Raw genomic sequence first — 114303 nt, 5'->3', positions numbered from 1 at the left:
AAGGACGTTCGGCCAGTTCATATAGGCTCCGGCGCGGTGGTCCGCACCGGGGCGCAAGGCCCGAAGCCTGCCGCCAGCCGCAACGAGCGGATCAGTGATCCGAGCCGAGCATCGGCGAGAACAGCAGCACGCAGATCCAGATCGCGGCGATCGAGCCGAAAGCAAAGAGCAGGACGCTCATGTCACCCCTCCTTCAAACGTTCTCCCGAAGCGTTCTTGTTTTGAGGTGAGTCTAGCGCGCTTTGCAGCAAAGGGAACAGGATACCGACGGCCCCGGGATTATTATTGCAGTGCAACCAAAGCATCGGCTAGCGCACGGGCCGGAGGTCCAGGCTCGCTTCAGTGGGACGCGGCCCGCACCGCGAGCGTCATCATCTGCAACCGAGACATATCCGATCAATATTTGAAGGCTTGGCGATTTTCGTTGCGCGCAAGACGCGCAGACGCATTGCAACGGCGGCAGGTTCCGATAGATTTTCGCTCGAACTCATAAAAACGAACAACGCTCACAGGGGGAAATAATGGCTGACCAACCGGTCGTCCCGGTATCGCGCCTGCTCGACGAGCGCGGCCTCGGCTCGTTCCAGATCGTCCTGCTCATCTGGTCGTTTTTTCTGGTGCTGATCGACGGCTACGACATCGCCGCGATCGCCTTCGCGGCGCCGCACCTCATCAGGGAGTGGCACATCTCGCCGAAGGCGCTCGGCCCGGTGTTCAGCGCCAGCCTGGTCGGCATCCTGTTCGGCTCGGCGCTGTTCGGATGGATCGGCGACCGCTACGGCCGCAAGGCGTCGCTGATCGCCGCCAACCTCGTGTTCGGCATTTTCACCGTCGGCGCCGCCTATGCGACGAACCTCGACCAGATGTTCTGGCTGCGCCTGCTTGCGGGCCTCGGCATCGGCGGCGTCATCCCGAACGTCGTCGCCATCAACGCCGAGTCGGCGCCGCGGCGGCTGCGCGCGACGCTCGCCATCATCGCCGTCGGCTTCGTGCCGCTCGGAGGCGCCATTCCGGGCTTCGTCACCGCCGCGCTGGTGCCGGCGCATGGCTGGCAGATCATCTTCCTGATCGGCGGCATCGTGCCGATCGTCATTGCCATCGCCGCGATCTTCGGCCTGCCCGAGTCGATCAAGTTCATGGCGCTGCACGAGAGCCAGCGCGACAAGATGGTCGCGGCCATCCGCTCGATCAACCCCGGCACCACCGTGCCGGCGAATGCGCGCTTCGTCATCGAAGACGAGCAGCAGGTGCAAGGCTTCAATCCGAAGTACCTGTTCGGTCAGGGCCTGCAGCTGATCACGCCGCTGCTGTGGCTGCTGTTCGCGCTCAACCTGATGGGCTACTTCTTCCTCATCAGCTGGACGCCGACCTTGATGACGGCGGCGAAGCTGCCGCCGACGACCGTCGCGCTCTCCGGCGCGAGCCTGCAGATCGGCGGCACGGTCGGCGCGCTGGTGTTGTGCTGGTGGCTGCAGAAGCACCGCTTCCTCGCCGTCGCCATCATGTTCGTCTTGGCGGTGCCGATCGTCGGCGCCATCGGCTATGCCGGCCTGACGTCGCAGACGGCGCTGCTGGTCACGATCTTCTTCGCCGGCTTCTTCGTGCTCGGCATCCAGTCGGCGATCAACGTGATCGGCGCGCTGGTCTATCCGACCTCGCTGCGCGCCAACGGCTCGGGCTGGGAACTCGGCATCGGCCGCATCGGCTCGATCGTCGGTCCCTTGGTCGGTGCTCTGTTCGTCGGCATGTCGGTGGAGCGGCTCTATATGTGGTCGGCGCTGCCTTTCGTCGCCGGCGCGATCGTATGCTTCGTGATCTGGCGGCTGAACGAGCAGCGGCTCGCCATGCATCCCGAATTGCGCGACGCGCAATAGCGCCGCGTCGCGACGATAAAAAAAGGCCCGCGCCGCCAGCCGGCGCGGGCCTTCGTTTTCGCGCCGGGCCTCAGAACGGCTCGTAGCCGCGCAACGCAGGCATCACCTTTTCGCCGAACAGCCGGATCGAGCGCATCACGTCCTCCGCCGGCAGGTCGGAGAAGTTGAACTCACCGAGGAAGACGTTGAACAGGCCGGTCTCCGCCGTGCGCCTGAGCTTCTCGGCCACCGTCTGCGGCGAGCCGATATAGACGAGCTCATTCTTCAACAGGTAGTCGGGGTCGAACAGGTTGGCCATGATCTCCGAGGCGCCCGGCTCGCCGCGGCCGATGAACTTTTTGGCATGCGTGCGCACGCGGTCCTCGAAGGTCTCGCCCGGCTGCGGCGGCGGCAGGAAGCCTTCATAGGCGCGCGCCGCGCGCTGTGCCGCGACCTCGAGCGCCTTGTCGTCGCTCTCGTCGACATAGATCAGCGTGCAGTAGGCGATGTTCGGTTTGCGCGCGTGGCCGGCCTTGCGCCAGGCGTCGAGGAAGACGCGATAGCGCGGCGCCGCATCGGCGCGCGGATAGACGAGGAAGTAGCCGGGATTGATGCCCTTCTCGGCGCAGAACTCGAGCGTGCGCGGATCGCGGCTCATCATCCACAACGGCGGATGCGGCCGCTGCGCCGGCAGCACCGAGAGCTGCGCGCTGTCGGTATTGAAGTTCTCGCCGTGCCACGAGAACGGCTGCGTCTCGCCATAGGCCGCGCGCAGATAATCGACGAATTCCAAAGTCGGCGTCTTGCGCAAGTCGTAGTCGAGGCCGAACGGCCGGAAGTAATCGGCGTTGATGCCCGGCACCAGGCCGCATTCCATGCGGCCGCCGAGCATCTGGTCGACGATGGCGATCTCTTCGGCGAGCCGCAGCGGATGATAGAGCGGCACGATGTAACCCATCGGCCCGATGCGCAGGCGCTTGGTGCGCGCGCCGGCGCCGACCGCGTAGAGCGATGGCGAGGAAATCCAGCTCTCGTCCGGGCGAAAATGATGCTCGACGCAGAAGCTGTAGTCGAAGCCGAGTTCGTCGCAGAGCGTGAGTTCGCCCCACAGCTCCTCGTAGCGCTGATGCGGTGTCATGCCGGGCTTCGCCCAGATGTGCGAGAAGTGCGCGAATTGCATTGCGGAGGTCCTTGAACGCTCAGCGGTCCGCGGTGACCGGAAGGATGAGCTGCGAGAGATGGCGCGCGTCGTGGTGGATCGTGTCGGCGCCGATCTTGTCGGGCCGGTAATAGTGGCTCCACAACGCTTCCGTCGCCGGCGAATCGCCGTTGACGATCTCGAGCCGGATACGATGCCCGGCCTTGAAGCGATAGGCCTGCGGCTCGAGGCTGATCTCGAACCTGTAGACCTCGCCCGGCGTCAGCGGCTGCGGGTCGCGATGGGTATGGTACGGCACCATCTCGGTGCTGCGCGCCGGGTCGAGCGCGCGATGCGAGGCGCGCAGCCAGCCGCGCGTCACCACCTCGAAGGCCGGATTGAGCAGTTTGCCGCGCTCCTCAGCGCTCTGCGGAAACTGGTCGCACAGCTTGATGAAGAAATCCGTGTCGCGCGCGGTCGACGAGGCATAGAGCACGAGCTTGATCGGCCCGGCGATCTCCAGGTCGTGCTCGAGCGGCGTGGTGGTGAAGGTGAGCACGCGCCGCGCCGGATCGAAGGCCGGCGGCCCGCTCGGCCCGAAACCGACCACGCCGGCGACCCAGCCGGGCACGGGATAATTGTAGGTGGTCGCCTCCTGCCCCTGCGGCGGCGCGAGCGTGAGCCCGCCGTCGTTGAGCGAGGTGACGCTCTCCGACTGCTCGGCCGTCAGGTGCCACGCGGTGTAACGCACGCCCTTCGGCGGCCACGTCTCCGACTGCCGCATCGCGCCGGCGCCGCGCACGGCGTATTCGACGTTCGGCCGCTTCACATAGTCGGTCTCTTTGCCCTTCAGATAATGATCGTAGAACGGCAGCAACACCTTCTGATGAAAATCGATGCTGCTGAACTCGGCCGCCGCCGCCCAGGCGTTCGGCGCCGCCGACAGGCGCAATTTCTTCTCGCCTTTCACCTTGGCGAAGGCGTCGATGTTGCCGCGCGTGTGCAGTTGATGCTTCGACCAGACGCCGCTGGAATAGACCGGCACGGTGACGCGATCGAGCAGTTCCAGCGCGTTGCGCTCGCGCCAGAACTCGTCATAGGTCGGATGCGCCGCGACCATGGCGGCGAGATCGGTCTCCTGCTCGCGGCCCGGCCCTTCCGCCGGGAAGCGGTTGATGAAGCGGTTCTGGTACCACCAGTAGCCGGGGAAGAAATCGCAGGGGATGCCGCCGTGATAGCAGCCGGCGCGGTAGGCGTCGGCGAGCCCGTCATGCGCGCCGATGCAGGCGAGCGAGGGCGGCGCCTGCGCCGCCATGAACCATTGCAGCATGCAGAAATAGGACTGACCGATGCCGCCGACCTTGCCGGTGCACCAGCCCTGCGCGCCGATCCATTCGATGACGTCGTAGAGGTCTTCCTGGTCCTTGCGGCCGAGGAAGACGAAGTCGCCGCCGGAGCGGCCGGAGCCGCGCACGTCCATCTGCACGAAGGCGTAGCCCTGCGCGACGTAGAACTCGATCGGGCCGGTCTCGCGCCAGAGGAATTGCGGGCTTGCCGGCAGGATGTTGTTGTCGAAGCGGTAGGGCGACGCGCCGAACAATGCGGGCGAGCGCCCGTTGTCGGGCCGGTAGACGCGGACGCCGATGTGAGTGCCGTCGCGCGCTGCAACGGTCACAACCTCGTCGATCATCGTTCCTCCGCTCTTCTATCGTTGGCCCGCGCGGCGGGCATCTCATCTTCGACAGTTCGCCCGCGAAGGCAAGAGAGCATCAAAGCGGCGCAACGATGCGGCGATAGAGATGCCAGGTGGTGTGGCCGAGCACCGGCAGCGTCACCACGAAGCCGAGGAAAAGCGGCATCGCCGAGACGACGAGCAGGATGACGATCACCGCCGCCCAGCCGATCATCGGCGCCGGGCTGGTCACCGTCGCGCGCACGCTGGTGATCATCGCGGTGATGAAATCCACCTCGCGCTCGAGCAGGAGCGGGAACGACACCACCGTCAGCGAGAACAGGATCAGCGACAGCACCGCGCCGTCGAGGTTGCCGATGGCGAGGAACAGGAGACCCTCATTGGTGGTCAGCACGACGTTGAGGACGCCTCGCGCCCCCGCGGGAATATTCGCGTCATCCTGCGGCCAGCTCAAACGCGCGCCTTGACGGATGTCAAACCTTGCTGCCGCCCCAGCGCGCGAGGACGCGCCGCCCGCTCCACAGCCACAGCGACAGCGCGACGAGGAGTGCCAGCCCGATCGACGCGGGGATCAAGCGCGTCGTGATCAGCAGCAGCCCGGCGACCCCGAACAGTGCCCGCATGAGCGGCTGCAGCGGCACGAACAGGTAACCTTCCGTGGCAGCGACCAGTGCGATCACGGCCAGCGTGGCGCTGGCCAGATCGAGCGCAATCGTCTGGGGGCTGCCGATCAGCAGCAGACCGGGATGGTAGATGAAAACAAATGGGATGATGAAGGCGACAATCGCCAGGCGGCAACACAGCAGACCGATCGCCATCGGGTTGGCGCGCGCGATGCTCCCCGCCGCAAAAGCCGCCACCGCGACCGGCGGCGTGATCGCCGACATCGAGGCAAAATAGACGATGAAGAGATGCGCCGGCAGCATCGGCACGTCGAGCGCCAGCAGCGCCGGCGCCGCCAGCACCGCGGCGAGCGCATAGACCGCCGGCGTCGGCATGCCCATGCCCAATACGATCACTACCACCGTGGCGATGATCAGGGTCAGCACCTCGTTGCCCTTGGCGAGCACGAACATCGCCGAGGAGATCTTGCCGGTGAGATCGGTCATCGCCAAAGTGCCGACCACCAGCCCGGCGACGGCGCAGGCGACGCCGATGCCGGTCATGCGGCGCAGCGCGTCGTCGAACGCGGAGAGGATGGCGGTGCCGGTCTTGCCGGGGCTGCGCGTGCGCCAGAGCGTGATCGGTACCAACGCGGCGAGCGCCAGCGCCGCCGAGAACACCGCACGATCGTAAGCGAGCACGAACCAGATCAGGATCGCAATCGGCACGAAATAGTACCAGTCGCGGCGCAGCACGCTGAGGAAGCGCGGCGTGTCCGCCGTCGCCGACGGTTTCAGCCCGGTGATATGCGCGTGGCCGTGCACGGCGAGGAAGATCGAAAGATAATACAGGAGCGCCGGCGCCACGGCGGCGATGGCGATGGTGCCGTAGGGAATGCCGGTGAAATCCGACATCAGGAACGCGGCGGTGCCCATCACCGGCGGCAAGAGCGCGCCGCCGGTCGAGGCGGTCGCCTCCACGGCGCCGGCATAGACCGGCGACAGGCCGGTGCGGATCATCATCGGAATCGTGAAGGCGCCGGTCGTCACCACGTCGGCGGTCGGCGAGCCGGAGATCGAGCCGTACAGGCCCGAGGAGACGACCGCCACCTTGGCCGGGCCGCCGACCTGCTTGCCGACGAGGCTGTTGGCGAGGTCGAAGAAGAAGTCACCGCCGCCGCAGCGGTCGAGCAGCGCGCCGAAAGTGACGAAGACGAACACCAGGAACGCCGCCACGTGCAGCGCCGAACCGAACACGCCGTTGGTCGTGAAGACGAGCTGGTCGAGCATCTCCTGCAGCGACAGCGCGCGGTGATAGAACGGGCCCTGGATGTATTGCCCGAACACGCCGTAGGCGAGGAACACCAGCACGACGACGACGAGCGTGAAGCCGATCACGCGCCGCGTCGCTTCCAGGATCAGCACGACGGCGAGAATGCCGGCGATCTGGTCGGCGAGCGAGAGTTCGTCGACCATCGGCAGCCGCGCCTCGTAATAGGGATCGCGGATCATGAAATAGATGGCGACGGCCAGCGAGAGCGCCGCGGCGATCCAGCCGAACCACGAGCCCGTGCGCGGCCGCAGCGGATTGGCATTGAGCGTGAGGAACGACACCGCCAGCACGACGCCGAGGAAGGCGTACATCAGCAGCATGCCGTTGATGTAATAGCCGTACGCGACGGCGATGAAGACCGAGCAGGTCACCGCCGCCAATACGTAGATGAAGGCGGACTCGAAGCCGCCGAGTTCGCGCGGCCGGCCCGGCGCGATGAGTGTGAGGAGGTGGCGCGACATCGTCACTCGCTCGCTTCACCTCTCCCATAGGGAGAGGCCGACGCGCGCAGCGCGTCGGGTGAGGGGCTACAGCATTTGAGAGTCATGACCCCCCTCACCCCAACCCTCTCCCCGGTCGAAGTCGGATATATCCGACTTCGACCGCTTTGGAATGCCGAACTCGGGTGGACCCGAGTTCGATGGGGAGAGGGAGCCCGCCGAGTTTGCGGCGGCGTGTTCGGCCAAACGTCCCTACTTCAGCAGCCCCGCCGCCTTGTACGCCTGCTCCGCGCCGGGATGCATGCTTAGCGGCGCGACGTCGGCGAGCGCCGCCGGGCCCATGCGCGAGAACGGCGGATAGGCCTTCTTGAGATAATCGTAGTGGTCGATCATGCCCTTCACGATCGTCGCCGCCTCCGCGTCGGGCATCTTGCTCGAGGCGACCAGCACCACCATGCCGGTGACGGTGTTCACCGGCTGCTTGGCGAAGGGATAGGTGTCGGCCGGCACAGTGACCGGCTTGGTGCCGACATCCGCCGACAATTTATCGGCGACCGCCTTGTCGAGACCGATCAGGCGCATGTCGACGTCGCGCGCCATGTTCTTCACCTGCGCCGAGGGGAAGGCGAGCATGTTGAGCACGAGATCGGTCTGGCCGTTCTTCAATTCGGCCAGGCCGGTGTTGTAGTCGACATAGTCGACGCGGCCGCCCCATTTCGTGATGTCCTGCGGCGTGATGCCCGCGGCCTTGAACACCTCTTCGCCCATCACCGCCATCATGGTGCCGCGCTTGTTGAAGGCGACGCGCACCGGCATCTTGTTCTTCTTGATGTCGTCGAGGCTGGTGATCTTGCCGTCGGCGCGCACCAGGATCTGCACCGCGGCCTGCGGATCGAGCAGGGCCAGCGCGCGGATGTCGGTGACCTTGTCGTGGAACGGCGCCACGCCCTTCTGCCCGCGCAGCGCCATCTGCGCATGCGTGATGCCGAGCTGCACCTTGCCGGCGGAGACGAGCTGCACGTTGGCGGCGTCGACGCCCGGCTCGTAGGTGAAGGCGGAGCCCGGCGCCTGCAGCCGGATCGTCTCGCCGATGGCGGTGCCCATCGTGCTCCAGGCGCCGCCGACGGAGCCGCCGGCCAGGGTGATCTTGAGCGGCGCTGCAAAGACCGCGGTTAGGCCCAGGGCCGCCATGCCGGCAGCCGCCAGGGCGCGATGGCGCCATCGCTTCGTCCAAAGTGCTCGCATCTGTTCCTCCGTTCCGGGGAGAGTGTAGCGTTCCTTGCGGCGCCGGCCATCGTGCGGATCGCACGGCGCCCTTTCTTCTTCGCACCCGGTTTGACAATCCAAACACGGGCGCTATCGTTTGTACACATACAAAATCCGTGCCGAAGCCGCGCTGCCCTGTCGCCGGCGCGGCAGGCACGGCATGATCGCGGCCGGAAGGACGTCCCTTATGCTCGATCTCTATCTCGTCAACCGGCTGATCGATCTCTGGCTCGCCGAGGACATCGGCCACGGCGACATCACGTCGCTGACCATGATCGACGCCGACGCCAAAGCCACGTTCGCCATGAACGCGCGGCAGCCGATCGCCGTCGCGGGGGTCGAGGTCGCCGCCGCCTGCTTCCGTCGCTACGACCCCGGCGTGCAGATCACGCTGACGGCAAACGACGGCGACCGCGTCGCGCCTAAGACGACGCTGCTGAAGATCTCGGGCAAGGCGCGCAGCCTGCTCACCGTCGAACGCACCGCGCTCAACATCGTGCAGCATCTCTCCGGCATCGCCACCGAGACGGCGCGCTGGATGGACGCGATCAAAGGCACGAAGGCGAAGCTCATCGACACGCGCAAGACGACGCCCGGCCTGCGCGCGCTGCAGAAGCACGCCGTCATTTGCGGCGGCGGCGCCAACCACCGCCTCGGTCTCGATAGCGGCGTGATGATCAAGGACAACCACATCGCCGTGTGCGGCAGCATTGCCAAGGCCGTGGAGCGCGCCCGCGCCGGCGCGCCCGCGCTGGTGAAGATCGAGGTCGAATGCGATCGCCTCGAGCAGGTGAAGGAAGCGCTGGCCGCCAAGGCCGACGTCATCATGCTCGACAACATGTCGCTCGACGATATGCGCACGGCGGTGAAGCTCATCGACGGCCGCATCCCGCTGGAAGCGTCTGGCGGCGTGAAGTTCGATACGGTGCGCGCCATCGCCGAGACCGGCGTCGATTTCATCTCGTCGAGCAAGATGATCCAGGGCTCGCCTGCGGTCGATATCGGGCTGGACGAGGCCTGAGCTATGAAACCCGCCGCCTTCGTCCGCCATGTGCCGAAGACGCTCGATGAGGCGGTGAGGATCCTGGCCGAGGTGGCGCCGCAGGACGGCCGCGTGCTTGCCGGCGGGCAAAGTCTCGTGCCGATCATGGCGTTCCGGCTGGCGAAGCCGGCGCATCTCGTCGACATCAACGAAGTTGCCGGACTCGACAAGATTTCGAACGATGGAAAGACGCTCAGCATCGGCGCGTGCGTGCGCCACGGCGCCTTCCACAGGCCCGTCGTCGACGGCCCGCTGGGCGCCCTGCTCGCGACCGTGGTGCGCCACATCGCGCACTACCCGATCCGCATGCGCGGCACCTTCTGCGGCAGCCTCGCCCATGCCGATCCCTCCTCCGAATGGTGCCTCGTCGCGGCGACGCTCGACGCGACCATGATTGCGGTGAGCACGCGCGGCGAGCGGCGCATCGCGGCGAAGGATTTCTTCAGCGGCATCATGTCGACGGCGTTGGCCGAAGACGAATTGCTGGCGCGGGTCGAGCTGCCGCTCCTGCCTGCCGGCACGCGTTTCGGCTTCAACGAGTTCAGCCGCCGCGCCGGCGATTTTGCCATGAGCGCGAGCCTCGTCACCTATCGCCTCGACGGCGGCAAGATCGTCGATGCGCATGTCGGCGTCGGTGGCGCCGAGCCGTATCCGCGCCGCATTGCCGAAGCGGAAAGCGCGCTGAGCGGGCAAGCGCCGGGCGACGCCGTCTTCCGCGCCGCCGCCGAAGCGGCCGCGAACGCGGTCGAGGCGATGGAGGATCACCAGACCACGGCCGAGTATCGCTGCGATCTCGTGCGCGCCGTCGTGCGCCGCGCGCTGGAGCAGGCGAACGCATGAGCGCGCATACGCAAGGCGTATCCTTTCCCCTCCCCCCACGCGCTCTTGCGCGTGGTGGGGAGGGGTCAGGGGTGGGGGGCAAACAACGCTGCACAAGATTCCCCCCACCCCGATTTGCAATCGCAAGCGATTGCAAATCGACCCTCCCCACCGCTTCGCGGGGGGAGGGTCAGGAAGGTGCGCCATGACCGCGCATACCAAGGGCAGCGGCATGACCTGGGTCGGGCGCGCCATCCGCCGCGTCGAGGACCCCGCGCTGGTGACCGGTCAGGGACGCTTCACCGCCGATCTGCCTGCGGTCCACTGGGTGCGCTTCCTGCGCAGTCCCGCTGCCGCCGGCAAGATTGAAAGAATCAAGACACCGGACGGCGCGACGGTCATCACCGCCACCGATTTGACGGGTGTGAAGCCGATCCTGCCGATGCTGCACAAATTCGAGTACAAGCCGCTCGGCCAGCCGATCCTCGCCGACGGCGAGGTGCGCTTCGTCGGTGAGCCGGTCGCCGCCATCGTCGCGGCGTCGGAGGAAGAAGCCGAGGACATCGTCGACGAGATCGAACTCATGATCGGCGACGCGACGCCGCTGGTCGATGCCCGCGATGCGCTCGCCGAAGGCGCGCGGCAGATCCACGCGTCCGTCCCCGGCAACGTCATCCTCGAAGGCCGCATCCAGACGCCGGACTTCGACAAGGTGTGGGCGAGCGCGGCGAAGGTCATCACGGTCGAAGCGCGCTCGCACCGGCAGAACGCGACGCCGATAGAGCCCCGCGCCGCGCACGCCGCGTGGGATGCGTCCACGGGCCGCGTCACCCTCACCTGCACGACGCAGATGCCGCATCTCACGCGCACCGCCATCGCCGACGTGCTCGGCATGCCGGAATCCGACCTGCGCGTGATCGCGCCGGACGTCGGCGGCGGCTTCGGTCAGAAGATGTCGCTCGCGGCCGAATACGTCGTACTGGTGTGGCTGGCGCGGAAGTACAGGAGCTCTTTCGCCTGGACCGAGGACCGGCGCGAGAACCTGATCGCCTCGTACCATGCGCGCGACCAGTACATTTCGCTGCACGGCGCCTTCGATGCGCAGGGCAAGCTGCTCGCGCTCAAGACCGACATCGTCTCCAATGTCGGCGCCTATTCCTGCTTTCCCACCACCTGCGGCGTCGAGCCCCTGATGGCGATGGCGGAGATGCCCGGCCCGTATGACTTCCGCGCCTATGACTGCCGCGCCCGCGGCGTCGTCACCAACACCTGCACCATGGCGCCCTATCGCGGCGTGTCGCGGCCGATCATCACCTTCACGCTCGAGCGGCTGATGGAAAAAGCGGCGCGCGCGTTCGGCATGGAGCCGGTCGAGATCCGCCGCCGCAACCTCATCGCCAAATTCCCCTACACCTCTGCTGCCGGCCTGACATTCGACGAGGCAAGCTACAGGGAGACGCTGGAGATGGCGGCCGCCGCCATCGACGTGCCGGCGTTTCGCAAGCGGCAGAGCGAAGCGCGCGCCAAGGGCAAATATCTCGGTCTCGGCTTCGGTGCCTTCTCCGAGCGCACCGGCTACGGCAGTCCGGCCTTCGCCGCGCGCGGCATGGCCATCACGCCCGGCTGGGAAACGGTGATCCTCACTGTCGATCCGTCCGGCTTCATCGAGGCCCGCATCGGCGCCTCGCCGCACGGCCAGGGCCTGCGCACGACGCTTGCGCAGATCGTCGCCGACGAACTCGGCGTCACGCCCGACGTCATCAAGGTCGTACACGGCGATACCGACCGCTCCCCTTACGGCTGGGGCACCTTCGCCAGCCGCTCGCTGGTCATCTGCGGCGGCGCGACATTGATCGCCGCGCAGAAGGTCCGCGCCAAGCTGATCAAGCTCGCCAGCCACGTGCTGGAAGCGGCGCCGGGCGACATCGTGCTGGAGGACGGGGCGGCCAAAGTCGCCGGCACAGACCGCAGTGTCACGATCGCGGCGCTGGCGCGCGAGGCCTATACGCAGACGCACCGCTTCAAGGGCGAGATCGAGCCGGGCCTGAGCGAAACCGCCACCTACGATCCGCCCGGCACCTTCTCCAATGCCTGCCATGTCGCCGAAGTCGAGGTCGACATCGATACCGGCCGTACCACGATCGTACGCTATCTCGTTGCCGAGGACGCCGGCCGCATCATCAACCCGATGATCGCCGACGGCCAGGTGCACGGCGGCGTCGCGCAGGGCATCGGCAACGCATTGTACGAGGAGATCGTCTACGACGAGAACGGCGCGCCGTTGACCGCCACGCTCGCCGACTACATGACACCGACGGCGCATGAGGTGCCGACGATCGAGTTGCTGCACAAGGAAACGCCGAGCACGGAGTCGATCACCAAGGCCAAGGGCCTCGGCGAAGGCGGCGGCATCGGCGCGCCGGCCGCGGTGATCAACGCCATCAACGACGCGCTTCAACCGTTCGACGTCGTCATCGACGAGATGCCGGCGACGCCGCAGCGCGTCCGCGCGGCGCTGCGCGCCAAGGGGCAAGCCGCATGAGCGCGCGACATGCCCCGTTCGTTCCCGCGCAAGCGGGAACCCAGAGCCACAATGATGGGCCGAAGTGTTTTGCGCTAGGTCCCCGCTTTCGCGGGGACGAACGGTCGAGAGGCTCTGAATGACCGACAAATCCTACATCACCCTCACCATCAACGGCCGCGCCCACACCATCGCGGTCGAGCCGCGGCGCACGCTCGTCGACGCGATCCGCGAGAACTGCGGCCAGACAGGCACGCATATCGGCTGCGAGCACGGCGTCTGCGGCGCCTGCACCGTCATCGTCGACGGCGCACCGGTGCGCTCCTGTCTGATGTTTGCGGTGCAGGCCGACGGCAAGGCGATCCGCACCGTCGAGGGGCTGGCGCAAGGCGATCACCTGCATCCGATGCAGCAGGCGTTCATGGACCATCACGGTCTGCAGTGCGGCTTCTGCACGCCCGGCTTCCTGATGCTCGCGGTCGGCGTGCTGGAGCGCGAACCGGACATCAGCGACGAGGACCTGCTCGAGGTGCTGTCGTCGAACCTCTGCCGCTGCACCGGCTATCAGAACATCATCAAGGCCGTGCGTGCCGCGGCCAAAGAGATGCGGAAGTGACGGCAACGCCGCGCACTCTCTTTGCCTCTCCCCGCTTGCGGGGAGAGGTCGGAACGCGGGCGCGGAGCGCGCGCGTTTCGGGTGAGGGGGCGCATCGGAACGCTCAGGCAGTGGAAAAGCCCCCTCACCCCGGCCCTCTCCCCGCACGCGGGGAGAGGGAGCGCGCTGCGGTGCGCGGCCATGGCTGAAGCGAAGCACAAGGTTATCGGTCGTTCTCTTGCCCGCCGCGAGGACCCGCCGCTGCTGACCGGACAAGGCCGCTTCGCCGCCGACATCAATTTTCCCGGCCAATGGATCATGCGCGTGGTGCGCTCACCCGTGGCGCATGGCGAGATCAAGGGCATCGACGCCTCGGCCGCGCTGGCGCTGCCCGCCGTCCACGCGGTGTGGACCTACAAGGACGTCGCCCATATCCCGCGCATCCCGTTCCGCCTCACCGGCCTGAAGACGCTCGAGCCTTACCAGCAGCCGGTCCTGGCCGACGGCGTCGTGCGTTACGTCGGCGAGCCGGTGGCGTTGGTGTTTGCAGACGACGCCTACATCGCCGAGGACGCCGCCGAGCTGGTCACGCTCGACATCGCGGCGCGCGATCCGATCATGGATGCCTCCGGCGAAACGGGCGCATTCGATGAAACGCGCACGACCGAGCCCGACGTCGTTCGCAAGGGCTACGGCGACGTCGAGACTGCGTTCCGGAATGCGCATGCGGTGGTTTCGCTTGAGCTCGTGGTTGGCCGCCACACCGGCGTGCCGATGGAGACGCGCGGCGCCATCGCCACCTACGACGCTTCGCGCGACCTGCTGGAAATGCACGGCGCCGCCAAGGTGCCCCACTGGAACCGCGATGCGCTGGCGCGCATGCTCGGCCGTGCGCCAGAGACCATGCACCTGCACGAAGGCCATGTCGGCGGCGGCTTCGGCATCCGAGGCGAAATCTACCCCGAGGACGTCGCCGTCTGCGCCGCCGCGCTTCACTACAAGCGGCCGATCAAGTGGATCGAGGACCGGCGCGAGCACCTGATCGCCGCCAACCATTCGCGCCAGCAGCAGCACCGCGTCCGCGCCGCGATCGACAGAGACGGCCGCATCACGGCAATCGACGACGAGTTCTTCCACGACAACGGGGCCTATATGCGCACGCATGCGGCGACGGTGCCCGATCTCGCCGCGGCGATGCTGCCCGGCCCCTATCGCGTGCCGGCCTATCGCGCCGTCGGCCACATCCGCCTCACCAACAAGACGCCGTGCGGCACCTACCGCGCGCCGGGCCGGTACGAATCAACCTTCGTGCGCGAGCGGCTGATGGACGCCATCGCCGCGCAGTGCGGGATCGACAGGGTCACGGTGCGCCGGCGCAACCTGCTGCCGCAGAGCGCGATGCCCTACGACGTGCAACTCGACACGCTCGGCACGCACATCGTTTATGATTCCGGCGACTATGCGCTGCTGCTCGACAAGGCATTGAGGCTCGCCGGCTGGGACGAGTTGCAGGCCGGCATAAAGGCGCGGCGCGCGAAGGGCGAGAAGGTCGGCGCCGGTGTCGCCATGTTCGTCGAGAAGAGCGGGCTCGGTCCGTTCGACACGGTCCGCATCGAGATCAAACAGGACGGCGTCGAGGTCGTCACCGGCAACGCCTCGGTCGGCCAGGGCATCGAGACCGTGGTGGCGCAGATCTGTGCCGAGACGCTCGGCGCCGCCTACGAGACCATCAACGTCGTGCACGGCCAGACCGACCGTATCGCCCGCGGCATGGGCGCGTTCGCCTCAAGGGTGACGGTGATGTGCGGCGAGGCCACGCGGCTGGCGGCGGTGAAGCTGCGCGATGCGGCGCTCAAGGCCGCGGCCGAGTTGATGCAGACCTCGGCCGAGAAGCTCGACATCGCCGACGGCAATATCGTCGCCATCGACGGCGGCGCCTCGATGCCGCTCACCGCGCTCGCGGGGCTCACCGCCGAGGACACCTTCGAGTCGAGCCACATGGTCTATCCGTACGGGGTGCACGTCGCCACGGTGCGCGTCGACGGCGAGACCGGCGGCGTGCAAATCGAGAAATACGCCATCGCCTACGACATCGGCCGCGCGGTCAATCCGCGGCTGGTCGAAGGCCAGCTCGCCGGCGGCCTGGCGCAGGGCATCGGCGGCGCGCTGTACGAGGAATTCCTCTACGACGAGGCGGGCGAGCCGCTGTCGGTCACATTCGCCGATTACCTGATGCCGACGGCGCACGAGGTACCGGCCCCTCTCCTCCTCGTCACCGAGGATGCGCCGAGCCCGCTCAACACGCTCGGCCTCAAGGGCGCCGGCGAAGGCGGCGCCAATCCGGTCGGCGCGGCGCTCGCGTCGGCCATCGACGACGCGCTGCAGAGACCCGGCGCCGTGACACGGCTTCCTGTCACGCCGCAGCGGCTGAAGGCGCTGATCCGGCGCTGATCACGGCTGGAAATGCGGCCGGTAGCCGCTTTGCGTCTTCTCGATACGGCCGGCGAACGGCAGTCCGACGTGGCCGGGGAACACCAGCGCGTCGGTCGCGGCGCAATGGTCGAGCACCTTGCGGCGGCTGGCGCGCGCCTGGTTGACGTCGGAGTTCTTCGGGAAATTCCAGTCCGGGTGATGCACCTGCAGCAGGTGATGCCAGACGTCGCCGACGAAGGCGGCGCGCTCGCCTTTGCTCTCGAGCTTGAAGAAGACGTGGCCTGGCGAATGGCCCGGCGCCGAATCGATTTCGATGAAGTCGTTGAGCCGGTGCGCGCCGCCTGAGACGAGATCGGCCTTGCCGTATTCGAGGATCGGCACCACGCACTCGCGGAAGGTGCCGAGCTCAGCCGGCCCCTCTTTCGGATCGGCATCGATCTTGGAGAAATAATCGACGTCCGGCCTGGAAAAGACGTAACGCGCGTTCGGGAAGGTCGGCACCCATTTGCCGTCGCGGTTGATCGTGTTCCAGCCGACATGATCGTGGTGCAGGTGCGTACACATCACCACGTCGACGTCCTCCGGCTTGACGCCGACGGCGGCGAGCCGCGCGAGATAGGGCTCGTTGAGCATGTGCCAGAACGGCCGGCCGGGCTTCACCTTGTTGTTGCCGCAGCAGGCGTCGATCAGGATCGTCTGGCCGCCGACCTTGAGCAGCCACGAGTGCACGCTGAGCAGGATGCAGCCGCTTTTCGGATCGTAGTGATGCGGCGCCATCCACGGCATGTATTCTTCGAGCTGCGCGTCGGTGATCTCGGGGAAGATGGTGCGCAGCGGATAGGTGGGCAGGAACGTCTCCTCGATGCGCGTGATCGCCGCCTCGCCGACTTTGAACATGGTCGCCATCCCCTGATGTTTCTTAGCGCGGCGGCAGGATCGCCTTGGCCGCATTGCCGACCGCCTCGATATCCTCGCCGGCGTCGAGGAAGCAGACGATGCGGCACGGGCAGCCTTCGAGGCCCTCGTAGCGCCATGGGAAGGCGCCGATCAGGCAGCGCCTGTTGAGCATCAGCTCGATGTCGCCGCCGAGGTTTTCTGCGTGCAGCAGGCCTTCCTGGAACGCCCAGTTGTGGAACGGGAACACGTCGGCTGACACTTTCCGGCCCGAGCGCTTGTGCGTGTACTCGAACGTGCCGAAGAACTCGCCCGGCGTCTTGCCGTGCTTCTTCGTGAACTCCTCGGCGAGGTCAGGCCGCATAGTGCGGATGGACGTGTTCATCGCGTGGTCGCAGGAGCCGGTATCCATGCCCCACCATTTGATCTTCTTCTTCAGCATCCAGGCGAGCGTGTCGAGGCTCGGGCCGGGGTGGTAGCAGAAGTATTTGACCAGATCCTGCTGCGGCTGGCCTTCGTAATGCCTGTGCCAGCCGGTGTGCAGGATGAGGATGTCGCCCTCGCGAATATCGGCGCCGGCACTCTCGATGATCTCCGGCGTGATCACTGCCCAGTCGTGCATGTGCTTCGAGATGTCGACGACGACGCCGCGATTGACCAGATAATCGAGCGGCAGGTGCGCCATGTCGCCCTGCGGATTGTCGGTCGCGTGCATGGCGCCGTCGAAATGCGTGCCGACGTGCAGCGCGGTGTCGATACGCTGCGCCACGATGCGCACCGTCTGCAGGTTCTGCGCGTAGTACATCTTGTTGCCGGCGTAGCCGACCCAGCCGGGCGTATGCACGTTCATGACGTGGGACAGATCGACGATCTTCATGGCCGCTCCGTTTCAGGACATTGCGGCCAATCGGATCATAAGAAGCGGTGCAGCGCCAGATGCGCGCCGAGCGCCAGGATGCCGATGAAGAAGCAGAGCCGGAAGGTCTTCGGCGAGATGAGGCCACGTATCTTCTGCCCGACGACCATGCCGACGAGCGCGCCGGCGAGCGCGGCGACCGTCGGGAGAACGACGCTGCTGTTCATCGCGCCCGCGTGCGACAGCGCCACCGCCAGCGCGACGGTCGCCACGGTGAAAAAGAGGCCGAGCGCCTGCACCAATCGATCGCGATCGAAACCGAGCGACTGCGTGTAAGGCACGCCGGGAATGGCGAACACCGCCGTCGAGACGCTAATCGCGCCGGTGGCGATGCCGGCCACCACGCCGACCCAGCCTTCGTGCCGCGGCGGGGTCTTCGGATGCAGATTGCACAGGCCGAAAATCGCGTAGACGGCGAGCGCGACGCCGAGCCACGTGGTCGCCTCGCCGCTGTTCGCGCTCGGCATCCACACCGCGCCGGCCCACGTGCCGATACAGATGCCGATGAGCATCGGCCAGAGCCGCGCCACCACCGAGCGGAAGTGGCCGCCGGCAAGCGCCTGCCAGATATTGGTGACCAGCGACGGCACGATCAGGATCGCGGCCGCCTGCGACGGCGTCATCATCAGGCCGAGCAGACCGACGGCGACGGTCGGCAGACCCATGCCGATCATGCCCTTGACGAAACCCGCCAGCACGAGAATGGCGGCAACGAAGACGAGCAGCGTGGTCGAGGTCATGGGCCGTCCCGGATTGGCGGCGGCGAACTTGCGCGAGAACACGCGGCCCGACAATGCGCAAAAACGCAACCCTCGCTTCGGCTGGTGCGAATGCCCGCCATTTGCGCGAGCGGCGGCACGGGCTATAGAGACCGCGTGACGCCACCATGGGTCGAGCCATGCCCGACATTTTTGTCGCCAAAACCGCCGATTTTCCCGATGGCGAACGCCGCATCGTCACCGACGGCGCGCGCGAGATCGGCGTGTTCCATTGGCAGGGCGAGCTCTACGCTTATGAGAATCTCTGCCTGCATCAGGGCGGCCCGGCCTGCGAAGGGCTGATGATGCACAAGGTCGAGGACGTGCTCGGCCCCGACCGCACCTGGATCGGGCAACGCTTCTCGAAGGACGAGATGCATTTCGTCTGTCCGTGGCACGGCTACGAATACGACGTGAAGACGGGCGAATGCGCCGCCGACCGCCGGCTCAAGCTCAAGAGCTTCACGGTGGAGCGGCGCGGCGAGGACATCTATGTCATCACCTGACGAAGCGGGTTCGAGCGACGCCGAAGTGCAGGCGATACTGGCGCGCGCGGTGCGCCTTTACGCCGGGCGCGTGGCCGAACGCGAGGCCGACCTCGCGGCCTTCCCGGCCGACGCGCAGATGACGGCGACCGAAGTAATGGTGACGGTCACCGCCATGCTCAAGGCGGTGAATTTGCAATTGTTCGAGCTCGGCATGTGGCAGACCTGGTCGGGCCGGTAAGGGGACGAACGCGCGATGGACCTTCCGCTCTCCGACTACCGCAAAATGGCAGTCGAGGAATTCGACACCTCCAAGCTGCTCGCCCACGCGGCGCGGCAGGCGAGCGAGCGCGGCTACGGCAAGTTCCCGATCGTCGACGTCGACTCGCATCACTACGAGCTCGAGTCCTTTCACGAGATCCTCGAATATATGGAGGATCCGGTGCTGCAGCAGCTCGCCATGAGCGCGAGCCAGGCCACGTCGAAGGGCAACGGCGTGATGCCGGGCGGCGTCGGCTATCAGGACATGGGCGGCCGCGTGACGCGCTATCCGCTGCGCAAAATGGAGAAGGCGGAGGGCGACAAGCACCGCGACATCACGCTGACCAAGCGCTGGATGGATGCCATGGGCGTCGATGTCGCCGTGATGTTCCCCTCGCCGATGCTGCAGCTCGGCCTGCATCCGCAGGTCGAGGTCGAGGTCGCGCTCGGCCGCGCCTATAACCGCTGGCTCTGCGAGCGCGTGCTGGCGCACGAGCCCCGCATCCGCTCGATGCTCTATCTGCCGTTCAACGACCCAGACGCCGCGTATCGCATGGTCAAGGAGATGGGTGACAAGAAAGGCGTCGCCGGCTTCATGGTGACCAGCGCGCGCCACCGCCCGGTGCAGCACAACGGCTACATGAAGACCTATGCGCTGCTCGAGGAGATGGGCCAGCCGCTCGCCTTCCACGCCGGCTACAACTGGAACGACCAGGCGATGGGCATGATGAACAAGTTCATCTCGGTGCACGCGCTCGGCTTCGTGTTCTTCAACATGGTGCACCTGACCAACTGGATCATGAACGGGCTGCCCGAGCGCTTCCCCAAGCTGAAGGTGATCTGGATCGAGAGCGGGCTCGCCTGGGTGCCGTTCATGATGCAGCGGCTCGACAACGAGTACATGATGCGCTCGTCGGAGGCGCCGGCGCTGAAGAAGCTGCCGAGCGAGTACATGCGCGACATGTTCTTCTCGACGCAACCGATGGAAATGACCGACTTGGCGGCGCTGGAGCAGACCTTCCGCATGATGAAGGCTGAGACCCAGCTGCTGTATTCATCGGATTACCCGCATTGGGATTTCGATCTTCCCTCGACGATTTACGACCTGCCGTTCTTGAGCGAGCAGGGAAAGCGCAATATTCTTGGAGCCAATGCGATGCGCGTATTCGATTTGAAGCTTCCGGCAGAGAAGCTCGCGCGCGTCGCCTGACGCGCACCGCGCGGCCTGACAAGAACCGGTAACCGGCTACGGTCCGTCGGATCAAAGCCCAAGGGGAGAAAATATCGTGCGATATCTGATGGCTGTCTTGGCATCGGTTGCAATGCTGGCGACGCAGGCGTCCGCGCAGGACGCGAATTATCCGAACCGGCCGGTCCATATCATCGTCTGCGTGCCCGCAGGCGGCGGCGTCGACACCGTGACGCGCTTCATCGCCGAGAAGCTGGAAAAGAGGCTCGGCCAGCCGGTCGTCGTCGAGAACCGCTCCGGCGCTGGCGGCAATATCGGCGCCGAGGTCGTGTTCAAGTCGGACCCGGACGGCTACACGCTGCTCGCGTCGCAACCGGCGCCGATCACGGTCAACCCGCTGCTCTACAAGGGCATCTCTTTCGATCCCACCAAGTTCGAGCCGGTGGCGATCATGACCATCATCCCGAACGTGCTGCTGGTGCGTGAGGACTTCCCGGCCAAGACGGCGCAGGAATTCATGGCCTACGCCAAGGCCAATCCTGGCAAGATCAACTACGCCTCGCAGGGCATCGGCACCACGTCGCATCTGACGGCGGCGCTGCTCGAGCACCTTGCCGGGATCAAGTTGCAACACGTGCCGTACAAGGGCACGGCGCCGGCGCTGACCGATCTCATCTCCGGCCACGTCGACATGATGTTCAGCGAACTGGCCTCGGCGAAGAAGTTCAGCGACGCCGGGCGCGCGCGCATCCTTGCGGTCGCCACCAAGCAGCGTCTGCCGCAACTGCCGAACGTGCCGACCTTCGAGGAGCTCGGCGTGAAGGGCTTCGAGTCGATCACCTGGAACGCGATCAGCGCGCCGCCGAAGACGCCGCGCGCCATCGTCGCCAAGCTCAACGAGGCGATCGAGGACGTGCTGGCGAGCCCGGAGGCGAAGGCGCATTTCGCGAAGATCAACGCGCAGCCGGCGTCCGGTTCGCCGGCGCAGGCGACCGCGTTCATCGAGAAGGAGACCAAGACCTGGGGCGGCGTCATCAAGCAGGCTGGCATCCAGCCGCACTGATCGCCGCGTCAGCGACGACACGACGGCCGGGCGCATAACCCGTCGAAGACGGGCGTGAACGCCCTTATTGCGCCCGGCCGTTTTGCTTTTGACCGCGTCCGGCTTTCGCGGCGGTCAGCGGCCACGTATGGTTCGCCCATGGCCGCCCTGCCCTTCGCGCTTCACCCGCAGCTCTCGCACGACACCACGCCGGTCGGCGACTTGGCGCTCGCGCGCGTGCTCTTGATGAACGACGCCAATTACCCGTGGCTGATCCTGGTGCCGCGGCGCGCCGGAGCGAGCGAGATCGTCGACCTTACCGACGACGAGCAGGTCCAACTCACGCGCGACATCGCGCAGGCATCGCGCGCGCTCAAAGCCGCTTCGTCCTGCGACAAGCTCAACGTCGCCGCCATCGGCAACGTCGTGCCGCAATTGCACGTGCACGTCGTCGCCCGCCGCCGCGACGATGCCGCCTGGCCGAAGCCGGTGTGGGGCGCGACGCCGGCGATGGCCTATGCGCCGGCCGCGCGCGACGCGCTGATCGCCCGCCTCCACGACGCGTTCGGCGGGGTGTTGACGCAACCGTGATTGCGCCGACGCGGGCGGCGTGCGAAATTTCGCGGCGAATGTCGTCCCGCCCCGACCTCGGCCCCGATCTCGGCCCCAAGCCCCGCCTCGGCTACACCGAAAGCCGCATCGCGCGCGCCGCCGACCTGCGCACCGACGCCGCAAGGATCGCCGCGCTTGAGGCCGACGCCCGCGCCGGCGTCTATGTCATGGGCGGCGAGATGATCGTGTTGAAGCAAGGCGCGGCCAACGAGCCGCTGTTCGGCGTCACCGAGGCTGCCGCGCTCGGCGCCGCCACGGAAACGGTGTTTCTCGGCCTCGTCGACGGCCAGCCGCGCTTCGGCCACAGCCTGACGCCGGCGGCGGCGGAAGCGCTCAAGACGCGCGGCGATCTCCTTGTCACCGATCTGCGCTCGATCGCCGTGCAGGGCCTCGTCGCCGCCGAGCATCTTCCGCCGATGGCCGAGGCCAAGGCGGTGCTGCACTGGCACGCACGCCACCGCTACTGCTCGAATTGCGGCACCCTCAGCCATGCCGTCGATTCCGGCTGGCGGCGCGACTGCCCGAACTGCAAGACGCAGCATTTCCCGCGCACCGATCCGGTCGTCATCATGCTGGCGATCGACGGTGACAATTGCCTGCTCGGCCGCTCACCCCGCTTCGTGCCGGGCATGTGGTCGTGCCTCGCCGGCTTCGTCGAGCCCGGCGAGGCCATCGAGGACGCGGTGCGGCGCGAGACGCTGGAGGAAGCCGGCATCGTCTGCGGGCGCGTGCGCTATTTTGCGTCGCAGCCTTGGCCCTTCCCGATGTCGCTGATGATCGGCTGCTTCGCCGAGGCGACCTCGCGCGAGATCACCATCGACGCCACCGAGCTCGAGGGCGCGCGCTGGTTCTCGCGCGACGAGGCCGCCGACATGCTGCTGCGCCGGCACAAGGACGGCTTGACCGCGCCGCCGCCGGTCGCCATCGCACATCACATCGTGCGCGCCTGGGTCGAGGGCGAGGCAGGCTTTGGCTAGCGGCGCACGGATTCTCTGCGCCGGCGTTGCCGTGCAGGACATCGTCATGCACGTCGCGCAGTTTCCCGCGCCCGGCAGCAAGGTTTCCGGCTCCGATTTCTACGTTACCGGCGGCGGCTGCGCCGCCAACGCGGCGCTGGCGGCGGCCAGGCTCGGCGGACGCGCTGCCTTCGCCGGGCCGCTAGGCGAAGCGAGCGACGCCGTGAGCAGCCGCATCGTCGCCGACCTCGAATCGGCCGGCATCGACTGACGCGGTGTCGTGCGCGTGCCGGGCGCGACCGCCTCGGTGTCGATGATCCTGATCGATGCAACAGGCGAGAAGAGCATTGCCACACGGCGCGGCCATGGGCTCAACGACGGCCGCCCGGCCGACGCGGCGGCATTGGTCGCGGACGCCGACGTGGTGCTGATCGACAACCGTTACTCCGAATTCCAACTGCCGATCGCGAACGCCGCGCGGGCGCGCGGCGTGCCGCTGGTGATCGACGTCGACCGCGCCACCACGCCGGACGATTCCCTGCTGGCGCTGGGCACGCATGTGATCGCCTCTTTGGACGCGCTCGCCGCCACCACCGGCGCGCACGATCCCGCAGCCGGCCTTGCTCAGCTCGCCACGCATGCGCACGGCTTCCTCGCCGTCACGGGCGGCGCGCAGGGCGTCTGGTGGCGGGAAGGCGAGCGGCTCCGCCACATGCCGGCGTTTCCGGTCGCGGCCATCGACACGCTGGGCGCCGGGGACGTGTTCCACGGCGGGTTCGCGCTGGCGCTGGCCGAGACGGGCGATGTCGTGGCGGCGCTGCGTTTCGCCGCCGCGGTCGCTGCCCTCAAGTGCACGCACTTCGGCGGTGGCGGCGGCGCGCCGACGCGGGCGGACGTCGACGCCCTGCTGCGGACGCGCGGCTGACGCCCTCTTGAAATTAGAATGTTTTTCTATATAGATGGCACGAACTCCATACACATAGAAGATTTATTCTATATGTATGGTCATTATGGTCAAAAACTTCTCTTCCGCTCAGGAATTCCAGAATGGACGCCATCGACCGCAAGATTCTCGCCGTCGTGCAGCAGGACGCTTCTCTCTCCGTCGCCGAAATCGGCCAGCGCGTCGGCCTGTCGTCGACGCCGTGCTGGAAGCGGCTGCAGAAGCTGGAGGCCGAGGGCGTCATCACGCGCCGCGTGGCGCTGATCGATCCCGACAAGATCGGGCTCGGCATCACCGTCTTCGTCTCGGTGGAGACCGGCGACCATTCGCAGGACTGGCTCAAGCGCTTCGCCGAGGTGGTGAGCGCCATGCCGGAGGTGATGGAGTTCTACCGCATGGCCGGCGACGTCGATTACATGCTGCGCGTCGTGGTCAAGGACATGCAGAGCTACGACGCCTTCTACAAGAAGCTGATCGAGACCGTGGCGCTGAAGAACGTGACGTCGCGCTTCGCCATGGAGCGCATCAAGCAGACCACCGCGCTGCCGATCGCCGAGGCGGCGCGCTCGTCAGCGGCCTAGGTGCCGCACTTGGTGTTGGTGTCGGGATAGCTCGGCGCCGAGATGCGCGGCATCATGTACATCTTGTCGGTCAAGGTCAGCGTGCCGCTGATGGTGTAGCCGACGATCGGTTTGTAGGCGTAGCTCACCTGCGCCAGGATCAATTGCGTGCTCGCCACCTGCAGGTCGGTCGGCACCGAGGCCGCTGTGCCGACGCCGCCGTTGCTCGTCGCGGTCCACTTGGTGGTGACGTTCTTGCTGGCGTCGATGCTGAGGCACGACACCGTCATCTTCATGTTGCTCGCCGAATAGGGCTGGATGATCGCCGAGGCCGCGTTGAAGATGTTGGTCATGTCGCCCGACGTCAGCGCGGTCGATTCCGAGGTCAGGTTGGCCAGCGCCGCGGCCGTGAGACTGACCTTGCGGTCGACGGCGATACCGTCCGAGAGCTCGACGCAGCCGAGATAGAGCGCCACCATCAGCGGCGCCACCAACGCGAATTCGATGGCCGAGACGCCGCGCCGGTCGCGGCCGAACCGCACGAGCCTGGCGAGAAGGCGCATCATGAACATCCCCCCGTGGTCGCATAGGGTTCGTTCTTGAACACCGCGCTCGCCGACAGCAGGCGGTTGTTGCCCATGTTGCTGAGGTTATCGCTGAGCAGTGAGACGTAAACCGGCCAAACGTAATAGACCGTGACGACCTGGATGCAGCCCGGACCGCCCAGCGAATAGCCGATCTTCGTCTGATCGAAGGCGCCGTTGGTCACCGGCAGCGTCTGGCTGATATCGCCGAACTGCGTATAGCTTTTGACGTCGACGTAGATCTTGCTGCAGTCGAAGAACCCGGCGCTGTTCGGGCACACCACGCTGTCGTGGAAGTAGCCGGAGCTGTAGCCGCCGGTCTGCGCCTGCCCGGTCAGGATCAGGCGGGCCGAATTCTGCACGGCCGACTCCAGCGTCTGCCCGGCGAAGAAGATGATCGCGGTCTCGAGGATGGCGAAGGTCAGCGCCAGGAACGGCATGGCGACCATGCCGAATTCGATCGCCGTCGCGCCGCGGTCCTGACGTGCGAAGCGGCGGACCAGACGCGCGAATTTCGAACGCAGGATGCGCTTGCCGATTTGATTGAGCGGGAGCTCGGACATCGCGTGCGTCTCGACGGCTGACATCGCCGGAACTTCTAGCAAAGCCTCATTGGCGAATCGTTGGCGCGATGTCGCGAGATTCGAACCCGCTCTTCAGTGCGCGTTAACCCCGCTCAGCGCGACGGAGCCGGTCCCGGACCGGCCGGCGATCCCGACGCCGCCTGGCCGGCGCGACTGCCGCTCTGCGCCAATGTCGTGTTGAAATAGTTGACGCCGTCGCCGAGCGTGATGCGGCGCTCGCACACCGGCGAACAGCTGTAGGACTCGCGCTCGGTGCCCTTGTAGACGACGACGAGATCGCTGCTCTTCGGCCCCACGACCTCGACCGTGTCGCTGGTGACGACCTGGCCGTCGCGGCCGAGCGCCACGAGATTGGTGGTGCCGTAGCCCTTGCCGGTGAGGACGAGGACGCCGCCCTGCAGCGTGGCGTCGGCGATCAGGGGATTGCCGATGACGACGGTGGCGACGCCTTGCGGCAGCCGCATCACCCGCGCCTGATCGACATTGACGGTGACGTGCTCGGCATAGGCCGGGCTGAGCGCGACGGCGCCGAGCGCCAGAGCCATCAACACCGGCAGCCGCCTACGGCGCCAGAAGATGGCCAGAGACATGGCCAGCATCGCACTCTCCGATACGCTACGCGGACGCAACACATGAGCCGGCCACAGACCGGGCCCCTTCGGCGATTTGACGCCAAAGAAATGAACGAACTGCAAAGACCGCGGGGTTACTGGCGGAACGGGTAGACCATCTGCGCCGCGAACCCCTCCGGGAAGCCGCGGTCGTCGATGCCGTAGACCTCCGGCAACTCGTCCTTCGGCATGTACCAGGTGCCGAACAGGAGATCGAGGACGGGGAAGGTGCTGGCGAAGTTCTTGTTGCCGCCCTTCTCCAGCGAGGTGTGGTGCCAGCGGTGGAAGACCGGGCTCGCCAGTACGTATCTGAACGGGCCGAGGTCCCACTTCAGGTTGGCGTGCACGAAGGCCGAATGCGCGGTGGTGAACGGACCGATCCACAGCATCACGTTGGGCGAGATACCGGCGAGCAGCAGCACCACGTCGATGGCGACGCTGCCGAGGAAGAGGTTGATCGGGTGGAAGCGCGCGGCCGAGATCCACTCGAGCTCTTCCGAGGAATGATGCACGGCGTGGTACTTCCACAGACGGCTGCCGTGGAAGAGCCGGTGGTTCCAGTAATTGAGGAAGTCGGAGGCGACGAGGAATAGGCCGGCCTGCAGCCACAACGGCAGGCGCGACAGCGGTCCGTGGCCGTTTTCGTAGAAGTCGATCAGCGGCTGCGTGCCCTGAATGCCGAAAAACAGCGCGGCGCCGACGATCAGCAGTCCGATGCGCACGAAGCGGGCGCCGAGCGGGATCATGAACCAGTACGTAATGTCGGTCATGATCTCGCGCTTGCGCCACCACGGCCCGGCCGGATTGCAGGCCGACCAGTGGGTGAGCACCGCGAAGACGATGCCGAGCGCGATGGTGATGGGCACGATCTTGAGCAGGGTTTCGCCGGCTACCAGCAGCACGCCGATGAATTGCGTCAACATTGGAGTTCGTCCGCGCGGTATGTGGTCCAGCACAGCTATGGTTCGGGCCGGTTAAAGTCGCGTGAAATGAATTGCGTAAATTGCCGTCGAAAACGCAGAACGGGCTTGCGCGGTGCAGCGCATGGCGTCCTCCCCAGACCTGGTTGCATTCGAGACGGTAAGGAAAGCAATTATTAACCAGCAATGCGCCGCGCAGCCCCCCGCTTCTGGCACCGCCGCGTTTACTCTACATATCAGACACAAGCCGGGCGGCCGCGAGCGGCGCCCGCATCCCACCGGAAGTTAACAAAAGATGAAAGAACAAGTCCGACGATTCGCAACGGACACCTCGGGCGCGACCGCGATCGAATACGGATTGATCGCGGCCGGCATCGCGGTCGCCATCATCGCCGTCGTCAACGGCATCGGCTCGAAGCTGAACACTACGTTCGACGGCATTTCCACGCAGTTGAAGTGACCGGCAGATCGCCGGTTTACGAAAGGTAAAGATGTCGCGCGCTAGACCTACGGCGTGGGGCGCACAGCGGCGCCAAAGGCCGCGCGGAGGAGAGCATGCTCACGGACGCGATCAGGCTGCTGCTCTTTCCGGCGCTGATGGCCTTTGCCGCGTCCAGCGATCTCTTCACGATGACCATCTCCAACCGGCTGTCGCTGGCGCTGACCGGAGGCTTCATCCTGCTGGCGATTGCGACCGGCGCGAGCTTGCCGGTGATCGGCATGCATCTCGCGGCGGGCGCGCTTGTGCTGGTGGTGTCCTTCGTTTTCTTCACGCAGGGCTGGATCGGCGGCGGCGACGCCAAGCTGGCGGCGGCGACGGCGCTGTGGTTCGGCTTCGCCCACCTGCTCGACTACATGATCTATGCGTCGCTGTTCGGCGGCGCTCTGACGCTCATGCTGCTGCAATTCCGCAGGCTGCCGCTGCCGGAGGCCCTGGCGAAGCAGCCATGGATCCAGCGGCTGCACGATCAGGCTGGCGGCGTGCCCTACGGCATCGCTCTCGCGGCGGCGGCGCTCATTGTCTATCCGGACACCGGCTGGATGTCGGCGATCCAAATCTGAGCGACGAGTTCCGGCAGCAACTCGTCATTAACTCGATTTGGATACCGCTGCTTAACCATACCTTGACCATTACCTGCTGAAATCCGTGCGAGCGGTGCTGCGCCGTTCGTGTGGTGTCGCGGTCTTCCGGCCGCTCTGTGAGCTTGAGAGTTACAGCGTATGAAAGCCGCGCGTCTTGTCGTCCTTGTCATCGCCCTCGGAGCCGGCGGCGTCGCCGCTTTGCTCGCCGGGCGCTCGAAAGCGCCGGACGTCAAGCCGGTCGCCGCGGTCAAGCCCGACACGGTCGAGGTCCTCGTCGCCAAATCCGACATCGGTCTCGGTCAGCCGGTCACCCCCGGCGAGATGCAGTGGCAGCCCTGGCCCGCCAGCGCCGCGACCGGCAATTTCATCCGCAAATCCGACCGCCCCGACGCCTTGCAGAAGCTTTCCGGCGAGATCGCCCGCGCGCCCTTCGTCGCGGGTGAGCCAATCCGCGAGGCCAAGCTCGTGGACGCGCACGGGTCCGGCTACATGGCCGCCATCCTGCCGCCCGGCATGCGTGCCGTTTCGACGCAGATTTCGCCCGAGACCGGCGCCGGCGGCTTCATCCTGCCGAACGACCGCGTCGACGTCATCCTGTCCAAGCGCGACGCCGACAAGACCGGCGGCAGCGACGGTCAGAGCAGCGAGACGATCCTCACCAATGTCCGCGTCCTGGCGATCGACCAGAACATCGCGGAAAAGAACGGACAGCGCGTCGTGGTCGGCAAGACCGCGACGCTCGAACTCTCGCCCTCGCAGGCGGAAACGCTGACCATGGGTCAGCGTCTGGGCACGCTGGCGCTGTCGTTGCGCAGCATCGCTGACGCCTCCGCCACCGACAAGCCCGACACCGACACGAAGACCAAGTCCCGCGGCACCGTCAACGTCATTCGCTTCGGCGTCGGCAGCACCGTGACGACGCGGTAAGGATCGAGGAGACGAGACAGACATGACGACCGGCTCGCTGATCCGCACCGTCACGCTCGCGGCGATGCTCGCTGCTTCCAGTCTCGCCACCACGGCGGCGAGCGGCGCCGACGTGCCGACTTCGGTGGTGCGCGTTGCCGCCAGCGAGGCGACCTCGCGCTTCATCCCGCTCGGCGTCGGCAAGTCGGTTGCCATCGATCTGCCCGAAGACATCAAGGACGTCCTGGTGGCCGATCCGACGGTCGCCAACGCCGTCGTGCGCACCGCGCGCCGCGTCTACATGATCGGCGTCAAAGAAGGGCAGACCAACATCTTCTTCTTCGACGCGCAGGGCCGGCAGATCGCCGGCTTCGATATCGCAGTCACCCGCGACCTCAACGGCATCCGCTCGGCCATCCGGCAGGCGCTCCCGAGTTCCGACATCCGCGTCGAAGGCGTCGGCGCGGCCGTGATGCTCTCCGGCACCGCCTCGAGCCCCGCCGATGCGCAACAGGCCTTCGACATCGCCGCCAAGCTCGCAGGCGGCACCGAGAAGGTCGTCAATGGCATCGCCGTCAGCGGCCGCGATCAGGTAATGCTGAAGGTGACCGTGGCGGAAGTGGCGCGCTCCGTCATCAAGCAGCTCGGCATCGATCTCTCCGGCAAGCTGAACTACGGCTCGTCGGTGGTGAACTTCAACACCAACAACGCCTTCTCGGCCTACGGGCAGGCGCTGAACAACAACACCAGTCTCAACGCGGTCCTGCCGAGCGTCAACGCCACGCTGCGCGCGATGGAACGCGCCGGCGTCATCCGCACGCTCGCCGAGCCGAACCTGACAGCGATCTCCGGCGAGACGGCAACCTTCGTCGCCGGCGGCGAATTCCCCATCCCGAACGGCCTGTCCTGCGACACGACCAAGTCGCCGCCGCTCTGTCAGGCGCAAATCGAATTCAAAAAATTCGGCGTCAGCCTGATGTTCACGCCGGTCGTCCTGACCGGCGGCCGCATCAGCCTGAAGGTGCTGACCGAGGTCTCCGACCTCTCGACCGAAAACGCAATGACGCTGTCGGTACCGGGCTCGGACCAGCCGCTGACCATTCCGTCAATTCGCACCCGCCGCGCCGAGACCGTGGTCGAGATTCCTTCCGGCGGCTCGCTGGCGATGGCCGGCATGATCCAGGAGCAGACCAAGCAGTCGATCAACGGCGTGCCCGGCCTGATGCAGTTGCCGATCCTCGGTTCGCTGTTCAAGAGCCGCGACTACATCAATAACCAGACCGAACTGATGGTGCTGGTCACGCCCTATGTCGTGCACGCGGTGGCGCCGAGCAAGCTGGCGCGTCCCGACGACGGCTTCGTCGACAGCAACGATCCCTCGGCCGTGCTGCTCGGCAGCTTCAACCGTATCTACGGCTCGGCCGGCAAGGTCGCCCCCGCGCCGGACAGCACCTATCACGGCAAGGTCGGATTCATCCTGGATTGAGCGGCGGAGAGGATCGCATGAGACGCCTTCACACGACGACCGCGAAGCGCGCCCGCATCGCGGCGCAGGCAGCTGTGGTCGTCGGCTTCGCCGCTCTGCTCGGCGGCTGCTACCAGACGACGACGGCGCAGGTGGCGGAGCCGCCCTATCCGAACGATTACCGTGAGCGGCATCCGATCACGATCAAGGAAGGCGCGCACAGCGTCGAAATCTTCGTCGGCCGCAATCGCGGCGGCCTGACACCGGAGCAGCGCGCAGCCGTCCTCTCCTTCGCGCAGGAATGGCGCCGCGACGCCACCAGCGGCGTCATCATTGCGGTGCCGCAGGGCGGGCCGACCGCGCGCGCCGCCGCCGATTCCATGCGCGAGGTGCATTCGATCCTCAACGCCTCCGGCATTCCTGCCCGCGCCGTTTATGTGCGCAGCTACCGGCCGGCGCCATCGGCGCTCGCCAGCATCAAGATCAGTTACTCCAAGCTGGTCGCGAGCGCCGGTCCGTGCGGCCAGTGGCCGAAGGATCTCGGCCCGTCGGCCGAGGGCACCGACTTCTCGAACCAGGAATACTGGAACCTCGGCTGCGCGTCGCAGCACAATCTCGCGGCGATGGTCGACAACCCTGCCGACCTGGTGCAGCCGCGCGGCGAGACGCCGGCCTACGCCGCGCGCCGCTCCGTCGCCATCGACAAGTACCGCACCGGAGAGAACCCGTCCGGCAAGTACCAGGATTATGACAAGGGCAAGCTGAGCGATCTCGGGAAATGATCAGGAACGCGTATCAAGTTGCGGTCACGGAAGACCTGGGGCAGCAGGCCGCGGCCCCGGCGGACGTTGCCGCCGGCGAGGATCATATTGCGCCGGCGCCGCGCGTGTCGGTGCAGGCCTTCTGCGAGACGGTCGAGACCGCCGCCGCCGTGCAGGCCGCCGGCGAGGACCGGCGGCTCGCCAAGGCGCACGTCAAGATCCAGATGGGCGGCATGACAGCCGCCATCGAAGCCTATCGCGCTTCGGCGACGCCGAACGTCATCATCATCGAGGCGGAGCACCGCGCCGAGGAGATTCTCGGCGGCCTCGACCAGCTCGCCGAGGTCTGCGACGCCGGCACGCGCGTCATCGTCGTCGGCCGCGTCAACGACGTGACGCTCTACCGCGAGCTTACGCGCCGCGGCGTCTCCGACTATCTGATCGCGCCGGTCGGCACGATCGACGTCGTGCGCTCGATCTGCGGGCTCTATTCGGCCCCGGATGCCAAGCCCGTCGGCCGCATCATCGCGGTGGTCGGCGCCAAAGGCGGCGTCGGAGCGTCGACCGTCGCGCACAACATCGCCTATTCGATCGGTCGCGACCTGTCGGTCGATTCCGTCGTGGTCGATCTCGATCTTGCCTTCGGCACCGCCGGCCTCGACTACAACCAGGACCCGCCGCAGGGCATCGCCGACGCGGTGTTCTCGCCCGACCGCATCGACACCGGCTTTGTCGACCGCCTGTTGTCGAAGTGCACCGACCATCTGAGCCTGCTGGCGGCGCCGGCGACGCTCGATCGCGTCTATGATTTCGGCGCCGACGCCTTCGATTCGACCCTCGACACGCTGCGCAGCTCGATCCCGTGCACGGTGCTCGACGTGCCGCACCAGTGGGCCGGCTGGACGCGGCGGCTGCTGGTGAGCGCCGACGACATCCTCGTCGTGGCGGCGCCCGATCTCGCCAATCTGCGCAACGCCAAGAACATGGTCGACCTGCTGCGCGCGGCGCGGCCGAACGATCACCGGCCGTTCTACTGCCTCAACCAGGTCGGCGTGCCCAAGCGCCCGGAGATCACGCCGGCCGACTTCGCCAAGGCGCTGGAAGACCAGCCGCTGGCCTCGATTCCGTTCGAGCCGCAGTTGTTCGGCACCGCGGCCAACAACGGCCAGATGATCGCGGAGGTCTCCTCCGGCCACAAGACGGCGGAGATGCTGCGCCAGCTCGCGCAGGTGCTCACCGGCCGGTCGGAAGTCAAGCGCAAGAGCAACAGCCTGCTGACGCCGCTGCTCGCCAAGCTCATGAAGCGGTCTGCCTAAGGGACAGGGTTCGTCGTGTTCGGTAAGCGTAGCACCATCAGCGAGACCCGAGCCCCGGCGGCGGCGCCTGCCGCGCCGGCGGCCGCGGCAGCACAGCCGTTGCCGCTTCACGACGCGCCGCCGACCGCGCCGAAGGCGGCCGAGGCGCCGCTCGATTCCGGCCGTGCGCCCTTTCCCTCGCAGGGCCTCGGCGCGCCGCTCGTCTCGGCGCCGACGCCGTCGCGCACGCCCGCATCGGTGCAGATGGTGCCGAACGCCGTCGATTCGCGCCGCTCGGAAGCCTATTACGAGACCAAGTCGCTCATCTTCGGCGCGCTGATCGAGGCCATCGACCTCTCCCAGCTCGCGCGCCTCGACGCCGATTCGGCGCGCGAGGAAATCCGCGACATCGTCAACGAGATCATCGCGATCAAGAACATCGTGATGTCGATCTCGGAGCAGGAAGAGCTGCTCGACGACATCTGCAACGACGTGCTGGGCTTCGGGCCGCTCGAACCGCTGCTCGCCCGCGACGACATCGCCGACATCATGGTGAACGGCTCGGGCACGGTCTATATCGAAGTCAAAGGCAAGATCCAGCGCACCAGCATCCGCTTCCGCGACAACCAGCAGCTCCTGAACATCTGCCAGCGCATCGTCAGCCAGATCGGCCGTCGCGTCGACGAAGCCTCGCCGATCTGCGACGCGCGCCTTCCCGACGGCTCGCGCGTCAACGCCATCGTGCCGCCTTTGGCGATCGACGGCCCCGCGCTCACCATCCGCAAATTCAAGAAGGACAAGCTGACGCTCGACCAGCTCGTCAAGTTCGGGTCGACCACGCCGCAGGGCGCCGAAATCCTGCGCATCATCGGCCGCTCGCGCGTCAACACGCTGATCTCCGGCGGCACCGGCTCGGGCAAGACGACGCTGTTGAACTGCCTGACGGAGTTCATCGACGACGACGAACGCATCATCACCTGCGAGGACGCGGCCGAGCTTCAATTGCAGCAGCCGCACGTGGTGCGTCTGGAAACGCGCCCGCCGAACCTCGAAGGCGAGGGCCAGGTCACCATGCGCGACCTGGTCAGGAACTGCCTACGTATGCGTCCGGAGCGCATCATCGTCGGCGAGGTGCGCGGACCCGAGGCCTTCGATCTGTTGCAGGCGATGAACACCGGCCACGACGGCTCGATGGGCACGCTGCACGCCAACAACCCGCGCGAGGCGCTGTCGCGCCTCGAATCGATGATCACGATGGGCGGCTTCTCGCTGCCGTCGCGCACGATCCGCGAGATGATCACCGCCTCGGTCGACGTGGTCGTGCAGGCGGCGCGCCTGCGCGACGGCTCCCGCCGCATCACGCACATCACCGAGGTGATGGGCATGGAAGGCGACGTCATCATCACGCAGGACCTGTTCGTCTACGAAATGACCGGCGAGGACGCGCAGGGCAACATTATCGGCCGCCACCGCTCGACCGGCATCGGCCGGCCGCGCTTCTGGGATCGCGCCCGCTATTACGGCGAAGAACAGCGGCTCGCCACTGCCCTCGACGCCGCCGAGTCCGCGGCGCAGGACATGCGCACGTGACGGGGGCACCGCGGCGATGAACATGCTGGCGGTCGCGTTCCTGGCGGCGGTTGCGGTAGGCGGCATCGCCTACGTGTTCCTCTATCCGCTGATCTCCGGCGAGCGGCAGGCGGAGAAGCGACGCGAGAGCGTCGCCCGCGCCGAGCCGGCGGTCCGCGCGACGCGCGGCCAGCAACGCTCGCGCCGCGACATGGTCGAAGCCTCGCTGAAGGAACTGGAGGAGAAGACCAAGCAGCAGAAGCCGTCGCTGACCGTACGCATCGCGCAGGCCGGCCTGACCTGGTCGAAGCGTCAGTTCATCCTGATCTCGGCGGCGATCGGATTCGCGCTGTTCATTGTCGCCTTGACCATCGGGCCAGGCCTCGTGCCCGCGATCGCCATCGGCTTTGCCGGCGCTTTCGGCGTGCCGCGCTGGCTGCTGTCGTACCTGAAGAAGCGGCGCGAGGTGAAGTTCCTCGACAACTTTCCCGATGCCGTCGACATCATCGTGCGTGGCGTCAAGGCTGGCCTGCCGCTGCTCGACTGCATGAAGATGGTCGCCACCGAGGCACCCGAGCCGATCAAAACCGAGTTTCGCGTCATCGTCGACACGCAGGCGATCGGCATGCCGCTCGGCGAGGCCTGCAACAAGCTCTACGAGCGCACGCCACTGCCGGAGGCGAACTTCTTCGCCATCGTCGTCTCGATCCAGCAAAAGGCCGGCGGCAACCTGTCCGAGGCGCTGGGCAATTTGTCGCGCGTGCTGCGCGATCGCAAAAAGATGAAGGCGAAGATCCGCGCCATGTCGCAGGAAGCGAAAGCCTCCGCGGGCATCATCGGCTCACTGCCGATCGCGGTGATGATCCTCGTCTCGCTCACCAGCAAGGACTACATCACGCTGCTGTTCACCGAGCCGCTCGGCCATCTGATGCTGGCCGGATCGGCCTTCTGGATGATGTGCGGCGTGCTGGTGATGCGCAAGATGATCAATTTTGACTTCTAGGCAAGCAGACGCCGTCAACATGCTCGAACTGCTCGAAAGCGCGATCAACACCCAGACGCTGACGATGGTGCTCGCCGCCGTCGCCGCCGCTGCGACGGTATTGACCTTGGCGATGCCGTTCGTGTTCGCCAACCCGCTCGACAAGCGCATGCGCTCGGTGGCGCTCGAGCGCGAGAAGCTGCGCCAGCGCGAGCGCGAGCGCATGAACCAGGAAAAGCAGCGCGTGCAGCTGCGGGCGTCGCCCAAACAGTACGTCCAGCGGATCGTCGATCAGTTCAATCTGTCGAAGTGGGTGGGCCAGGAAGAGGCGCGGCTGAAGCTGGTGCAGGCCGGCTACCGCGGCCAGGCGCCCTACGTCACGTTCCTGTTCGTGCGCATGGTGACGCCGGTGGTGGCGCTGCTGTTCACCGCCTTCTATGTGTTCCTGGTGCTGCACCTCAATTATCCGCTGTCGGTCAAGATCGGCATCTGCATCGGCGCGGCTTATGTCGGCATGCAGCTGCCGATGCTGCTGCTGAAGAGCAAGATCCAGAAGCGGCAGCTCTCGATCAAGCGCGCCTTCCCCGACACGCTCGATCTGCTGCTGATCTGCGTCGAATCCGGCATGTCGATCGAAGCGGCGTTCCGCAAGGTCTCCGACGAAATCGGCTCGCAATCGGTCGCCCTCGCCGAGGAGCTGACGCTGACGACGGCGGAATTGTCTTATCTGCCGGACCGCCGCCAGGCCTACGAAAATCTCGCCAAGCGCACCGATCTCGAAGGCGTCAAGTCGGTGACGATGGCGCTGCAGCAGGCGGAGCGCTACGGCACGCCGCTGTCGACCATGCTGCGCACGATGGCGCAGGAAAACCGCGACATGCGCATGTCGGAGGCCGAGAAGAAGGCCGCCGGCCTGCCGCCGAAACTGACAGTGCCGATGATCCTGTTCTTCCTGCCGGTGCTGTTCGTGGTCATTCTCGGACCCGCCGTCATCAAGGTGATGGCGATCAAGTAGCCGGGCCCGACCCGCGCCTAGCGGCGATAGCCGTAGTACGTGGTGTTCCCACAGACGGCGACGTCGAAGCCGGTCGGTGTCCCGTCCGGCGTGTAGCCCATTTCGGGATGGCAGCCGCGCGGAACCGGGTTACAGCCCGCGACCGTGCAAGCAATCTGCGGCTGATAGGCGTACGCATGCCCGGCTGCGGCAGGAGCGTGGTGCCGATAGGCGGTATGATGCCGGTGGTGGCGGGCATGATGCGTGCTCGCGGCATTAGCGGGCAGCGCAGCAAAGCCAAGAGCGGCAAGGGCGAGAACAGCGAATAGCGTTTTCACGGCGGCCTCATTCGTGGTGTCGTGGGGACAAACGCCGCGGGGCCGAAATCGATGCATTTGTATTTTTTTGGCCAGCCCGCGCAGGGATCGCACGCGAGTCGCGTTCCCGCGTGCCGGCTTGCTGCTGATCAATGCGCATGCGTCGGGGCGGCGGGCTCGCCCATCAACACGCTCGGGTCGAGCATGCCGAACACCATTGCAACGTGGCCGACGATCAGGAAAAGGGCCACGAAACTGGCATGAACGGCCATACGGCCGTGCTCGTCCTTGTTGCCTGCGATCAGCCGCAGATCGACCAGCGTCAGGCCGAGCAACGGCACGACCCCGGCGAGATAGAAGCCGACCGCAATGACGTCGGCCGGACCGCGCCAGCCGCCACGAACCGTCAACGGCCAGACAGCGGTGGTCATCAGGTAAGCAAAAACCGCGCTGAAATAAAATCCGACGATCACGCTGCAGAACCGGTTGAGCATACGGACCGGGCTTTTGTAATTGCGCGTGTAGAGCAGATACAGCTCGGTGATGGCGATGGTCTCGGCGAGCACCACCGGCCCGCCCATGAAGATGAGCAAATTCCACGGCTGGTTGGCCGCAAGCAGCTCCATGTAATGGGTCATATTCATTGCTGGCTCTCACGTTTGAACCATCAATGTCGAGAATCGACACCACCGCTTTGACGCACATCAACACGGCAGCGCGCTGCGATCGCTTGTCCCGAACGTTCAGCGTGGTGCTACGTTTGAGCTGCGCCTCAAAGGAAGGAACAATTACGTTCCGGCGCGCGGAATGGTGATGCGCTTGCCCGGCTTCTTCCAGTCTTTCTGCTGGTCGAGCATGGCGTGCAGGTATTGCACGTTCGCCTGCGCCTCGGCCGGCGGCAGGTCGGCGGCGGCGATCTGCTCCGCCTCGGCGAAGCGGCCCTCGAGCCCGACGATGAGCGCGAGGTTCTGCCGCACTTTCGGCTCGGCGTTCGGCTGCGTCACCGCGAGCCGCAGCGTGTCCTCGGCCTTCTTGAGCTGCTTGGTCAGCGCATAGGACAGGCCGAGATTCGACAGCACCGACGGCTCGTTCGGCACGATCTTGAGCGCCGCGTCGTAATGGCGGCGCGCTTCGACATGGCGTCCCATCTGGTCGAGCACGGCGCCCTCGGCGTTGAGGATGCGCCAGTCGGGATTGTCGGGCGTATGGGCGCGGCCGAGCGCATCGAGCGCCTGCTGGAACTGGCCGGTATCGGCGAGCGCGCGGCCATAGGCGCCGAGCAACGGCATGTCATGCGGATTGCGCATCGCCGCCTGCTCCAGCACGGCGGCGGCCTGCGCGTATTGCTCTGTGGCGCGCAGAGCGCGGGCATAGGCCATGGCGGCGGCGGGGTCGCTGCTATTCTCGCGGTAGCGCTTGCCCAGGACATCGAGCGAGGCGCGCCACTCGGCCTCGCTGCGCGGCGCCGGCGGCGCGGTCCCGGCGCCGAGGGAACCGGTCGTCTCGGGGCCGTCGACGGTGTTGCAGCCGGCGACCGACAAGCCCAGCACGACTGACAGGACGGTCGCGGCGATGAAACGGGCGGGACGAGAAGGCATTCGGATCCGGGGGCTGGCGGGCCGGTCCTTCTGCAATAAAAGGTTAACCCTAACGGGCGGTTAATAGACAGGGCCGCCCGCTCGCCCGCAGCCCCGCTGAAGGCTATAAACGGGGCATGGACCCTCTGCTCTCCTCCGCCGAACGGGAACTCCAGGCGCGCGCGCGCGCTTTCACCGACCGGGTGGTGCGGCCGCGCGCCGCCGCGATCGACGCCGAAGGCGAATACCCCTGGGACATCGTCAAGGCGCTGACCGAGGCCGGCTTCGTCGGCATGACCATCCCCAAGGCTTATGGCGGCCAGGACCGGTCGTTCCTCGACGCCGTGCTGGTGATCGAGGAGATGGCCAAGGCCTGCACCGTCACCGCCCGCATCGTGGTCGAGACCAATATGGGCGCCATCTCGACGGTGATGGCTTATGGCAGCGAGGCGCAGAAGCGGCTAGCCGCCTCGCTCGTGCTCGCGGGCGACAAGCCGGCGATCTGCATCACCGAACCGGACGCCGGTTCGGACGCGATGGCCATGACCACGCGCGCCGACAGGCGCGGCGACAAGTACGTCATCAACGGCCGCAAGCACTGGATCACCGGCGCCGGCGTGTCGCGGCTGCATCTCATTTTCGCGCGCGTGTTCGACGAGCAAGGTGCCGATCTCGGCATCGGCGGCTTTCTCGCCGTGCGCGACGAGGCCAATAAACCGAATTCGGGTCTCAGGCGCGTCAAGCGCGAGGACACGATGGGCCTGCGCGGCATGCCCGAGGGCGAGCTCGCCTTCGAGAATCTGGACGTGCCGGCCGATATGGTGGTCATGCCGCCGTCCGGCTTCCGCCGCGGCTTCGCGGATTTGATGAACGCCTACAACAGCCAGCGCGTCGGCGCCGGCACCGTGGCGATGGGCATCGCCGCCGGCGCGCTGGACCATGCGCTCGACTGGGTGAAGACGCGCGAGCAGTTCGGCCGGCCGATCGGCGAATTCCAGGGCCTGCAATGGATGCTCGCCGACATGCAGGTGCAGCTCACGGCGTCGCGGCTGATGCTCTACACCGCTGCGCGTTCGCGCGGGCCGGACGGCAGCGCCTTCCCCGATCCGATGCTCGCGGCGCAGGCCAAAATCTTCGCCGCCGAAGCAGCCATCAGGATCGTCAACGACGCGCTGCAGATGTTCGGCGCGCGCGGCTATTCGCGGTCACTTCCGCTCGAGCGCATGGCGCGCGACGTGCGCATGTTCACCATCGGCGGCGGCACGGCGCAGGTGCTGCGCACGCTCGTCGCCGCCAAGATGCTCGGCTGGAAGCTGCCGCAGGGCCGCGACGGTTATATGCCGAAACCCTCAATGCGCGACGCCGCGGAGTAAGCATGCATCCCGTCTACGTGAAGGCCGGCACCAAGCCGGCGACGCCGATCCTGTTCGTCAACGAGGCCAATTACGCGGAGGCGAGCAAGGTGCTCGACGCGCGCGAGGCGGCCTTCGTCAAGGCCGCCGGCTTCGAGCCGAAGGCGGGGCGGCATCTCATGGTGCAGGGGCCGGACGGCGGCCTGGGCGGCGTGCTGTTCGGCATCGAGCCCGCGGACGCCAAGGTGAAGGACTTCTTCCGCCCGGCGCAGCTCGTGTCGCTGCTGCCGCCCGGCACCTACCGCTTCGCCAACGCGCCGCACGATGCGCGGCTGGCGGCGTTGTCGTTCGCACTCGGCAGCTATCAGTTCACGCGCTACCGCAAGGCGGCACCGCATGACGTGAAGCTGGTGGTGCCGGACGGCATGGATGGCGACGATCTCTCGCGCATCGCCGAAGCGGTCGATTTGGCGCGCGATCTCATCAACACGCCGTCGAACGACATGGGCCCGCAGGAGCTCGAAGACGCGGCGCGCAAGCTCGCGACGCAGCACGGCGCGAAGTTCAACGTCACCATCGGCGCAGAGATCGAGAAGAACTACCCGCTGATCCAGGCCGTCGGCATGGGTTCGCCGCGCGCGCCGCGGCTCATCGATTTCACCTGGGGCAAGGACAGCGACCCCAAGGTGACCCTCGTCGGCAAGGGCGTCTGCTTCGACACCGGCGGCCTCGACATCAAGCCCGACGCTTCGATGCTCAACATGAAGAAGGACATGGGCGGCGCGGCGACGGCGCTCGGGCTGGCGCACATGATCATGTCGCGCGGCCTGAAGGTGCGGCTGCGCGTGCTCATCCCGGCGGTGGAAAACGCGATCTCCGGCGCGGCTTTCCGGCCGCGCGACATCTTTCCCTCGCGCAAGGGCATCACCGTCGAGATCGGCAACACCGACGCCGAGGGGCGGCTGATCCTCGCCGATGCGCTGGCACTCGCCGACGAAGAGAAGCCGGCGCTGATCGCCGACTTTGCCACGCTTACCGGTGCGGCGCGCGTCGCGCTCGGGCCCGACCTGCCGGCCTTCTTCACCGACGACGACGCGCTCGCCGACGAGTTCGCGCGCGCCGGCCTTGCCGAGCACGACCCGGTGTGGCGGCTGCCGCTGTGGAAGCCGTACGAGGCCATGCTCGACTCGAAAGTCGCCGACACCAATAACGTGTCGAGCGGCGGCCAGGGCGGCGCCATCACCGCTGCGCTGTTCCTGCGCAAGTTCGTCGAGGCGAAGTCGTGGCTGCATCTCGACGTCTTCGCCTGGACGCCGGCGGCCAAGCCGGCGCGGCCGGAGGGCGGCGAGTTGCAATCGGCGCGCGCGCTCTATGCGATGCTGTGCAAGCGTTATGGGTGACATGCGCCGCGGCATCGCCACAAACTCCGTTCATTCCCGCGGAAGCGGGAATCCAGTACAGACTCACAACTGGATCCCCGCATTCGCGGGGATGAACGGAAGCAGATAAATGATACTCGACAGGCGCACCAACCCGTTCCGTCCCGATCTCGCTGCCAGCCACCTGGAAGGGCAGGTCGAGGCCGAGCGCTATGTCGAGGGAGCCGCGTTCGAGGTCGTCGAGCCCTTCGCCGACCTGCGCCACGCGCCGACGCCCGACGCTGCGCTCGACACACAGGCGCTGTGCGGTGAACGCGTCACCGTCTACGAGGTCTCCGACGAGGGCTGGGCCTGGGGCCAGCTCGATAACGACGGCTATGTCGGCTGGCTGCCGGCGAATGCGCTGGCGACACCCGGCACGGCGCCGACACACAAGGTGATCGTGCCGCGCACGCTGTGCTTCCCGGCACCCGACATCAAGCGGCCGCCGCTCGCGGCATTGTCGCTCGGCGCGGCTCTTGCCGTGGCGCGGCAGGACGATCGCTTCGCGGTCACCGAGAACGGATGGCATCTGCCGGTCGGGCATATCGCGCCGCTATCGACCACCTATCGCGATTTCGTCGCGGTCGCCGAGATGCTGCTCGGGGCACCCTATCTCTGGGGCGGCAAATCCTCGCTCGGCATCGACTGCTCCGGGCTGGTGCAACTGGCGCTGACCGCCGCCGGTATCGCCTGCCCGCGCGACAGCGACATGCAGGAGGCGATGCTCGGCCGCGCGGTGACGGTCGACGAGCTGACGCGCGGCGATCTGGTGTTCTGGAAGGGCCACGTCGCCATCGCCCGCGACGAGCGCACGCTGCTGCACGCCAACGCCTTCCACATGATGGTGGCGCTGGAGCCGCTCGCCTGGGCGGCGCAGCGCATCAAGGCGGCGGGCGGCGAGATTACCGCCGTGAAGCGGATCCTCTGATCACTGGCAGATCACCACGCCGCATTTCTCGACAGAAGCGATGATTTCTGCGAGCGACTTCGGCCCGGGATAGCCGACGATGGCGACGCCCTTGATGACGAAACCGGGCGTCGCCTGGATCGCCAGCGCATCGCCGAGCTTTAGATGCGCGGTCATCACGTCGGCGAGCTTGTCCTCGTTGGCGATCTTGAGCACCTTCTGCACATCGAGGCCGACGGCTTGCGCCGCCGCGATCGCGCGGCTGCCATCGACGGTGCCGCGGCTCGAATCGAGCAGGCGGTGGAACTTATAGAAATTCTGCGCCGAGGTGAGCCGCGCCACCGCCAGCTCGACGCGCGTGCCCTGGATCGAAGGAATGCCGAGCACCGGGAATGGCACGAGGATCAGCCGCAGTTCGGGATTGCCTTTCAGCATCGCTTCGATATCGGGCGACGCGGCGCGGCAGAACGGACAGTTGACGTCGTAGAACTCGACCAGCGTGACGTCGCCGTGCGGATTGCCGACCGCGACGATGCCGGGAAGCTTCTCGATCTGGCTCTCGATCTCGACCGGCACGCGGTGATTGGCGATGGTCTCGCCGTCGTCGGCCTTGATCGGGTAATAGCCCTCGTCCGCCTGCGCGGCCAAGGGGGCGGCGAAAAGAACGGCGAGGACGAGGAGGCGCGCGAGGGACATTGGGCGTATCCGGTGGGGCGGGTGCGCCGTCATGCCGGGCCGCGACACAAATCGCGAATCACGAATAGGTGAGAGCGCTACCTGCGCAACAGCTCCGCGAGCCGCGCGCGGTTGAGCGCCAGCCATTGCAGCGCCATGATCGCCGGGCCGTTGTGGATGGTATTGGTCTGGAGTGCGGTCAGCGCGGCATCGATCGGCACCCGCAGCGTGCGGATGTACTCGTCGCCCAGGCGGGTGTGCGCGGGCACCTGCGCGGCGTCGATGGCAGCAAGAAAGACGGTGACCGTCTCGTCGGTGAGGCCCGGCGTCGTGAAATAGCTGAACAGTTCGACGAGGGCGGACGGCGCGAGGCCGATCTCCTCCCGGCATTCGCGGCGCGCGCTGGCGGCGAGCGTCTCGCCTTGCTCGACGCGGCCGGCAACGATCTCGACGAGGTCGCCTTTGCCGTTGCCGAGATGCGCCGGCAGGCGGAACTGGCGGATGAGCACGATCTCGTCGCGCTCCACGTCGACCGGCAGCACGGCGATCACCTTGCCGCCGTCGAGCACGTCGCGCTCCTGCTCGATTGTCGCGCCGTCCTCGCCGGTCAGCGTGACCCGATAGCGGCGATAGGCACGGTAGCCTTTGGCGAGCAGTTCCGGCTCATCGAAGGCGACATCGGCGGCGCGATCGGCGATCTCGTCCATGGGCATGTCTCCGTCAGTAGCCCCGCGTGCGATCGACGACGTTCAGGAGCGGTTCGCCGCGGTCGAGGCGGGCCACCTGGGCCATAACCTCGGCGACGAGAATGTCGGGCAGGATATCGCCGGCATTGTGGGGCGTGATCGTGGCCTTCGGATGCGCCCACAACGAGCTCTCCGGCGGCAGCGGCTCGTGCGGGAAGACGTCGAGCGTGGCACCGGACAGCGTGCCGTCGTCGAGCGCGGCGAGGATGTCGCCGTCGATCTGCAGGCGGCCGCGGCCGGCATTGATGAGGAAGGCGCCGCCGGCGGCGCCGTCGCGCTTGAGCCGGGCGAAGAGCGAGCGGTTGAGGATGCCGCGCGTCGTCTTGGTCAGCGGCAGCAGGCAGATCAGGATCTCGGTGCGGGCGAGGAATGGATCGAGCCCGGCGGGGCCGTGGAAAGTTTCGACGCCGTCGACAAGCTTCTCGCTCGTGCTCCAGCCCGCGACCCTGAACCCGATGCGGGCGAGCACGCGCACCGCTTCCGTGCCGATGACGCCGAGGCCCATGACGCCGACGGCGACCTCGCTGGCCGCCGGCTGCGGATGCTCCTTCCACAGACGCTGGCGCTGTTGCGCCTCGTAAAGCGGCTGGCGGCGGTGGTAGCGCAACGTATGCAGCACGACATATTCGGTTACGCGCATGCTGAGGTCGGCATGCGCGGCGCGAACGATGGGCACGTCGGGCAAGTTCGGATCGGCGAGCAGATGATCGACGCCGGCGGCGAGATTGACGATCAGCCTGAGCTTCGGGAGCGTCGCCAGCAAGCCGTGCGGCGCCCGCCACACGCAGGCGATCTCGACATCGGAAGCGTCGCCGATCTCCGGCCACAGCCGCACCGGCCGGCCTTCGCCGTGCGACCGGAACAGCTCGGCCCATTGCGCGGCCTGCGGCCCGTCGACGGCGACCAGGATGGCGCCGCTCATTGCGAGACGACGCCGGCCGGCGCGGTCTCCAGATTGAATGCGGCGGCGAGCAGCGCGCGCGTGTAGTCGGACTTCGGCGCCTTGAACAGGTCGGCGGCGGCGCCCTCCTCCACCAGCTTGCCGTGCCTCAACACGATGAGCCGGCTCGCCAGCGCCGCGACCACGCGCAGGTCGTGCGAGATGAACATGTAGGTCAAATCGCGCTTCTTCTGCAGATCGCGCAGCAGGTCGACCATCTGCGCCTGGATCAGCATGTCCAGCGCCGAGGTCGGCTCGTCGAGCACGATGAAGGTCGGCTCCAGCACCAGCGCCCGGGCGAGCGCGATCCTCTGGCGCTGGCCGCCGGAGAATTCGTGCGGATAACGGTCGCGCGTTCCGGGATCGATGCCAACCTCGATGAGCGCCGTCACGACGCGCTGCTCGCGCTCCTCGAGGCTGAGGCGCGGGTGGTGCACACGCAGGCCCTCCTCGACGATGTCGGCGACCGACATGCGTGGCGAGAGCGAGCCGTACGGGTCCTGAAACACGATCTGCATGTCGCGGCGATAGGGCCGCATCTCCTTGAACTTCAGCCCCTGGATCGTGTGGCCCATGAACACGATCGGCCCGTTCGAGGAGATCAGCCGCAGGATGGCGAGGCCGAGCGTGGTCTTGCCGGAGCCGGACTCGCCGACGACGCCGAGCGTCTCGCCCTTGCGCAGTTCGACCGAGATGCCGTCGACCGCCTTGATGTGACCGACCACCTTGCGCAGCACGCCGCGCTTGATCGGAAACCATACTTTCAAATCATCGGTCTTGACCACCAGCGGCGCCTCGGGACGCGGTGGCGCCGGATCTGGCTTCGGCTCGGCGGCGAGCAGCGCCTTCGTATAAGGGTGCTCCGGCGCGGTGAAGACGCGCTCGACCGCGCCCGCCTCGACGATCTTGCCGTGGTTCATGACGCAGACCTTGTCGGCAAGCTTGCGCACGATGCCGAGGTCGTGGGTGATGAACAGCATCGACATGCCGAGCCGCGTCTGCGACTCCTTCAACAGCTTGAGGACCTGCGCCTGCACGGTGACGTCCAGCGCGGTGGTCGGCTCGTCGGCGATCAGCAAATCAGGCTCGTTCGCCAAAGCCATCGCGATCATGACGCGCTGGCGCTGACCGCCGGAGAGCTGGTGCGGATAGCTACCGAGCCGGCTGGCCGGATCGGGAATGCCAACCTGGTCGAGCAGCGAGACGATGCGCGCGCGGGCGGCGTCGCCGGTCAGCGCCTGATGCAGGAGCAAGATCTCGCCGATCTGCTTCTCGATCGTGTGCAGCGGATTGAGCGAAGTCGTCGGCTCCTGGAAGATGATGGTGATGTCGTTGCCGCGCACGCGGCGGATCGCGCGTTCCGGCATCGTGAGCAGCTCCTGGCCCTTGAACAGGATCGAGCCGGACGGATGATGCGCCGGCGGGTAGGGCAGCAGCTTCATCACGGACAGCGCGGTGACCGACTTGCCGGAGCCGGATTCCCCGACCAGCGCCACGGTCTCGCCCTTGGCGATATCGAACGAAACGCGGTCAACGGCGAGCACCTGCCGTTCGCCCTGGCCGAAGGCAACGGACAGATCGCGGACGGAAAGAAGGGGGGCGCTCATCGGCAAATCTTACTCATCTGAATGTCTTTCGCGGATCGAACGCATCGCGCACCGCTTCGCCGATAAAGATCAGCAGCGAGAGCATGATGGCGATGGAGAAGAAGCCGGTGAGGCCCAGCCACGGCGCCTGCACGTTGGCCTTCGCCTGCGACAGCAACTCGCCGAGCGAGGGCGAGCCCGGCGGCAGGCCGAAACCGAGGAAATCGAGCGCGGTCAGCGTCATCACCGAGGACGACAGGATGAACGGCAGGAACGTCATCGTCGCCACCATCGCGTTCGGCAGCAAATGGCGGAAGATGATCACCGCGTTCGACACGCCGAGCGCGCGCGCCGCCTGGATGTATTCGAAGTTGCGGCCGCGCAGGAATTCTGCACGCACCAGATGCACCAGCGATACCCAGGAGAACAAGAGCAGGATGCCGAGCAACACGAAGAAGCCCGGCACCAGCACCGAGGAGATAATCAGCAGGAGGTAGAGCGACGGGATCGAGGTCCAGATCTCGATGAAGCGCTGGAACAAGAGATCGGTCCAACCGCCGAAATAGCCCTGCACCGCGCCGGCGGCGACGCCGATGATCGAGGAGACGATGGTAAGGCACAGCCCGAACAGCACCGAGATGCGGAAGCCGTAGATCAGCCGCGCCGTGACATCGCGGCCGCCGTCGTCGGTGCCGAGCCAGTTCGATTCGAGATGGTCGCATTTGGCGAAATTATGCGTCGCCGCCCACTCGCAGTCCTTCTGCGTCAGCATCCACGTCGGCTTCGACGGGAACGGCGACGGCGGGTTGCTCACCTGCGTGTTGTAGGAGAAATGGATCGGCGGCCAGACGACGGTGCCGTGCTCCTTGGTGATCAGGCCCATCAAATACGGGTCGCGATAATCGGCGGCGGTGCCGAACAGCATCGGGTCCTGGGTCTTGGCGAAATCCGTGTCCGGATAGGTGATCACCGCCGGGAAGAACATCTTGCCGTTGACTTCGATGAAGATCGGCCGGTCGTTGGCGATGAACTCGGCGAACAGCGAGACCACGAACAGGATCAGGAACAGCCACAGCGACCAGTAGCCGCGGCGGTTCGCCTTGAAGTTCTGCCAGCGGCGCTTGTTGAGCGGCGAGATCGCGATCCAGCGCCGGCGCGGCGGCACGTCCTTCTCGACGACGCCGCCCGGCTTGATGTCCTGCGAGGGGATGCCTGCGCGCGCGTCCATCACACCTCCCGCGTCTCGAAGTCGATGCGCGGGTCGATCCACGTATAGGTGAGATCCGAGATCAGGTTCACCACCACGCCGATGAGCGAGAAGATGTACAGCGTCGCGAATACCACGGGATAATCGCGGTTGAGCACGCTCTCGAAGCCCAGCAGGCCGAGGCCGTCGAGCGAGAAGATGGTCTCGATCAGCAGCGAGCCGGTGAAGAAGGCCGAGACAAAGGCGCCCGGGAAGCCGGCGACCACGATCAGCATGGCGTTACGGAATACGTGCCCGTAGAGCACCTGGTTCGACGAGCAGCCTTTGGCGCGCGCGGTGAGCACGTACTGCTTGCGGATCTCGTCGAGAAACGAGTTCTTGGTGAGCAGCGTCATGGTGGCAAAGGCGGACAGCGCCATCGAGATGATCGGCAGCGTCAGGTGCCAGAAGTAGTCGCCAATCTGGGCGTACCAGGGCAACTGCCAGAAATTGTCGGACACGAGCCCGCGCAGCGGAAACCAGTCGAAGAACGAGCCGCCCGCGAACAGCACGATCAGCAGGATGGCGAACAGGAAGCCGGGAATGGCGTAGCCGATAATGATGACGCTCGACGTCCACATGTCGAACTGCGAGCCGTCCTCGACTGCCTTGCGGATGCCGAGCGGGATCGAGATCAGGTAGGTCAAAAGCGTCATCCAGATGCCGAGCGACATCGACACCGGCAGCTTCTCCTTGATCAACTGCAGCACGCTGACGTCGCGGAAATAGCTCTTTCCGAAATCGAAGCGGATGTAGTTCCACAGCATGATCGCGAAGCGTTCCGGCGCCGGCTTATCGAAGCCGAACTGCTTCTCGAGCTTCTTGATGAACTCGGGATCGAGGCCCTGCGCGCCGCGATATTTCGACGACACCGCGTCGACGCCGGAGGCGCCCTGCGCCAGGCCGCGCGAGCCGAAGTCGCCGCCCCCGCCCGAAATGCGCGACAGGCCGCCGGTCTCGGCGCCGGTCAGCTTGGCGATGACCTGCTCGACCGGCCCGCCGGGCGCGAATTGCACCACGACGAAGGCGACCAGCATGATGCCCAACATGGTCGGGATCATGAACAGGATGCGGCGGATGATGTAGGCGGTCATGCGATAGTCGTCTTACCCTGTTGCTACCGATCCGTCACCCTGAGGAGCCTCATCCCTTCTTTATCGCCGTCGCCTTGGCGGCGTCCGCCCACCAGTTCTCCGGCACGCCGCGGCCGTAGCGCGGCTGCTTGTCCGGCCAGGCAAACACGTCCCAGTAGGCGATCCAGTGGGTTGGCTTGTACCAGTGCGGAATCCAGTAGCGGCCGGATCGGAAAACGCGGTCGAGCGCGCGGCAGGCGAAGATCATGTCGTCGCGCGTCTTGGCGGCGATGGCGTGGTCGATCATGGCGTCGATTGCCGGATCGGCGATGCCGGCCTCGTTCTGCGAGCCCTTCAAACGGGCGGCCTGCGACGAGAAGTAGGTGCGCAGCGAATCGCCGGGCGTGGACGAAAAAGAGAAGCGGTCGATGATGATGTCGAAGTCGCGATCGTCGACGCGGCGACGATACTGCACCGGATCGACCAGCCGCAGGCTCGCTTGAATGCCGAGGATACCGAGGTTCCTGATGTACGGAAGATGGTGCGGCTCGAGATTGGGCTCGTCGACGAGGAATTCGATGGTGAGCGGCTCCCCGCTCGGCAGCATGCGCTTGCCGTCCTTGATGCCGCAGCCGGCGTCGGTGAGCAGTTTCGCGGCGTGGTGCAGCCAGCGGCGGTCCTGACCGGAACCGTCGGTCACCGGCGGGACGTATGGCTCGCCGAAGACCTCGTCCGGCACCTTGCCGCGGAACGGCTCAAGTAGCGCGACCTCCTCCGGCGACGGCTTGCCCACGGCCTTCATCGGCGAATTCTCGAACACCGACTGCGTACGGTCGTAGGACCCGTACATGATCGTCTTGTTGGTCCACTCGAAATCGAACGCGTCGATCAGCGCCTCGCGCAGCCGGCGGTCCTTGAACTTGTCGCGGCGCGTATTGATGAACCAGCCCTGCGCGCCGGACGGCGTCTGGTCGGGAATCACGCGACGCTTGACGCGGCCGTCGTTGAAGGCGGGGAAGTTGTAGCGTGTCGCCCAGGTGCGCGAGGTGAACTCCTCGCGGAACAGATAATTGGCGGCGGTGAAGCCCTCGAAGCCGACGTCGCGGTCGCGGTAGTACTCGTAGCGCAGCACGTCGAAATTATAGAGCCCGCGCATGACCGGCAGATCGGCGCCCCACCAGTCCTTGACGCGATGGAATTCGATGAAGCGGCCGGCGTCGAAGCGGCCGACCTTGTAGGCGCCGCTGCCGAGCGGGATGTCGAACGTCGACTGGTCGAACTCGTGCTGGCCGTAATAGGCCCTGGAGAAGATCGGCAGGCCGGCGACGAACAGCGGCACGTCGCGCCCGCGTTTCGGCGCGAAGTGTACGACCACGCCGTCGTGGCCCGCGACCTCGGCGCCTTTGAAATCCCGCAACAACTGCGTGATGATCGGATGGCCCTTGTCCTTCAGCGTGGTCAGCGACCACACGACGTCTTGCGCCGTGAGCGGCGTGCCGTCGTGGAATTTCGCCTCGGGCCGCATCAGGAATGTGTAGGTGAGGCCGTCGTCCGAGATGCGCACCGCGCGAGCCGCGAAGCCGTACATCGCATCCGGCTCGTCGCCGTTGCGCGCCATCAGCGTCGCGAAGGTGTAGTCCATGCCGAATGCGCCGTCGCCCTTGAGGATGTAGGCGTTCAGCGAATTGAAGGTGAGGAACGAGCCATTGTAGCCGCGGCTCGACACCGACTCAGAATAGGTGCAGCCCTTCGGCGCGTCCGGATTGACGTAGGCGAGCTGTTTGAACTCGGGACCCAAGGCAAGATCGCCGAAGGCCGACATGCCGTGGCGCTCGGCGGGCCGCGCTTGCGCATAGGCAGGCGGCAGCCGTGCCGCGGCGAGCGCGCCGGCCGAGAGCACCAGCACCTCGCGACGGCTGATCATGCGCGGCCCTCTGGGCTCGTGTCCCGGACGCGGTGCAGCACGAGCGCAGCGACGTGATGCACCGCTGATCCGGGACCCCGCTTGCTCTGGAAAACCGGGGTCCCGGGTCTGCAGCGCACCGCAAACGCGCTGCGCGGCGCCCGGGACAAAAGCATGACTGAGATGCGCGTCATCAATTCCGCTGCGGCACCTTGGCCGCCTTGTCTTTGTCCCACCACCAGATATTGGGAAACGCCGCCTGCCCGTATTTCGGCATGGTCTCCGGATGGCCGAAGCGGTCCCAGCGCGCCGTGCGCTGGAACGGGTAGGTCCATTGGGGCACTACGTAGAAATTCCACAACAGCACGCGGTCGAGCGCCTTGGTGGCGGCGACCAGCTCTTCGCGGCTCTTGGCGAAGACAACGCGGTTGATGAGTTCGTCCACCGCCGGATTCTTGATGCCGACCACATTGCGCGAGCCGGGAATATCCGCCGCCTGCGAGCTCCAGTAGTTGCGCTGCTCGTTGCCCGGCGACAGCGACTCCGCCCAGCTGGCGACGACGATATCATAGTCCCACTGCCGCAGCCGGTTCTCGTATTGCGCGGCGTCGACCGTGCGCACGCTGACGCCGATGCCGATGCGCTCGAGCGACGGCTTGTAGAACAGCACGAAGCGCTCGGTCGCCGGGTCCTCGACCAGGAATTCGACGGTGAGCGGCGTATTGGTCTTCGTATCGGTGAGCTTGGTGTTGCGCACCTCGTAGCCGGCCGCGCGCAGAAGCGTCAGCGCCTCGCGCAGGTTGGTGCGCACCGCCTGCGGATTGCCGTTGACCGGATTGCTGTAGGGCTTGGTGAACAACTCGGCCGGCACCTTGTCCTTCACCGTTTGGAGGATCTCGAGCTCGAGCCCGCTCGGCAGTCCCGTCGCGGCGAGTTCGGTGCCCGAGAAATAACTGTCGATTCGCTGGTACTGGCCGAAGAAGATTTGCCGGTTCATCTCGTCGAAATTGAAGGCGAAATTGAAGGCGCGGCGCAGACGCGCGTCTTTGAACTTGTCGCGGCGGATGTTGAAAGCGAAGGCCTGCATCATGCCGACGTTGCGGACCGGGAATTTCTCCAGCACGACGCGCTTGTCATTCACCGCCGGGAAATCGTAGCCGGTCGCCCAGTTCTTGGCGCTGTTCTCGGTGCGGAAATCGAGCTGGTCGGCCTTGAAGGCCTCGAGCGCGACCGTGGTGTCGCGGTAGTAGTCGAAACGGACCTGGTCGAAATTGTTGGAGCCGACGTTGACGTTGATGTCCTTGCCCCAGTAGTCGGCAACCTTCTCGTATAGAATGGTGCGGCCGGGCGCGACCTGCTTGACCTTGTAAGGCCCGGAGCCGAGCGGCGGCTCGAGCGTGGTCTGGGTGATGTCGCGCTTTCTGCCGCTCTTGTCGGTGCCTTGCCACCAGTGCTTCGGCAGCACCGGAATCTGGCCGACGATCTGCGGCAATTCGCGATTGCCGGGCCCGTCGAAGGTGAAGACGACCTCACGCTCGCCTTTCTTCTCAGCCTTGGTCACGTGGCGGTAATAGGCTCCGTAGAAGGGGGCGTTCTGCTTCAGCGTCTCGAACGAGAAGATGACGTCCTCCGGCGTGACCGGCTGTCCGTCGTGCCAGTGCGCGTTGGCGCGCAGCCGGTAGGTGACCGAGGAGCGGTCGTCCGGATAGCTGACCGCTTCCGCCAGCAGGCCGTAATCGGTCGAGACCTCGTCGAGCGCCGAGGTGGTCAGCGTCTCCATGAACAGCTCGGTGCCGCTGGCAAGCGAGCCCTTCACGCCGGAGACGGCGAGGTTGAAGTTGTCGAAGGTGCCGACGGCCAGCCGCCGGATGAGGCCGCCCTGCGGCGCCTGCGGATTGACGTAGTCGAAATGCTTGAAGCCGGCCGGGTACTTCACCTCGCCGAACAGCGAGAGGCCGTGCTTCCAGGCCGGCTCCGCCGCGCCCTCGGCCAGCGCCCTATCGACCAATGGCAGCCGGCTGACGACCGGTGCTGCGATTGCGGCGGCAGAGGCGCGGAGGAGGGAGCGGCGGGACACTGTCATTGAAGGCTCCGGGGCTCCGGCGCGCCAGCGGCGCATGGGGTGGCAATCGCGGCCGATTATGTCGGTTTTTGGTTCCGTCACCAGCGGCGGAGCGCCGCGCCGGCCCGTTTCTCAGAACCAAACAGGGTGCACGCGCTGCGGGTTCCCGCGCAAAGCGAAACGGCCGGGCGCGAGGCCCGGCCGTTCTGAAGATCGCGATATGCCTGCCGCTTACTTGGCCGGCGCGGGCGCCGGAGCAGCAGCCGGCGCAGGAGCGGCCGGAGCCTTCGCCGCCGGAGCGGCGCCAGCGGCCGGAGCCGCGCCGCCAGCCGGAGCCGCGGGAGCCGGCGCGGCGGCGGCCTCAGCTTTCGGCAGCGGCTTCGGGCTGTCGGACAGGGTGCGCAGATAGGCGATCACGTCGGCGCGCTGCTGGTCGTTGGAGATGCCGGCGAAGGTCATCGCCGTGCCCGGGATGTACTCGCGCGGGTTGGTGAGGAATTTGTTGAGCTCGTCGTAGCTCCACTCGCCGCCCTTCGCCTTCATGGCCTGCGAGAAGTTGAAGCCATTCTTGCCCTTGCCGCGCTCGTCGCCGACGATGTTGTAGAGGTTCGGACCGACGCGGTTGGGCTCGCCCTTGGCCAGCGTGTGGCAGGCCTGGCACTGGCGGGCGACGTTCTTGCCCTTCTCGACGTCGGCATGGGCAAGCAGTTCGGCGATCGGCTTGGCGGCCACCTTGGCGGCGGGCTTGCCGCCTTCGCTTTCCGTCTTCACCGCGATCAGGTAACCGGGCTTGGCGGGCTTCTGCGGCGCGAACAGCGCGTTGGCGCCGATGTTCAGCGCGAGCAGGATGAGACAGGTGCCGAGTACGGCGCCGAGGACTTTATTAAGCTCGAAGGAATTCATCGGAAATCGGGGCTCCCGAGACGGGGCGAACGGGGCGGGGACGGAAGCCGCCGTGCGTCCGGCGGCGGCGGACAGATACCGGTTTGCCTCCCGTCTGGCAACCCGTATAAGCGCGCGGTCCACCCTCGATTTCTACCGCATTTTGCGGCGGTAACGGGCAGGCCGCGATGTCGCAGACGATCGTTCTCATTCCGGCCCGGATGGCCTCGACCCGCCTTCCCGGCAAACCGCTCGCCGACATCCACGGCGAGCCGATGATCGTGCATGTCTGGCGGCGCGCGCGGGAAGCGAATATCGGCGAGGTTGTGGTCGCCACCGATTCCGAGCCCGTCGCCACGGCGGTCGAGAAGGCGGGCGGCCGCGCGGTGATGACGCGCGGCGACCATCCGTCCGGCTCCGACCGCATTTTCGAGGCGCTGGAGGCGCTCGACCCGGAGCACCGCGTCGGCATCGTCGTCAACGTGCAGGGCGACCTGCCCACGGTCCCGGCCGCGGACATCCACGCCGCGCGCACGCTGCTCAAGGATGAGGCCGTGGATATCGGCACACTGGCTGCGGTAATCCGCGACCCGCACGAACTGACCAATCCGAGCGTGGTGAAGGCGCACGGGCGGCCCGTCGCGCCCGGACGCCTCACGGCGACCACCTTCACCCGCGCCGACGCCAAGGGCGCCGGCCCGCACTATCACCACATCGGTCTTTACGCATACCGGCGGGCGGCGCTCGAGCGCTTCGTCAAGCTGCCGCCCTCGGCCAACGAGCAGCGCGAGCGCCTGGAGCAATTGCGCGCACTCGATGCCGGCATGCGCATCGACATCGCGATCGTCGAGTCGGTGCCGCTCGGCGTCGACACGTCGGAAGATCTGGAGAAAGCCCGCCGGATGCTGGCCCGTTGACTTGGACGCCAGCGTCTGCGTACGGCTTTCCCCACGTTGCGTAAGGGGACCTGCGTATGGCCAAGAAGAAGATCATCTTCCAGGGCGAACTGGGGGCGAATTCGCACATCGCCTGCCACGAAGCCTATCCCGACTACGAGCCGATCCCCTGCCCGACCTTCGAGGACTGCTTCTCGGCGCTGACCGCAGGCGACGTCGATCTCGGCATGATCCCGATCGAGAACTCGGTCGCCGGCCGGGTCGCCGACATCCATCACCTGATGCCGACCGCGCGGCTGCACATCATCGCCGAGTGGTTCCTGCCGATCCGCAACCAGTTGATGGCGCCGAAGGGCGCCAGCCTCAAGACGATCAAGACCGTGCAGAGCCACGTGATGGCGCTCGGCCAGTGCCGCAACGTGATCCGCGAATTGAAGCTCAAGCCGGTCGTCGCCGCCGACACCGCCGGCTCGGCGCGCGAGGTGGCGGAAGCGAAGGACATGACGCGCGCGGCGATCGCGTCTCGCCTCGCCGCCGAGATCTACGGTCTCGACATCCTGAAGGAGAACGTCGAGGACGAAGCGAATTCGACCACGCGCTTCATCGTGCTGTCGCGCGACAAGCGATGGGCGAAGCCCGGTAACGGCAAGACCATCACCACCTTCGTCTTCCGCGTGCGCAACGTGCCGGCAGCGCTGTACAAGGCGCTCGGCGGCTTCGCGACGAACGGCGTCAACATGACCAAGCTCGAGAGCTACATGGTCGGCGGCAACTTCTTCGCCACGCAGTTCTACGCCGACGTCGAGGGCCACCCGGACGACCGGTCGCTGGTGTTCGCGCTAGAGGAACTGAACTTCTTCTCCAAGGAATTCGATATCCTCGGCGTCTACCCGGCGCATAGCTATCGCGAGACGTTCAAGGAAGAGAAGGACTGAGGCGCACCCGCTCACTTCTTCTTCGCGGGCTCGGCTTTCTTCAGTTCCGCAACGGTGGCGCGGAGCGCGGCGACCTCGACCTTGAGCGCCGCGATCTCCAGTTGCCGCGCTTTGGCCTCGCGCTCGCCGGCATCGAGCCGCGCCGTGGTGTCGCGCGCTTGCTTCGCCAGCGCCTGTTGCAGGAAATCGACGTTGCTCTGCAGGCAGCTCGTGCGCCGCTCCATCGATTTCTCGGCGGTGCAAATCTCGAGCCCGCGGATGTCCTGCGCGTGGACAGTGACGGAAAGGACGAGAGTGCCGAGCCCGGCGGCGGCGATGATGCGTTGCATCGGCGCAGTCTACACCAAGCGTGCCGCCGGCGCGCCGCTTGCCTTCAGCGGTGCCGGCATGCTCCCGTAGCGAACATACTCGTCACTCCGGGGAATACAGCATGGCAGCGGACAAAGTCGCCCTCGTCACCGGTGCGGCGCGCGGCATCGGGCTTGCCACGGCGAAGCGCTTTCTTGCCGACGACTGGCGCGTCGCACTGCTCGACATCGACGGCGACAATCTCGCGCGGACGTTCGCGGCGCTCGGCAAGCCCGATGCGACCATGGCCATCACCTGCGACGTCGCCGATCCCGCCGGCGTTGCGCGCACGGTTGCGTCCGTCGCCGAGCGCTTCGGCCGCCTCGATGCGCTGGTCAACAATGCCGGCATCGCCATCTTCAAGCCGATCCTCGACGTCACCTACGAGGACTGGCAGCGCGTGCTGGCCGTCAATCTCACCGGCCCGTTTTTGTGCACACAGGCGGCGGCGCCGGTGATGCGCGACAGCGGCGGGGGCTCAATCGTCAACATCACGTCGATCTCGGGGCTCCGCGCCTCGACTTTGCGCGCGGCCTACGGCACCAGCAAAGCCGGCCTGGCGCATCTGACGAAACAGCAGGCGGCCGAGCTCGCCGCGCTCGGCATCCGCGTCAATGCCGTGGCGCCGGGACCGGTCGACACCGCCATGGCCAAGGCGGTCCACACGCCGGAGATCCGCAAGGACTATCACGATCACATGCCGCTCAACCGCTACGGCCTCGAAGCGGAGTTGGCGGAAGCCATCTATTTCCTCTGCAGCGATCGGGCAAGCTACATCACCGGGCAGGTGCTGTGCGTCGACGGCGGCTTCGATTCGACTGGCATCGGCCTGCCGACCTTGCGCGCCGAGATGCGGAACGGCTGAGGACGCTCACACGGCGACGCGGCTGAGGAAGCCTTCGATGCGGTGCTGCAAATCGCGCGCCGCTTCGGCGACCTGCGCCGAAGCCTCCAGCACGGTGGCAGCGGCATCGCGCGTTTGTCCGACCGCGCCGCTGAACTCGACGAGCACGGCCGCGGTCCCCTTCGCGCCGTCCGCGGCGCTAGAGACGTTACGGGCGATTTCGTCGGTCGCGCTGTTCTGCTGATCGAGCGCGCGAGCGACCGCCGAGGTATAGCCATCGATCTCGCGCATGCGGTCCGTGTTGCGCCGGATGGCCTCGACGGCGGCGCCGGTCGATTTCTGCACCGCATCGATCTGGCTGGCGATCTGCTCCGTCGCTTTCGCCGTCTGCACCGCCAACGACTTCACTTCGGAAGCCACGACCGCGAAGCCGCGCCCCGCTTCGCCCGCGCGCGCCGCCTCGATGGTAGCGTTGAGCGCCAGCAGGTTGGTCTGCCCCGCGATGCTGCGGATCAGGCTGACGACGTCGCCGATCTCCTGCACGGTTGCGCTCAAACCATTCATCTGTTCGTTGGTCGAATTCGCTTCCATCACGGCATGCGCCACCAGCTCCGCGGCGCGGCCGATCTGACGGCCGATTTCTCCGATCGAGGCAATCAGCTCTTCGGCCGCGCTCGCGGCCGCGACCATATTGGCCGACGATTCACCGGAGCTTCGCACCGCGCCGGTCGCGCGTTCGAGCGTATCGCCGGACGAATTTGACAGGGTGACGGCGATTTCCTTCAAGGCCGCGGCGCTGTCGCCCACCGTGCGCAGCATGGAGACGACGCTCTCGCGAAATGCACGGATTTCCGATTCGATCTCGACGCGGCGACGTTCCTGCTCGTTCAACGCAGCACCCTTGCGCTCGGCCTGGATGCGGTCGGTGATGTCGTCATGCGTGCCGATCCAGTACCTGCCGCCGAGGACGGAGCGGTTGATGACCGAAACGGCACGGCCGTCGGGCGTCTCGACGATGCGGCTCATTGCGCCGCCAGTCTGAACCGAGGCCAGGATCTCGGAGCGGTACTTTTCCGGATCGAGGTTGAGACTGCCGGTCGAGATGCGATTTTGAATGAGGTCTCGCAGCGTGCAGCCGGGCTTCACGATCTCCGGCGACAGGCGATACATCTCGACGTAGCGGTGATTGCAGACCTGTACGGTCTCGTTCGCATCGACCAGCACGACGCCTTGCGTCATATTATTGATGACGATGTCGAGCAGCGGGCTGGCCTGCGCGCGGCCGCGGCGCAGCGAGAACAGCACGAAACCGGCGCCGCCGAGCGCGACGAGAACGATGAGGTATGAGGTCGTTCCGAACACTGCGGGCAAGGTGGCCGATCCGATGTATGCCCTTCATACACCGCAAGATTTGACCAGTCCTTAACCGGCGATCGTGCCGTCGGCCCAGCTAAGCCATTGATCGGACTTAGCCTATTCTGCCGCCTGCCGCGGCGGCGGCCGCATGGTCTCGATGCCGTCCGCCGCTGTCCCCGAGATCGTCGTGCGCACCATCAGCCGCGCCTCGTGCGCCGGCCACGGGCGGCCGCGATGCATGGTAGCGCGGTTGTCCCACATCACCACGTCGCCCTGCCGCCATCTGTGCATATAGCTCGTGCCCGGCGCGGTTGCGGCTTCGGTCAATTCCTCGATCAGGTCGAGGCCGGCCTCCGCCTCCATGCCTTCCACCGCATAGGCATGCGAGGCGAGATAAAGCGCGCCGCGGCCGTTGACCGGATTGCGCCACACCATGCGCCAGCACTGCGCGGGAAGCGCGGCGCGTTCCTCGGGTGTCGCGAGCCCGGCGGCGATCTTGCTGCGCGAATGGTTGTAATCGTGCCAGGCGAAGGATTTTTCCAATTTGTGCTGCAGCGCCGGCGCGAGGCGCTCGAAGGCGAGCCGCGTCGAGACGAACTCGGTCTCGCCGCCGTTGTCGGGAATGATGCGTGCCGACAGGATCGAGGTCAGCGCCGGGACCGCCTTGAACGACGAGTCGGTGTGCCAGAGCTGGTTCGCCTTGTTGCGCATGGCGTAGCGGTGGTCCGGCGGCACGACCTTGCCGTCCGGGCCGATGGTCGTGAGCGTGATGAAGTGACTGCCGGTGCCGAGCGAGCCGACCTTGGTCACCTCCGGCGGGCCGAAGCGGCGCGAGAAGGCAAGTTGGCCTTCGTCGGTGACCTCCTGACCGCGGAAGGCCAGCACCGAGTGCTCTTCGAAGGCGGCGCGCACCTCGGCGTAGACGGCATCGCTGGTGACGACATCGGCAAGCGTGACGCCGCGCACTTCGGCAGCGAAACCGGGACCCACGGGGACGATCTGCATCGGCGTTCTCCCTTGGTCGCTTTTGTGATTGGCCGAAGTGTCCCGCAAAGGCGGGCCGACGGCAAGGCCGCTCAGGCGTGTTCCCGCTCGTAGCGGCCGACGAAGCGCGGCGACAATGTGCGCAGCCGCTCGAGATCGATGCGGCCCGAGCGCGTGATGTAGCTCATGGCGAAGTCGAGCGGCGCAAGCCGCATATGTTCGCCGAAACGCTCGTACCAGTCGGCGCTGCCATTGGCGCCGGCGACCAGCTTCTCCAGCACCGGCCGGCGCGCGGCCTCAAAGGCCGCGAGCGCGTCGGGCACCGCGCGATGCGCGGCAAGCGCCTTGTCGAGCGCGATAGCGTCCTCCAGCGCCAGCCGCGTGCCGGAGCCGATGGAAAAATGCGCGGTGTGCAGCGCGTCGCCGATGAGCACGCAATTGCCGTGCGACCAGCGCGCATTGTGCACGACCGGAAACTGCCGCCAGATCGAATTGTTCGAAATGAGCTTATGGCCGCCAAGCGCGTCGGCGAAGACGCGCTCGCAGAGGCCGCGCGTTTCGGCTTCGCTCATCGATGCGAAGCCGGCGCGCGCGAATGTATCAGTCCCGACCTCGACGATGAAGGTGCTGCGGTCGGCCGCGTAGCGATAGTGATGCGCGTCGAGCGGGCCGAACGCGCTGTCGACGAAGGTCTGCGTCAGCGTGTCGAAAGGCTGCGTCGTGCCGAACCAGGCGAAGCGGTTGGTGAGCAGCCGCGCACTGGCGCCGAACGCGCCGGCGTATGTGCGCCGCACCAGCGAATTGACGCCGTCGGCGCCGACGACGAGGTCGTAGCCGGCGAGTTCGTCTAGCGATGTGACCGCGCGATTGTAGACCGGCGCGACGCCGGCGGCCCCCGCGCGCGCCTGCAGCAGTTGCAGCAGCTCGAGTCGCCCGATCGCAGCGAAGCCGATGCCGTCGATGACGACGCGCTCGCCGCGGAGGACAAGCGTCATGTCCTCCCAGGACTCCATGTGCGGCGCGATTGCCGCGCAGGTCTCCTCGTCGTCGTCGCGCAGGAATTCGAGGGCGCGGTCGGAGAACACGACGCCGAAGCCGAAGGTGGCGTCCGGCGGGTTCTGCTCGATGACGGTGACGTCGACGCGAGCATCGCGGCGCTTGATCAGCGTGGCGAGATAGAGGCCGGCCGGACCGGCGCCGAGGATGGCGATGCGCATGGGGTCATTCTATCGGCTGGCATGCCTCGCGAAAGCGGGACATCCAGTATCACAGAAGCGCCAGCCGCGTTATGCTGCGGCGTCTGGATCGCCCGCCTTCGCGGGCGATGACACGGAAACTAAAGCCATGCTCGCCATCGCCCTCGCGCTGCACGTCCTGTCCGCCGTCGTCTGGGTCGGCGGCATGTTCGCCGCCTATCTGTGCCTGCGGCCGGCCGCCGGACCGCTCGAGGCGCCGCTGCGGCTCGGCCTGTGGCGGCGCTTCTTCGCCAAGTTCTTCCCCTGGGTGTGGGCGAGCGTCGTGCTGCTGCTGGCGACGGGCTTCTGGATGATGCTCAGCTTTTTCGGCGGCTTCGCGCACGCGCCGATGTACATCAACATCATGATGGCGCTCGGCATTGTAATGGTCGCGCTCTACGCCTGGCTCTTTCACGGGTCCTGGCTGAAGTTCAAACGCGCGGTCGATGCGAGCGACTGGCCGGCGGCCGGCGCGCAGCTCAACCGCATCCGGCAAATCATCGCGGTGAACCTGCCGATAGGCTTGATCGTCGTGATCGTCGGCGGGACCGGGCGGTTTTGGGCTTAATTCCCTCTCCCCGCAAGCGGGGAGAGGTAAGCACACTCAAATCGTCTGATTGTACGCGCCGACGTCCGGATGCGTGCGCAGCACGCCGTCGATCGCCTTGAACATGTCGTGCATGCGCTGCTCGGAGGCGGGGCTTTCCACCACGACGACCAGTTCCGGCTTGTTCGACGACGCGCGCACCAGCCCCCAAGTGCCGTCCTCGACGGTGACGCGCACGCCGTTGACGGTGACGACGTCGCGGATTGCCTGGCCGGCGACCTTGTCGCCCTTGGCCTTCGCGTCGACGAAGTGTTTCGTGACGGCATCGACGATGCCGTACTTTTTCTCGTCGTCGCAATGCGGCGCCATGGTCGGCGAGCCCCAGGTCTTGGGCAGCGCCTTGCGCAGGTCGGCCATGGTCTTGTCCGGGCTGCGGTCGAGCATGTCGCAGACGGCGAGCCCGAAGATCATGCCGTCATCGTAGCCGCGCCCGAAGGGCTTGTTGAAGAAGAAGTGGCCGGACTTCTCGAAGCCGGCGAGCGCGCCGAGCTCGTTGACGCGGCGCTTGATGTAGGAGTGGCCGGTCTTCCAGTAGTCGGCCTTGACGCCGTTCGCCTTCAGCACCGGATCGGTGTTGAAGAGGCCGGTCGACTTCACATCGACGACGAAGGTCGCGCCCTTGTGGCTCTCCGACATCCAGCGCGCCAGCATGACGCCGACCTTGTCGGCGAAGATCTCCTCGCCCTCATTGTCGACCACGCCGCAACGATCGCCGTCGCCGTCGAAACCGAGCGCAACGTCGGCCTTGTGCTTCAACACCGCATCTCGCATTGCATGAAGCATCTTCATGTCTTCGGTGTTGGGATTGTAGTTCGGGAAGGTATGGTCGAGTTCGCAGTCGAGGGGGATCACCTCGCAGCCGATCGCCTCCAGCACGCGTGGCGCAAAGGCGCCGGCGGTGCCGTTGCCGCAGGCGGCGATGACTTTCAGCTTGCGCTTGATCTTCGGCCGGTTGGTGAGGTCGGCGATGTAGCGGTCGGGGAAGTTCTCGACGAAGACGTAGGAGCCGCCGCCCTTCATGTCGAACTTGGCGCCGAGCACGATCTCCTTCAGCCGCGTCATCTCGTCGGGGCCGAAGGTGAGCGGGCGGTTGGCGCCCATCTTCACGCCGGTCCAGCCGTTGTCGTTGTGCGAGGCGGTGACCATGGCGACGCACGGCACGTCGAGCGCGAACTGGGCGAAATAGGCCATCGGCGTCATGCAGAGGCCGATGTCGTGCACCTTGCAGCCGGAAGCGAGAAGGCCCGAGATCAGCGCCATCTTTACCGAGGCGGAATAGCCGCGGAAATCGTGGCCGGTGACGATCTCCTTCTTCACGCCCATCTCGCCGATCAGCGTGCCGAGCCCCATGCCGAGGGCCTGGACGCCCATCAGGTTGATCTCTTTTTCCAGCAGCCAGCGCGCGTCGTATTCACGGAATCCGGTCGGCTTTACGAGCGGCGTTGACTCGTAGGCATAGGTATTCGGCGTCAGCGCGGGCTTGGGCGTCGGAAACATCAGGTCCTCGGGAAAGGGCGGTAAATTCGGCCGCTGGCGGGGGTCAGATAGCCTAACGCGGAACCCTGGCAAAGTAGTTCCCGAAGGTGGTCATTCCGGGGCGCTGACGAGCGCGAGCGGGAAGGACGCTACTGCTCCATCACCAGCCGGCCGTCGGCCACTTCGTACCGCCGCAGGCGCGACAGGAAGGCCATGCCGAGCAGGTTCTTGCCGAGGAGGTCGTCCGGCAGCACCAGCGCCGGCACGTCGTAGACGGTGATGCCGCCGACCTCGATACGGTCGAGCTTGATCGGCGCCGCTTTCACCTTGCCGTTCGCGGTCGAGACGACCGCGGTGTATTCGGCCGGCATCGGACGCAGGCCGGCGTTGGCGGCGTCGCTCTCGCGCAGCACGACGAGCGAGGCGCCGGTGTCGATCATGAAATCGGTGAAGACGCCGTCGACCCGCGACTGCACGGCGAAGTGGCCATCGCGCCCGGCGTCGACCATCAGGCTGCGGCCGGAGGAGACCGGCTCCCGCGCGGCGTTGTCGGCCGTCGCAGCTTGCGCCTGCGGATGCTCGACGACCGCCTTGTCGGCGAAGCGGGCGGCATAACCGCCCAGGACCACCAACAGAACGGCGAGAACGAGAAAGGCGCGCATGAGAGGCCCCTGAAATTCTCCCCCATTCTGGTACGGGCGCCGCCAAGGCCGGCTTAACGCGAGGATGCAGGCGGCGCGCGTGGTGAGCGGTCGGTTAAAGGAAATGAGAAAACTTGGCCGATCACGTGCCGCGCGGCTTCGCCCGGCGGGTCGGCGGCGCGGTGGTCGGATCGTCCGGCCAGGGATGGCGCGGATAGCGGCCGCGCATCTCCACGCGCACATCGGCATAGGAGCCGCGCCAGAAGCCGGGCAGGTCGCGTGTGATCTGCACCGGCTTGTGGCCCGGCGACAGGAGCTCGACCACCAGCGGCACGCGGCCGCCGGCGATCGAGGGATGCTTCGCCAGCCCGAACAATTCCTGCACGCGGATCGACACGGTCGGCCCCTGCTCCGCGGAATAGTCGATCGGCACCGCCGTGCCGGTGGGCGCGGTGAAATGCGTCGGCGCCTCGTCGTCGAGACGGCGGCGCAAAGTCCATGGCAGCAGAGTCATCACCGCATCGGACAATTCGTCGGCACCGATGGCGGTGCGCGATGTCTTGTCGAGGAGCATCGGCTCCAGCCAGTCGGCGGCAGTCTTCTCCAGCCCCTCCTCGGTGAGGTCCGGCCACTCGTCGCCTTCCGCCTTGCGCAGGAATTCGACGCGCGTGCGGAATTGCTGCGCCGCCCTGCTCCATGGCAGTTTATCGAGGCCGAGCCTGACGATGCCGTCGGCGAGCGTGTGCGCGGTGCCGGCGTCGGGCGAGACCTGCTTGATCTGCTCGGCCAGCACGATGCTGCCGAGGCGGCGCGTGCGGCGCGCGCGCAGCGACGCCGAGGCTGTGTCGAAGGTGACGGCGTCGCGGTCCTCGATCTGCGCTGCAAAGCGCATCTCGATTTCCGCGAGCGTGACCGGCGCGGCCAGCACGATGCGGCTTGCCGCCGCCGCGCCGGTCAGTTCCGCGACCGCGAGGAACGGCTCGCGCGCCAGCGCCGAGGCCGGATCGACATTGCCGCCGCGGCCGTTGGCCAGCAGGAACGCGCCCTGCCCGCCGCCGCGATTCTTGGCGATACGGTCGGGATAAGCGAGCGCGAGGATCGCGCCCGCAGTCAGTTCGCCCGCGCCGCGCCCGCCAGCCAGGTCCGCCCAACGCCTCACCATCGCCCTCGCGTCCTCGGCACGGCGCGAACGGTCGCGGCGGACCTGATCGAGCCGATGCTCCAGATTGACGTCATCGCCGCCGAGCCCGCGCTCGGTGACGAGCGCCGCGATCGCGGCCGCGGTATCGCCGGCGCCTTCGGCCGCGGCATCGACCACCATGCGGGCCAAGCGCGGCGGCAGCGGCAGCGCGCGCAGCTTGCGGCCTTCCTCGGTGATGCGGCCCTGCGCGTCGATGGCGCCGATCTCGATCAGCAAGGCGCGCGCCTCGCTGAGCGCGGCCGCCGGCGGCGGGTCGAGGAAGCGAAGCGTCGACGGATCGCTGGTGCCCCATTGCGCCAGATCGAGCACGAAGCTCGACAGATCGGCGGAGAGGATTTCCGGTCGCGTATAAGCCTCGAGCGAGCCGGTCTGCGGCTCGTCCCAGAGGCGATAGCTCACGCCCGGCTCGACGCGGCCGGCGCGGCCGGTGCGCTGGTCTGCGGCGGCGCGCGACACGCGCACGGTCTCGAGCCGCGTGATGCCGACGTCCGGCTCGTAGCGCGGCACGCGCGACAGGCCGGAGTCGATGACCACACGCACGCCCTCGATGGTCAGCGACGTCTCGGCGATGGAGGTCGCCAGCACTACCTTGCGCCGGCCTGGCGGCGACGGCGAGATCGCGCGGTCCTGTTCGCGCATATCGAGCGCGCCGTAGAGCGCGACGATGTCGACGGCCGGGTCGCGCACGCGTTCTTTCAGCAGCGTCTCGGTGCGGCGGATCTCGCCGGCGCCGGGCAGGAAGACCAGCGCCGAGCCGGTCTCGGCGCGCAAGGCGCGCTCGACCGCGTCGGCGACCTGGTTCTCGATGCGCGTGCGCGGATCGCGGCCGAGATAGCGCATGTCGACCGGGAAGCTGCGGCCTTCGCTCTCGACTACCGGCGCGCCGTCGAGCAGCGACGCCACGCGTGCGCCGTCGATGGTCGCCGACATGACGAGGAGCTTGAGGTCCTCGCGCAGGCCTTGCTGCGCGTCGCGCGCCAGCGCCAGGCCGAGATCGGCATCGAGCGAGCGTTCGTGAAATTCGTCGAACAGCACGGCGGCGATGCCGTCGAGCGAGGGATCGTCGAGGATCAGCCGCGTGAAGATGCCTTCGGTGACCACCTCGATGCGCGTGCGCTTCGACACCTTGGAGCCGAAGCGGACGCGCAGGCCCACCGTGTCGCCGACCTGCTCGCCGAGCGTCGCTGCCATGCGCGTCGCGGCGGCGCGGGCGGCGAGCCGCCGCGGCTCGAGCACGAGGATCTTCTTATCCTTCGCCCATGGCTCGTCGATGAGCACCAAGGGCACGCGCGTGGTCTTGCCGGCGCCCGGCGGGGCGACCAGCACGGCGGCATCGTGCGCGGCAAGCGCGGCGGTCAGCCCGGGCAGCGCGGCGTCGATGGGAAGGGGTGAAGAGAAGGTGCGCATGGCTTCTTCTTACCTCTTCCCGCTTGCGGGGAGAGGTCGACGTCCGAGCGACAGCGAGGACGTCGGGTGAGGGGGCATCGAGGTTTGTACTACAACGGCGAGGCCCCCTCACCCGGCTCGGGCCTTCGGTCCTCGCCACCCTCTCCCCGCACGCGGGGAGAGGGAAGGTGCGGCCGCGCCGTCAATTCTGCCTTGGCCGTCCTACGCTCTCATAGGCGAAGCCGTGGCGGGCGACCTCGTCCGCTTGGTAGACATTGCGCAGGTCGACCAGCACCGGCCGCTCCATCGTGCTCTTGAGCCGCGCGAAGTCGAGCGCGCGGAACTGCTCCCATTCGGTCACGATCACCAGCGCCGACGCGCCCTGCGCGCAGTCATAGGCGTCCTTGCAGAAGGTGACGCCGGACACATAGGCTTTCGCCTGCTCCATGCCCTCCGGATCGTAGGCGCGCACCTTCGCGCCCATGTCCTGCAGCGCGGTGATGATCGGGATCGACGGCGCCTCGCGCATGTCGTCGGTGTTGGGCTTGAAGGTGAGGCCGAGCAGCGCCACCGTCTTGCCGCGCACCTCGCCGTGCAACGCATTCGACACCTTGCGCGCCATCGCCCGCTTGCGCATATCGTTGACGGACACCACCGCCTCGACGATGCGCAGCGGCGCCTCGTGGTCCTGCCCCGTCTTCAGCAGCGCAAGCGTGTCCTTCGGGAAGCACGAGCCGCCGTAGCCCGGGCCGGCATGCAGGAACTTGCTGCCGATGCGGTTATCGAGGCCGATGCCGCGCGCGATCTCCTGCACGTCGGCGCCGACCTTTTCGGCAAGATCGGCGATCTCGTTGATGAAGGTGATCTTGGTGGCGAGGAAGGCGTTGGCCGCGTATTTGATCAATTCCGCGGTGCGGCGGTCGGTGAACAGGATCGGCGAGCGATTGAGATAAAGCGGACGATAGAGCTCGGTCATCACCTCGCGCGCGCGCGGTTTGTCGGTGCCGACGACGATGCGGTCCGGATGCTTGAAGTCCTGGATGGCCGCGCCTTCGCGCAGGAATTCCGGGTTCGACACCACGGCGCATTCGCAGTCCGGACGCGTCTCGGCGACGATGCGCTCGACCTCGTCGCCGGTACCGACCGGCACGGTCGACTTGGTGACGATGACGGTGAAGCCCTTGACCGCCGCGCCGATCTCGCGCGCCGCGTCGTAGACGTAAGAGAGGTCGGCATGGCCGTCGCCGCGCCGCGACGGCGTGCCGACGGCGATGAACACCGCGTCCGCCTCCGCCACCGCGGGCTTCAGCTCGGTGGTGAATTTCAGCCGCCCGGCGCGGACGTTGCTGGCGACGAGCGCATCGAGGCCCGGCTCGAAGATCGGCATCACGCCCCGTTCCAGCGCGTCGATCTTGGACTTGTCCTTGTCGACGCAGGTCACCTCGTGGCCGAAATCCGCGAAACAGGCTCCCGACACAAGCCCGACATAGCCGGTGCCGATCATGGCAACGCGCATACGCTCTCCATTGTGGTGGGGATTCGGACACTGGCCGAACCCGGGTTGGACTCAAATAGCAGACGCCTTCCGGCATGGCGAGTTCCTGTGCCGGCGCGCCTGTCATGCGGCGGTCATCGCCTGATCCAACTTGACGGCCACTTTGCGGCCATGCGGGTCTGTGGATACCGGCATCGCCGCTTTTTCGGGCATGGCCGTTGCGATTGATTCAGGCACGCGGCAGGCCCACATTGCCGCCATGCCAGCCTCCGCAAAATCGAAATCCGCCGCCACCAAGCCCACGAGCAACGCCGCGCCCGAAGCCGCACCCGCTGCTGCCGCCAACCCGGCCGCGCGGCCGGTGAAGAAGGGCGATCACGTCTTCCTGGTCGACGGCTCGGGCTACATCTTCCGCGCCTACCACGCCATCCGCTTCGAGCCGCGCACGCCCGAGGGCGTGCACGTCAACGCCGTCTACGGCTTCTGCGCCATGCTGTGGAAGCTGCTGAAGGAGATGAAGCCGGAGGACAAGCCGACGCATCTCGCGGTCGTCTTCGACAAGTCGGAGAAGACGTTCCGCACCGAGATGTACAAGGAGTACAAGGCGCACCGGCCGCCGCCGCCGGAGGACCTGATCCCGCAGTTTGCGCTGATCCGCGACGCGGTGCGCGCCTTCGAGATCCCGTGCGTCGAGCTCGCCGGCTACGAGGCCGACGACCTGATCGCCACCTACGCGCGCCAGGCCTGCGAGGCCGGCGCCACCGCCACCATCGTCTCGTCCGACAAGGACCTGATGCAGCTCGTGAACGACTGCACGGTCATGTACGACACGATGAAGGACGTGAAGATCGGCATCCCGCAGGTCATCGAGAAGTTCGGCGTCGGCCCCGACAAGGTGATCGAGGTGCAGTCGCTGATCGGCGATTCGAGCGACAACGTGCCGGGCGTGCCGGGTATCGGGCCGAAGACGGCGGCCGAGTTGATCAATACCTACGGCGACCTCGAAACGGTGCTCGCACGCGCCTGCGAGATCAAGCAGGAGAAGCGCCGCCAGAGCCTCATCGACAATGCCGAGCTTGCGCGCATTTCCAAAAAGCTGGTCACGCTCGACAACAATGTGCCGCTCACCGTGCCGATCGACGAACTCGGCGTGCACGAGCCGGACTACAAGAATCTCATCGCCTTCCTGAAGTCGATGGGCTTCAAGACGCTGACGCAGCGCGTCGCCGAGAACAGCGGCATCGACGCAGCGCAGGTCGAAGCCGGAGCGGCCGCATCCCCTGCTCCCGCCGGCCGCGGCGGCGGTCAGGGTCAACTCGCGTTCGACGCCCCCGCCCCGCGAACGGTCGCGCACGGTGCGCCCGGCCCGATCGAGGCGCTGACGCCGATCTCGCTTTCGGCCAAGCGCATCGATGCGCTGCGCGAGGCCAAGTTCGATGCCGCGCAGTACACGACGATCGAGACGCTCGACGCGCTGAAGCAGTGGATCGCGCGCGCGCAGGACACCGGCGTGCTGGCGCTGAAGACCGAGACCAATGCACTCGATCCGATGCAGGCGTCGCTATGCGGCATCGCATTCGCCGTCTCGCCCAACGAAGCGGCCTACCTGCCGCTCGGCCATCGCGAGGCCAGCGACAGCGAGGCCTCCGGCCTGTTCGCCGCCAAGCTCTGCGACGGACAGGTGGCGGAGCGGGATGCGATCGCCGCGCTGAAGGCGGTGCTCGAGGATGCGAGCATCACCAAGGTCGGCCACGACGTGAAGCGCGATTACCTGGTGCTCGCCACGCGCGGCATCCGCCTCGGCGTCATCGACGACGTGATGCTGATGTCGTACGTGCTCGACGCCGGCAAGGGCGCGCACGACATGTCGAGCCTCTCCGAGCGCTATTTCAACCGTTCCCCCTCGCGCTTCGCCGACGTCAAGAACAAGGACAAGGCGCTGTTCACGCCGGAGGCGACGCCGATCCCGCGCGCCGCGGCCTACGCGGCGGAGGACGCCGACGCCATCCTCCGCCTGTGGAGCGGGCTGAAGCCGCGCATGGCGGCCGAGCACGTCGTCAGCGTCTACGAGACGCTGGAGCGGCCGATGCCGCACGTGCTCGCGCGCATGGAAGAGCGCGGCATCGCCATCGACCAGGCCGTGCTGGCGCGGCTGTCGAACGACTTCGGCAAGAAGCAGGTCGCGCTCGAGCAGGAGATCAACACCATCGCCGGCACGCCGGTGAACGTCGGCTCGCCCAAGCAACTCGGCGAAATCCTGTTCGGCCAGATGGGTCTGCCCGGCGGCTCCAAGACCAAGACCGGCCAATGGTCGACCACCGCGCGCGAGCTGGAAGAGCTTGCCGAGCAGGGCCACGAGCTGCCGCGCAAGATCCTCGACTGGCGGCAGGTGTCGAAATTGCGCTCGACCTATACCGAGGCGCTGCCGACCTACGTCAACCCGACCACCAAGCGCGTGCACACGTCCTACGCGCTGGCGGCGACCTCGACCGGACGACTGTCGTCGTCGGAGCCGAACCTGCAGAACATCCCGGTCCGCACCGAGGACGGCCGCAAGATCCGCAAGGCCTTCGTCGCCGCGCCGGGGATGAAACTGATCTCGGCCGACTATTCGCAGATCGAATTGCGCCTGCTGGCGGAAGTCGCCGAGGTGCCGACCTTGCGGCAGGCGTTCAAGGACGGCGTCGACATCCACGCCATGACGGCGTCGGAGATGTTCGGCGAGCCGATCAAGGGCATGTCGCCGGAGACGCGCCGCCGCGCCAAGGCGATCAATTTCGGCATCATCTACGGCATCTCGGCGTTCGGACTCGCCAACCAGCTCGGCATCGAGCGCAGCGAGGCAGGCGAATACATCAAGAAGTACTTCGAACGCTTCCCCGGCATCCGCGACTACATGGACTCCACGCGCGACTACTGCCGCGAGCACGGCTACGTGCTGACCCTGTTCGGGCGCAAGTGCCACTACCCGGACATCAAGGCGTCGAACCCGTCGATCCGCGCCTTCAACGAGCGGGCGGCGATCAACGCTCGCCTGCAGGGCTCGGCTGCCGACATCATCCGCCGCGCCATGATGCGCATGGAGCCGGCGTTGGACGAGGCGAAGCTCAAGGCGCAGATGCTGCTGCAGGTGCACGACGAGCTGATCTTCGAGGTGCCGGAAAAGGAAGTCACTGACACGATTGGCCTCGTGCGCGAGGTCATGGAGGGCGCGCCGCATCCGGCGGTGGCGCTCAACGTGCCGCTGCAGGTCGACGCCCGCGCCGCCGACAACTGGGACGAGGCGCATTGACGATCGGCCCTCGTCGTGAGCGGCGGGACGCGTTCGGTCCCGCTCCGCAGGCAAAGCTCCGCCGCCCGTATTCTTGATGTCGGCCCCGGGCAGGCCCTCGTCGCGAAGTCCAAATCTCGGCTCCCTCAAGGGGAGCGGAGCGCCGGCAGACGCGGGGGTTTGCGAGACCCCCTTGAGCGGTCCGGCGAGGGCCGCCCGATGAGACGCTTGCGAGGCGTCTCCTTCCTCCTTGCGATCGGAGGAAGGCGCCTCCCGGCGCTCCACTTGCGGCGTCTTGTGTCCCTCTGAGCCGTACTTCCGGGCGGCGACAAGGTCCCGATCCGGGACCGCGATCCGGAGCGGTGGCCACCGCTCCTTTGTCGCCGCGCACGTGCAGCCATTCAAGGCAGCCGGTCGTTTTGCCGGCGGACGGCTGGCCAGGGCCTCCCGGGGTCGGCTTACGAGGCCGTACCGCGGGCGCCGCATCAACCGACGGCCGGGGTTGCCCCCGTTCGTCGACCCGATGAGACCGAGGCCGCATCTCCGGCCCCTTGTCTCACCGCTGCTCCGTCCTCGGCACGTCTCCGGTGACGCCCCTTGAAGAGCAGGACGACCCAACAATAGGCATATCCGCCTAATAGGTCAATAGTCCTAATATTATACTTGACGGACCCATTCGGGAGGAATATATTGGCTTCACATTCGAAAGAGACGAAGCCATGCCCTCCATCCTGTGCGCCAAGCACTTCCACGACGAAGAAGCCGCCTATGCCTTCCTAGAGGCCCGGGTATGGCCAAATGGCCCGATTTGCCCGCATTGCGGCGGGGTGGACCGAATTTCCAAGATGCAAGGCAAGTCCACCCGGATCGGCGCATACAAGTGCTACCAGTGCCGGAATAAGTTCACCGTGAAGGTCGGGACCGTCTTCGAATCCAGCCACGTTAAGCTGCACCTGTGGCTGCAAGCCGTGGCGCTGCTGACCAGCAGCAAAAAGGGCATCAGTTCGAACCAGCTTCACCGGACCTTGGGCGTCACCCTCAAGACCGCGTGGTTCATGGCGCACCGCATTCGCGAGGCGATGCGGGACGGCTCGCTTGCCCCGATGGGCGGCAATGGCGGCATCGTCGAGATGGACGAAACCTATCACGGTAAGGTCGCCGTTCCTCGCGACGTGACCACCTCTGGCCGCCCCTATACCAAGTCCGGCAAGAGCGGTCCGTCGAACAAGCGCGCCATCGTTTCGCTCGTTGAGCGCGGCGGCAAGGTTCGCTCCTTCCACGTCGAGCACGCCGACAAGTCCACCATCAATGAGATCGCGTCGCGCAATCTCGCGAATGAGGCGCGGCTTCACACCGACGAAAGCCGCATCTACAACGACATGCACTTTCACACCGCCTCACACGCGACTGTAAAGCATCGCGACGGCGAATACGTTCGCGGCGAGGTTCACACCAACACCGTCGAAAACGTATTCTCGGTGTTCAAGCGCGGGATGCGGGGCACCTACCAGCACTGTGCAGAAAAGCACTTGCACCGCTATCTCGCAGAGTTCGATTTCCGGTATAACAATCGCGTTGCGTTGGGCGTAAACGACGAAGCCCGGGCGGACAGCGCGCTAAAGGGCATCGTCGGCAAGCGCCTGACTTATCGCACAGCTCGTGACTGAGGTTGGCGAATGTCTAAAAAGCCCCAAGCTGGCCGAAGTAAGAAAACGGCTCGCAAAAAGGAAGTGGCGAAAACGCAATCCGAGCGGTTCATAGAAGCCGCTCGGGCTGCAGGCGTCGACGAAAGCGGAGAGCAATTCGATGCCGCTCTGAAACGTCTTGTTCCGTCAGCGAAAACTAAGCGGCGATAAGACCGAATTGCTTTAGAATCTCACTGATCTCCGTCAATCGCTCTGGCCGAAGATGTGCGGTGTTGTGGTGGTGCTCTAGCAAAATTGTGCAATCCTTTCGGCGTCTCTTTCCTTCCTTCTGATGTCTCCGGTCTGTGTACCATTGCCACGCGAGAAGATCTGCGGCCTGCACCGCAGGCGTATTTTCTTTAGGTACGAAGGCATGTCCTGCATACCTGTAATTACCTCGAGATTGATTGAATATACGATGCATTACCGCGTCGGACTCTCTTTGGCTTGCGTGACCGGATTCGAAGAAATATGCCATACTTGAGACTGGCGCGTTGGTTTGGTGCCTTATCCATTCGGCGACGCCAACCATGATGGTGTGTGCGAGCAGCGTGTATGGGCCACCATAATATTTACTTTTCTTCGGCAACGCCGCCGCTTCGTAGTCTCTATGATCCAGCGTGGCTGCGATGCCCTGTATGCTCCACCGCTTAATCACCCCAATCATCATCATTTCGATTTCTAGACGATGCTGTTTAGTCATGCCCTTAAATGGGCCATTTCCATGGGCGCAATCGCTCATCCTGAAATACGGGATCTTGTGCTCCGCCAATACGGCACGCCACTGCTCGGTCAAACGGGCCGCCTTATCTTTCTCAAATATATAACCGGCAATGCATAATACCGGCGCACCATCGTGTGACCCGCTTTCGTCGAAATAAGACTCGGCCTGGACCGTCACATGCCCCCCAAAAGGCAAAATAACGTCGAGGAAGCGCACAAACGGCGCATCATCGGCGCAGACCTCTAATGAGGCGGGGGTCAGCACGACTCACCCGCCCGCCGAGTTTGGCAGTTGGGTCCGGCAAGTACAATATAGCGTCAATAGTCCTGCGAAAAGAATTTGTGCTGCGCCGTCGCGGGCGTGCGCCCGTCCCGGCCTCATGGTGAGGGGCCGCGCGGGGACGACAATTGGACGTCAGACGCCCTTCGAGGCCCGCTTTCGGCGGGCGCCTCAGGGTGACGGGAGAGGTTCCTTCGCGACGGCCGCGCCCTGTCTCCGCGGCCGGCTTAACAAGACGTTAATCGCGCGCCACCAGAATACCCGCGCGGCGACGGCCGCATCTGCTGTCGCACGCGCGGAAGACATCCATGGAACGCATCGCGGCCGGCCTTCTCGGCATCGCCAACCACGCCTACAATATTTTGTTCTCGCTCGGCTCGCAGCTCTCGCTGACGTCGCTGGCTTGCGCGCTGGCGATTGCCGCCGCGTTCCTTACCCTTCGTCACCTGCGTCGGCGCGGGCATATGCGCCCGAGGCTCCTGCTGCGCGCGCTGTTCCCGCGCCGCATCCTGCGCCACCGCTCGACCAAGGCCGACATCGGCTGGCTGCTGTTCAACTGCTTCGTCTATGGCGGCATCTTCGGCATGGCCGGACTGTCGTACCAATTCCTCACCAACGGCGTGCTCAACGCGCTGATCGCCACGCTCGGCCCAGTGACGCCGTCGGCGCTGCCGGAACTGGCGCAGCGCGCCATCGTCACCGTCATCCTCTTCCTCGCCTACGAGTTCGGCTACTGGCTCGACCACTTTCTCAAGCACCGCATTCCGGCGTTGTGGGAATTGCACAAGGTGCACCACACCGCGGAAGTGCTGACGCCGGTGACTTCGTTCCGCATGCACCCGCTCGACACTTTGGTGTTCGGCCACATCCTCGCCGCAACGGCGGCGCTGGCCAACGGCGTCCTCGCCTATTCGTTCGGCGACACCACCTATCAATACGCGCTGTCGGGGACGAACATCATCCTGGTCGTGTTCATCCATCTCTACGTGCACCTGCAGCACACGCACATCTGGATCGCCTTCCGCGGCGCGCTCGGGCGGCTCTTCATCAGCCCGGCGCACCACCAGATCCACCACTCGACCAACCCGGTGCATTTCAACAAGAACCTCGGCAGTTGCCTCGCGATCTGGGACTGGCTGTTCGGCACGCTCTATATCCCGGCGAAGACGCCGGAGCGGCTGACCTACGGCGTCGAGCCGGCCATTCCCGACGCGCACACGATCAGCGGCGAATTCCTGTCGCCGTTCGGCCGGTTTTTCGGCGTGCTGTTTGGGTGGATGCGGCGACGGCCGGTGACGGAAGCTGCGCAGGCACAATAATGTTCAAGCGCAATCCTGTTCTCCGATCGCCCCCGCGAAAGCGGGGGCCCAGTTGAGACTCAGAACTGGATTCCCGTTTTCGGCGGGAATAAACGGTCTCGCGAAACAACTGGAGCTGATACCAAATGGTACGCCGAGCGCTCCTAAAGTCGCTCCGAGGCTTATGTCTGGTTTCTTTTTACATATTGGTGTCAGCAGCCGTCATTGCGATTTTGGAACTCATTACACTTTTTGCGCTCGCACTCGTCAAACGTCCTGTGCTGGGAAAAGCGTGCGGGATGACCGAGATTGTGCCCATGTTTTCCTGCGGACATGGATGGATCGCACACTCGATTGAATTCGTCCTGAACCTGCCGTTTCTATTCTCCTACGCGCTCGCATTTACTGTCTTCGGTGGGCCTGCACTAAACCGGTCGTTCATCGACTTTCTATATATCTTCGATGTGATCTTTGCGCTTGGTGTCGTCTACTTTTTGGTCTGGTTTCTCAATTGGAGTGAGGTTCGGCATAGGCGCTAGTCTCTGCGTCTGCTGCGGATCAGCGGCGCGCATTCCGGCGCACTGACCCTCGTGCCGGCACAGCAGGAGTCGCCCAGTCAGTTTTCGTAGACCGCCCCCGACGGCCTACCCCGCTCAGCCCAGCATCCCCTTCATCACCGCGTAGAGCGCGTTCTTCGCCTCGAAGCCGATGCCCGGCACGTCCGGCATCGGCACGCGGCTGTCGACGACCTTGCACGCGTCGGCGAAGCCGCCGAACGGCGCGAACACCTGCGGATACGACTCGTTGCCGCCGAGGCCGAGGCCGACCGCAATGTTGAGCGCGAACTGATGCCCGCCATGCGGCACGCAGCGGCGCGGCGACCAGCCGTGCATGCGCAGCATGTCGAGCGTGCGCATGTATTCGACGAGGCCGTAGGACAAGGCCGGATCGAACTGCAGCCAGTCGCGATCGGCACGCAGCCCGCCGTGACGGATCAGGTTGCGCGCGTCCTGCATCGAGAACAGGTTCTCGCCGGTGGCGAGTGGGCCGCGATAGCGCGTCGCCAAAGCCGCATGCAGCAGATAATCGAGCGGATCGAGCGGCTCCTCGTACCATTTGAGCCCGTAGGGCGCGATGGCGTCGCCGCAGGCCAGCGCCTCGTCGAGATCGTAGCGGCCATTGACGTCGACGCAGAGGTTTTCGCCCTTGCCGCCGACCACCTTCAGCGCCGCCTCGATGCGCTTCAGGTCGTCCTTGAGCGGCACGCCGCCGATCTTCATCTTCACCGTCGAGTAGCCGAGGTCGAGATAATACTTCATCTCGTCCTGCAGGCCCTCGATGTCCTTCTGCGGATAGTAGTAGCCGCCGGCGGCGTAGACCCAGGCCGTCTTGTCGGCCTGACCGTTGTTGTAACGGTTGGCGAGCAGCCGCCACAGCGGCACGCCCTCGGCTTTCGCCACCGCATCCCACAGCGCCATGTCGAGCACGCCGACGGCGACCGAGCGCTCGCCGTGGCCGCCCGGCTTCTCGTTCTTCATCATCGCCGCCCAGCATTTGAACGGATCGAGGATGCCGCGGTCGTCGACCACGTCCTCCGCCTTCGCATCCTTCAGCCGCGGGATGAAGCGCTCGCGCAGCAGGCCCTGCGGCGCGTAGCGGCCATTGGAATTGAAGCCGAAGCCGACCACCGGCCTGCCGTCGCGCACCACGTCGGTGTGGATCGCCACCACGCTCGCCGTCATGGTCGAGAAATCGATATAGGCGTTGGCGATGGCCGAGGCGATCGGCACGACGATGTCGGTGATGGCGGTGATGCGCATAGCGGTTCCGGAATATGAAAGACGGACGGTTGCGGAAGGCGGCCCTGCTTAGACGCCGCCGCCGTCATCCGCCAGTTTGATTTGCGAATACCCGCTGCGCAGCGTGCGGGAACCCGCTCAGCGTCGCCGCGATTTTTTCTTGGCGCCGCGGCCGCGCGCTGGCGCCTTCGCGCCGGCCTTCCGCGGCTTGGCCGGCGGCAGCACGGCGACCGCCTCGATCTCGAACAGCGCGCCGGGCCGGGCCAACTGCGAAATGCCCACCGTGGTCGAGGCCGGCGGCGCCTGCATGTTCAACTTGGCGTCGCGCACCGCGCGGAAGGTGGCCATGTGCGACATGTCGGTGAGATAGTTGTTGATCTTCACGATGTCGGCGAGCGTGCCGCCGACCGCGGCCAAAGCCGCCGCGAGATTGTCGAAGGCTTTCTCGCACTGGGCGCGGAAATCGCCCGGCCCGCCGACGAGCCTGTTCTCGAGATCGAGCCCGAGCTGGCCGGCGACGTAGACGGTGCGGCCGGGGCCGCTCGTCTCGACCACCGCGGTGTAGCCCGGCGGCGGCGCGAGCGTCTTTGGATTGATGAAGCGCGGTTTGCTTGCCATGACATTCCTCCCTCGTCGGATTCGCTAGCGCTTGTGATTTTCCAAAAGTCCCAGGCGCTGCCCGAGCCACTTCGTCGTCGGCGCCTGGATCAGGATCGTCATCAGGATGGCGATGAAGGTCACCGAAGCGATGACCGGCGCGCCGGGCGCCTTCATGCCGAGCAGCAGGCCGGCGAGCGCCGCCGGGATGACGCCGGTCTCGCGCGTCCAGCACATGAACAGCATCTCGTTGAAGCTCCATTTCGCCCGCCGGTCGGGGAGCGCGCAGGCGAAGACCGTGACCGGCCGCGCCACCAGCATGAGGATCAACACCACGAGCACGCCGCCCGCCCAGTATTGCGCCATCAGGTGGAAATCGACCTGCGCGCCGAGCAGCATGAAGATGAACAGCCGCATGATGAAGGCTGTGGTGCTCACATAGTCGTCGAGCTTCTGCTGCTCGCCCTCACTCATCTTGAAGCCGAAGGCATCCTTGTTGCCAATGACGATGCCGAACACGAAGACCGCCATGAAGCCGCTCGCCTGCAGGCCGTCGGCGGCAAAATAGGCGCCGATCACCGCTACAAGCGTCACCACCGGCGCGTATTCCTTGAGGAACGCCCAGCGCTCGTGCGCGATCAAGAATGCCGCCAGCCAGCCCATGATGCCGCCGGACACGATGCCGATCGCCGACTGCTTGACCAGGTCGATCGCCGATGCCGTCAGGGAAAAGCCGCCGCTGCCCATCGCCACCGCGAGCACGCCGAAGGTGACGATGGCGCCCATGGCGTCGTTGAACGCCGACTCGCTCATCACCGTCTGCGCCACGCGGTCGCGGATATGCACCTGGCGGAAAATCGGCACCAACGTTGCCGGATCGGTCGAGGCCAGGGCTGCGCCCATCAGCAGCGCGACGACGACCGGCAGTCCGAACACGAGATGCGCGGCGAGGCCGGTGATCGCCGCGGTGATGAGCACGCCGACCGTGGCGATGACGAGGATGGTGATCCAGACCTGCTTGAGCACCTCGAAACGCAGCGAGGCGCCGCCGTCGAACAGGATGTAGCTGGCGCCGAACAGCAGGATGATCTGGTTGAGCGCCGAGTCGGCCTTGATGTCGACGAGGCCGAACATGTCGGGGCCGATCAGCATGCCGACGATGAGAAACAGCGCGACGTCGGGAACCTTGATCTTCTGCGCCAGGAAGCCGGTGAGCGTGCCGACCGCGAGCAGGACCCCGCCCGACATCAACGTGTGCTTCGCAATTTCGATGGCGGACGACGATTCCACTTCTTCCTCCCCCCGGCCCGCGATGCGGCGGCTCTGGGGCCATCGTTCGCGGAAAATCGCGCGCGATGCTGCCCGACGCCCTGCCAAATAACAAGGCAGAGGACGTGTCGGACTGTCGCGGCCAAGGCTAACGCCGCCTTTACGGCTTCCGACCTTAGCTTCGATCACGTGTCCGGGAATGATTCGCGGCGAACTTTCCGTCCGGCTGCACGTTGGAATCGGGTGCTGCGCGGGGCGCGCGCACCGGAAATCGAGGCTGGACAGCGATGGCGGCGGGTCGCAAACAGGTGGTTGTCGCAGCGGGTGTGTTCGCCGCGGCATTTGTGCTTGCGCCGGCGCCGGCCTCGGCCGGATTCTTCGATCAGTTGTTCGGCGGCCTGCGCCACGCCTTCTCGCATCACGGCGAGCCGCCGCGTCACGCCGAATCCTTCGCCGACCCCTTCTCCAGCCTCGCGCGCGCATTGAGCAGCGACGAGCCGCGCCGACGAGAGCGCGTGGTCAGCCGCGACGGCGGAGCGGCGCGCGGCTTCTGCGTGCGCACTTGCGACGGCCATTATTTCCCGGTGGTGGCGCATCCCGGCATGAGTGCCGCCGACGCCTGCCGCTCCTTCTGCCCGGCGAGCGAAACGAAGGTCTATTCCGGCAGCAACATCGATTACGCGACCACGAACGACGGCAGCCGCTACGCCGACCTGCCGAGCGCCTTCCGCTATCGCAAGGAACTGGTGTCCGGCTGCACCTGCAATGGCCGCAGCGCCTTCGGTCTCGCGAACCCCGTCGCGGCGACCAGCGATCCGACCTTGCGGCCGGGCGATGTAATCGCGACCAAGGATGGGCTGATGGCGGTCGAGGGCGCGCACGACAAGGCCGCGGCGTTGACGCCGGTCGCGGCGTCGCGCCTGCCGAAGAACGAGCGCGAGGCGCTGTCGCAGATCCGCGTGCGGGCCGACGACGGCGTGCCGCGCAGCGAGACCACCGGCTCGATCGCGCCCAGCGAGAGCCACAGCGCGCAGCTCGCGAAATAACGGTCAGACGGCGAGCGCGTCGGCGACCGCTTCGCCAAGCGACAGCGAGCTGGTCAGCCCCGGCGACTCGATCCCGAACATCTGCACCAGACCGGGCAGGCCGTGTTCGGCCGGCGTGTCGATCATGAAGTCGCCTTGCGGCTCGCCTTTGCCCGACAGCTTTGGCCGGATGCCGGCATAGTCCGGCGTCAATGAATGGTCCGGCAGGGCCGGCCAGTAGGTACGGATGCGCGCGTAGAAGATATCGGCGCGCGCCGGATCGACCTCGTAGTCCTCGCGCTCGATCCACTCGACGTCGGGGCCGAAACGCATGCGCCCGGCCATGTCGAGCGTGACGTGCACACCCAGGCCGCCGGGCATCGGGGTCGGATAGACGAGGCGCTTGAATGCCGGGCGGCCGCTGTAGGAGAAGTAGTTGCCCTTGGCGAGGACGAGGCGCGGTACGCGCGCCTGCGGATAGTCCGGCATGGCGCGGGCGATCGCCTGCGCGCCGAGCCCGGCCGCGTTGACGACCGCATCGAAGGCCGCGTCACCGCCGTCGAAGCGCGCGTGCCACCGGCCGTCGCGGCGCTCGATCCCCTCGACCCGCGTATTGAAGGCGATCATGCCGCCGGCGTCCTCGAGGTCGCCGCGCAGGGCCAGCATATAGCGGTGGCTGTCGATGATGCCGGTCTCCGGCGAGTGCAGCGCCGCGGCGCAGACGAGCTCGGGCTCCATGGCGCGCGCCGCCCGGCCGTCGATCAGGACGAGCCCTTCGACGCCGTTGATCTCGCCCTGCCTGGCGATGGCCTCGATTTTCGCGGTTTCCGCCGCATCGGCGGCGACCACCAGCTTCCCCAGCTTGCGGCACGGCACGCCATGGCTGGCGCAGTAGGCGTAGAGCATGCGGCGGCCGGCGACGCTGTGCCGGGCCCGCAGCGTCCCGGTCGGGTAGTACATGCCGCCGTGGATGACCTCGCTGTTGCGCGAGGACGTGCCCGTGCCGATGGCGGCCGCCTTCTCCGCCACGACGACGTCGGCACCCCGCCGGGTGAGCGCCCGGGACGCTGCCAGTCCTACGACGCCGGCGCCAATCACCAGAACCTGCATGCGGCGTTGTGTCTTACCCGGCAGGCCCGCCGTCAACCCCGCGTCCGGATGAACCACGATTTCCGCACAGTCGGCCCTTAACGCTTTCCCCGGATCAAACTTGACCCCGCTTGCGGCTCAGGCAGATTCCCCGGCCAAATCCCCGAAAAGGCGGACTCTATGCGCAAAACGACCTCGACCATCGCCCTGGCGACTTTGGCAATGCTGTGGGCGGCGCCGTCCTTCGCCGCGACCTGCCGCAACACGGGCAACTTCGAGAATTGGCTGACGCAGTTCAAGAAGGACGCGGTCGCGAACGGCATTTCTCCGAAGGTGGTGGCGGAGGCCTCGTCCGAACTCTACTTCGATCCGCAGATCATCAAGCGCGACCACGGCCAGGCCGTGTTCAACCAGACCTTTCTGCAATTCTCCGACCGCATGGTGGGCGGCTATCGCATCCCCAACGGCCAGAAGAAGATGCAGCAATACGCCGACCTCTTCCGCCGCATCGAGCAGAAATACGGCGTGCCGGCGCCGGTCATCACCGCCTTTTGGGGACTGGAGAGCGACTTCGGCGCCGACTTCGGCAAATTCAAGATCCTGCCGGCGCTCACCACCCTCGCCTATGACTGTCGTCGCGGCGACTACTTCCGTCCGCAATTGATGGACGCGCTGCGGCTCATCCAGCACGGCGACCAGAAGATTCCCGACATGGTCGGCGCCTGGGCCGGTGAGTTCGGCGGCATCCAGATCACCGCCTCGGACTATTACAAATACGGCGTCGACGGCGACGGCGACGGCCGCCGCGACCTGATCAAGAGCGTGCCCGACACGCTCGCCTCGGCCGGCAACTTCCTCCAGCATCTCGGCTGGCGGCGCGGCGAGCCGTGGTTCCAGGAAGTGCGCGTGCCGCAGATGCCGTGGCAGGAAGCCGACATCAACATCAAGCATCCGGTGTCGCAGTGGGTGAAGTGGGGCGTGAAGCCCGCCCACGGCACGCTGCCGAACGGCGCGATGGAGGCCTCGCTGATCCTGCCGATGGGCCGGCACGGCCCCGCCTTCCTCGCCTACCCCAACTTCCAGGCCTTCCTCGGCTGGAATTCGGCCTACGTCTATTCGACCACGGTCGCGTATTTCGCCACGCGTCTTGCCGGCGCGCCGGTCGTCGATCACGAAGGCGCCAAGCAGATCCATCCCCTGAGCGGCGAACAGGTGATGGACATGCAGCGCCTGTTGAACAAGCACGGGTGGAACGTCGGCGATCCGGACGGCAAGATCGGCAACGCCACGCGCACGGCGGTGAAGGAAGCGCAGATTAAGTTCGGGCTGGCGGCCGACTCCTATCCGACGGCGGAATTGCTGGAGCGCCTCGGCGGCGCCAGCGCGAGCAACGCCCGCACGCCGGAGGGCGCGGCGCCAAAGCCGGTCAAGCGCGCACCAAGCCACGAGCATCGCACGCAGCGCTGATTGCGCCCGCAAATTCAAATCTCGATCGATCGCCGGCGCGCCCTCTCGCCGGCGATTTTCATTTTGCGCAGTGCATCACGCTTTGAGGCAGCGCAAGGCGCACGGAACCCGGATTGTGAAATAACGTTCATGTCCGTTCACGTTTCCATGAGCATGCCGCCGGGACGGCGGCGGACGCCACGTTGATTCCACGGACGGCCGACTGCGCACGGCCGACTGTGTGGAGGAATTCATGACCAAGGCCTGTACGATGATACTGGCGCTGCTTTTGAGCGCCGCCCTGCCGGCCGCCGCGCTGGCGCAGCCCAAGCCTGACGAAAAGAAAGCTGCACCCGCCGCACGTTCGGCGCCGCATCCGGCGCCCGCGGCACGGCCCGCGCCGCCGCCGCATCCCGTCATGCGCGCCGCACCCCCGCCGCACCCGGTTGTGCGCGCAGCGCCCCCACCGCACGTCGCGCCGCATCCGGTGATGCGCGCGGCTCCGCATGTGGCACCGCGGCAGGCGGCGCGGCCGGCGCGCCACAGCGCGCCATCCACCGCGCGCACCATCCGTCGCGAGCAACATCGCGCCCAGCGACACACCGCCACGCCGCACGTGACCGCGGCGCCGGCGACAACCTCGCGGACGGCGGCAAAGACGGCAACTGCTCCCGCGACGTCCAAAGCGGCAACGCGTGCGGCTCAACGGCACGAGCGCGCTTTGCGCCGCCAGGAAGACCGCGCGGTTCGCCGGCTGCCGCCGTCGCAACGCTCGGCGCGCCGCGCGGAGATCCGCCGCGCTCGCGAGCAGCGTGCACAGCAGCGCAATGCGACGACGCCGAACCTGCAGGCGCAGCCCAATGCGCAGGTCCAGCGTGACGCGCAACAGAACGGACAACGCCGGTTGCGCCGCAACGGCCAGCCGCGCATCACCGCGCAGGCGGCACGCCAAGGCCGCTTCGCCTCGGCCTTCGCCGCACCGACCACCGCGGCGCAGACGAACGCGCGCCGGCATCGCTGGTCGCCGCGCGAGGCCTGGCGGCATCACGCCCGCGCCGCCTTCATCGGCTGGTACGGTCCGGTGTTCTGGCCCTACGCCTATGACGACGTGTTCGATTACACGTTCTGGCCGGCAGCTTACGACGACGGCTATTGGGCCTATGCCTATGACGACTTCTTCGACGGCGTGTTCTGGGGCGAGGCCGGCCCGCCGGCCGACTATGCCTATGGACCGCCGCCGCCGACCTCGTCCGCGCCGGTGCGCTACGCCGCCGTGCAGCAATTGTGCAAGCAGCCCGGCAACGGCATCACCGCCTGGCCGATCGCCGAGATCGAGAAGAAGGTCGGTCTCAATGACGAGCAGAAGAAGTTGCTCGCCGATCTGCGCACCGACGCGCGGAAGGCGGCCGACATCTTCAAGACGTCGTGCCCGACTCAGAACGCGTTCCCGCTGACGCCTCCGGGCCGGCTTGCCTCGATGACCGCGCGCGTGCAGGCGACGCTCGAGGCCGTCGACGCGGTCAAGCCGGCGCTCAACGCGTTCTACAATTCGCTGTCGGACGAGCAGAAGGAGCGCTTCAACGAGATCGGTCCTGCGCCGAAGCCTTCGGCAGAGACCACCGCGCGGGCATCGGCCGACACCGGCGCGGCGAGCTGCAAGCAGCCGAAGCCCGGCCTGGCCACACTGCCGATCGAGAAGATCGAGGACGCGGTGAAGCCGACCGACGCGCAAGTGGCCGATCTCGACAAGCTGCAGGACGCCACCGACAAGGCGGTCGGCATCCTGCAGGCGGCCTGCCCCGACGAGACGCCGCTGACGCCGCCCGGCCGGCTCGACGCGATGGAGACGCGGCTGAAGGCGATGATCGACGCCGCCAACGCCGTGAAGCCGGCGCTCGATAGCTTCTATGCGTCGCTGTCGAACGAGCAGAAGGCGCGCTTCAACCGCATCGGCCAGGAACTGGCGGCGAGCAAAGACTGAGCGGCGCGATAGACGTAACAAAAAAGGCGGCCCGCAAAGGCCGCCTTTTTTTATTTCCTTGTCGCGTCGGGCTTATTCGGCCGCGATGCGCACTTCCGGCGCGGCCGCTTTGACGTCCGCCGTGACGTGCTTTTCGAACTTGGCGAAGTTCTTCTGGAACATGCCGACGAGCAGACGGGCCGTCTTGTCGAACTCGGCCTTGTCCTTCCACGTCTTGATCGGGTTCAGGAGATGCGGCTCGACGCCCGGCACCGATGTCGGCACCGAGAAACCGAAATACGGATCGGTGCGGAAGTCAGCGTTCTTCAGCGAGCCGTTGAGCGCGGAGGTGACCAACGTGCGCGTTGCCTTGATCGGCATGCGGCGGCCTTCGCCGTACTTGCCGCCGGTCCAGCCCGAATTCACCAGCCAGACGTCGACATTGTGCTTGTTGATGTAGTCCCTCAGCAGGTCGGCATAGACCGACGGGTGCCGCGGCAGGAACGGCGCGCCGAAGCAGGTCGAGAATTCCGGCTCGACGCCGACGAGGCCCTTCTCGGTGCCGGCGACCTTGGCGGTGTAACCGGAGAGGAAGTGATACATCGCCTGCTCGGGCGTGAGCTTGGCGACCGGGGGCATCACGCCGTAGGCGTCGGCGGTCAGGAAGATGATGTTCTTCGGATGACCGGCGCGGCCCGAGCGCGAGGCATTCGGAATGAAGTCGAGCGGATAGGCCGAGCGGGTGTTCTCGGTCTTGGAGCCGTCGTCGTAATCCGGCACGCGGGTGTACTGGTCGTACACCACGTTCTCCAGCACGGCGCCGAAGCGGTTGGTGGCGTCCCAGATCATCGGCTCGGCTTCCTTGCTGAGCTTGATGGTCTTGGCGTAACAGCCGCCTTCGAAATTGAAGATGCCGTTCGGGCCCCAGCCGGTTTCGTCGTCGCCGATGAGGATACGGTGCGGATCGGCCGACAAAGTCGTCTTGCCCGTGCCGGACAAACCGAAGAACAGCGCGCTTTCGCCTTCCTTGCTGACGTTTGCGGAGCAGTGCATGGGCACGACGTTCTGCGCCGGCAGGTAGAAATTGAGCGTGGTGAAGACCGACTTTTTTATCTCGCCGGCGTACGACGAGCCGCAGATGAGGACGATCTTGTTGGTGAAGTCGATCGAGACCTGGGTGTCGGAGCCTTCGCGGCCGCCGTGACGCTTGGCGTCCGGCCTGAACGACGGCAGGTCGATGATGGTCATGTCGGGCACGAAGCTGGCGATCTCAGCCATCTCCGGACGGATCAGCAACTGGCGGATGAACAGCGAGTGCCAGGCATATTCGGTGTAGACACGCACCTTGATGCGATAGGCCGGATCGGCGCCGCCGTAGAGATCCTGCGCGAACAGGGTCTTGCCCTTCACATGCGCGCGGAAGTCGGCGAGTATATTCGCGAAGTTGTCTTTCGACATCTTGCGGTTGCCGTCCCACCACAGCGAGTTCTCGGTGAGGTCGTCGACGACCGTGTGCTTGTCCTTCGGCGAGCGGCCGGTGTGATGACCGGTGAAAGCCGAGAGCGCGCCGCCCTCGACGATGGAGGCTTCGCCGTTGGCGATCGCATGCTCATAAAGCGTGGGTGCGGTCAGATTCCAGTGGACCGCCTTCAGGTCCGTCAAACCGAATTTATCGGCACCATAGGCGCCGTTCCTTACACCCGTCTCCTGCACGCTTACCTCCCAGAAAAACAAGCCGATCGCCCGTCGGGCGACACCTCTCATGCACCGCGAAGTCGCGGCACTTTCGGCCTTAAAACGATAGTATAGCCCCGCGTTCCGAGGCGCGCGACCATAGGCACGAACGCTCTGAAAAGCCAATAGTAAATGCCATGCAGCGCATGCAGGGCACGTTGCGCTGCATCAACTGCATCGCCTACCAAAAGCTGTAACCTGCCGTTCGGCACGGCATGATCGGCGGGGTGGCGTCAGGCGACCAGGCCGCGGCGCGCCAGCCAATCGTGGATGAGATCGGCGATGTCGGCGTTGTTCCGGTCCATCATCATCATGTGCGAGTTGCCGTGCATCCCGGCCGCCGGCAAGTCCAAAACTTCGACGTCGCCACCGGCCGCGGTTACCGCGTCCGCGAAGGCGAGGCCAATTTGCCGCATGGCCGGCCAGCGGACGCTGCGTCCGATGAAATCGCCGTAGAGCATCAGGATCGGCACGTCCTTCAGCCGCGCCGCCTGCGCCATGTCGCCGGCCACCGCCGGCTCGATTGCCACGATGGCCTTGACCATCTGCGGCCGCGCCTGCGCGATCGGAAAGCCGAAGCCGCCGGCCTGGCTATGGATCAAGAGGACGCTTGGGCCGACCTTGTCGATGAGCGCGTTGTAGGCGGCCACCGTAGCGGCATCGGTCGTGGTCCAGCGCGGCACGAATTGGCGCGCGAAATTGTCGTAGGCCTCAAGCGGAAACAGGTTACCTGGCAGTGGCTCGCGCGCGGCTGGATCGTCGCTCCAGGCGGCGCCAATGCGATGGCGGATGAAGGCGTCGGCCATCGACACGAAGTGCGGCTCGCCCGGCCAGACGTCCGGCGGCGCGAAGCCGGAACGGCCGCGCTCGACCGCGTCGGAATTGTAGATGTCCCAACCTTTGCGCAGGAACAGCGTGAGCCAGCCCTCGCGGCCGTCCGGCGTGGTCTCGTAGGTGACGCCGGAGAGCCCGCCGCCGTGCCACATCAGCAACGGATACTTGCCCTTGCGCGCCTCGGGCAGGAAATACTGCACATACATCGCCTCGACGAGATAGGCGCCGTTGCGATCGACGCGCGCGGGCACGCCGCCGGCGCTGAACGTCACCGTCGTCTCCGGCTTGCCGGAGATTTCGACGATGCGGCCGCCGACATGGAACGAGCCCATGTCGCGCAAGGTGATTGACGGCTTGCTCATGTCGGCGTCGCGCGCGCGGTGTCGGCAAGTTGCTTGAGCACGCCGCGCAGTTCGGCCGGGCCAGTGACGCGCTGCGGAAACGGCAGCCACAGCGCGGTGCCGCTGTGCTGCAATTCAAGCCCTTCCGGCGCGATGCCAACGCAGCGCCAGGGGCCTTCCGGCGCCTTCAACAGCCGCGTGGCGTAGAGGCGGCAGGCCTCGGCGTGATCGTCGTTCATGTGGGCGATCGCGCCCTCCTCGGCCTCGACCAGCGCCCCGGCGTCGGCGAGATCGCTCAGCAGGTCGGCGGCGGTCAGATCGGCGGCGCGGGCAAAGCCGCCATTGAGATGCGCCGATACCACGCGCATGCGCCAGAAGGCGAAATCGCCGAAGCCGGCATAGAGCTCGGATTTCGGATGCCGCAGCAGAAAGCGCGCGCGAAGCCGCGGCTCGTCCGATTCCTCGCGCGCTATCGCGCCGAAGGTGCCGAGCACGGTCAGCCGCGGATGCGCCAGCGCGTCACCCTTGCCGGTCTCGGCCAAAAGCAGCGAAGCGCGGCCGTCGACCTCGAGATTGGCGGTGTGGGTGGCGAGCCGCGATACCAGAATCAGTGGCGAGCCGTCGGCGTCGGTCGCCACGTTGACCAGCGAGGAGAACGGGTAGCCGCTGCTGCGGTCGAGAGTGGCCAGGGTTCCGGCGCGGGTGGCCCTGAGCAAAGCGCGGGCGACATCGCGCGGGGCGAAGTCGGCCGGCTGCGGCGCCCCCTCAGGGGTGCGACCGGGCATGCGGCCCGGCAGCGGGGGGCTGGTACCAGAGTTCATACCCATCTCCCGACCACGGTTTTGCGCTGAAGTTCCAGCCCGTTACGGCCCAAATCCGGACGGAAAAAATCCCGCCGCGGGCTTGAAATCGCTTTTGAATCACATAGTTGTTGCAAAGAGGTCACATTTGCGCCCCTGTTGGGCGGTCAAAGCGGAACGGGACGTCAGCCAGGAGGGGCTTCATTTGCCGACCATCGCTCTCGTCGACGACGACCGCAACATCCTGACATCGGTGTCTATGGCCCTCGAGTCCGAGGGCTATCGCATCATGACGTATACGGATGGCGCCTCGGCGCTGGATGGCTTCCGCACGTCGCCACCGGACCTGGCCATCCTCGACATCAAGATGCCGCGCATGGACGGTATGGAGACGCTGCGCCGGCTGCGTCAGAAGACCGACATCCCCGTCATCTTCCTCACCTCCAAGGACGAGGAGATCGACGAATTGTTCGGCCTCAAGATGGGCGCCGACGATTTCATCCGCAAACCGTTCTCGCAGCGGCTCCTGGTCGAGCGCGTGAAGGCGGTGCTGCGCCGCGTGACGCCGAAGGACGGCACGCCGGTGAAGGAAGTGGACAGCGCCAAGGTGCTCGAGCGCGGACTGTTGCGCATGGACCCCGAGCGCCACACCTGCACCTGGAAGGGCGAGCCGGTGACCCTGACCGTCACCGAGTTCCTGATCTTGCAGGCCCTGGCGACCCGCCCGGGCGTCGTGAAGAGCCGCAACGCGCTCATGGATGCGGCCTATGACGACCAGGTCTACGTCGACGACCGCACCATCGACAGCCACATCAAGCGGCTACGCAAGAAGTTCAAGGTGGTCGACGACGACTTCGAGATGATCGAGACGCTCTACGGCGTGGGCTATCGCTTCAAGGAAACATGACGCATCTTTAATTCGGCGTCGGCTGACGGAGCGTCCCGACTTGCGGTAGAACTCCGGGGGAAGCCACCCCGAGCAACCCGGCGGGATTGAACGACGTGCTCGATCGAACCGCGGATATTGCGGCGCAGGACGCCGAGGCGGAGCGCCCGGAGGACAAGCAGCCGTCGCCGAAACGCGGGCCCTTCGGCCTCGTGCGCTGGCCGCTGCGCACGGCGTGGAGCTTCTTCGTATCGCAGAGCTTCTCGTCACTCACGCGCCGTATCGTCTTTCTCAATCTGGCCGGTCTCGTCGCCCTCGTCATCGGCGTGATGTATCTCTCGCAATTCCGCGCCGGCCTGATCGACGCGCGGGTGCAGAGCCTGCTGGTGCAGAGCGAGATCATCGCCGGCGCCATCGCCGCCTCCGCGACCGTCGACAACACCGACACCATCACCGTCGACCCGGAACGGCTGCTCGAATTGCAGGCGGGACAGAGCTACGGACCGTCCGACGATTCGATGTCGAGCATCGAATTCCCGATCAATCCCGAGCGTGTAGCGCCGGTGCTGCGGCGCCTGGTGTCGCCGACCAAGACGCGCGCACGTATCTACGATCGCGACGGCGTACTCATCCTCGACAGCCGCAACCTCTACGGCCGCGGCGACGTGCTGCGCTTCGACCTGCCGCCGCCGAATGCCGAGCAGCCGGGGCTGATGGAGCGCGCCTTCATCGCGTTGCGCCGCTGGTTCGGACGCGGCGACCTGCCGCTCTACAAGGAGCTCGGGCCGGAGAACGGCAAAGGCTATCCGGAAGTCGGCGCCGCCTTGCAGGGCCAACACGCCAGCATGGTGCGCGTCAACGACCGCGGCGAGGTGATCGTCTCGGTGGCCGTGCCGGTGCAGCGTTTCCGCGCCGTGCGCGGCGTACTGATGCTGTCGACGCAGGGCGCCGACATCGACGACATGGTCGAAGCCGAGCGGCTGGCGATCTTCAAGGTGTTCCTCATCGCCGCCGGCGTCATGGTGGTGCTGTCCATGCTGCTCGCCGGCACCATCGCCGGCCCGGTGCGGCGGCTTGCCGACGGCGCCGAGCGCGTGCGCCGCCGCATCCGCACCCGCGTCGAGATCCCGGATTTCACCCGCCGCCGCGACGAGATCGGGCATCTCTCCGGCGCGCTGCGCGACATGACCGGCGCGCTCTACACACGCATCGAGGCGATCGAAAGCTTTGCCGCCGACGTCTCGCACGAATTGAAGAATCCCCTGACCTCGCTGCGCTCCGCGGTGGAAACGCTGCCGATGGCCAAGACCGAGGCCAACCGCAAGCGCCTGCTCGAAGTGATCGAGCACGATGTGCGCCGGCTCGACCGGCTGATCACCGACATTTCCGACGCCAGCCGCCTCGACGCCGAACTGCAGCGGCAGGAAGCGGCGCCGGTCGATCTCGCGCAAATGCTCGATGCACTGGTGAAGGCGGCGAACGAGGTACCCGGCGACGTCGCCGTCACGCTCAGGTTCGAGGGCGGACCGCCGGCAGCGTTCAAGGTGCCGGGCCACGACTCGCGCCTCGGCCAGGTGGTCAGCAATCTCATCGACAATGCGCGTTCGTTCTCGCCCGCCGGCGGCAGCGTGCGCCTCATCTGCCGCAAATTAAAAAGCGAAGTCGAGATCCTGGTCGACGACGACGGCCCCGGCGTGCGCCCCGAAGCGCTGGAGAAGATCTTCGAACGTTTCTACACCGACCGGCCCGAGGATCAGGGATTCGGCCAGAACTCAGGACTTGGACTTTCAATTTCCAAGCAGATCGTTGAGGCGCATGGTGGCCGCGTCTGGGTGGAGAACCGCGTGGCCCCGGCGGCCGGCGGCGAGGAGCCAAAGGTGCTCGGCGCGCGCTTCCACGTCCGTTTGCCGGTGTGACATGTTCAACTTGCCACATCCTCGCGTCACCTCCTCCTCCAGGGGAGGGTGAAGCGCGCAAATGGCGTCGCACGTGAGCACGATCCACGCCTCCGCCGTACTGATCGGCGCCCACGCGGTGCTGATCCGCGGCCCGTCGGGCAGCGGCAAATCGCAACTGGCGTGGCAACTGATCAACGCCGCGCTTGCGCAATTCCCGTTCGCGCGCCTCGTCGGAGACGACCGGGTCTTCGTCGAGGCCCATCATGGCCGGCTCATTGTGCGTCCGGCGCCGGAACTCGCCGGCCTTCTTGAAATCCGTGGCGCCGGCATCCGCCGGCTCCCGCACGAGCCGCGCGCCGTTGTCGGCCTGGTCGTCGATCTGGCCGCCGCCGACGCCGATCGCCTGCCGGCGCGCGAGGCGCTTACGACCGAAGTCCTCGGTATCACATTGCCGCGACTCGCCGTCGCGCCCTCTCACCAGGCGCTGCCGGCGATCCTAGCTATGCTGGACACGACCGCCGCGAGTGATTGACCTTGGGCCCAGACCTGGGCTAACCCCTCGCCAGCGATGACGTTAAGGAAAATTAACCATAAGAGGCGTATCGCTGGCCTCGCCCGAAAACCGGACCTCCGAGCCTCCTTTGGCCCCGACTTTTCGCAGCGCAGCAGAGCGCATATATAGCCAAGAAGCCCCTTGCATCGGGACATCGAATGAGCCTGAATGTGCGGCCTTTCGTGCGGCGCAACAACGCGCGCGCGGGGAGTTCGGAATGATCGGCCTCGTACTTGTGACCCACGGGCGGCTCGCTACCGAGTTTCGCTCGGCTCTTGAGCATGTCGTGGGTCCGCAGAACCAGCTCGAGGCCATTACCATCGGCCCCGACGACGACGTCGAGCAGTGCCGCAAGAACATCCTCGATGCCGTGAAGCGTGTGGACAGCGGCAGCGGTGTTGCCATCCTCACCGATATGTTCGGCGGCACCCCGTCCAATCTCGCCATTTCCGTGATGAGCCAGCCCAAGGTCGAGGTGCTGGCCGGCATCAATCTGCCGATGCTGATCAAGCTCGCCAAGGTGCGCGAGACCTGCCCGCTCGAGGCCGCCGTGGCCGCGGCGCAGGAAGCCGGCCGTAAATATTGTACGATCGCCAGCCGGGTGCTGAACGGCAAATGAGCGACGGCTCCGCGCCCGCCGATAGGGTCGCCCCGGACGGCGAGATCGTCCGCGATGTCCAGATCGTCAATAAAAAGGGCCTGCACGCCCGCGCCTCCGCGAAATTCGTGCAAACCGCCGAACAATTCGATGCCACCATCAGCGTCACCCGTCACAACGAGACGGTCGGCGGCACCTCGATCATGGGCCTGATGATGCTCGCCGCCGGCCCGGGCAGCTCGATCCGCATCGCCTGCTCCGGCAAGGACGCCGCCGCCGCCATAGAGGCGTTGTCGAGCCTTGTGGCCAGCCGGTTCGGCGAGGAGGAGTAGGCGCTGCGCGGCGGCTACAGCAGTTGCTCGATGTCAGGCCTGATCGCCTCCGGGGTCGCGTTCGGCGCATAGCGGGCCACTGCGCGCCCGTCGCGATCCACGAGGAATTTCGTGAAATTCCATTTGATCGCCTCGCTGCCGAGCAGCCCTTTCGCTGCGCTCTTGAGCCAGCGATAGAGGGGGTGTGCGTTCGCCCCGTTCACCTCGATCTTGGCGAACATCGGAAACCGGACGTCGAATTTCGTCGTGCAGAATGCGGCGATCTCGGCCGCCTCGCCCGGCTCCTGCCCGCCGAACTGGTTGCACGGAAAGCCGAGCACGGCGAAGCCGCGCGCCGACAGGTCCTCATGCAGCCGCTCAAGGCCGGCGTATTGCTGGGTGAAGCCGCATTGGCTCGCGGTGTTGACGACCAGCACGACCTGGCTGCGGAAGCGGTCGAGCGGCACCTCGGCGCCGGACAAATCGCTGGCTGAGAAATCGTAGAGCGTGGGCATGGCGCCTCCGGACGCGTGGGATCAGGCGGCACAATGCTCCGAATGGGCTGGCGAAACCATATAAAGAAATCCTTATGTATACATTGCGGGCCAGGGCGGAGGCTGTTATAGGCACGGCCAACCCGCTCCACACCCCGTCAAAGGACTGCCATGCCCGTCGCCAAGGAATACATCGTCAAGGACATCGGCCTCGCCGATTTCGGCCGCAAGGAGCTCTCGCTGGCCGAGACCGAAATGCCCGGCCTGATGGCGACGCGCGAGGAGTACGGCCCGAAGCAGCCGCTGAAAGGCGCCCGCATCGCCGGCTCGCTGCACATGACCATCCAGACCGGCGTGCTGATCGAGACGCTGACCGCGCTCGGCGCCGACGTGCGCTGGGTGTCGTGCAACATCTACTCGACGCAGGACCACGCCGCCGCGGCCATCGCCGCCGCCGGCGTGCCGGTGTTCGCGGTCAAGGGCGAGACGCTCAAGGACTACTGGGATTACACCGCCAGGCTGTTCGACTGGCATGGCGGCGGCTACCCGAACATGATCCTCGATGACGGCGGCGACGCCACCATGTACGTCCACCTCGGCGTGCGCGCCGAGAACGGCGACACGGCCTTCCTCGACAAGCCGGGCTCGGAAGAAGAAGAAGTCTTCTTCGCGCTGCTCAAGAAGCAGCTCAAGGAAAAGCCGAAGGGCTACTTCAACGAGATCGCCAAGAGCATCAAGGGCGTCTCGGAAGAGACCACCACCGGCGTGCACCGTCTCTACGACATGCAGAAGGCTGGCACGCTGTTGTGGCCGGCGATCAACGTCAACGACTCAGTCACCAAGTCGAAGTTCGACAACCTCTACGGCTGCCGTGAATCGCTGGTCGACGGCATCCGCCGCGGCACCGACGTGATGATGTCCGGCAAGATCGCGATGGTCGCGGGCTTCGGCGACGTCGGCAAGGGCTCGGCCGCTTCGCTGCGCCAAGCCGGCTGCCGCGTGATGGTGTCCGAGATCGATCCGATCTGCGCGCTGCAGGCGGCGATGGAAGGCTACCAGGTCGTGACCATGGAAGACGCAGCACCGCAGGCCGACATCTTCGTCACCGCGACCGGCAACAAGGACATCATCACGATCGAGCACATGCGCAAGATGAAAGACCGCGCGATCGTGTGCAACATCGGCCACTTCGACAACGAGATCCAGATCGCCTCGCTGAAGAACCTGAAGTGGGACAACATCAAGCCGCAGGTGGACGAGATCACCTTCCCCGACGGCCACCGCATCATCATGCTGTCGGAAGGGCGCCTCGTGAACCTCGGCAATGCCATGGGTCATCCGAGCTTCGTGATGTCGGCGTCGTTCACCAACCAGACTTTGGCGCAGATCGAGCTTTACGCCAACAACAAGGACGGCAAGTACAAGAAGGAAGTCTACGTGCTGCCGAAGACGCTCGACGAGAAGGTCGCGCGGCTGCATCTCGCCAAGATCGGCGTCAAGCTGACCGAGCTGCGCAAGGACCAGGCCGACTACATCGGCGTGCCGCAGCAGGGGCCGTTCAAGGCCGAGCACTACCGGTACTGAGTCACTTCAAAGCGACGAATAGAATGGCCGGGCCTTGCGCTCGGCCATTTGCATTTTCAGCTTGCCGCTCAGCTCTGTCATGGCCGGCACAGCCCGTCGAAGACGTGAGCAAACGCCCTTATGTCTTCCGGCCATCTCGTTATAAGGGCACAGCGGCTCCCTGATCGGGATTACCGGGAATTGGCCCTAACGCGCCAACGTCACTTCGGCAAGACGCGTCGACGTCGGCCTCGTCGGTCCGAACGAGATCATAGATGACACTGGCCAGACCGATCCTCGTGTCCGAAACCAGCCCGGTGCGGACCTCTTTCGGCCGTGCGCTGCATGTCTGCCGCTGGACCCGAAGCGGATATTCGATTCTGGCCCGGTCGGTGGCGCGATCGACAAGATTTAACAGACGGTCCGCAATAATTGTCTAAGGCAGCGTTGAATCGTTTATAACATCCACCTCAGTCGTCCCTGGATAGGTCAGTGTTCCGTCTGAATGTGGCCTTGCAACTTTCGTCAACGTTGCTTGTGCGATCTTGCCCGGCCCCATGATATGAAACACTTGTTCGCCGGCTGCCAGCAAATAATCGGTGATGATCCGGCGATGGCACCGCCACCAAACCGCCTCCGCGCACATAACCGCGCAGTGACGCGCACTGCCGATCTCACGCAAACAGGCCAAGCCTGACCTGAAGTCGGCGCTCATCGCGTAATCGGCATAGTTGTGAAAGCTCTGATTTTCCCAAAACCCATTTACGGCGGGCTTGATGTTCCGGGAGCGGGGCCGAAGACCACCGAGTTCAGCAATATGCTCATAGGCGATCTGAAAGCCGGACAACGAAGCGGGAAGCGCGTCGCGATTATATTGCGGATTTGTTCGCGAACGCGGGACCGTGCGCACATCAACAACGACACCGATCTTCGAGGCGACAAGCAGCTCGATGAACTCGCCGATCGAGCGTGTCGAGTGACCGATGGTGAAGAAAGTGAGGGCCATTCCTGCTGCGCCTTATAAGATGCGCCCCCGGCGATTAGCCGAGGCGTCTCAGTACCGCAGCCCTGTGCAAGGCGACATGATCAGTTTTATCGCTCTTGATTTCATACTGCGGTTCATCCGGGCTGGCATGGTGGACGTAGCCTTTGTAGGTAACGTTACGGCGATGCACTTTGACAATTGTCCCACGCACCCGGCCGGCTTCCGAATTCCAACTTACATGATCGCCAACCTTGAATGTCTTGACCATGGCTCATCCTGTAACGCACGTCAGCGCTCATCGCGGGCAGATTACGCTGGTTGCCAAACTGTTCACCTGAGGGCCGTTAGATCGGCATCCGGTAACCGTAGAATTCATGATCTTCATTATAGCCGCCCTGACCAGCGCCAAGGCCGGCAAAATCATGGACAAACTCGATTGCCGCGACCCATTTCACCATCTTGAACCCAAGTTCGTTTTCACAGCGCAGCCGTAGTGGCGCGCCATGCAGCACGCTGACCGGTGCGCTGTTCATCTCGTACGCAAGGATGGTGAGATCGTGACGCATGTTGGATATCCGGTGCACATCATAGTAACGCCCGGTGTCGCTTCCATCGGCCAGCGAGTAAAAGACAGCATAGCGGGCGTCGGATGTCGGACGCACCAATTCGAGGATGTGGCGCATTGGAACGCCGCCCCACTTTGCGACGCCGGACCATCCCTGAATACAAAAATGTGTCGTGATCTGCTCCTGCTTCGGCATCGCTTTCAGTTCGGCGTAGGAGAACGTCTTCGGCGTTTCCACCAGGCCTCCGACCCGAAGAGTGAAATTTCTGAAACCGTCGGCGACCAGTGCGTCATACTCGGCCGACTTCGGCATCGTGCCGTTTGGCCAGAAATACGGCGAAATATCCTTCTCCGTTAATTGGCTGTTCGGGTCCCACCATTCGGTCAGGGCGTTGAATGGCCACATCATAAACTCGCCGATCTTCTGAACGACGCGCGCATACTGGATGGTGAACGGCGAAGCCAGCCACCAGGTCACAGCCACCAGCGCCATGGCCGGGACGAAAATCGCAAACCCGCTCCAGGAGCCGTCATGCACCCCGGCGAACATCATGTTCAGGTTGGCGCGCGCGCCTGTGATAAACACCAAGGTCACATGGATCAGGATAAAAAACAGGAACCACCACAGCGCGAGAAAATGGATCGACCGGGCCCGTTGCCGATTCAATGCTTTGCCGAACCAGCCCAGACGATTTGAGATTGCGGGGCCCTGCATGAAGCCCGTGAGGATGGACGTCGGCGCGGCGACAAACACAGTGATGAAATAGGTCAGTTGCTGGAGACTGTTGTAGCGGGTCCAGCTTTCATCGGCGGGGAATGTCAGCGACAGGTACTGCAGCGCGGTCGAGACTGCGTTCGGGAACACATCCCATGTGGTGGGGACCAGCCTCTGCCATTGGTTCGTCCAGAACAGCAACGCGTAGAGGATAATGCCATTGATGATCCACAGCAGGCCGAAGGAGAAATGCCACCAGCGGGCCAGCCCGATCGAGTGCCGAATGCCGGGAATGCCCAGCCAGCGCGGGATGGTCACTGCGTCGTCCTTGGCGGTCCAGATCCGCCCCTTGGGAACGGGCCTCTGAAAGCGAAACCACTCGGTGCCGGGCGTGCAATCGCGTTTCCAGTACAGGCGTGGGTGGTCGGCGAGAACTTGAATGCCGGAGCGAATGATGAACGCCATGAACAGCAGGTTCAGGAAATGCTGCACCCGCAACCACGCCGGAAAGCCATCGACGACGGCCCGTGCGGTCGGCGGAACACCGGGGTAGCGCACGAGCAATTCCTGAACGGCCGGAATTTCGCGCAGCGCCTGGGCTACGGCCACGCCGATGACGGCAAGCACAAAGCCGATCGGCAATATCCAAAGGACGTTGATCCAATGCCGGCCGATCCGCACCTTAGGCGCTACGCCGGTTTGCGGCGGCAACCAGTCGTTCAGGAGAATCCGGTCGTCCGCCCGGCTCAGTTTAGCCTCGATGGGATCGAGCGAATAGGGAACGTTGCGAGCTGTCATAAAAGCGCTCCGAGGTCGAGCCGCGTTACCCCGCCTCTCTGACGGGAGCACGGGAGCAAAGAAGGAGCGGTCGGCAGATGTCGGGCTTAGTCGAACCAGCGACCTCAACTGAATTACTGGGCAGCTTCGGTTCAGTCTGAAGGGTTCAAAGTCTAACGCGATCGGACGACTGAATCCGGGGTTTTGCTCTTGAATTGCGACGTTGCGCCGGAGTCCGATGTGGAGGTCGTCGGGTTTGGCGGCGGCGTGTGACGATGCGGCATCATAAATGTCATTGCGATCCAAAAGGCCAACCAAAGCCACCAGTAATTTGTCCGATGCGCAGGCCCAGTCCGGGCATCTGCGGTAGCGGTAGCGGTAGCCTCATCCAGTCGCGGAAGAAGCCGAACAAGCTGTGCAGCGGCGGCTGCCGCCTCCGACGATTTCCAGCTTCTGCCCGATACCAGATCGAGGATCGAGAGCAGCGTCGTCTCAGCGATCTGCTTGGGCATTGCTGCCAATCGAGCTGCCTCCTCCCACGGATCGACATTGAACCGCGCCAGCGCGGACAGGACACTAAGACGCAGCCCGTTCGGGTCCTCGCAGACCGGCGCAAACAGGAAGTCGTCGTAACGGGCACTGAGCGTTGAAAATCTTGATCGGTGATCCACGAGGGAGCCGCCTAACGCGTTTAGAGCTTCGATCGGGGCGAACGAAGGGGCTGTAGCGACAACTATCCGGCCTGCGAGTCGTTCGGAGGGTTACGTGAAGATAAATAATGACCCATTCTTCAAATAGTGGTCTGTTTTGAACAGATTTTTAGATGCGCCAGACAGACAATTTGCTGCCTCGCTGCTGCGGGCACCCCCCATGGCCCCCAGCCAATCGCGCGCAGTGGCGGGGTCCTTTTTCAAAACTGCGAGCGGGCCTAATGTCCGCTTCTGGCCCGGAGCGGACATCCCTATTCGAGGGGCCGTTCAAGGCCGAGCACTACCGGTCCTGAAACACGCGTGTTTCACGAGCTCGTGCTGTGCCTGGCCTCCGCGCCGGGCACAGGCGTTTTTGGTCTCCGTATTTGACCGGAGGCGCCGGTTTGATCCGGATCAACAATTGGAACTTTGCCGCGGCTTCACTGTTTCCCGTCTGACAGTTTTTGGAGGGCGCGATGCGGAAGCCAGTTTCCCGCGCGGCCGTTCGGTCGGCCGCCAAAGACAACACCGATTTCCTCGCCTGGTGGGACGTCGCCCTCTGGGGCGCGGCCGCGCTCTTCCTGCTGGTGACCTTCCAGCCGTTCTGACGGGTCAGCGCCGCGGCGGCACCAGCACGATGGTGTAGGCCTGCGGCGTCCCCAGCTTGCCCCACACACCCCGCACGATGGTGCTTTCGACCGTCCGACTGCCCGGCATCCCTTGAGCGGCAGCCGCGGCGGCTGTCTTGCAGCCCGTATTCCCGGACGGACAGACCAGCGCCATGCCGTCGCGTTTGAGGTCCTCGGCCGACGGCGCCGGCATGTTGGTCAGCGCGCGCGGGCGATCGGCGCTCCAGGTGATGACGCCATCGACGAGGCTCGGATCGCCGCCGACGAAGCGCAGGACCTCGGGGGTCGTGTTCTTCCAGTCGCGGTCGACCTCCTGCGCGAGCAGCCGCGCCTGCGCCACCGACGGATCGACGCGATCGCGCGTGTACCAGGCAATGGCCGGCGAGGCGATGAGCATCACGATCGGCACGGCAATGGCGATGCCGAGCAGCCGTTGCGTCTCGATCGGGCGCATGACGAAGGCAGGCGGCGAGAGCAGAAGCACGGGCAGCAAAGTCCATGCCGACATCGACCAGAGCGAGGTGATTTCGGTCTTGCCGGCGATGGCGCCGACAACCGGCAGCAATAGCGGCGCCCAGAACGCCGCGGCGGCGAGGCGCCGCTCGTCGTCGGAGGGCCAAGCCGCGTCGGCGAACACGGCCGGCCGCCGCGCCATCGCCGCCACGATGATCAGCGGCAGCGTGACATAGCCGAGCGAGCCGCCGAGATAGCCGAGCGTGCTCGTCGCCGCGACCGCGAAAGATTTTTCGCCATGGATGGTCAGGGCGTAAGTGAACGTTTCGAAGTGACTGTGCACGAGCCACCGCAGATGCGGGGCCATCAGCACGAGGCCGACGGCCACCGTGATCCACGGCGCCGGCGAGCGGAAATAGGCACCACGGCGGCGATCGACGAGCGCGGCCACGACCAGCCCGGCGAGCAGGAACACCGACCAGTACTTGCCGTACATCGAGGCCGCCGCGCCGAGCCCCGCCAGCGCGGCGTATTCTGCCGAACGCGTGCGATATGACCGCAGGAACCAAAAGGTCGTCGCCGCCCAGAGCGGCATCAGCACCGTGTTGACGTTGTATTTGAGCGCGTGGAAGTTGAAGAACGGCACCAAAGTGAGCAACGCCAGGCCGACGACCCGCTTCTCGGCGTCGAGGTAATCCGCCATCAGCCGCCAGGCGATCCACAGCGCCAGCGCCGGCATCAGCATCGCCAGCAGGTAGTACGACCACTCCGCCATCGGGAACACGTCGAACCAGCCGCGCACGATCCAGGCGGCGAGCGGCGGGTGCTTCACGTAGCCGAGCGCCAGGTCGCGCGACCAGGCGACGATCTCGGTCATGTCCGGGTGCAGCCCCTGCGGCGACTTGGCGATGGTGCCGTAGGCGGTCCAGAGCACGGTGTAGGCCGCGAGCAGCCACAGCACCGTGCGCTCGCCCCGCGCCGGATCGATGAGCGCTGCACGCAGGCGGGCGAGACGGCTGGGACGGCTGGCGGACATGGCAGGGCTATGACACGCCGGGGCCGGATTCGTCCAACGTCTCCCGTCGTCCTGAGCCGCCAGTGCGGGCTCCTCAGGACGACGGGAGACGCTTCTTGTGAACCCCCTGCCCGGGTGTTATCTCGCGCCCCATGACGTCCGTCCCGATCGAAAACATCCGCAATTTCTCCATCGTCGCGCATATCGACCATGGCAAATCGACGCTCGCCGACCGGCTCATCCAGCTCACCGGCGGGCTCGATGCGCGCGAGATGGCGGGCCGGGAGCAGGTGCTCGACTCGATGGACATCGAGAAGGAGCGCGGCATCACCATCAAGGCGCAGACGGTGCGCCTGAAGTACCGCGCCAAAGACGGCAAGGACTACATCCTCAACCTGATGGACACGCCGGGCCACGTCGACTTCGCCTACGAGGTCAATCGCTCGCTCGCCGCCTGCGAGGGCTCGCTGCTGGTGGTCGACGCCAGCCAAGGCGTCGAGGCGCAGACGCTCGCCAACGTCTATCACGCGCTCGACGCCGGCCACGAGATCGTGCCCGTGCTCAACAAGGTCGACCTGCCCGCCGCCGAGCCGGAAAAGATCAAGCAGCAGATCGAGGACGTGATCGGCCTCGATGCCTCGGAGGCCATCGGCATTTCGGCAAAGACCGGGTTGAACGTCGACCAGGTGCTGGAAGCCATCGTCACCAAGCTGCCGCCGCCGAAGGGCGACCGCGATGCGCCGCTCAAGGCGCTGCTGGTCGATAGCTGGTACGACGCCTATCTCGGCGTGGTCGTGCTGGTGCGTGTCGTCGATGGCGCGCTCAGAAAGGGCCAGCGCATCCGCATGATCGGCATCGAGTCGCACTATGAGGTGGATCGCGTCGGCGTGTTCCTGCCGAAGCTGACGCCGGTGGACGAGCTCGGACCCGGCGAGATCGGCATGTTGACGGCGTCGATCAAGGAGGTCGCCGATACGCGCGTCGGCGACACCATTACCGACGAGCGCAACCCCGTCGACGATCCGCTGCCGGGCTTCAAGCCGGCAATTCCGGTGGTGTTCTGCGGCCTGTTCCCCGTCGACGCCGCGCAGTTCGAGGACTTGCGTGCCGCTATGGGCAAGCTGCGGCTCAACGACGCCAGCTTCACCTACGAGATGGAGACGAGCGCGGCGCTCGGCTTCGGCTTCCGCTGCGGCTTCCTCGGCCTGCTGCATCTGGAAATCATCCAGGAGCGGCTCGAGCGCGAGTTCAACCTCGATTTGATCGCGACGGCGCCGTCGGTCATCTACAAGATGAACCTGCGCGACGGCACGCAGATCGAATTGCACAATCCGGTCGACATGCCGGACGTGATGAAGATCCTGACCATCGAGGAGCCGTGGATCGAGGCGACGATCCTGACGCCCGACGACTATCTCGGCTCGGTGCTGAAACTCTGCCAGGATCGCCGCGGCAATCAGAAAGAGCTGACCTATGTCGGCTCGCGCGCGATGGTGAAGTACGACCTGCCGCTCAACGAAGTGGTGTTCGACTTCTACGACCGCTTGAAGTCGGTATCGAAGGGCTACGCCTCGTTCGACTACCACCTCACCGACTATCGCGAAGCCGATCTGGTGAAAATGTCGATCCTCGTCAACGAAGAGCCGGTCGACGCGCTGTCGATGCTGGTGCATCGCACGCGCGCCGAAACGCGCGGCCGCGGCATGGTGGAAAAGCTGAAGGAGCTGATCCCGCCGCACATGTTCCAGGTGCCGATCCAGGCCGCCATCGGCGGCAAGATCATCGCCCGCGAGACCGTGCGCGCGCTGCGCAAGGACGTCACCGCCAAGTGCTACGGCGGCGACGCCACCCGCAAGCGCAAGCTGCTCGACAAGCAGAAGAAGGGCAAGAAGAAGATGCGGCAGTTCGGCAAGGTCGACATTCCGCAGGAGGCGTTCATCGCCGCGCTGAAGGTGGATGTGTAGACGAGGCAGCTGCCCGAACAGCCGTTGCGGCCTGCCTTACGTCATTCCGGGGCGCGCCGAAGGCGCGAACCCGGAATCCACAAACACGAAGACAGCCAGCCTTGCTGGATTCCGGGTTCGCGGCCTCGCGGCCGCGCCCCGGAATGACTAGGAAGAATTGTATGATCCGTCTCGACAACATCTCCAAACAAAACGGCCACCAACTCCTCTTCATCGAGGCCTCCGCGGCGCTCAACAGGGGTGAAAAGGTCGGCCTCGTCGGCCCGAACGGCGCCGGCAAGACGACCTTGTTCCGCATGATCACGGGACAGGAGGCGCCCGACGAAGGCCAGGTCGCGGTCGATCGCGGCGTCACCATCGGTTACTTCAGCCAGGACGTCGGCGAGATGGCAGGACGCAGCGCCGTCGCCGAGGTGATGGACGGCGCCGGGCCGGTGAGCGAAATCGCCGCCGAGATGAAGGAGCTGGAAGCCGCGATGGCCGATCCGGATCGCGCCGACGAGATGGACGCCATCATCGAGCGCTACGGCGAGGTACAGCACCGCTTCCAGGAGCTCGACGGCTATGCGCTGGAAAGCCGCGCGCGCGAGGTGCTTGCCGGCCTCTCGTTCACTCCGGAGATGATGGACGGCGACGTGGCTAAGCTGTCGGGCGGCTGGAAGATGCGCGTGGCGCTCGGCCGTATTCTCCTGATGCGGCCCGACGCCATGTTGCTCGACGAGCCGTCGAACCATCTCGACCTCGAAAGCCTGATCTGGCTCGAGCAGTTCCTCAAGGGCTACGAGGGCCTGCTGCTGATGACCTCGCACGACCGCGAGTTCATGAACCGCATCGTCGGCAAGATCGTCGAGATCGACGGCGGCGGCCTGACGACTTATTCCGGCGACTACGAATTCTATGAACAGCAGCGCGCGCTCAGCGAAAAGCAGCAGCAGGCGCAGTTCGAGCGGCAGCAGGCGATGCTGGCCAAGGAGATCAGGTTCATCGAGCGCTTCAAGGCGCGCGCCTCCCATGCGGCGCAGGTGCAGAGCCGCGTGAAGAAGCTGGACAAGATCGAGCGCGTCGAGCCGCCGAAGCGGCGCCAGACGGTGGCGTTCGACTTCCCGCCGGCGCCGCGCTCCGGCGACGACGTGGCGATCCTGAAGGACGTACAGAAGGGCTATGGCAGCCGCAGCATCTATGACGGCCTCGATTTCACCGTGCGGCGCAAGGAGCGCTGGTGCGTCATGGGCGTCAACGGCGCCGGCAAGTCGACGCTATTGAAGCTGGTGGCCGGCGCCACCGATCCGGACGACGGCACCGTGGCGCTGGGCGCCAGCGTCAAGCTGGGCTACTTCGCGCAGCATGCCATGGATCTGCTCGATGGCGAACGCACGGTGTTCGAGACGCTGGAGGACACCTTCCCGCAGGCGGGCCAGGGCTCGCTGCGCACGCTCGCCGGCTGCTTCGGCTTCTCCGGCGACGACGTCGAAAAGAAGTGCCGCGTCCTGTCGGGCGGCGAGAAGGCGCGGCTGGTCATGGCGCTGATGCTGTACGACCCGCCGAACTTCCTCGTGCTCGACGAGCCGACCAACCATCTCGACATGGCGACCAAGGAGATGCTGATCACGGCGCTCGCCGATTACGAGGGCACGATGCTGTTCGTGTCGCACGACCGGCGCTTCCTCGCCGCGCTGTCCAATCGCGTGCTGGAGCTGACGCCCGACGGCGTGCACCAATACGGCGGCGGCTACACGGAATATGTCGCGCGCACCGGGCACGAAGCGCCAGGGCTGCACAGTTGACCCGCGCGCTGCGCGGGCCGCCGACTCTAAATTTGCGTTGGTCGCCAGCGAACGAATCGAGCGCCGGCCTTAAGGATTCACTACCCACGGCACCAGGAACTCGACGCCGACCTTCTTGCCGTCGCCGCTGCGGCGCACGACCCGGCAACGGCGCGAGACCGTCAGCGTGAATTCCTGCAGATCCTCGTTGTCCGGCACCTCGATCAGCGCGCCGGTCTGCGAGATGTCGTGCATCGTGCAGTGCAGCTCGGCGCCTGCCTCGTCCATCGTGATCAGCGCCTTGACCTTGACGTCATAGCGGCGCGCACGCCGGCGTTCGCGGGCGGCAAGCACAGTCTGAAACCTTCCCATGGGGTTCTCCGGGGTCCGGTGGGTACGATGCGACCGCATGGTCGGTGCAAATTGCGAGGAACTCGTTCCGCGAAACAATCGAAATTGTTTCAATGACGCCGGTGAATTGCGGACGAAAAGCCCGCGTTCTCGCGCGCCGTGCCTCGCGTCAATGCGAGCCTGGTCCGCCGTAATAGGGATTATGCGGCGCGAAGATGCTGCGGAAGGTCATGTCTTCTTCGTATCGGCGCAGGGGCGCCTGCCGCCTGCGCGCGGCGCCTTCATGCCGCGCCGCCGGCGGGCCTTCGCCGGTGACGACGATGCGCGTGTCCTTCGTGTGCTGCTGCACCAACTCGAACAGGATCTTGGCATTGTTCGGATGCAGGCGGATGCAGCCGTGCGACGCCGGGCGGCCGAGATGCGAGATCTCGTAGCTGCCGTGGATGGCGTAGCCTTCGTCGAAGAAGATCGACCACGGCATCGGCGACCAGTCGTATTTGCGCGAGAACCATTTGCGCGCCAGCCACTCGGGCCTGTAGCTGCCGTTGGGGGTGCGATAGCCCCAACGCGCGGTCGACACCGGCCAGTCGTAGCGATGCGCGCCGTCGACCTCGACACTGAGCCGCTGTGCGGTCTTGTCGACGGTGATGACGATCTCGGCGCGTGCCGAGGCAAGCGCGGTCATCAATGCGCAGGCAAACGCGATGGCGGCAAGAACGCGCGGCATACCCCAACTCCCGGCAGGAGAATGCCACCGCCGGGGAGAGGGTTTCTTAATTTAGATCAATTCGGTTAATGCGATGAAGCCGTCAACGGACGAAGTGGTATTTGCGGTCGAGGCTGCGCAGCCAGGCCTCGCGCTCGCGCAGCACGCGCGCCTCGTCGCTGGCGACATACGTCCTCACGTGATGGGGCGGATGCGCCGCTTCGGCGCGGGCGGCCGGGCGCGTCCGCGCGCTCAGATGCCCGGCGGGTTCGGCCTTGGCGGCAGACTGCGGATGCCCGGCCGGCGCGGCGACCTCCTGCCGCGCGAGGGCCACGGCGACATCCGGCTGCGTTGCAGCGGCCGGCGCGGCCTCCGCGACCGAGACGTTGGCCGGCACATGGCGCAGGCGTGGCAGCGGCCCGTCCGTCACCACGAACCTGGCGTGGCGCATGCCGACGCGGCGAATGAGCGTGAACAACGTGTGCGCGTTGGCGGGGCTGAGTCGCACGCAGCCGTGCGACGCGGCGTGGCCGAGATGGCGCACCTCGACCGTGCCATGCACGGCATAGCCGCGATAAAAGAACATCGACCACGGCATCGGCGCATTGTCGTATTTGCGCGAATACCAGTGCGGCTCGAGGCGCTGCGGATGGAAGACCCCCGAGGGCGTGCTGTAGCCGCGGCGGCCGGTCGACACCGGCCAGGTGTAGGTCTCGCTGCCGTCGACGCTCACGGCGAGCTTCTGCTGCGCTTTGCTGATGGTGACCACGACCTCGGCGCGGGCAGCGCCGCAAGCCAAAAGAAGCGCAGCGGCGGCGGCCGCAAGACGTGCGCGACGCATGGAGCACCCCCCGATTGCGAAAGCGGGTTCCATGTTCCCTTGCCGCAGGGAACTTGTAAAGTTTTAATTAACCATGAAAAGCCTTGATCCTGTTCGCTTTTTCGTGATGCGGCACTGGTATATGGCGACCACCACCGCCTAAACCATGCTGCGCATTTAACGCGACATAACCCGGGCCAGGCGCTAGTGAATCAAGCCATGCGCACGCGCCTGCTCGCCCTGTTCGCCCTGTCCGCCCTGACGATCGGCGGCATCCTCGCCGTGGATCGCGCGTCGATCGCGCAATCGCCGCCGGCAGCGGCGACGCCGGACGCAACGCCATCCACGACCGCCGCTCCGGCCTCCAGCCCGCCTGCTGCAGCCGCTCCCGTCACGGCTGCGCCCACAACCGCACCGGCCGCCCCGGTCGTGAGCACGCCGCCTGCGCAACCGCCCGCGCCGATCGTCACGGCGCCGCCGGCACCGACGCCCGCTCCGGTCGTCACCGCTCCTGCGGCGACGACCCCCGCGCCCGTTGTCGCGACGCCGGCGCCGCTGCCGCAGCAGAAGCCGGCGGTCAGCGAAGCGAAGAAGGACGCCACCGAGCCGGCGAAGATCCTGTTCTCCGAAAAGAAGCTGCCGTCGGTCGGCAAGCCGCTGGCGATCGGCTACTATCCGCGCGGCTGTCTGCAGGGTGCCGAAGCGCTGCCGGTCACCGGCAAGACCTGGCAGGTCATGCGGCCGTCACGCAACCGCAACTGGGGCCATCCCGAGCTCGTCAAATTCCTCGAGCGCTTCGCGCCGCTCGCCGCCAAGGCGACCGGCTGGCACGGCATCCTCGTCGGCGACATGGCGCAGCCCCGCGGCGGGCCGCTGCCGTTCGGCCACATGAGCCACCAGATCGGCCTCGACGTCGACGTGTGGCTGACGCCGATGCCGGCTCACGTGCTGAGCAAGGAAAAGCGCGAGACGATGGGGCCGCTCAATCTCGTCGCCCCCGACTGGAAGCACATCAATCCGAAGACGTGGACAACGGCCGACATCGCCTTCATCCGCACCGCCGCCGAGCAACCCGAGGTCGAGCGCGTGCTGGTCAACGCGGCGATCAAGAAAGAGATGTGCGAGTTGCAGGGCGACAAGCATCCGGCGTGGATGGACAAGGTGCGTCCCTGGTACGGCCACAACGACCACATGCATATCCGGCTGAAATGCCCGGCGGATTCGCCGCACTGCCGCCATCAGCCGCCGGTGCCGGACAGCGCCGCCTGCGGCAAGCCGCTCGACTATTGGTTCTCCGACCGCGTGCTGCACCCGAAGCCGAAAAAAGGCGGCAAGCCGCCGAAGCAGATCATGCTCGCGGACCTGCCGACCGCCTGCAAGACCGTGCTCAACGCGCCGGCGAAGACGATCAGCGCCGGCGTCCATTAAGTCATCCATACCCGCTCATGCCACCGGCAGCACGTTGGTGTATTTCACCTGCTCCAGCGCGAAGCTCGACTCGATCGAGGCGATGCCTTCGAGCCGCGTCAGCTTGGTCTTGAGGAAGCGCTCGTAGGCGGCGAGGTCGGGAACGACGACGCGCAGCCAATAATCGCGCGGGCCGGTCATCAGATAGCACTCGAGCACTTCCGGCCAGCGCGCGATCGCCTTGGCGAAGCGATCGAGATTCTCCTCACCCTGCCGCTCGAGCTTCACCGAAATGAACACGCTGACCGGCAGCCCGACGGCGCGCTGATCGAGCACCGCGACGTAGCGGGAGATGACGCCCGCTTTCTCCAGGAGGCGCACGCGGCGCAGGCACGGCGATGGCGACAGCCCGACCTTGTCGGCGAGGTCGGCGAGACTCATGCGCCCGTCCGCCTGCAGGTGGCGGAGGATCTTGAGGTCGACAGCGTCGAGCTTGGCAGGATTTGGCATAAATTGCTCATTTTTCGGTTCAAATTGGCAGAATAGGCCAATATTGGCGTGCTTCATAGCGTGGATTGGCAAGCATCGCCGCGTTCGAATCCCCATACTCTTGCACTACGACGGCACGAGGTGGGCCATGGCGAAGCACGACGACCTGCACATCCTCTCGGCGCTGGAGCGCAAGGTACTCTGGCTGGCGAGCTGGATGATCCACAACGCCAATCACCTGCGCGAGAACACCGACGGGCTGAAGGTCGGCGGCCATCAGGCTTCGTCCGCCTCGCTCGCCACCATCATGACCGCGCTCTATTTCGACGTGCTCAAGCCGGAAGATCGTGTAGCGGTGAAGCCGCACGCCTCGCCGATCTTCCATGCCATTCAATATCTGCTCGGCAAGCAGACGCGCGAGCGCATGGAAGCTTTCCGCGGCTACAAGGGCGCGCAGAGCTATCCTTCGCGTACCAAGGATGTCGACGACGTCGATTTCTCGACCGGCTCGGTCGGCTTAGGCGTGGCGCAGACACTCTTTTCGTCTCTGGTGCAGGACTACGTGCGCGCGCACGGTTGGGGCACGGATCGGCCCGAGGGCCGCATGGTGGCACTGATCGGCGACGCCGAGCTCGACGAAGGCAACATCTTCGAGGCGCTGCTCGAAGGATGGAAGCAGGGCCTGCGCAATTGCTGGTGGATCATCGACTACAACCGGCAGAGCCTCGACGCCGTCGTGCGCGAGGGCTTGTGGGAGCGCTACGAACTGCTGTTCACGAATTTCGGCTGGAACGTCGTCATCGTGAAGTACGGCTCGCTGCAGCAGGCGGCGTTCAGGGAGCCGGGCGGCGACAAGCTCAAGACATGGATCGACAACTGCCCCAACCCGCTCTACTCGGCGCTGGTGTTCGCTGGCGGCGCCGCGTGGCGCAAGCGGCTGAACGACGAGATCGGCGACCAAGGCGATGTGTCGCGGCTGATCGCGAAGCGCTCGGATGCAGAGCTCGCGGCACTGATGAATAATCTCGGCGGTCATGACCTGCCGGCGCTGCTCGAGGCCTTCCATGCCGCCAAGAGCGACAAGCCAACCTGCTTCATCTGCTACACGGTGAAAGGCTTCGGCCTGCCGATGGCCGGACACAAGGACAATCACGCCGGCCTGATGACCCCTGCGCAGATGGACGTCTACCGCAAGGCGCAGAACGTGCGCGAAGGCCACGAATGGGACAAGTTCGAGGGCCTTAGCATCGCGACCGATGACGTGCAGGCGTTCCTCAGCCGCGTGCCCTTCGCACAGGGTGGCGAGCGGCGCCTGCCGGCGCCGGCGATTCCCGTGCCGGACAAGCTTCAGGTGGCGATCCAGCCGACCATGTCGACGCAAGCCGGGTTCGGCAACATCCTCAACGAGATCGGCCGCGGCGATGACGACTTCGCGCAGCGCATCGTCACGACCTCGCCGGACGTCACCGTCTCGACCAATCTCGGCCCGTGGGTGAACCGGCGCGGTCTGTTCGCGCGCGAGGCGATGGCCGACACCTTCAAGAGCGAAAGCATCCCCTCGACGTTCCACTGGGAGTTTTCGCCCAAGGGCCAGCACATCGAGCTCGGCATCGCCGAGGCGAACCTGTTCATCAACCTGTCGGCGCTCGGCCTGTCGCACACGATCAACGGCGTGCGGCTGCTGCCGATCGGCACTTTGTACGATCCGTTCATCGCCCGCGGCCTCGATCAGCTCAATTACGCCTGCTACCAGGACGCCCGCTTCATGGTGGTGGCGACGCCGTCCGGCATTACCCTCGCCGGCGAAGGCGGCGCGCATCAGTCGATCGCCCAGCCGCTGATCGGCATGGCGCAGGACGGGCTCGCCGCGTTCGAGCCGGCCTATGTCGATGAGCTCGCGGTCATCATGGCTTTCGCCTTCGCCTACTTGCAGAAGAGCGGCGGCGAAGTTTCCGAACGGAATTGGCTGCGCGACGAGACCGGCGGCTCGGTCTATCTGCGGCTCTCAACGCGCCCGGTCGAGCAGCCGCAACGAACGATGTCGGACGAACTCGCGCAAGAGATCGTCGACGGCGCCTACTGGCTGCGCAGGCCGGGGCCGAACGCGCAGGTCGTCGTCGCCTATACCGGCGCCATCGCGCCGGAGGCGATCGCGGCGGTCGGCCTGATGGCCGAGGATCGCCGCGATATCGGCCTTCTCGCGCTAACATCGGCCGACCGGCTCAACGCCGGCTGGACGGCGGCGCAGCGCGCGCGCGAACGCGGCCTGGTGCATGCACGGTCGCACATCGAACGTTTGCTCGATGAGGTGCCGCCCGGTTGCGCAATTGTCACGGTGCTCGACGGCCATCCGGCGACGCTGGCGTGGCTGGGCGCGGTCGGCGGTCATCGCACGCGCTCGCTCGGCGTCGAGCATTTCGGCCAGACCGGTACTCTCGCCGATCTCTATCGCCATTACGGCATCGACGCGCAGGCGATCATCGCCGCCGCGCAGGCCATCGCGCCTGGACGGCCGATCCGGCATTTGCGGGCGCTCTGATTTCCCTCTCCCCGCTTGCGGGGAGAGGGTGGCGAGCAGCGAAGCTGCGAGCCGGGTGAGGGGGCGTTTCCTCGAAGCTCAGACTCGCGGTAACGCCCCCTCACCCGCCCGCCATCGCTCACGCTCGGCGGGCGACCTCTCCCCGCACGCGGGGAGGTGAACCTCAGCGGCCATCCTCCTTCATCATCGCCGCGCACTTCTCGGCAATCATCATCGTCGGCGAATTGGTGTTGCCCGACGTGATCGACGGCATCACCGAGGCGTCGGCGACGCGCAGACCGTCGACGCCGATGACCCGCAGGCGCGCGTCAACCACGGCGCGGGCATCGTCGTCACGGCCCATGCGCGCGGTGCCGACCGGATGGAAGATGGTGGTGCCTATGTCGCCGGCGGCGTGCTCCAACACGGCCTCGTCGTCGCCGACTCTCGCGCCGGGCAGATACTCTTCCGGCCGATATTGCGCGAGCGCCGGCTGCGCCACGATGCGACGCGTGACGCGGATCGAATCCGCCGCCACCCGCCGGTCCTCCGGCGTCGACAGATAATTCGGCCGGATCGCCGGCGCCGCCGCCGGATCGGCCGACTTCAGCGTCAGCATGCCGCGGCTTGTCGGCCGAACATTGGCGACGCTCGCCGTAAACGCCGGGAACGGATGCAGCGGCTCGCCGAACTTGTCGAGCGAGAGCGGCTGCACGTGGTACTGGATGTTAGCGCGGTCCTGCGTCGAGTCGGAGCGCGTGAAGGCGCCGAGCTGCGACGGGGCCATGGTCAGCGGGCCGCGCCGGCGCAGCACATAGTCGAGCCCCATTGCCAGCTTGCCGCCGAGCGACGCATACATCGAATTGAGTGTCTTCACACCTGCGACCTTATAGATCGTGCGCAACTGCAAATGGTCGTGCAGGTTTTGGCCGACGCCTGGCTTATCGAGCACGAGCGGAATGCCGTGCTCGGCGAGATGCGCGGCCGGTCCGACGCCGGACAGCATCAATATCTGCGGCGAGCCGATGGCGCCGGCGGCGAGCACGATCTCGCCGCGGCATTTGGCGCTGCGCAATTTGCCGTCCTGCCGCCAACGCACGCCGGTTGCGCGCCTGCCGCTGAACTCGATCGCCTCGACCAGGCAACCGGTCTCCAGTTTCAGGTTCGCCCGATGCAGCACCGGCTTGAGGAATCCGCGCGCCGCCGACCAGCGCCGGCCGCGCCTCTGGTTGACGTGGAAGTAGCAGATGCCCTCGTTGTCGCCGGTGTTGAAGTCCGGCACCGCCGGGATGCCGTACTGGATCGCCGCCTGACGGAAGGCTTCCAGAATTTCCCACGATAGCCGCTGCTCCTCGACGCGCCATTCGCCGCCCTGGCCGTGAACCTGACCCTCGGTCATGAAATGATCGACGTGCTTGCGGAAGAACGGCCGCACGTCGTCCCACGACCAGCCCGGCAGCCCGAGTTGGCGCCAGTTGTCGTAGTCGGCCGACTGGCCGAGCATGTAGATCATGCCGTTGATGGCCGAGGAGCCACCGATCACCTTGCCGCGCGGATAGTTGAGGCTGCGGCCATTGAGACCCGGCTCTGGCTCGGTCTTGAACAGCCAGTCGGCGCGCGGATTACCGATAGCGAACAGGTAGCCGACGGGGATGTGGAACCAGATCCAGTTGTCGCGGCCGCCCGCCTCGAGCACGAGCACCCGCTTGCTCGGGTCAGTGGAGACGCGGTTGGCCAGCACGCAGCCGGCCGAGCCGGCGCCCACCACGATGGTGTCGAACTCGCCTTCGATGGGCGTTGCCTGCGCCATGTTCTCCTCACTCTCACGTCGGCGGACTTTACCCTGTGGGTGCCCTGTTGTTACAGTGGCCGTGACCCAATGGCGCATCGTGCATGCGCCGTACGCGGCCGGAACGGCGGTTCCGACGATCGGTCACTTCAAATGACCTCAGACACCGGTGGGCGTCCTTTGCGCGTCCCAGGAGAACCGCCATGGCCAAACGCTTTTTCGTGCTCGCCTGCCTCATCTTCGCCCTCGCGCAACCCGCGGTTGCGCAGGAAACCATAACCGTGTTCGCCGCCGCGTCGTTGAAGAACGCGCTCGACGACGTCGACGCCGCCTTCGCCATGGCCAATGGCGCGAAGATCACAGCCAGTTACGAAGCGAGCTCGGCGCTCGCCAGGCAGATCGAGGCGGGCGCGCCGGCCGACGTGTTCATCTCCGCCGACCTTCGCTGGATGGACTATGTGGCCGAGCACAGACTGATCAAGCCGGACACGCGCGTGAACCTGCTCGGCAATAAGCTGGTGCTGATCGCGCCGAAGGGTTCGATGCTCGACCACGTGCCCATCGGCCAGGGCTTCGATATCGCCAAGCTCGCCGGCGACGGCCGCATCGCGGTCGCCGACGTGAAGGCGGTGCCGGCCGGGCTCTACGCCAAGGCCGCGTTGACCAAGCTCGGCGCCTGGGCGGCGGCCGAGCCGAAGCTGGCGCAGGCGGAGAACGTGCGCGCCACGCTCGCTTTCGTCGCCCGTGGTGAGACGCCGCTCGGCATCGTCTACGAGACCGACGCCAGGGTCGAACCGAAGGTGAAGATCGTCGGTGTCTTTCCCGACGGCTCCTATCCGCCGGTGACTTATCCGGTGGCGGCGACGGCGAGCACGACCAAAGCCGATGTGGCAAAGTATCTCGCCTTCCTGCGCAGCAGGCAGGCGAAAGACATCTTCGAGAAATACGGCTTCAGCGTGCTGACCACGCCGGCGTCGTGATGACGATGACAGCCTCGATGAGGTGCGTGCCCCGGGCGCAGCGCGGCACGCAGTGCTGCGCTGCACACCCGGGGCCCCGCTTCCTGTCCCACCGACCGGGGCCCCGGATCTGCGGTGCAACGTTGCACGTTGCACCGCGTCCGGGGCACGAACCACCGTATGTTTGATCTCTCCCCCGACGAATGGACTGCGGTCGCGCTGTCGCTGCGCATCGCCAGCGTCGCGACGCTCGTCTCGCTGCCGTTCGGCATTGCCATCGCCTACGTGCTGGCGCGCAAGCGTTTCTGGGGCAAGTCGCTGCTCGACGCGCTCATTTACCTGCCGCTGGTATTGCCTCCGGTGGTCACCGGCTATCTCTTGCTGATCACGCTCGGCCGCCGCGCACCGGTCGGCGCCTTCCTCGCCGACCACTTCGGCATCGTCCTGTCGTTCCGCTGGACCGGCGCGGTCGTCTCCTGCGGCGTGATGGCGTTTCCGCTGCTGGTGCGCGCGATCCGCCTGTCGATCGAGGCGATCGACCGCCGGCTCGAGGAAGCGGGCATGACGCTCGGCGCCGACCCGTTCTGGACCTTCGTCAGCATCACCTTGCCGCTCACGCTGCCCGGCATCATCGCCGGCATGATGCTGGCCTTCGCCCGCGCGCTCGGCGAGTTCGGCGCCACCATCACCTTCGTTTCCAACATCCCCGGCGAGACGCAGACCATCTCGGCGGCGATCTACACGCTGACGCAAGTACCGGGCGGCGACGCCGCGGCGCTGCATCTCGTCATCGTCGCGGTGTTGATCTCATTCGCCGCTCTGTTCGCCTCGGAATGGCTGGCGCGGCGTGCCGCGGCCCGCCTGCATGGAGAGTGACGTGCTCGCCTGCGAGGTGCACAAGACACTCGACGCTTTCACGCTCGACGTCGGTTTCGAGGCCGCGGGCGTGACCGCGCTGTTCGGCCCGTCCGGCAGCGGCAAGACCAGCCTCATCAATATGATCGCCGGGCTGATGACACCCGACGCCGGCCGCATCGTGCTCGACGGCGACATGCTGTTCGATGCGGCGCGCAGGGTCAACGTGAAGCCGTGGAAGCGGCGCATCGGCACCGTGTTCCAGGAGGGCCGACTCTTTCCGCATCTGTCGGTGAAGCACAACCTCGATTATGGCCGCTGGATGAGCGGGCTGCCCGCCGACGCCAAGGCCTTTGCGCATGCGGTCGAGTTGCTCGACATCGGCCACCTCATCGGCCGCCGCCCCGGCAAGTTGTCAGGCGGCGAGCGCCAGCGCATCGCCGTCGGCCGCGCGCTCCTGATGAAGCCGCGGCTGCTGCTGCTCGACGAGCCGCTCGCCTCGCTCGACGCCGCGCGCAAGGCCGAGATCCTGCCCTATCTCGAGCGGCTGCGTGACGATGCCGGCGTGCCGATGATCTACGTCAGCCATGACGCGGGCGAAGTGGCGCGCATCGCGACGCACGTGGTGCGGCTGGAAGACGGCCGCGTCGCCGCCTCAGGCGGAGTCGAGGTGCTGAAGTCGTCCTAGCGCGGCTTCGCTGCCGGTTTCGCGCGGCGCTTGACGACAGGCTTCTTCCTTTCCGGCGGCTTGGCGCCGATCGGGTCGAAGCCGACATAGACGACGTAGGAGTCGAGCAGACCGAGCGGCCTCGGCAGCGGGAACGAGATTGTGTCGTCGACATGCGTGAAGTTGGCGCGGTCGACATCGCCGCCGATCGTCACCGCCTCCTTGCCGAAGGTCGACACGATCGGCTTCGGCGTGACGCCGTCCTGCACGACGGCAATGCGCATCGGCACCTCCACCGTGCCGGGGCCGCCGGCGGGGCCGGTGATGATGCGGCCCTCGATGCCGACCTTCATCGACATGATGCCGTTGTTGACGTGACACTCGCGCGCCGTGCGGATGATGCTGCCCTGGTATTTGACGTCGAGCGGCGACGGCTGCTGCTCTTTCGGGTTGCTGCCGACGACGAGCGTGGCGGCACCGGCGCGGATCATCACGCCGGGACATTCGATGTCGGTCTGGATCTCCGGCGCGTCGGGCGCCGCGGCGTTGGTCTGCGTGGCCGTCGAGGACGTGCTGAAGAGGTCGAGCGGCGACTTACTGAACACGTTCCCCACGCTGCTGCTCATGCTGCTCATGGTGCTGCCGCACCCGGCCAGCAGCCCCAGCGCTCCGATGGCCAGAAGGCCAGCGGCGCCCCGCGCCGCCTTGTCCCTTACCCCACGCATACCCGGCTCTCTTCCGTTACAGACGTACGACGCCTGCTTATAGCAAAGCGACTGTGGCCGCCAAACGGCAACAGGTCGCCTCAGTCGGGATCGTCCTTGAGCCGGGCATAGAGGAGGTGGTCCTGCCACGTCCCGTTGATGCAGAGATAGCCGCGTGCGTAGCCCTCGCGCTGGAAGCCGGTCTTCTCCAGCAGCGCGATCGACGGCTTGTTGGTCGGGATGCAGGCGGCCTCGAGCCGGTGCAGCCGCAGGCTGCCGAAACAAAACGGGATCAGCGCCCGCACCGCCGCGCTCATGTAGCCCTGATGGGCGAAGGGCTGGCCGGTCCAGTAGCCGATGCTGCCGGCCTGGGCGACGCCGCGGCGAATGTTCGCCAGCGTCAGGCCACCGACCATCGCGCCGTCGCTGGTGCGGAAGATCAGGAACGCATAGGCGGCGTCGCTGCGCTGGTCCTCGGCATAGCGGCGCAGGCGGCGGCGGAACGCCGAACGGGTGAGATCGTCGGGCGGCCAGATCGGTTCCCACGGCGTGAGGAAAGCGCGGCTCTGTTCGCGCAGCGCGGCCCATTCGGGAAAGTCGCTCGCCACCGGCATGCGGAGCAGGACGCCGTTGCCGGACACGGCCGGCAGCACGTCGCCGAAGTTCACGCTACGGAAAAACGCCATGGTCCGTCCAACCGAGCGTCCCCCTTGCGCTCAGGCGGCCCGGCGCACCAGACTTTCCGCGATTGCCGCCGTGCTTTCAAGGCCGTTGCCGGGGCCGAGCGCCGCGATGGCGGGGCGGCCGCGGTTGACCAGCGCACGGCCGGCGGC

Annotated in this window: 102 protein-coding genes and 3 pseudogenes (1 of these 105 running past the window's edge); 50 read left to right on the top strand and 55 right to left on the bottom strand. The window is 66.0% G+C overall.

Annotated features, from left to right (window positions below):
* Positions 1-521: 521 nt before the first annotated feature.
* Positions 522-1874, top strand: a complete 1353-nt coding sequence (locus VGV41_RS00785) for an MFS transporter (protein WP_326861735.1) — start codon at positions 522-524, stop codon at positions 1872-1874.
* A 70-nt stretch (positions 1875-1944) separates the two neighbouring features.
* On the opposite strand, the gene VGV41_RS00780 is transcribed toward VGV41_RS00785, so the two are convergent.
* The 5 genes and pseudogenes from VGV41_RS00780 to VGV41_RS00760 all read right to left on the bottom strand — a co-directional run bounded on the left by VGV41_RS00780 (position 1945) and on the right by VGV41_RS00760 (position 8304).
* Positions 1945-3033, bottom strand: a complete 1089-nt coding sequence (locus VGV41_RS00780) for an LLM class flavin-dependent oxidoreductase (RefSeq protein ID WP_326861734.1) — start codon at positions 3031-3033, stop codon at positions 1945-1947.
* A gap of 19 nt (positions 3034-3052) precedes the next feature.
* Positions 3053-4681: a CocE/NonD family hydrolase gene (locus VGV41_RS00775; RefSeq protein ID WP_326861733.1), complete on the bottom strand. Its 1629-nt coding sequence runs from the start codon at positions 4679-4681 to the stop codon at positions 3053-3055.
* A 79-nt stretch (positions 4682-4760) separates the two neighbouring features.
* Positions 4761-5096 (bottom strand): annotated as a pseudogene (locus tag VGV41_RS00770) (DUF2189 domain-containing protein); the annotation flags it as partial.
* Positions 5097-5157: 61 nt separating this feature from the next.
* A complete protein-coding gene (locus tag VGV41_RS00765) occupies positions 5158-7080 on the bottom strand; it encodes a TRAP transporter fused permease subunit (protein WP_326861731.1) in 1923 nt (640 codons plus the stop codon).
* Between the two features lie 231 nt (positions 7081-7311).
* Positions 7312-8304 carry a TAXI family TRAP transporter solute-binding subunit gene (locus VGV41_RS00760; RefSeq protein ID WP_326861730.1) on the bottom strand — a complete coding sequence of 331 codons (993 nt, stop codon included), beginning with the start codon at positions 8302-8304 and terminating at the stop codon, positions 7312-7314.
* Positions 8305-8512: 208 nt separating this feature from the next.
* Between VGV41_RS00760 and nadC the strand changes: the two genes are divergently transcribed.
* The 5 genes from nadC (at position 8513) to VGV41_RS00735 (ending at position 15753) form a co-directional block, all read left to right on the top strand.
* Positions 8513-9346: a carboxylating nicotinate-nucleotide diphosphorylase gene (gene nadC / locus VGV41_RS00755; protein ID WP_326861729.1), complete on the top strand. Its 834-nt coding sequence runs from the start codon at positions 8513-8515 to the stop codon at positions 9344-9346.
* A gap of 3 nt (positions 9347-9349) precedes the next feature.
* Complete coding sequence (locus VGV41_RS00750) at positions 9350-10207, top strand: FAD binding domain-containing protein (RefSeq protein ID WP_326861728.1); 858 nt, start codon at positions 9350-9352, stop codon at positions 10205-10207.
* A 184-nt stretch (positions 10208-10391) separates the two neighbouring features.
* The gene (locus VGV41_RS00745; RefSeq protein WP_326861727.1) at positions 10392-12728 is read left to right on the top strand and encodes a xanthine dehydrogenase family protein molybdopterin-binding subunit; all 2337 of its coding nucleotides are present in this window, start codon (positions 10392-10394) and stop codon (positions 12726-12728) included.
* 118 nt (positions 12729-12846) lie between these two features.
* Positions 12847-13323, top strand: a complete 477-nt coding sequence (locus VGV41_RS00740) for a (2Fe-2S)-binding protein (RefSeq protein ID WP_326861726.1) — start codon at positions 12847-12849, stop codon at positions 13321-13323.
* 180 nt (positions 13324-13503) lie between these two features.
* Positions 13504-15753 carry a xanthine dehydrogenase family protein molybdopterin-binding subunit gene (locus tag VGV41_RS00735; protein ID WP_326861725.1) on the top strand — a complete coding sequence of 750 codons (2250 nt, stop codon included), beginning with the start codon at positions 13504-13506 and terminating at the stop codon, positions 15751-15753.
* Here the strand turns inward: VGV41_RS00735 and VGV41_RS00730 are convergent, their stop codons facing one another.
* The 3 genes from VGV41_RS00730 to VGV41_RS00720 are packed head-to-tail and all read right to left on the bottom strand — an operon-like array spanning position 15754 to position 18285.
* On the bottom strand, positions 15754-16632 hold the full coding sequence (locus tag VGV41_RS00730; protein ID WP_326861724.1) for an MBL fold metallo-hydrolase: 879 nt from the start codon (positions 16630-16632) through the stop codon (positions 15754-15756).
* Between the two features lie 22 nt (positions 16633-16654).
* Positions 16655-17506 carry a cyclase family protein gene (locus VGV41_RS00725; RefSeq protein ID WP_326861723.1) on the bottom strand — a complete coding sequence of 284 codons (852 nt, stop codon included), beginning with the start codon at positions 17504-17506 and terminating at the stop codon, positions 16655-16657.
* A 35-nt stretch (positions 17507-17541) separates the two neighbouring features.
* Positions 17542-18285: a sulfite exporter TauE/SafE family protein gene (locus VGV41_RS00720; RefSeq protein WP_326861722.1), complete on the bottom strand. Its 744-nt coding sequence runs from the start codon at positions 18283-18285 to the stop codon at positions 17542-17544.
* Between the two features lie 158 nt (positions 18286-18443).
* Between VGV41_RS00720 and VGV41_RS00715 the strand changes: the two genes are divergently transcribed.
* The 8 genes and pseudogenes from VGV41_RS00715 to VGV41_RS00680 all read left to right on the top strand — a co-directional run bounded on the left by VGV41_RS00715 (position 18444) and on the right by VGV41_RS00680 (position 24372).
* Positions 18444-18809 (top strand): Rieske (2Fe-2S) protein, encoded by a 366-nt coding sequence (locus VGV41_RS00715; RefSeq protein WP_326861721.1) that lies wholly within the window; start codon positions 18444-18446, stop codon positions 18807-18809.
* A complete protein-coding gene (locus tag VGV41_RS00710) occupies positions 18796-19029 on the top strand; it encodes a hypothetical protein (RefSeq protein WP_326861720.1) in 234 nt (77 codons plus the stop codon). The genes VGV41_RS00715 and VGV41_RS00710 overlap by 14 nt, the downstream gene beginning before the upstream one ends.
* A 15-nt stretch (positions 19030-19044) precedes the next feature.
* Positions 19045-20259 carry an amidohydrolase family protein gene (locus VGV41_RS00705; protein WP_326861719.1) on the top strand — a complete coding sequence of 405 codons (1215 nt, stop codon included), beginning with the start codon at positions 19045-19047 and terminating at the stop codon, positions 20257-20259.
* Between the two features lie 88 nt (positions 20260-20347).
* A complete protein-coding gene (locus VGV41_RS00700; protein WP_326861718.1) occupies positions 20348-21301 on the top strand; it encodes a tripartite tricarboxylate transporter substrate binding protein in 954 nt (317 codons plus the stop codon).
* A gap of 138 nt (positions 21302-21439) precedes the next feature.
* Entirely contained in the window at positions 21440-21871 is a 432-nt protein-coding gene (locus VGV41_RS00695) for an HIT family protein (RefSeq protein ID WP_326861717.1), read from the top strand.
* A gap of 38 nt (positions 21872-21909) precedes the next feature.
* Positions 21910-22869: an NAD(+) diphosphatase gene (gene nudC / locus VGV41_RS00690; protein WP_326861716.1), complete on the top strand. Its 960-nt coding sequence runs from the start codon at positions 21910-21912 to the stop codon at positions 22867-22869.
* Positions 22862-23773, top strand: a pseudogene (locus VGV41_RS00685) (PfkB family carbohydrate kinase). Before nudC ends, VGV41_RS00685 begins: the two are co-directional and overlap by 8 nt.
* Before the next feature lie 122 nt (positions 23774-23895).
* Positions 23896-24372, top strand: coding sequence for an Lrp/AsnC family transcriptional regulator (locus VGV41_RS00680; protein WP_326861715.1), 477 nt, complete (start codon positions 23896-23898; stop codon positions 24370-24372).
* Here the strand turns inward: VGV41_RS00680 and VGV41_RS00675 are convergent.
* The 4 genes from VGV41_RS00675 to VGV41_RS00660 all read right to left on the bottom strand — a co-directional run bounded on the left by VGV41_RS00675 (position 24369) and on the right by VGV41_RS00660 (position 27053).
* A complete protein-coding gene (locus VGV41_RS00675) occupies positions 24369-24917 on the bottom strand; it encodes a TadE/TadG family type IV pilus assembly protein (RefSeq protein ID WP_326861714.1) in 549 nt (182 codons plus the stop codon). The two genes, VGV41_RS00680 and VGV41_RS00675, sit on opposite strands and share 4 nt — an antisense overlap.
* A complete protein-coding gene (locus VGV41_RS00670) occupies positions 24914-25498 on the bottom strand; it encodes a TadE/TadG family type IV pilus assembly protein (protein WP_326861713.1) in 585 nt (194 codons plus the stop codon). Before VGV41_RS00670 ends, VGV41_RS00675 begins: the two co-directional genes overlap by 4 nt.
* 113 nt (positions 25499-25611) lie before the next feature.
* Positions 25612-26118: a pilus assembly protein N-terminal domain-containing protein gene (locus tag VGV41_RS00665; protein WP_326861712.1), complete on the bottom strand. Its 507-nt coding sequence runs from the start codon at positions 26116-26118 to the stop codon at positions 25612-25614.
* 107 nt (positions 26119-26225) lie between these two features.
* A complete protein-coding gene (locus tag VGV41_RS00660) occupies positions 26226-27053 on the bottom strand; it encodes a sterol desaturase family protein (protein ID WP_326861711.1) in 828 nt (275 codons plus the stop codon).
* 292 nt (positions 27054-27345) lie between these two features.
* Between VGV41_RS00660 and VGV41_RS00655 the strand changes: the two genes are divergently transcribed.
* The 9 genes from VGV41_RS00655 to VGV41_RS00615 all read left to right on the top strand — a co-directional run bounded on the left by VGV41_RS00655 (position 27346) and on the right by VGV41_RS00615 (position 36126).
* Complete coding sequence (locus tag VGV41_RS00655; protein ID WP_326861710.1) at positions 27346-27510, top strand: Flp family type IVb pilin; 165 nt, start codon at positions 27346-27348, stop codon at positions 27508-27510.
* 95 nt (positions 27511-27605) lie between these two features.
* On the top strand, positions 27606-28112 hold the full coding sequence (locus VGV41_RS00650) for an A24 family peptidase (RefSeq protein ID WP_326861709.1): 507 nt from the start codon (positions 27606-27608) through the stop codon (positions 28110-28112).
* 159 nt (positions 28113-28271) lie between these two features.
* The gene (gene cpaB, locus VGV41_RS00645; RefSeq protein WP_326861708.1) at positions 28272-29060 is read left to right on the top strand and encodes a Flp pilus assembly protein CpaB; all 789 of its coding nucleotides are present in this window, start codon (positions 28272-28274) and stop codon (positions 29058-29060) included.
* A gap of 22 nt (positions 29061-29082) precedes the next feature.
* Positions 29083-30525: a type II and III secretion system protein family protein gene (locus VGV41_RS00640; protein WP_326861707.1), complete on the top strand. Its 1443-nt coding sequence runs from the start codon at positions 29083-29085 to the stop codon at positions 30523-30525.
* A gap of 17 nt (positions 30526-30542) precedes the next feature.
* A complete protein-coding gene (locus tag VGV41_RS00635) occupies positions 30543-31286 on the top strand; it encodes a CpaD family pilus assembly protein (RefSeq protein WP_326861706.1) in 744 nt (247 codons plus the stop codon).
* Positions 31283-32581, top strand: a complete 1299-nt coding sequence (locus VGV41_RS00630) for an AAA family ATPase (protein ID WP_326861705.1) — start codon at positions 31283-31285, stop codon at positions 32579-32581. The genes VGV41_RS00635 and VGV41_RS00630 overlap by 4 nt, the downstream gene beginning before the upstream one ends.
* Before the next feature lie 15 nt (positions 32582-32596).
* A complete protein-coding gene (locus VGV41_RS00625) occupies positions 32597-34150 on the top strand; it encodes a CpaF family protein (protein ID WP_326861704.1) in 1554 nt (517 codons plus the stop codon).
* 16 nt (positions 34151-34166) lie between these two features.
* Positions 34167-35132 (top strand): type II secretion system F family protein, encoded by a 966-nt coding sequence (locus VGV41_RS00620; protein WP_326861703.1) that lies wholly within the window; start codon positions 34167-34169, stop codon positions 35130-35132.
* A gap of 19 nt (positions 35133-35151) precedes the next feature.
* Positions 35152-36126, top strand: coding sequence for a type II secretion system F family protein (locus tag VGV41_RS00615; RefSeq protein ID WP_326861702.1), 975 nt, complete (start codon positions 35152-35154; stop codon positions 36124-36126).
* 17 nt (positions 36127-36143) lie between these two features.
* On the opposite strand, the gene VGV41_RS00610 is transcribed toward VGV41_RS00615, so the two are convergent.
* From VGV41_RS00610 to VGV41_RS00600, 3 genes are all read right to left on the bottom strand, one after another.
* Positions 36144-36443, bottom strand: a complete 300-nt coding sequence (locus tag VGV41_RS00610; protein ID WP_326861701.1) for a hypothetical protein — start codon at positions 36441-36443, stop codon at positions 36144-36146.
* A 128-nt stretch (positions 36444-36571) separates the two neighbouring features.
* Positions 36572-37066 (bottom strand): DUF6803 family protein, encoded by a 495-nt coding sequence (locus VGV41_RS00605; protein WP_326861700.1) that lies wholly within the window; start codon positions 37064-37066, stop codon positions 36572-36574.
* A gap of 144 nt (positions 37067-37210) precedes the next feature.
* Positions 37211-38020, bottom strand: a complete 810-nt coding sequence (locus VGV41_RS00600; protein ID WP_326861699.1) for a tetratricopeptide repeat protein — start codon at positions 38018-38020, stop codon at positions 37211-37213.
* 116 nt (positions 38021-38136) lie between these two features.
* On the opposite strand from VGV41_RS00600, the gene acdA reads away from it, so the two are divergent.
* The 3 genes from acdA (at position 38137) to VGV41_RS00585 (ending at position 41700) form a co-directional block, all read left to right on the top strand.
* Complete coding sequence (gene acdA, locus VGV41_RS00595; protein ID WP_326861698.1) at positions 38137-39372, top strand: 3-sulfinopropanoyl-CoA desulfinase; 1236 nt, start codon at positions 38137-38139, stop codon at positions 39370-39372.
* 2 nt (positions 39373-39374) lie between these two features.
* On the top strand, positions 39375-40751 hold the full coding sequence (locus tag VGV41_RS00590; protein WP_326861697.1) for a leucyl aminopeptidase family protein: 1377 nt from the start codon (positions 39375-39377) through the stop codon (positions 40749-40751).
* Between the two features lie 109 nt (positions 40752-40860).
* Positions 40861-41700: a C40 family peptidase gene (locus VGV41_RS00585; protein ID WP_326861696.1), complete on the top strand. Its 840-nt coding sequence runs from the start codon at positions 40861-40863 to the stop codon at positions 41698-41700.
* Here VGV41_RS00585 and VGV41_RS00580 read toward each other — a convergent pair whose 3' ends face one another.
* The 9 genes and pseudogenes from VGV41_RS00580 to VGV41_RS00540 form a co-directional block, all read right to left on the bottom strand.
* Entirely contained in the window at positions 41701-42375 is a 675-nt protein-coding gene (locus tag VGV41_RS00580) for a thioredoxin domain-containing protein (RefSeq protein WP_326861695.1), read from the bottom strand.
* A gap of 77 nt (positions 42376-42452) precedes the next feature.
* On the bottom strand, positions 42453-43061 hold the full coding sequence (locus VGV41_RS00575) for an NUDIX hydrolase (protein ID WP_326861694.1): 609 nt from the start codon (positions 43059-43061) through the stop codon (positions 42453-42455).
* A 13-nt stretch (positions 43062-43074) separates the two neighbouring features.
* Positions 43075-44022, bottom strand: a complete 948-nt coding sequence (locus VGV41_RS00570; RefSeq protein ID WP_326861693.1) for a glyoxylate/hydroxypyruvate reductase A — start codon at positions 44020-44022, stop codon at positions 43075-43077.
* Positions 44019-45647 carry an ABC transporter ATP-binding protein gene (locus tag VGV41_RS00565; RefSeq protein ID WP_326861692.1) on the bottom strand — a complete coding sequence of 543 codons (1629 nt, stop codon included), beginning with the start codon at positions 45645-45647 and terminating at the stop codon, positions 44019-44021. Before VGV41_RS00565 ends, VGV41_RS00570 begins: the two co-directional genes overlap by 4 nt.
* A gap of 13 nt (positions 45648-45660) precedes the next feature.
* Positions 45661-46854: an ABC transporter permease gene (locus tag VGV41_RS00560; protein ID WP_326861691.1), complete on the bottom strand. Its 1194-nt coding sequence runs from the start codon at positions 46852-46854 to the stop codon at positions 45661-45663.
* The gene (locus VGV41_RS00555) at positions 46854-47966 is read right to left on the bottom strand and encodes a microcin C ABC transporter permease YejB (protein WP_326861690.1); all 1113 of its coding nucleotides are present in this window, start codon (positions 47964-47966) and stop codon (positions 46854-46856) included. The genes VGV41_RS00560 and VGV41_RS00555 overlap by 1 nt, the downstream gene beginning before the upstream one ends.
* Before the next feature lie 49 nt (positions 47967-48015).
* Positions 48016-49869, bottom strand: a complete 1854-nt coding sequence (locus VGV41_RS00550; RefSeq protein WP_326861689.1) for an extracellular solute-binding protein — start codon at positions 49867-49869, stop codon at positions 48016-48018.
* Between the two features lie 172 nt (positions 49870-50041).
* Entirely contained in the window at positions 50042-51931 is a 1890-nt protein-coding gene (locus VGV41_RS00545) for an extracellular solute-binding protein (RefSeq protein WP_326861688.1), read from the bottom strand.
* A gap of 342 nt (positions 51932-52273) precedes the next feature.
* Positions 52274-52813 (bottom strand): annotated as a pseudogene (locus VGV41_RS00540) (c-type cytochrome); the annotation flags it as partial.
* Between the two features lie 167 nt (positions 52814-52980).
* Between VGV41_RS00540 and VGV41_RS00535 the strand changes: the two are divergent.
* On the top strand, positions 52981-53709 hold the full coding sequence (locus VGV41_RS00535) for a 3-deoxy-manno-octulosonate cytidylyltransferase (RefSeq protein ID WP_326861686.1): 729 nt from the start codon (positions 52981-52983) through the stop codon (positions 53707-53709).
* Between the two features lie 56 nt (positions 53710-53765).
* Positions 53766-54623, top strand: a complete 858-nt coding sequence (locus VGV41_RS00530) for a prephenate dehydratase (protein WP_326861685.1) — start codon at positions 53766-53768, stop codon at positions 54621-54623.
* Positions 54624-54634: 11 nt separating this feature from the next.
* Here the strand turns inward: VGV41_RS00530 and VGV41_RS00525 are convergent, their stop codons facing one another.
* Complete coding sequence (locus tag VGV41_RS00525) at positions 54635-54952, bottom strand: hypothetical protein (RefSeq protein WP_326861684.1); 318 nt, start codon at positions 54950-54952, stop codon at positions 54635-54637.
* A gap of 101 nt (positions 54953-55053) precedes the next feature.
* Here VGV41_RS00525 and VGV41_RS00520 point away from each other — a divergent pair, with 101 nt between their 5' ends.
* Positions 55054-55836 carry an SDR family oxidoreductase gene (locus VGV41_RS00520; RefSeq protein ID WP_326861683.1) on the top strand — a complete coding sequence of 261 codons (783 nt, stop codon included), beginning with the start codon at positions 55054-55056 and terminating at the stop codon, positions 55834-55836.
* Positions 55837-55842: 6 nt separating this feature from the next.
* Here the strand turns inward: VGV41_RS00520 and VGV41_RS00515 are convergent, their stop codons facing one another.
* From VGV41_RS00515 to VGV41_RS00505, 3 genes are all read right to left on the bottom strand, one after another.
* Positions 55843-57177, bottom strand: coding sequence for a methyl-accepting chemotaxis protein (locus VGV41_RS00515; RefSeq protein ID WP_326861751.1), 1335 nt, complete (start codon positions 57175-57177; stop codon positions 55843-55845).
* Between the two features lie 111 nt (positions 57178-57288).
* A complete protein-coding gene (locus tag VGV41_RS00510; RefSeq protein ID WP_326861682.1) occupies positions 57289-58176 on the bottom strand; it encodes a TauD/TfdA family dioxygenase in 888 nt (295 codons plus the stop codon).
* A gap of 71 nt (positions 58177-58247) precedes the next feature.
* On the bottom strand, positions 58248-59372 hold the full coding sequence (locus tag VGV41_RS00505) for an FAD-dependent monooxygenase (RefSeq protein ID WP_326861681.1): 1125 nt from the start codon (positions 59370-59372) through the stop codon (positions 58248-58250).
* Between the two features lie 127 nt (positions 59373-59499).
* Between VGV41_RS00505 and VGV41_RS00500 the strand changes: the two genes are divergently transcribed.
* Entirely contained in the window at positions 59500-59958 is a 459-nt protein-coding gene (locus VGV41_RS00500) for a CopD family protein (protein WP_326861680.1), read from the top strand.
* Between the two features lie 36 nt (positions 59959-59994).
* Here VGV41_RS00500 and VGV41_RS00495 read toward each other — a convergent pair whose 3' ends face one another.
* From VGV41_RS00495 to VGV41_RS00475, 5 genes are all read right to left on the bottom strand, one after another.
* Positions 59995-61494: a phosphomannomutase/phosphoglucomutase gene (locus VGV41_RS00495; RefSeq protein ID WP_326861679.1), complete on the bottom strand. Its 1500-nt coding sequence runs from the start codon at positions 61492-61494 to the stop codon at positions 59995-59997.
* A 128-nt stretch (positions 61495-61622) separates the two neighbouring features.
* Complete coding sequence (locus VGV41_RS00490) at positions 61623-62135, bottom strand: TIGR02281 family clan AA aspartic protease (protein ID WP_326861678.1); 513 nt, start codon at positions 62133-62135, stop codon at positions 61623-61625.
* A 121-nt stretch (positions 62136-62256) separates the two neighbouring features.
* A complete protein-coding gene (gene hrpB, locus VGV41_RS00485) occupies positions 62257-64722 on the bottom strand; it encodes an ATP-dependent helicase HrpB (protein WP_326861677.1) in 2466 nt (821 codons plus the stop codon).
* Positions 64723-64903: 181 nt separating this feature from the next.
* Positions 64904-66217 carry a UDP-glucose/GDP-mannose dehydrogenase family protein gene (locus tag VGV41_RS00480; RefSeq protein WP_326861676.1) on the bottom strand — a complete coding sequence of 438 codons (1314 nt, stop codon included), beginning with the start codon at positions 66215-66217 and terminating at the stop codon, positions 64904-64906.
* Positions 66218-66319: 102 nt separating this feature from the next.
* Positions 66320-66457 carry a hypothetical protein gene (locus VGV41_RS00475; RefSeq protein ID WP_326861675.1) on the bottom strand — a complete coding sequence of 46 codons (138 nt, stop codon included), beginning with the start codon at positions 66455-66457 and terminating at the stop codon, positions 66320-66322.
* Between VGV41_RS00475 and polA the strand changes: the two genes are divergently transcribed.
* Positions 66456-69488, top strand: a complete 3033-nt coding sequence (gene polA, locus VGV41_RS00470) for a DNA polymerase I (protein WP_326861674.1) — start codon at positions 66456-66458, stop codon at positions 69486-69488. The two genes, VGV41_RS00475 and polA, sit on opposite strands and share 2 nt — an antisense overlap.
* 698 nt (positions 69489-70186) lie before the next feature.
* Positions 70187-71134 (top strand): IS1595 family transposase, encoded by a 948-nt coding sequence (locus VGV41_RS00465; RefSeq protein ID WP_326861673.1) that lies wholly within the window; start codon positions 70187-70189, stop codon positions 71132-71134.
* 175 nt (positions 71135-71309) lie between these two features.
* Here the strand turns inward: VGV41_RS00465 and VGV41_RS00460 are convergent, their stop codons facing one another.
* The gene (locus tag VGV41_RS00460; protein ID WP_326861672.1) at positions 71310-72140 is read right to left on the bottom strand and encodes a DUF3800 domain-containing protein; all 831 of its coding nucleotides are present in this window, start codon (positions 72138-72140) and stop codon (positions 71310-71312) included.
* A gap of 323 nt (positions 72141-72463) precedes the next feature.
* Between VGV41_RS00460 and VGV41_RS00455 the strand changes: the two genes are divergently transcribed.
* Positions 72464-73474: a sterol desaturase family protein gene (locus tag VGV41_RS00455; RefSeq protein ID WP_326861671.1), complete on the top strand. Its 1011-nt coding sequence runs from the start codon at positions 72464-72466 to the stop codon at positions 73472-73474.
* Positions 73475-74106: 632 nt separating this feature from the next.
* Here VGV41_RS00455 and VGV41_RS00450 read toward each other — a convergent pair.
* The 3 genes from VGV41_RS00450 to VGV41_RS00440 form a co-directional block, all read right to left on the bottom strand.
* Entirely contained in the window at positions 74107-75273 is a 1167-nt protein-coding gene (locus VGV41_RS00450; RefSeq protein ID WP_326861670.1) for a mandelate racemase/muconate lactonizing enzyme family protein, read from the bottom strand.
* Between the two features lie 117 nt (positions 75274-75390).
* Positions 75391-75870, bottom strand: coding sequence for a RidA family protein (locus VGV41_RS00445; RefSeq protein WP_326861669.1), 480 nt, complete (start codon positions 75868-75870; stop codon positions 75391-75393).
* A 24-nt stretch (positions 75871-75894) separates the two neighbouring features.
* Positions 75895-77139 (bottom strand): sodium:proton antiporter, encoded by a 1245-nt coding sequence (locus tag VGV41_RS00440; protein WP_326861668.1) that lies wholly within the window; start codon positions 77137-77139, stop codon positions 75895-75897.
* Positions 77140-77405: 266 nt separating this feature from the next.
* Between VGV41_RS00440 and VGV41_RS00435 the strand changes: the two genes are divergently transcribed.
* A complete protein-coding gene (locus VGV41_RS00435; protein WP_326861667.1) occupies positions 77406-78164 on the top strand; it encodes a DUF2865 domain-containing protein in 759 nt (252 codons plus the stop codon).
* A gap of 3 nt (positions 78165-78167) precedes the next feature.
* Here the strand turns inward: VGV41_RS00435 and VGV41_RS00430 are convergent, their stop codons facing one another.
* Positions 78168-79253 carry an NAD(P)/FAD-dependent oxidoreductase gene (locus tag VGV41_RS00430; protein WP_326861666.1) on the bottom strand — a complete coding sequence of 362 codons (1086 nt, stop codon included), beginning with the start codon at positions 79251-79253 and terminating at the stop codon, positions 78168-78170.
* 159 nt (positions 79254-79412) lie between these two features.
* Between VGV41_RS00430 and VGV41_RS00425 the strand changes: the two genes are divergently transcribed.
* Together VGV41_RS00425 and VGV41_RS00420 are read left to right on the top strand one after the other, a co-directional pair.
* Positions 79413-80699, top strand: a complete 1287-nt coding sequence (locus VGV41_RS00425; protein WP_326861665.1) for a lytic murein transglycosylase — start codon at positions 79413-79415, stop codon at positions 80697-80699.
* Positions 80700-80931: 232 nt separating this feature from the next.
* A complete protein-coding gene (locus VGV41_RS00420; protein ID WP_326861664.1) occupies positions 80932-82659 on the top strand; it encodes a Spy/CpxP family protein refolding chaperone in 1728 nt (575 codons plus the stop codon).
* Positions 82660-82731: 72 nt separating this feature from the next.
* On the opposite strand, the gene VGV41_RS00415 is transcribed toward VGV41_RS00420, so the two are convergent.
* The 3 genes from VGV41_RS00415 to VGV41_RS00405 all read right to left on the bottom strand — a co-directional run bounded on the left by VGV41_RS00415 (position 82732) and on the right by VGV41_RS00405 (position 86368).
* On the bottom strand, positions 82732-84351 hold the full coding sequence (locus tag VGV41_RS00415) for a phosphoenolpyruvate carboxykinase (RefSeq protein ID WP_326861663.1): 1620 nt from the start codon (positions 84349-84351) through the stop codon (positions 82732-82734).
* Positions 84352-84605: 254 nt separating this feature from the next.
* Positions 84606-85568 carry an esterase gene (locus tag VGV41_RS00410; protein ID WP_326861662.1) on the bottom strand — a complete coding sequence of 321 codons (963 nt, stop codon included), beginning with the start codon at positions 85566-85568 and terminating at the stop codon, positions 84606-84608.
* Positions 85565-86368: a HugZ family protein gene (locus VGV41_RS00405; RefSeq protein WP_326861661.1), complete on the bottom strand. Its 804-nt coding sequence runs from the start codon at positions 86366-86368 to the stop codon at positions 85565-85567. The genes VGV41_RS00410 and VGV41_RS00405 overlap by 4 nt, the downstream gene beginning before the upstream one ends.
* Before the next feature lie 184 nt (positions 86369-86552).
* Between VGV41_RS00405 and VGV41_RS00400 the strand changes: the two genes are divergently transcribed.
* The 5 genes from VGV41_RS00400 to VGV41_RS00380 all read left to right on the top strand — a co-directional run bounded on the left by VGV41_RS00400 (position 86553) and on the right by VGV41_RS00380 (position 90614).
* A complete protein-coding gene (locus tag VGV41_RS00400) occupies positions 86553-87254 on the top strand; it encodes a response regulator transcription factor (protein ID WP_326861660.1) in 702 nt (233 codons plus the stop codon).
* Between the two features lie 95 nt (positions 87255-87349).
* Entirely contained in the window at positions 87350-89149 is a 1800-nt protein-coding gene (locus VGV41_RS00395; RefSeq protein WP_414705038.1) for a stimulus-sensing domain-containing protein, read from the top strand.
* 61 nt (positions 89150-89210) lie between these two features.
* Positions 89211-89663, top strand: a complete 453-nt coding sequence (locus VGV41_RS00390) for an HPr kinase/phosphatase C-terminal domain-containing protein (protein ID WP_326861659.1) — start codon at positions 89211-89213, stop codon at positions 89661-89663.
* A gap of 238 nt (positions 89664-89901) precedes the next feature.
* Positions 89902-90303, top strand: a complete 402-nt coding sequence (locus VGV41_RS00385) for a PTS sugar transporter subunit IIA (RefSeq protein ID WP_326861658.1) — start codon at positions 89902-89904, stop codon at positions 90301-90303.
* A complete protein-coding gene (locus tag VGV41_RS00380) occupies positions 90300-90614 on the top strand; it encodes an HPr family phosphocarrier protein (RefSeq protein WP_326861657.1) in 315 nt (104 codons plus the stop codon). Before VGV41_RS00385 ends, VGV41_RS00380 begins: the two co-directional genes overlap by 4 nt.
* A 14-nt stretch (positions 90615-90628) precedes the next feature.
* Here VGV41_RS00380 and VGV41_RS00375 read toward each other — a convergent pair whose 3' ends face one another.
* Positions 90629-91108, bottom strand: a complete 480-nt coding sequence (locus VGV41_RS00375; RefSeq protein ID WP_326861656.1) for a glutathione peroxidase — start codon at positions 91106-91108, stop codon at positions 90629-90631.
* Between the two features lie 150 nt (positions 91109-91258).
* Between VGV41_RS00375 and ahcY the strand changes: the two genes are divergently transcribed.
* Positions 91259-92671, top strand: a complete 1413-nt coding sequence (ahcY, locus tag VGV41_RS00370; RefSeq protein WP_326861655.1) for an adenosylhomocysteinase — start codon at positions 91259-91261, stop codon at positions 92669-92671.
* A gap of 415 nt (positions 92672-93086) precedes the next feature.
* On the opposite strand, the gene VGV41_RS00365 is transcribed toward ahcY, so the two are convergent.
* The 4 genes from VGV41_RS00365 to VGV41_RS00350 form a co-directional block, all read right to left on the bottom strand.
* Positions 93087-93656 (bottom strand): DUF488 domain-containing protein, encoded by a 570-nt coding sequence (locus VGV41_RS00365; RefSeq protein WP_326861654.1) that lies wholly within the window; start codon positions 93654-93656, stop codon positions 93087-93089.
* Positions 93657-93690: 34 nt separating this feature from the next.
* On the bottom strand, positions 93691-93903 hold the full coding sequence (locus VGV41_RS00360; protein WP_326861653.1) for a DUF2945 domain-containing protein: 213 nt from the start codon (positions 93901-93903) through the stop codon (positions 93691-93693).
* Positions 93904-93979: 76 nt separating this feature from the next.
* Complete coding sequence (locus VGV41_RS00355) at positions 93980-95713, bottom strand: molybdopterin-dependent oxidoreductase (protein WP_326861652.1); 1734 nt, start codon at positions 95711-95713, stop codon at positions 93980-93982.
* 152 nt (positions 95714-95865) lie between these two features.
* Complete coding sequence (locus VGV41_RS00350) at positions 95866-96363, bottom strand: hypothetical protein (RefSeq protein ID WP_326861651.1); 498 nt, start codon at positions 96361-96363, stop codon at positions 95866-95868.
* Between the two features lie 494 nt (positions 96364-96857).
* Between VGV41_RS00350 and VGV41_RS00345 the strand changes: the two genes are divergently transcribed.
* Complete coding sequence (locus tag VGV41_RS00345) at positions 96858-96989, top strand: hypothetical protein (protein ID WP_326861650.1); 132 nt, start codon at positions 96858-96860, stop codon at positions 96987-96989.
* Positions 96990-96993: 4 nt separating this feature from the next.
* On the opposite strand, the gene VGV41_RS00340 is transcribed toward VGV41_RS00345, so the two are convergent.
* Entirely contained in the window at positions 96994-98499 is a 1506-nt protein-coding gene (locus VGV41_RS00340) for a glycosyltransferase family 39 protein (RefSeq protein ID WP_326861649.1), read from the bottom strand.
* A 131-nt stretch (positions 98500-98630) separates the two neighbouring features.
* Here VGV41_RS00340 and lepA point away from each other — a divergent pair, with 131 nt between their 5' ends.
* On the top strand, positions 98631-100442 hold the full coding sequence (gene lepA, locus VGV41_RS00335) for a translation elongation factor 4 (RefSeq protein ID WP_326861648.1): 1812 nt from the start codon (positions 98631-98633) through the stop codon (positions 100440-100442).
* Between the two features lie 161 nt (positions 100443-100603).
* Positions 100604-102226 carry an ABC-F family ATP-binding cassette domain-containing protein gene (locus VGV41_RS00330; RefSeq protein ID WP_326861647.1) on the top strand — a complete coding sequence of 541 codons (1623 nt, stop codon included), beginning with the start codon at positions 100604-100606 and terminating at the stop codon, positions 102224-102226.
* A 69-nt stretch (positions 102227-102295) separates the two neighbouring features.
* Here VGV41_RS00330 and VGV41_RS00325 read toward each other — a convergent pair whose 3' ends face one another.
* The 3 genes from VGV41_RS00325 to VGV41_RS00315 form a co-directional block, all read right to left on the bottom strand.
* Positions 102296-102577 (bottom strand): PilZ domain-containing protein, encoded by a 282-nt coding sequence (locus tag VGV41_RS00325; protein WP_326861646.1) that lies wholly within the window; start codon positions 102575-102577, stop codon positions 102296-102298.
* Between the two features lie 148 nt (positions 102578-102725).
* A complete protein-coding gene (locus VGV41_RS00320; protein ID WP_326861645.1) occupies positions 102726-103283 on the bottom strand; it encodes a L,D-transpeptidase in 558 nt (185 codons plus the stop codon).
* A gap of 82 nt (positions 103284-103365) precedes the next feature.
* Positions 103366-104103, bottom strand: coding sequence for a L,D-transpeptidase (locus VGV41_RS00315; protein WP_326861644.1), 738 nt, complete (start codon positions 104101-104103; stop codon positions 103366-103368).
* Between the two features lie 198 nt (positions 104104-104301).
* On the opposite strand from VGV41_RS00315, the gene mepA reads away from it, so the two are divergent.
* A complete protein-coding gene (gene mepA, locus VGV41_RS00310; RefSeq protein ID WP_326861643.1) occupies positions 104302-105510 on the top strand; it encodes a penicillin-insensitive murein endopeptidase in 1209 nt (402 codons plus the stop codon).
* 15 nt (positions 105511-105525) lie between these two features.
* On the opposite strand, the gene VGV41_RS00305 is transcribed toward mepA, so the two are convergent.
* Positions 105526-105999 (bottom strand): Lrp/AsnC family transcriptional regulator, encoded by a 474-nt coding sequence (locus tag VGV41_RS00305; protein WP_326861642.1) that lies wholly within the window; start codon positions 105997-105999, stop codon positions 105526-105528.
* Positions 106000-106126: 127 nt separating this feature from the next.
* Between VGV41_RS00305 and VGV41_RS00300 the strand changes: the two genes are divergently transcribed.
* The gene (locus VGV41_RS00300) at positions 106127-108517 is read left to right on the top strand and encodes a transketolase (RefSeq protein WP_326861641.1); all 2391 of its coding nucleotides are present in this window, start codon (positions 106127-106129) and stop codon (positions 108515-108517) included.
* A gap of 163 nt (positions 108518-108680) precedes the next feature.
* Here VGV41_RS00300 and VGV41_RS00295 read toward each other — a convergent pair whose 3' ends face one another.
* The gene (locus tag VGV41_RS00295; RefSeq protein WP_326861640.1) at positions 108681-110306 is read right to left on the bottom strand and encodes a GMC family oxidoreductase; all 1626 of its coding nucleotides are present in this window, start codon (positions 110304-110306) and stop codon (positions 108681-108683) included.
* A gap of 182 nt (positions 110307-110488) precedes the next feature.
* Here VGV41_RS00295 and modA point away from each other — a divergent pair, with 182 nt between their 5' ends.
* The 3 genes from modA (at position 110489) to modC (ending at position 112787) form a co-directional block, all read left to right on the top strand.
* Positions 110489-111265, top strand: coding sequence for a molybdate ABC transporter substrate-binding protein (modA, locus tag VGV41_RS00290; protein WP_326861639.1), 777 nt, complete (start codon positions 110489-110491; stop codon positions 111263-111265).
* Between the two features lie 159 nt (positions 111266-111424).
* Positions 111425-112120: a molybdate ABC transporter permease subunit gene (gene modB / locus VGV41_RS00285; protein ID WP_326861638.1), complete on the top strand. Its 696-nt coding sequence runs from the start codon at positions 111425-111427 to the stop codon at positions 112118-112120.
* A gap of 1 nt (position 112121) precedes the next feature.
* Positions 112122-112787, top strand: coding sequence for a molybdenum ABC transporter ATP-binding protein (gene modC, locus VGV41_RS00280; RefSeq protein ID WP_326861637.1), 666 nt, complete (start codon positions 112122-112124; stop codon positions 112785-112787).
* On the opposite strand, the gene VGV41_RS00275 is transcribed toward modC, so the two are convergent.
* The 3 genes from VGV41_RS00275 to VGV41_RS00265 form a co-directional block, all read right to left on the bottom strand.
* The gene (locus tag VGV41_RS00275) at positions 112784-113491 is read right to left on the bottom strand and encodes a hypothetical protein (RefSeq protein WP_326861636.1); all 708 of its coding nucleotides are present in this window, start codon (positions 113489-113491) and stop codon (positions 112784-112786) included. The genes modC and VGV41_RS00275 overlap by 4 nt on opposite strands.
* 80 nt (positions 113492-113571) lie before the next feature.
* The gene (locus VGV41_RS00270) at positions 113572-114156 is read right to left on the bottom strand and encodes a GNAT family protein (RefSeq protein WP_326861635.1); all 585 of its coding nucleotides are present in this window, start codon (positions 114154-114156) and stop codon (positions 113572-113574) included.
* A 30-nt stretch (positions 114157-114186) separates the two neighbouring features.
* A protein-coding gene (locus VGV41_RS00265; protein ID WP_326861634.1) for a pitrilysin family protein crosses the window boundary here: on the bottom strand, positions 114187-114303 show its 3' portion. Its footprint extends 1155 nt past the window's final position; 117 of the gene's 1272 nt are visible here — the last part of the coding sequence; the start codon falls outside the window, past its right edge; it ends in the stop codon at positions 114187-114189.

Source organism: Pseudolabrys sp. (assembly GCF_035943735.1).
In the GTDB taxonomy this organism is placed as follows: domain Bacteria; phylum Pseudomonadota; class Alphaproteobacteria; order Rhizobiales; family Xanthobacteraceae; genus Pseudolabrys.
This window is presented reverse-complemented; position numbering and strand designations above follow the sequence as displayed.

Coding starts and splice junctions, on each gene's coding strand:
- VGV41_RS00375 (WP_326861656.1), bottom strand. CDS start 91,108: ATGCCCACGCTCTACGATTTCTCAGCCAGCGATTTGTCCGGCGCCGAG.
- VGV41_RS00730 (WP_326861724.1), bottom strand. CDS start 16,632: ATGTTCAAAGTCGGCGAGGCGGCGATCACGCGCATCGAGGAGACGTTC.
- VGV41_RS00500 (WP_326861680.1), top strand. CDS start 59,500: ATGCTCGCCATCGCCCTCGCGCTGCACGTCCTGTCCGCCGTCGTCTGG.
- VGV41_RS00420 (WP_326861664.1), top strand. CDS start 80,932: ATGACCAAGGCCTGTACGATGATACTGGCGCTGCTTTTGAGCGCCGCC.
- mepA (WP_326861643.1), top strand. CDS start 104,302: ATGCGCACGCGCCTGCTCGCCCTGTTCGCCCTGTCCGCCCTGACGATC.
- VGV41_RS00590 (WP_326861697.1), top strand. CDS start 39,375: ATGCATCCCGTCTACGTGAAGGCCGGCACCAAGCCGGCGACGCCGATC.
- VGV41_RS00620 (WP_326861703.1), top strand. CDS start 34,167: ATGAACATGCTGGCGGTCGCGTTCCTGGCGGCGGTTGCGGTAGGCGGC.
- VGV41_RS00700 (WP_326861718.1), top strand. CDS start 20,348: ATGGCTGTCTTGGCATCGGTTGCAATGCTGGCGACGCAGGCGTCCGCG.
- VGV41_RS00720 (WP_326861722.1), bottom strand. CDS start 18,285: ATGACCTCGACCACGCTGCTCGTCTTCGTTGCCGCCATTCTCGTGCTG.
- VGV41_RS00435 (WP_326861667.1), top strand. CDS start 77,406: ATGGCGGCGGGTCGCAAACAGGTGGTTGTCGCAGCGGGTGTGTTCGCC.
- VGV41_RS00710 (WP_326861720.1), top strand. CDS start 18,796: ATGTCATCACCTGACGAAGCGGGTTCGAGCGACGCCGAAGTGCAGGCG.
- VGV41_RS00670 (WP_326861713.1), bottom strand. CDS start 25,498: ATGTCCGAGCTCCCGCTCAATCAAATCGGCAAGCGCATCCTGCGTTCG.
- VGV41_RS00320 (WP_326861645.1), bottom strand. CDS start 103,283: ATGCCGCGCGTTCTTGCCGCCATCGCGTTTGCCTGCGCATTGATGACC.
- VGV41_RS00535 (WP_326861686.1), top strand. CDS start 52,981: ATGTCGCAGACGATCGTTCTCATTCCGGCCCGGATGGCCTCGACCCGC.
- VGV41_RS00390 (WP_326861659.1), top strand. CDS start 89,211: ATGGCGTCGCACGTGAGCACGATCCACGCCTCCGCCGTACTGATCGGC.
- VGV41_RS00510 (WP_326861682.1), bottom strand. CDS start 58,176: ATGCAGATCGTCCCCGTGGGTCCCGGTTTCGCTGCCGAAGTGCGCGGC.
- VGV41_RS00380 (WP_326861657.1), top strand. CDS start 90,300: ATGAGCGACGGCTCCGCGCCCGCCGATAGGGTCGCCCCGGACGGCGAG.
- VGV41_RS00740 (WP_326861726.1), top strand. CDS start 12,847: ATGACCGACAAATCCTACATCACCCTCACCATCAACGGCCGCGCCCAC.
- VGV41_RS00745 (WP_326861727.1), top strand. CDS start 10,392: ATGACCGCGCATACCAAGGGCAGCGGCATGACCTGGGTCGGGCGCGCC.
- VGV41_RS00750 (WP_326861728.1), top strand. CDS start 9,350: ATGAAACCCGCCGCCTTCGTCCGCCATGTGCCGAAGACGCTCGATGAG.
- VGV41_RS00585 (WP_326861696.1), top strand. CDS start 40,861: ATGATACTCGACAGGCGCACCAACCCGTTCCGTCCCGATCTCGCTGCC.
- VGV41_RS00565 (WP_326861692.1), bottom strand. CDS start 45,647: ATGAGCGCCCCCCTTCTTTCCGTCCGCGATCTGTCCGTTGCCTTCGGC.
- VGV41_RS00575 (WP_326861694.1), bottom strand. CDS start 43,061: ATGGACGAGATCGCCGATCGCGCCGCCGATGTCGCCTTCGATGAGCCG.
- VGV41_RS00465 (WP_326861673.1), top strand. CDS start 70,187: ATGCCCTCCATCCTGTGCGCCAAGCACTTCCACGACGAAGAAGCCGCC.
- VGV41_RS00635 (WP_326861706.1), top strand. CDS start 30,543: ATGAGACGCCTTCACACGACGACCGCGAAGCGCGCCCGCATCGCGGCG.
- VGV41_RS00560 (WP_326861691.1), bottom strand. CDS start 46,854: ATGGACGCGCGCGCAGGCATCCCCTCGCAGGACATCAAGCCGGGCGGC.
- VGV41_RS00445 (WP_326861669.1), bottom strand. CDS start 75,870: ATGGCAAGCAAACCGCGCTTCATCAATCCAAAGACGCTCGCGCCGCCG.
- acdA (WP_326861698.1), top strand. CDS start 38,137: ATGGACCCTCTGCTCTCCTCCGCCGAACGGGAACTCCAGGCGCGCGCG.
- VGV41_RS00675 (WP_326861714.1), bottom strand. CDS start 24,917: ATGATGCGCCTTCTCGCCAGGCTCGTGCGGTTCGGCCGCGACCGGCGC.
- VGV41_RS00570 (WP_326861693.1), bottom strand. CDS start 44,022: ATGAGCGGCGCCATCCTGGTCGCCGTCGACGGGCCGCAGGCCGCGCAA.
- hrpB (WP_326861677.1), bottom strand. CDS start 64,722: ATGCGCACCTTCTCTTCACCCCTTCCCATCGACGCCGCGCTGCCCGGG.
- VGV41_RS00425 (WP_326861665.1), top strand. CDS start 79,413: ATGCGCAAAACGACCTCGACCATCGCCCTGGCGACTTTGGCAATGCTG.
- VGV41_RS00315 (WP_326861644.1), bottom strand. CDS start 104,103: ATGCGTCGCGCACGTCTTGCGGCCGCCGCCGCTGCGCTTCTTTTGGCT.
- VGV41_RS00365 (WP_326861654.1), bottom strand. CDS start 93,656: ATGGCCCTCACTTTCTTCACCATCGGTCACTCGACACGCTCGATCGGC.
- VGV41_RS00455 (WP_326861671.1), top strand. CDS start 72,464: ATGGAACGCATCGCGGCCGGCCTTCTCGGCATCGCCAACCACGCCTAC.
- VGV41_RS00275 (WP_326861636.1), bottom strand. CDS start 113,491: ATGCGTGGGGTAAGGGACAAGGCGGCGCGGGGCGCCGCTGGCCTTCTG.
- cpaB (WP_326861708.1), top strand. CDS start 28,272: ATGAAAGCCGCGCGTCTTGTCGTCCTTGTCATCGCCCTCGGAGCCGGC.
- VGV41_RS00640 (WP_326861707.1), top strand. CDS start 29,083: ATGACGACCGGCTCGCTGATCCGCACCGTCACGCTCGCGGCGATGCTC.
- VGV41_RS00760 (WP_326861730.1), bottom strand. CDS start 8,304: ATGCGAGCACTTTGGACGAAGCGATGGCGCCATCGCGCCCTGGCGGCT.
- VGV41_RS00495 (WP_326861679.1), bottom strand. CDS start 61,494: ATGTTTCCGACGCCCAAGCCCGCGCTGACGCCGAATACCTATGCCTAC.
- VGV41_RS00480 (WP_326861676.1), bottom strand. CDS start 66,217: ATGCGCGTTGCCATGATCGGCACCGGCTATGTCGGGCTTGTGTCGGGA.
- VGV41_RS00300 (WP_326861641.1), top strand. CDS start 106,127: ATGGCGAAGCACGACGACCTGCACATCCTCTCGGCGCTGGAGCGCAAG.
- VGV41_RS00530 (WP_326861685.1), top strand. CDS start 53,766: ATGGCCAAGAAGAAGATCATCTTCCAGGGCGAACTGGGGGCGAATTCG.
- VGV41_RS00490 (WP_326861678.1), bottom strand. CDS start 62,135: ATGCGCGCCTTTCTCGTTCTCGCCGTTCTGTTGGTGGTCCTGGGCGGT.
- VGV41_RS00550 (WP_326861689.1), bottom strand. CDS start 49,869: ATGATCAGCCGTCGCGAGGTGCTGGTGCTCTCGGCCGGCGCGCTCGCC.
- VGV41_RS00475 (WP_326861675.1), bottom strand. CDS start 66,457: ATGGCGGCAATGTGGGCCTGCCGCGTGCCTGAATCAATCGCAACGGCC.
- modA (WP_326861639.1), top strand. CDS start 110,489: ATGGCCAAACGCTTTTTCGTGCTCGCCTGCCTCATCTTCGCCCTCGCG.
- VGV41_RS00345 (WP_326861650.1), top strand. CDS start 96,858: ATGCGGAAGCCAGTTTCCCGCGCGGCCGTTCGGTCGGCCGCCAAAGAC.
- VGV41_RS00605 (WP_326861700.1), bottom strand. CDS start 37,066: ATGAATATGACCCATTACATGGAGCTGCTTGCGGCCAACCAGCCGTGG.
- VGV41_RS00450 (WP_326861670.1), bottom strand. CDS start 75,273: ATGCGCATCACCGCCATCACCGACATCGTCGTGCCGATCGCCTCGGCC.
- polA (WP_326861674.1), top strand. CDS start 66,456: ATGCCAGCCTCCGCAAAATCGAAATCCGCCGCCACCAAGCCCACGAGC.
- VGV41_RS00520 (WP_326861683.1), top strand. CDS start 55,054: ATGGCAGCGGACAAAGTCGCCCTCGTCACCGGTGCGGCGCGCGGCATC.
- VGV41_RS00355 (WP_326861652.1), bottom strand. CDS start 95,713: ATGACAGCTCGCAACGTTCCCTATTCGCTCGATCCCATCGAGGCTAAA.
- VGV41_RS00780 (WP_326861734.1), bottom strand. CDS start 3,033: ATGCAATTCGCGCACTTCTCGCACATCTGGGCGAAGCCCGGCATGACA.
- VGV41_RS00695 (WP_326861717.1), top strand. CDS start 21,440: ATGGCCGCCCTGCCCTTCGCGCTTCACCCGCAGCTCTCGCACGACACC.
- VGV41_RS00735 (WP_326861725.1), top strand. CDS start 13,504: ATGGCTGAAGCGAAGCACAAGGTTATCGGTCGTTCTCTTGCCCGCCGC.
- VGV41_RS00650 (WP_326861709.1), top strand. CDS start 27,606: ATGCTCACGGACGCGATCAGGCTGCTGCTCTTTCCGGCGCTGATGGCC.
- VGV41_RS00505 (WP_326861681.1), bottom strand. CDS start 59,372: ATGCGCATCGCCATCCTCGGCGCCGGTCCGGCCGGCCTCTATCTCGCC.
- VGV41_RS00525 (WP_326861684.1), bottom strand. CDS start 54,952: ATGCAACGCATCATCGCCGCCGCCGGGCTCGGCACTCTCGTCCTTTCC.
- VGV41_RS00305 (WP_326861642.1), bottom strand. CDS start 105,999: ATGCCAAATCCTGCCAAGCTCGACGCTGTCGACCTCAAGATCCTCCGC.
- nudC (WP_326861716.1), top strand. CDS start 21,910: ATGTCGTCCCGCCCCGACCTCGGCCCCGATCTCGGCCCCAAGCCCCGC.
- VGV41_RS00630 (WP_326861705.1), top strand. CDS start 31,283: ATGATCAGGAACGCGTATCAAGTTGCGGTCACGGAAGACCTGGGGCAG.
- VGV41_RS00295 (WP_326861640.1), bottom strand. CDS start 110,306: ATGGCGCAGGCAACGCCCATCGAAGGCGAGTTCGACACCATCGTGGTG.
- ahcY (WP_326861655.1), top strand. CDS start 91,259: ATGCCCGTCGCCAAGGAATACATCGTCAAGGACATCGGCCTCGCCGAT.
- lepA (WP_326861648.1), top strand. CDS start 98,631: ATGACGTCCGTCCCGATCGAAAACATCCGCAATTTCTCCATCGTCGCG.
- VGV41_RS00545 (WP_326861688.1), bottom strand. CDS start 51,931: ATGACAGTGTCCCGCCGCTCCCTCCTCCGCGCCTCTGCCGCCGCAATC.
- VGV41_RS00385 (WP_326861658.1), top strand. CDS start 89,902: ATGATCGGCCTCGTACTTGTGACCCACGGGCGGCTCGCTACCGAGTTT.
- VGV41_RS00615 (WP_326861702.1), top strand. CDS start 35,152: ATGCTCGAACTGCTCGAAAGCGCGATCAACACCCAGACGCTGACGATG.
- VGV41_RS00270 (WP_326861635.1), bottom strand. CDS start 114,156: ATGGCGTTTTTCCGTAGCGTGAACTTCGGCGACGTGCTGCCGGCCGTG.
- VGV41_RS00655 (WP_326861710.1), top strand. CDS start 27,346: ATGAAAGAACAAGTCCGACGATTCGCAACGGACACCTCGGGCGCGACC.
- VGV41_RS00555 (WP_326861690.1), bottom strand. CDS start 47,966: ATGACCGCCTACATCATCCGCCGCATCCTGTTCATGATCCCGACCATG.
- VGV41_RS00405 (WP_326861661.1), bottom strand. CDS start 86,368: ATGAACTCTGGTACCAGCCCCCCGCTGCCGGGCCGCATGCCCGGTCGC.
- VGV41_RS00580 (WP_326861695.1), bottom strand. CDS start 42,375: ATGTCCCTCGCGCGCCTCCTCGTCCTCGCCGTTCTTTTCGCCGCCCCC.
- VGV41_RS00775 (WP_326861733.1), bottom strand. CDS start 4,681: ATGATCGACGAGGTTGTGACCGTTGCAGCGCGCGACGGCACTCACATC.
- VGV41_RS00330 (WP_326861647.1), top strand. CDS start 100,604: ATGATCCGTCTCGACAACATCTCCAAACAAAACGGCCACCAACTCCTC.
- VGV41_RS00665 (WP_326861712.1), bottom strand. CDS start 26,118: ATGCTGGCCATGTCTCTGGCCATCTTCTGGCGCCGTAGGCGGCTGCCG.
- VGV41_RS00765 (WP_326861731.1), bottom strand. CDS start 7,080: ATGTCGCGCCACCTCCTCACACTCATCGCGCCGGGCCGGCCGCGCGAA.
- VGV41_RS00660 (WP_326861711.1), bottom strand. CDS start 27,053: ATGTTGACGCAATTCATCGGCGTGCTGCTGGTAGCCGGCGAAACCCTG.
- nadC (WP_326861729.1), top strand. CDS start 8,513: ATGCTCGATCTCTATCTCGTCAACCGGCTGATCGATCTCTGGCTCGCC.
- VGV41_RS00430 (WP_326861666.1), bottom strand. CDS start 79,253: ATGCAGGTTCTGGTGATTGGCGCCGGCGTCGTAGGACTGGCAGCGTCC.
- VGV41_RS00340 (WP_326861649.1), bottom strand. CDS start 98,499: ATGTCCGCCAGCCGTCCCAGCCGTCTCGCCCGCCTGCGTGCAGCGCTC.
- VGV41_RS00785 (WP_326861735.1), top strand. CDS start 522: ATGGCTGACCAACCGGTCGTCCCGGTATCGCGCCTGCTCGACGAGCGC.
- VGV41_RS00715 (WP_326861721.1), top strand. CDS start 18,444: ATGCCCGACATTTTTGTCGCCAAAACCGCCGATTTTCCCGATGGCGAA.
- VGV41_RS00725 (WP_326861723.1), bottom strand. CDS start 17,506: ATGAAGATCGTCGATCTGTCCCACGTCATGAACGTGCATACGCCCGGC.
- modB (WP_326861638.1), top strand. CDS start 111,425: ATGTTTGATCTCTCCCCCGACGAATGGACTGCGGTCGCGCTGTCGCTG.
- VGV41_RS00705 (WP_326861719.1), top strand. CDS start 19,045: ATGGACCTTCCGCTCTCCGACTACCGCAAAATGGCAGTCGAGGAATTC.
- VGV41_RS00680 (WP_326861715.1), top strand. CDS start 23,896: ATGGACGCCATCGACCGCAAGATTCTCGCCGTCGTGCAGCAGGACGCT.
- VGV41_RS00325 (WP_326861646.1), bottom strand. CDS start 102,577: ATGGGAAGGTTTCAGACTGTGCTTGCCGCCCGCGAACGCCGGCGTGCG.
- VGV41_RS00600 (WP_326861699.1), bottom strand. CDS start 38,020: ATGCCTTCTCGTCCCGCCCGTTTCATCGCCGCGACCGTCCTGTCAGTC.
- VGV41_RS00360 (WP_326861653.1), bottom strand. CDS start 93,903: ATGGTCAAGACATTCAAGGTTGGCGATCATGTAAGTTGGAATTCGGAA.
- VGV41_RS00410 (WP_326861662.1), bottom strand. CDS start 85,568: ATGAGCAAGCCGTCAATCACCTTGCGCGACATGGGCTCGTTCCATGTC.